The sequence below is a fragment of the Arthrobacter sp. MAHUQ-56 genome (genome assembly GCF_019710585.1).
Taxonomy (GTDB): Bacteria; Actinomycetota; Actinomycetes; order Actinomycetales; family Micrococcaceae; genus Arthrobacter.
Genome location: NZ_JAIFZQ010000016.1, coordinates 1 through 109,909, shown reverse-complemented (window position 1 = coordinate 109,909; position 109,909 = coordinate 1). Strand labels below are relative to the sequence as shown.

Here is a 109,909-nt window from a genome sequence, read left to right as displayed (position 1 = left end):
AGCCCTCGTAGTACGTCTTCCAGGCTTCTTCCATGGCCTCGGGGCTGCCGCCCATGTTCCGGCCGAAGATCTCGGTCTCCACCCGGCCGGGGCAGATTTCGGTGACGCGGATGCGCTTGCCCACGGTGTCGTTCCGGAGCTGCCGGGAGATCTGGTGCACGGCAGCCTTGGTGGCGTGGTAGACCGTGTGGCCGTAGAAGTTGTACAGGCCGGCGATGGAGCTGATGTTGACGATGTGGCCAAGGTCCCGCTCCACCATGCCCGGCAGCACCAGGCGGGTGAGCTGTAGCAGGCCGCGGAGGTTCACGTCCACCAGTTCGTCGATGTCCTGCTCGGAGGAGTCCAGGATGTTGCCCGGCCGGGAGACGCCGGCGCAGTTGACCAGGACGTCCACCCTGAGGTCACGCACGACGTCGGCCAGCGCGGCGGTGTCGGTCAGGTCCACCACATGCGGGACTGCTCCCGTGCGGTCCGCGAGTTCGGCGAGGCGGTCGGCGTTGCGGGCCACGGCATGGACGGTCAGGCCCCTTTTGCTGAGGCGTTCGGCGATGGCGGCGCCCATGCCGGTGGAGGCTCCGGTGACGAGGGCTGTGGTGTAGTCGGAAAAAGTCATGGGTATCTCCTGCGAGGCGCAGCGCGGCGCTGCACCGGTAGTTGAAGGTCTCGGGGAAAATCAGGCGTCGCGGAGCGGCTGGTGAGCCCGGTCCTTGACCGTGCTGACGGCGGCAAGGGTGCCCAGCGCGGTGATGACTGCATAGAAGGCGGGCATGTAGATGTTGCTGGTCTCCGCAATCAGCCAGGTCATCAGCAGCGGAGCCGTGCCGCCGAACAGTGCCGAGGAGATGTTGTAGCCCAGGCCGTAGGCCGAATAGCGGACGCGGGTGGGAAACAGCTCAACAATCAGGATGTGGATGACCGCGGTGTGGCCGGCGAAGACGACGGCCATGATGGATGCGCCGAGGATAGCCAGGCCCATGTTGCCGGTGGCGATGAGTGCGTAGGACGGGATGCCCAGGACGGCCATGGCGATGGCGGCGCCGGAAATGACCTTCTTGCGGCCCACACGGTCGGAAAGGGCGCCCATGAACGGGATGGCGATGCAGATGACCACCAGGCTGCAGGCGGTGACCAGCAGGGCCTCACCGATGGTGAAGTTGAGCTGCTTGCCCTTCAGGAAGGTGGGCATATAGGAGAACAGGACGTAGTAGCCGGAGCCGTTCATCAGCGGGATGAAGAGTGCCAGGAGCATGGCGTGGCGGTGCTCGGCCGAGGCGAACGCTTCCTTCAGCGGGTTCTTGGACAGCCCGCCTTCTTCCTTCAGCTTTTCAAAGTTGGGGGTGTCGCTGATGGCCTTGCGGATGTACCAGCCGATGATGCCCATGGGAATGGCGACCAGGAACGGAATGCGCCATGCGAACGCTCCGAAGCCGCCGCCTTCGATCGCTGCCTGGGTGAGCCACGGGGACATGGAGTAGGCAACCAGGGTGCCGGTGAGCAGTGCCGCGAAGGAGGCGATCTGGGCGTAGGAGGTGATGATGCCGCGCTTGCCTTCGGGTGCGTGTTCGGCGAGGAACGTCATGGCGCCGGCAGCTTCGCCGCCCACGGAGAAGCCCTGCAGCAGGCGGAGCAGCACCAGCAGGATGGGCGCCGCAATGCCGATCGCCGCATAAGGAGGCAGCAGGCCGATACCGGCCGTGGCCACACTGATCAGGAGGATGACAAAGACCAGCAGCTTTTGCCGCCCGATCCGGTCGCCCAGGTATCCGCAGACGACGGCGCCGAGGGGGCGCACGAAGAAGGAAACGGCATAGCCGGCGAAGACGAACAGCAGGGCGTTGTCCGGGTTCCCGGGGGCGAGGAAGACGAGGGCAAGCGTTCCGGCCATGAAGGCGAAGATGCCGTTGTCATAGAGTTCCACGAAGATGCCGACGCAGCCGGCCGTGACAACCTTGCGGGTCTGCTTGCTGCTGAGCCGCTCTTGGTGCGGCTGGGCCGCATGCGTAGAGGTGGACATGGCTTTCCTTACTTAAGGTGATGGTAACAATGCTTTGGGGGTCCAGCGAGGGTTTCTAGGTTCCGGCGGCCGGCAAGGGCTGGTGCCGGCCCGGCTGGTTCCCGATGCCCAGGAGTGAGAACACTGTGCCGACTTTGGAGCGCAGTGTTTCCAGTTCCCTTAGCGCCGCCCGGTGTTTCGCTGTTGCTTCGGTGACAGAGGTTCTGCGGAAGGTGATTTTGTGGCCCGGCCGGGCCTGGGCCAGCACGTCCAGGGAGCGGCTGGTGACCACTGCCAGGACGGGGTAGCCGGCGGTGACGCCGCGGCCACGGTGCAGCACCAGGAGCTCTTCCCGGGAGGGAACCTCCACGGCGCCTACCGGGACGCCCCGGGACAGCACCTCCGCAGTGGACTGGCGTTCCGGAAGTGCCCCGCCCAGCCGCAGCCCGATGTGGTTGCTCCGGCCACTGACCGTGTACTCGGTGTTGTAGAGCAGTTCGGCGGTGTCGCCGAATTCCTCCACATCGGGCCCATCCGTCACCTCCACCACTGCGGTGCTGTGGAATTCCGGCCGGGTGAGGCCCAGTCGGAAAAGCGGGAGGTCGAAGTACGGCTGGCGGATGGGCGGGACAGAGCGGGAGGTCTTCAGTTCGGTACCTTCGGCGAGCCGGAGTCCGAATCCGACGACGGTGTCCGGCGCGCAGCTGCCCAGGAGTACCGGGGCGTCGACTGAGCCGTGGACGGCGATATAGGCCCGGAGGCCGCCGTGCATGCGGCGCAGCGCTATGGTTTCACCCGCCTGCACGGATACCGGCTCCCACTGCTGGCACTCGCGCCCGCCCACGGTGAGGCGCAGCGGTGCGCCGGTGACGGCGATGAGGAGGTCCGTGGTGGCCCGCATGCGGAAGTCCAGTGCGGTGACTTCCAGCAGCGGGGCATCGTCACCATTGCCGGCCAGGATGTTGGCGGCGCGGGCTGAAAACTGGTCCAGGGCTCCGTTGACCGGCAGGCCGAACCGGGGTCCGCGAAAGCGCCCCAGGTCCGTGACCACGGAGTTGCCTGGCTGCTGGATCACCAGGCTCATCGAATTGCCTCCAGCTTGCGGCCTTCGTACTGTGCGAAGTCTTCGGGATGGATCTGGAGGAACCGCAGTGCGTCGCCGGGGACGTAGGGAACCAGCGGTTCGCTGCCGGCGTCGAGCACGGTCAGCGGGGTCTGGCCGATGACGCACCAGCCACCGGGTGCCATGGCCGGAGCAATGACTGCCTGCCGTCCGGCCACTGACACGGCACCGGCAGGCACCGACAGGCGGGGGTCCTTCAAGCGGGGCACCGGGAACGGGAAATCCGGGCCGTCCATCATGGGCGAGCCGGCCGGGGCGCCCAGGCAGCGAATGACGTAGGCCTTGGTGGTGTGAAGCTGGATGACTTCATCAACGGAGAGCTGCTGCTGTTCGGCAACGCGCTCCAGGTCCGGGCCGTACTCGCCGCCGTAAACCACGGGGACCAGGAATTCGCGGGGGGCCCGGGCGGGGACGCCTGCAAATTCGAGCTGGCGCAGGCCCAGGAGGACGAAAGCCCGCACCTGGCGCGCCGAGGTGACGGCGGGGTCGAACTCGACCAGCAGCGAATCGTAGGTGGGCACCGCCCCGTGGACGCCGTCGGCACCGGCATTGTCCAGCCATGCGGCGAGGGCGTGGACGGTGGCCCAGTTGGCCTCCCTGTCCGGGGAGGAAGCGACGACCCGCAGGGCTGCGTCGCCGGATTCGAACACCTCCACGGGAGGCTGCGCTGCGGTTGGATGGGCGGTCATGTCAGGCGGCTTTCGCTTTGGCGGCCAGGACCTGGCCGAGCGGGGCAATGGTGACGCCGGCGCGTTCCAGTTCCGCACGGACCCGGCGGGCCAGCTGGACGGCACCCGGGGTGTCACCGTGGAGCAGGATGGTGTCGGCAGCGATGGGAAGGTCTGTTCCGGCGACTGTTTCAATGACGCCTTCGCAGACCATACGGATGGTGCGTTCCACGATGACTGAGGGATCGTGGATGACGGCGCCCGGCTGGCTGCGCGGCACCAGGGTGCCGTCAGCCTGGTAGGCGCGGTCCGCGATCCCCACAATGCCGACGGGGAGGTGTCGGGCTGCGGCAGCGTCGGCGAGTTCGCCGTCCTGGGCCAGGACGATGAGGTCCGGATTGATGCGGGCGGCGGCGTCGGCCACGGCCCCGGCGTAGTCCGGCCGGGTGGCAACGAGATTGCCGAGGCGGCCGTGCGGTGCAAGGTGGACGACGCCGGCGCCGTGGTAGGCAGCGAAAGCGCTCAGGGCACCGAACTGGTAAAGGAGGTCGTGACGGACTTCGTCTGCGGTAAGGTCCATGGCCCGGCGGCCAAAGCCCCGCAGGTCCGGGAAGCTGGGGTGGGCCCCGATGCTGACGCCGCGGCGTACACATTCAGCAACGGTGGCGTTCATAATGTCCGGATCTCCGGCATGGAAGCCGCAGGCGATGTTGGCGCTGGACACCACTTCGAGCAGGGCCGCGTCGTCGCCCATCGAGTAGGCGCCGAAGCCTTCTCCGAGATCTGCCACGAGATCGACCATGGGTCCCATGTGAGCCCTCCTTGGGGGGTATTGGCACAGCGCTGGCAACAGGGCACAGTGGCTGCTGCCGGAAAGCGGAAGTGGGGGGACGGGCTTCCAGGGCCTGCGTCCCATGCCCGGATTTCCGGGCTTGTAGAAAAAGTCTGACACCGGGACTTTGATCACACAAAGACGTAATCGGTGTCACGGGATAGGTGCCGGTTATGACCCCTGCCTGTCCCGGACGCAGTCCTGCCCGGCCCGCTGTTGCGGGCCGGGCAGGACTGGTGCGTTGGGTTGTCTGTGGACGCAGCGTCAGCGGAGCGCTTTGCGCAGCCCCATGACGCGTTCCACCACCACCACCACGGCCAGCGAGATCAGGATAAGGATCACGGACAGGGCGGCCACCGCCGCATCCGCCGAGTTTTCCACGTAACGCAGCACCTGCACAGGCAGGGTCGGCAGGCCGGATTCGGCCACGAACAGCGAGATCACGGCTTCGTCGAAGGAGACGATGAAGGCAATGACTCCACCGGCGATCACGCCGGGTTGGATGATGGGCAGGGTCACACGCCGGAATACTGTCCACGACCCGGCGCCCAGGATCCGGGCGGCTGCTTCGCAGGACGTATCCGTGGTGGCCAGGCTCATCAGGGTGGTCCGGATGACGAACGGGATGGTGATGGCCACGTGTCCGATGACTATCCCGGCATAGGTGTTGGTCAGCTTCAATGGGCCGAAGAGCAGCACCATGCCCAAAGCCAGGACGATGCTGGGGATCAGCAGGGGCGACAGGAAGAACGACTGGACCGCGGCCTTGGCCTTGAACTCGAACCGGTCCAGAGCCAGGGCCGCAGGCACTCCGAGCGCCAGGACGATCAGCGTGACGATGACGGCAACGATCAGGCTGACCTTCATGCCCTCCATGAATGTGCCCTCCTGCGGCAGCATCCCATACCACTTCAGGGTGAACCCTTCCGGCGGGAAGGACAGGTACTGGTTGGCGGCGAACGACACCACGAACACAATCAGCAGCGGTGCCAGCAGGAACAGGTACAGCAGGAACACCAGGAGCCCGAATGCTGGTTTGGCGGGGTTGAAGCGCGGTTTGAATACCTTTGCCTCGCTCATGGTCACCCTCCGATCTTTCTGGTGAGGCGCTGGTAGACGGCGATGATCAGGCCGAAAAGCACCAGCAGGATGACGGACAGAGCGGCGGCGAAGGGCCAGTTGAGCAGGCCGGTGGTTTGATCGTAGATCTCCGTGGCCAGGACCTGCACGCTGCCGCCGCCCAGGAGGCGGGGCGTGATGAACGTGCTGATGGACAGGACGAAGACCAGCAGGAACGCGGTCAGCAGGCCCGGCAGGCAGAGCGGAAGCGTAACCCGGGTGAACACCTTGAATTTGCTGGCGCCCAGGGAACCGGCCGCTTCCTCCAGCTGGGGGCTGAGCCGGCCGAACCCGGAGATCATGGCCAGGATGGCGTAGGGCATGAAGATCTCCACCAGGCCTATGGTCACGCCAGCCATATTGTTGGTGAGCTTTAGCGGGGTATCGATCAGGCCCAGCCCGGTGAGCGAGGAGTTCACGAGCCCATTGGTTCCCAGGATCACCATCCAGCCGTAGGTACGGACCACTGCCGAGGTGAGCAGTGGCGCGATGGCAATGGCGATGAGGAGGCCCCGGTACTTGCTGGTGCTGCGGGCCAGAAACAAGGCCACCGGGTAGGACACGAGGACGCACAGGACACCAACGGTGACACCCATCTGGAACGTGTCCAGGGTGACCTTCCAGTAGTAGGGGTCCGTCAGCGGTTGGATGTACGTATCCAGGGTGAACGTCTCAACGATGACGCCGTCCGGGCTTCCCTGGTTGAAGGACATCCGGACCATGTAGGCCAGCGGGAAAACGAAACTGACCAGCAGGCCGAGCAGGCCCGGAAGCAGGAGCGCAAGGTAGGTGCGGCGGTTGCGCCGTTCGGTGGCTCTCTCGAGCTGCCCTTCGTTTTTGGCACGGGGCCTTTCAGGGGCGGCCGGAGCTTCAAGGAGGGTCATGCCGCAAGCCGTTCCGCGACGGCACCCGGAGCCGGAAGCAAATATGCGTCTTCCGGCGCCCATGACAGGTACGCGGCATCTCCGACCCGTGGCAGGTCTCCGCTGATGGTGGGCATTTGGGCCTGCAGCAGTTTTTCGCCCACCCGTACTGCAACGGCCAGCGCATCACCCGTGTAGCTGACGCGTTCAATGGTTCCTGCGAGCGGAGCCGGCCCCGGTCCGGGGGCGAGGGAGACGCCGAGACGGTGGGGGCGGATAACCAGTTCGTGGGTGGTACCGGCCAGCCCGGCCGAACCGACCGCACCGAACTGGCCAAGGCCCTCTACCTCCACGCGGTAATAGCTCTCACCGGCCAGGTTGGCCCGCCCGGTTTCGGCGCCGACACGTGCGTCCAGGAAATTGGCCTGGCCGATGAAATTGGCCACGAAGTGGGTACGGGGCCGTTCGTACACCTCCGTGGGCGAGCCGAACTGTTCGATCAGCCCGCCGTTCATCACTGCGATCCTGTCGGCCATGTCCAAGGCCTCATCCTGGTCGTGGGTAACGAAAAGAGTGGTGGCCCTGGTGCGCTGCTGGATGGACCGGATCTCGGTTCGCATGGTTTCGCGAAGCTTGGCATCAAGGTTGGACAACGGTTCGTCCAGCAAGAGCAGGGTGGGTTCCACCACCAGGGCGCGGGCCAGTGCAATGCGTTGCTGCTGGCCGCCGGAGAGTTCCTTGGTTTGCCGCTTGCCGAGGTGGCCCAACTGGACCATGTCCAGGGCTGCGGCGACACGCGCCTTTTGCTGGGCCTTGGGGACCTGGCGCATCTCCAGGCCGAAGGCAACGTTCTGCTCGACATTCATGTGCGGAAACAGCGCATAGGACTGGAAGACCATGCCCATGCCCCGTTTGTTGACGGGGGTGTGGGTGATTTCCTTGCCGTCCACCACGATGGAACCGGCTGTGGGGTCCATCAGGCCGGCCACCATACGGAGGGTGGTGGTCTTGCCACAGCCGGATGGGCCGAGGAGCGCCACCAGGTGCCCCTCCTCCACTTCCATGTTCAGGCGGTCGACGGCGGGTTCCAGACCTGCTGCGTATCGTTTGGTCAGATCTACGATCGACAGTTTTGATTCAGTCACGGGTTCAGTTCTCCTGAAGGGGGAAGGTGGGGAGGGGCGCCGGGGCGCTACTTGGTGATGATCTGGCGCTTCCAGGTGTCGGTCCACTTGTCGCGGGCCGAGGAGAGGAAATCAACGTCGAGGGGGACGATGTTCAGGGAACCGTCGGTGGGCACCACGCGTGCTTTGACATCGGCAGGCAGGTGCGCGTTCGTCACGGACGGGGCGTAAAAGAGAGCCTTGGCGAAAGCCGTCTGGGCTTCGGCGGACAGCGCGTAGTTGATGAAGGTCGTGGCCGCGGCTGAGTGCGGGGCGTCCTTGACCAGGTTCACGGTGTTGATCTGGTAGACCGTGCCTTCCTTGGGGAAGGTGACGCCCATTTTCTTGTTGCTTTGGTCGCTGTAGAACTGGCCCCGGGCGTTCTGGCCCAGTCCCAGCACCGTCTGTCCCGTTATGACGTTCTGGTACTCGTCCGGGTTGGGCGCGAAGGTCTGGACACTGGGGGCGAGCTCCTTAAGGCGGGCAACAGCGCCGTCAATGCCCTTCGTGTAATCCTCACCCTGCATCTTGGATGTGATCGCCGTCAGGGACAGGCCCAGGAGCGAGGGCGGGGCGTTGACATTGATTTTTCCTGCATACGCAGGGTCCCACAGGACGTTCCAGCTGTCCGGGGCCTTGGGGAAGGTGGCGGTGTCATAGACCAGGCCGACGGCATCGAGCATGGCCACGGGACCGTATCCGTCCTTGTCACGGAACTTTTCAGGCACGTTGGCGAGGTTCGGGATGGCGTCGGGTGTGACCTTTTCGAACAATCCCTGCTTGTTGCCAGTTGTGGAGACTGAGTTGTCCATGATGGCGACGTCCGTGGTCGGGCTGTTCTTCTGGCCCTGGAGGGCACTGAGCATTTCGGCGGATGAACGCTTGGAGGCGTAGTTGATCTTGATGTCCGGGTACTTGGCCTTGAAGGGTTCGATCACTGCCGCGTTGTACTGGTCCTGCCATACGCCGGAGTAGGCAATCAGGTTTACTTCCCCGGATGTGGCGCTGCCGGCCTTGGCCGCGTCGCTGCTTCCCCCGCAGCCGGACATTGCCAACATTGCTGCGGAAAGCGCGGCCACAGCCGCCATTTTCCTTTTGATGGTTGCTCGCATTTGCGTCTCTTTCCTAAGAAGAATCCGGGCGGTTGGCTGCGGATCCTGAATGTTCCGAAGCTACGGTGGGCGTATTTCGAAAATGTAAAAGAAGGCGTCTATTTCGATTAAATGCCTTTCCATGCAGAATGCGTTTGACGTCATCGTGAAATTGCATGTCTGTCTGGGGTTAGAATGTACTGCCAGTGAAATAGCGCTCTGGGTTCAACATAAGGTCGGAGATGTGCATCACGCAAAGACCTGTTGCGTATCCCTCCATAGCATCCGGTTATGACCCACACGGATTCAGGGCGCCGCAAAGAGAGAAGGCGGCATGGATACGCGGAAGCTTGCGTACTTTGTGCAGATCGTGGATTCAGGGAGCATCACCAAAGCCGCTTCGGCGCTGCATGTTGCCCAGCCAGCCCTGAGCCAGCAGGTTTCCGCCCTGGAATCGGAGCTGAAGCAGCGGCTGCTGATACGCAGCAAGCAGGGCGTGAAGCCAACTGCAGCGGGACACACCCTGTACAGGCATGCCCAGTCCATCCTTCGGCTGGTGGAGCAGGCCCGGTTGGACGTGGCAGCCTCCGGCGCAGCCCCGTCCGGCCGCGTATCGATCGCCATCGCCCCCTACAGCATGGCCTCCAGCCTGACCCCGCAGATCATCAGCGAAGTGGGCAGGCGCTACCCGGACATCGTCCTCCATGTGACTGAGATTTACGGGGGCGTTCTCAGCGAGGCCATCAAGAATGGGCGCCTCGACATGGCGCTTATCTACGAGCCAGGCCCTATCCGCGGGGTGCAGTTCACCACGCTGATCGTGGAGGACCTGTACCTGATCGTGAACTCCCGGCGTGAACTGCCGGTCGCTGCTGATGCGGAAACCATCACTCTGGAAGAAGTCGCCACCGTGGGCCTCTTCCTGCCGGAACAGATCCACACGCTGCGCCAGGTGGTGCAGGCCGGCATCGAAGGCAAGGGCATGAAGCTCAAGCTGGTGGGCGAGGTGGAATCCGTGCCATCCCTTACGCGGTTGCTGCGCACGGATCTCGGGGCCACCATCCTGCCCAAGTCGGCCGCGGATGCCCTCTTCCATGAAGAGGACTTCCGGGTCCTGCGAATCACCGACCCCGCGCTGCAGTGCAAGATCGCCCTCTGCACTCCTGACCACGAGCCGTTGTCCGAGGCGGGCTCCGCGGTCCTGCTGGTGCTGAAGGAAATGCTGCAGGAAATGCTGCGCAGCAAATATTCGCCGATTCGCGCCAATGCGCAGGATGCATCATAAGAAGGGCTTATCAGGGCACTCCTGTTTTGTCTTATTCAAGGAATTTTTGCGGCTCTAGGATAAAACCATAAAGGTCCGCTGCAACAGCGGTTACCTCGGCCTTAGATTCCTTGGAGCCCGCCATGAAAAAGATCACCGGACCGCAGTACCGGAAAGCATCAGAACGAAAAATCCAATTGAAGGCAAGCACCGGTTCGCATTGCCCCGCCAACGGTTTCTGGCGGCCGGAGGACGGACCCGCTAATGAGCCGGTGTTCGTATTCGAGGGAAGCATGATGCCCCCCGGCAAACGCGGTTCCACCATGTGGTACCTGGACGATTCACAAGCAGGTCCGCCGGCCTACCGCCTGCCTGGAATCAATTGACCCACAGCTCTACAAAGACAAGAGGCCAGGGGTAAGGCCCGGAGTTCCCGAAGGAACCCGGGCCTTGTGGTTTAAAGGCATCGATGCCGGACTACAGTACGGGCTCCAGTTCGGCGTCCTCCACCAGCAGGCCCTTGGCCTTGAGGACGTCCGTCAGCTTGCACAGCTCGATGGTGGTGCTGCCTTGTTTGTAGCGTCGGATGAGGTCGTCCTCTGCGTCGACGCGCGCCTGCGCCAGCTGGATGACTTCCTCGATTTCGTCCTTGCGGACCACCACCACGCCGTCGGCGTCGCCGAGCAGGACGTCCCCCGGGTAGACGATTTCGTCGCCGAACACTACGGGATGGTTGATGGGGCCGATGGTTTCCTTGACGGTTCCCTTGATGCAGACGCTGCCGGAGAAGACCGGCAGGCCAAGTTCGATGAGGTCCTTGGTGTCGCGCACGCCGGAGTCGGTGACCATTGCGGCCAGGCCCTTTGCTTTCATGGCGTTGCCCAGCACGTCGCCGAACGTTCCGGCTTCCTCGTATTCGCCGGCCGAGACCAGGACAACATCGCCCTTTTGCGCATAGTGGATGGCCACCTGGAGCATGAGGTTGTCCCTCGGGGCACACACCACCGTGACAGCCGGCCCGCAGAAGGTCATGCTGCGGTCGATGGGTTTGATCCTGGAGCTCAGGGCGCCCTTGCGGCCCTGCGCTTCGTGGACGGTGGCGGAGGAGAACCTGGAAAGGCGCTGGATGGCGTCCTCCGAAGGGCGGTCGAATTTCGTCTTGACGTGGATCATGCGATTACTCCTGGGAAACTGGTTGGGGTGTGTCAGGACAGTGCCTGGACGGCTTTTTCGATGGCGGCGATGGATTCCTCGATCACTGGCAGCGCGGTGGCGTAGGAGATCCGGAAGTAGGGGCCCAGGCCGTAGGCCGAGCCTTGGATGACGGCCACCGAGGCGGCATCCAGCAGGTAGAGCGTGAAGTCCTCGTCATTGGTGATCTGCCGGCCTTCGGGCGTCGTCTTTCCGATGACCCCGGCGCAGTTGACGTACGCGTAAAAGGCGCCCTCCGGCGTCGGGCATTGCAGGCCCTCGACGGCGTTGAGCCCGGCGACTGCCGCATCGCGCCGCTCCCGGTAGACCTCCACGCTTTCGCGGACAAATGCCTGGTTCCCGGTCAGCGCGGCGGCAGCGGCCGCCTGGCTGACGGACGACGGGCAGGACGACATCTGGGACTGCAGCTTGTTGATGGCCGCCACCAGCGGCGCCGGTCCGCCGGCGTACCCCAGCCGCCACCCTGTCATTGCGTAGGCTTTGGAGACGCCGTTGGTGACCAGCACCCGGTCCTTGAGCTCGGGCGCCACGGCCACGAGGCTGGTGATCGGCTCTTCGCCGAAGTGGATTTCGTCGTAGATCTCGTCCGTGAGCACGTAGACGGAGGGGTGGTCCTTAAGGACGGCGGCGAGGCCAGCCAGTTCCTCCCGGGAATAGACGGCTCCCGTGGGGTTGGAGGGCGTGTTGAGGATGAGCCACTTGGTGCGCTCCGTCAGGGCCTGAGCCAGGGCCGCGGGGGTGAGCTTGAACCCGATTTCTTCGCCGCAGGGGACAATCACGGGGGTGCCCTCGTTGGCCAGCACCATGTCCGGGTAGGAGACCCAGTACGGCGCCGGAATGACAACCTCGTCGCCCTGGTCGAGGGTGGCCATGAATGCCGTGAAGATGACCTGCTTTCCGCCGCCGCCGATGGTGATTTCGGCCGGGGTGTACTGCTGGCCCGTCCTGCGCTCCAGCGTCTGCAGGATGGCCTTCTGGAGTTTCGGCGTCCCGTTGACCGACGTGTACTTCGTTTCACCGCGGCCGATGGCCGCGATCGCCGCGTCCTTGATGTGCTGCGGGGTATCGAAATCCGGTTCGCCCACGGTCAGGTCCAGGATCCGGCGCCCCTCGGCCTTGAGTTCCCGCACACGGGCGGCCGCGGCAACACTGGGCGAGGATTTGATACGGGTTACACGTGATGCGGGCACGAATTCAGGCATGGTCTCTTCCAGGGTTCCGGGACGGATGAGTGTGGTTCATTCGAGCGTAAGGAAGGAACGACCGGCTTGGATAAGACCTAAAGTGCGTGGACGGATAAGCAGCCCTTATGACCCGGCAGCCAGAAGTTTTGCCTATCGCACCACGCGTTATTGGTATTGGCTCCCGTGCTTTGGCGCGGCGTAGCGTGCTGGTTGGACCCGTCGACCACGACGGGGTTGCGCGGCCAAGACAGGAGCAGAGGTGGCCCGGACACAGTCATACGAGCGGTCAATTTCCCCTTCGGCGGCTGTGGGGAGCCGTTACCGCTACCGGGGCGTCCCCGCACCGGACCCTGCAGTGGCCCGGGCGGAAGAGCTCCTGTCCCTCCTGGCGCAGCACAAACGCATGATTTCCCTGCGGTCAAGCCGGCTGCGTGCGCTTTCCCTGGAGCTCAATGAACGCGTTGCCCAGGCCTTTTGTGACGGGGTGAAGGTAGCCCCGCTTGCCAGGGCTGCCGGACTGCCTGCCGCAACGGTCCGTGTTATCGGGGCGCAGGACGAACTCTATCCTTCCGGGCAATCCCCCGAAGCCCATCTAAGGACCATCACCACGCTTGCAGCGGAGGTGGAATCCGTCGAGGCGGCGCGTACCGCCGTCGAACAAACCCGCGCCGGGGTGCTCGCCACGGCACGGAAGCTGCGCCTCCTGGACGACTACCAACTCGCCGCCGCCAGCGGACTGAAACATGAGGAGATACGCAAGGTGACCAGGGGCATCACCACGCCACAGGCATCCTGAAAAGCCCACGGTTGCGGTCCGGCAGGCTCTGGCCACATGCTCCGAACAGTGCTGGGATAGTCCCGGAGGATGGGATTACCTGGAGGCGGCGGGATGGCACGGCTGGACGGACGCATTGCATTGGTGACCGGCGCGACCGGAGGCATCGGGCAGGCAGTGGCCGCCGGCCTCGCCGGCGCAGGGGCCACCGTTGTCGTCGTGGGCCGGAGCGAGGCGCGTGCCCAGGCGGCGATGGCAGATATCCGGACACGCGTTCCAGGCGCGGACCTTGAGCCGCTCGCCTGTGACCTGTCCCTGCAGTCCTCTATCCGCGCCGCCGTGGACGGGTTCCGTTCCCGTCACGGCAGGCTGGACATACTGGTGAACGCCGCGGGCGTGTTCCGGAAGGAACGCCACGAAACCGCCGAAGGGCTGGAACTCACCTTCGCCACCAACGTGATGTCCTACTTCCTGGTTACCGGCCTCCTGCTGGAGGAGCTCAGGAAAAGTGCCACCGCTGCCCTGCCCTCACGGATCGTCAACATTGCGTCCAAGTATGGAAACGTCAGAATCCCCTTCGATGACCTGCAGACAGCCAAGGGAAAATACAGCTTCCTCCGTTCCACGCCGCCCACCATGCTGGGCCGGGTCCTGCTGACCCAGGAGTTTGCCGAACGGCTGCGCGGAACAGGCGTGGTGGTCAACGCCGTCCACCCGGGGCTGGTGAGGAACACGGGCCTGCTGCAGGACGTGGGCGGCCCGTTCCGGTGGATCACGAACACACTGGGAAAGACGGCGGAGCGGGCGGCAGACACACCGCTCTGGCTCGCCGTGGCACCTGAAACGGCAGCGGTCACCGGCAAGTTGTGGGCAGGCCGGAAGCAACTTCCTACCCCCGGCATGGGTTCAGACCCGGAGGCGCGGCGGCGGCTGTGGGAAGCCTGTGCACGCCTGGCAGGCACGGATTTCAGCTGATCCACGGACGCGAAGCTGGCAGGGAATTAGTTGGGGCCGCCCTGCGTTGTCGATCTGTTCAGGACCGGATTCCGAAGACGGCAGTCTAGAATCCAGTCCCGGATAACCAGAAAGAAAGTCGACAGGAGAACCACCACATGTCAGTTGACTACGACGCTCCGCGGGTGACTCCCGAGGAAGAGCCGAATGTCGCCCTGGAGGAGCTGAAGTCCGATAAGTCCGGCCGCCGGGAGGCCACCCCCGACGTGGACGAGACGGACCTCGCGGACAGCTTCGAGCTGCCCGGCGCCGACCTCTCCAACGAGGAGCTCCTCATCCAGGTGGTGCCGGTGCAGGCGGACGAATTCACGTGCATGTCCTGCTTCCTGGTCCACCACCGCAGCCAGCTTGCCCGGGAAAAAGACGGCAAGAAATACTGCAAGGAATGTGAGGGATAGCGGGGGAATGCCGCCTGCGGCACCTGGTTCACCGGACCACTGTTGCCCTGCGGCTGCCCCTCCACCGGGCTTGAACCTGGCGCGGCGTCAGGATCTACCGTGGTCGGTATGGAACAACATGGTGAAGCGTTATGGAGCATCGGGGAGCTGGCGGCGGCAACCGGTGTGACGGTCCGAGCGCTCCACTACTACGACAGCATCGGCCTGCTCCGGGCAACTGTCCGCACGGCTGCCGGCCACCGCCGCTACACCGAACAGGACCTGCGGCGGTTGTACTGCATCCGGACTCTGCGGAGCCTGGGGGTGCCGCTTGGCGACATCGCCACCGCGCTGGACGGTGCCGGTCCCGGTTCCCTGCAAAGGCTGCTGCTCCGGCAGCTGGCCGCGCTGGACGATCAGGCGCTGCAGCTGAAGCAGCTGCAGCGGACCATCCGGGAGCTGCTGGAACGCATCAGCAGCCACGGGCATGCCGAGCCCGCCTATTTCATGACCGTTCTGGAAAGGATGACGATGTTCGGGAACTACTTCACCGAGGACCAGCGCCGCGAACTCGACGAACGGCGGGCCGGGTTGGGGCAGGAGGCCATGGAGGAGTCACGGACCGAGTGGGCTGGCCTGGTCGAGGAGGGCCTGCGCCAGGTCGACGCCGGTGTCCCCGCCGGCAGCCCGGAGGCCACGGACCTGGTGCAGCGCTGGGATGAGCTGGGCTCCCGTTTCCACAGCAGCGAGGGCACCAAAGCCGCCGCCCGCACCATGTGGAACGAGAACAGCGCCGAACTGAGCAAGGCCCTGCCCTGGACCGCCCAGCAGATGCAGGCCCTGGTGGCGCACCTGCAGGCGGCCCGCCAACACAGCTGACGGGGAACCTGGCTGACCCGGAACGTGGCTGACAGGGAACTTAGCTGACCAGCACCTGGGTGGCGGATTCCTTCAGCTTGCCGTTGGCCCACTTCATCTGCCGGATCGTTTGCGGATGGCATTTCTCCGCCAAGCCCAGCAGGTCCTGGTCCTTCATCCCCTGGGCGGCCTGGGCCAGCAGCTCCCAGTCCGCGGATACGCCGCACGCCTGCAGGTAGACTTCCCGCAGGTCGCGCAGCAGCAGCATCCCCGTTTCCGGCCGCCGGCCCACCATCTCACTGCCCTTCTCCCGCAGGGTCTCCATCAGCCCCGCCTCGCTGCGCGGTTCCGGATCCAGGTTCTCGCCGTAGTTCCCGGCAAGCGCCGCGATGTCCCGGACGTGCTGCTGCGACCAGCGTGAAAGGTCCCGGGCCAGGTGGTAGATCTCGTGGTCCACCTTGTGGCGTTCCGAGATGACCAGCAGGTGGTGCGCCAGCTCGTTTTCGGAGCGGTGCAGTTCCTTCAATACGAGTCCGAATTTCATCGCGCTCCTCCTTCCGTGCCGCCGGCTTCGTCGGCCAAGGCGGATGTGATTCCCTTGGTCCTGGCCTCATCCGGGAAGCCGCCTGCGGGCGCCGACGCCGTGGTGGTGGGCGCTGGCGACGGCCCGTCGCCGGCGGAAATCCGGGTGATGCGGGCGGCTGCCGTCTTGAAGATGGGCTGCTTGGATGCGGCGTCCCAGTCGGTGATGGTCAGTTCGTTCGCGGCCCTTCCTGCCCCGTCGGGCTGGTGCCCGCCGTCGGTGTCCCAGTAGCCGTAGTGGAAGGGCAGGAACAGGACCCCGTTCCTGATCCCGCTGATCCGGACGCGCGCACGGACCGAACCACGCGGTGTCTCCACCTCCGCAAGGTCCCCCTCGGCAATCCCGTAGCTGCCGGCGTCGTCCGCTGACAACTCCACCCAGACGTCAGGCGCGGCCGCCTGCAGTTCCGGGGCCCTGCCCGTCTTGGTACGCGTGTGGAACTGGTAGAGCGTGCGCCCGGTAATGAGCTGGAGCGGGAAGTCCTGGCTCGGCAGCTCGTGCGGCGGCACGTATTCGGCGGCCTTGATGATGGCCTTGCCCTCCGGGTTGAGGGCCTTGTACTCGGACGGGTCCACGGGCGCGCCGGTGATCAGGTCGCGGCCGTAGGTCTCGCAGTACTCCGGGTGGGCCCAGAACTTTCCGTCAGCGTAGATCCGTTCGGTGCCCTCCGGGTTCTCCTCGTTGCACGGCCACTGGATGCCGGAGCCGCCGCGCAGCTTGCCGTAGGTGATGCCGGTGTAGTCGCAGGGACGCCCGCGGGAGCATTCCTTCCAGGCTTCGAAGGCGGACTCGGGGTCGTGCCACTTGATCAGCGGCTGACCGTCCTTGTCCTTCAGGCCCATGCGGTGCGCGTAGTCGATGAAGATGTCCAGGTCGGGCCGGGCCTCACCGGGCGGGTCCACGGCTTTTTCCGAAAGGTGGACCGTGCGGTCCACGTTGGTGAAGGTCCCCGTTTTTTCGCCCCAGGTGGCGGCAGGGAGCACGACGTCGGCCAGCTGGGCCGTCTCCGACAGGAAGATGTCCTGCACCACCAGGAACAGCCGCTCCTGCTTCAGGATGCTGCGGACCCGCGCCAGTTCGGGCAATGAGACGGCGGGGTTGGTGCCGCTGACCCACAGCATCCTGATGGAGCCGTCCTCCGCGTACCGCATCATCTGCATGACGTGCGTGGGCGGCGAGTAGTGCGGGATCGACATGGGGTCGATGTTCCACACCCGGGCGAGATCCTTGACGTGGGCGTCGTTGGACCAGTTCCGGAAGGCGGCCAAGTCCCCGTCAGCCCCGCACTCGCGCGTGTTTTCGGCAGTGGGCTGGCCGTTCATCTGCAGGATGCCGCAGCCCGGCTTGCCCAGCATGCCGCGGATGATGTTGATGTTGTTCACCTGCACCGCGGCGGCGGTGCCCTGGTTCGATTGGTAGAAGCCCTGCAGCACCGTGGACAGGAGCCGTTTGGCGTGGCCGATGATGCTGGCCGCTTCGGAGATTTGCTCCGCCGGGACGCCGCAAATTTCCGCAACCACGGCCGGAGGGTAGTTCTTGACCTCTTTTTCGAGCTCGGAGAACCCCACGGTGTGGGCCTGGATGTACTCCTGGTCCACCCAGCCGTTGGAGATGATCTCATGCAGGATGCCGTTCATCAGGGCCACGTTGGTGCCCGGGCGCGGTGCCAGGTGCACGGTGGCGGCCTTGGCCACGGGGGTCAGGCGCGGGTCCACGCAGATGATGCTGGGCGGGTTGGGCCCTGCCAGGCGGTCCAGCATCCGGGTCCACAGGACAGTCTGGGTTTCCGCCACGTTGTGCCCGTACAGGGCGATGACGTCGGCGTGGTCCACATCGGTGTAGGAGCCCGGCTGGCCGTCGCAGCCGAAAGATTCCTTCAGCGCCTCGGCTGCCGTTGCCGTGCACAGCCGCGTGTTTCCGTCCACGTGGTTGGTGCCGATGCCGCCGTGCGCTATGGTCCCCAGCGTGTAGTACTCCTCGGCGAACAGCTGGCCGGTGGTGTAGAAGCCGATGGCGCTGGGCCCTTGCTCCGCCAGCAACGCCTTCGAACGGTCCACCACGCGCTGCATGGCGGTGTCCCAGTCCGTCTCCACCAGCTTCCCGCCCTCGCGGATCAGCGGCTTGGTGAGCCGGTCCGGCGATGCGTTCGCCTGCCACCCGTACAGGTCCTTCGGTCCCAGGCGGCCGTGGTTCACCCTGTCCACCGCCCGTCCCCGGACGCCGACAATCCGGTTGTCCTTGACTGCTATGTCCATGGCGTCGCCGTTCGAGTGCAGCAGCGACGCCGTCTGCACCCAGGCGTCCACATCCTCCGGGGCCACCCCCTCGGCCAGGTGGGTGTCCACCCTGACCGGCCATTCATTCCCGGCGCCGTACGGCGTCCGCGTCCCCCATGGTTCAGCTATTCGGTCGATCTGAGCCATCTGTCCCTCTCCCGTCCGGAATTGGCCGGGGCAGTGCGGGCGGCGCTGCCCCTACCGGGTCCTTTACCCAGAACGGGGCATTGGAAACAAAGGGTTTATGGGGTCATTCGGCGGTGACGGTGCAGGTCAGGCGCGCTTGTCCGTAAGCGGCGTGTCCTGCAGGGGCGTGTCCTGCAGGGGGCGGCGGGCCAGCCAGGCAGCCACGATTGCCCCGGAGATGTTGTGCCATAGCGAGAACACGGCGGAGGGCAGTGCTGCGAGGGGGCTGAAGTGGGCGGTGGCCAGTGTGGCGGCCAGGCCGGAGTTCTGCATACCCACTTCGAAGGCCAGGGCGCGGCGGGCTTTGTCGTCCAGCCGGCCCAGTTTCCCGGCCAGGTAGCCCAGCCCGAGGCCGAAGCCGTTGTGCAGCACCACGGCGAGGAACACGATGGCACCGGCGGCGACGATCTTGCTGGCGCTGCCGGCAACCACGATGGCCACGATCAGGGAGATCACGACGGCGGACGCCCACGGCAGTGCCGGCAGCACCTTGGCGACAAGCTTCTTGAGGAAGAGCCGGGCCAGGAGGCCGGCGACCACCGGCAGCAGCACGGTTTTGACGATGTCCCCCACCATGCCGGCGGCATCGATCGAAAGGTAGGAGCCTGCCAGGAACAGGACGAGCAGCGGGGTGACGATGGGGGCGATCAGGGTGGAGACGGACGCTACCGCCACCGACAGGGCTACGTCGCCCTTGGCCAGGAACGCCATCACGTTCGAGGCGGTTCCGGAAGGCGCGCAGCCCACCAGGATGACCCCCACGGCCAGTTCGGGTTCCAGGTTCAGGGCGCCTGCGATCAGCCAGCCTGCGCCGGGCATGATGATGTAGTGCGCCACAATTCCCAGCGCCACGGCCCACGGGCGCTTGGCCACGGCGGCGAAGTCCGGCGGGGTCAGCGTCAGGCCCATGCAGAACATGATGATGCCGAGCAGGTAGGGCACGGCCGGCCCCAAAGGTTTGAAGGCGCCGGGAAGCAGGAAGCCAACGACTCCCGCGACCACCACCAGGATCGGGAACACCGTCACGGCGATGCGCGCGATCCTGCTTTCCGCTTCCAGCGCGGGGTTGGCGGGGGCCTTGTCGGGCGAATTCCGGGGTTTAGTTGCCTCAAGCATCTAACCATGCTGTCACCGGGTGGCAGGTCCCGCCAATTGATGACCGCGATCGGTAATGACGGCGAAAGCATACCGGCCGGCAAACTGCGCCTCCGCTTGGGAAAAGAACAGTGGACGACGGCGGGTTCTCCGCCGTCGTCCACCCCTTCCCCCGCTCCTAGGCAGCCCCGGTGGTCACCGCCGCCGCAAAGGAAGTAACGTCGACGGCAGCGCCGCTGTTATCGAAATCCAGGTGGCGCGCCTCCTTCCACCGGCAGGAGTCGCCCTGGGCCCCCGACCAGAACGTTTCCCAGTTGGCCAGCTTCCACTCATCGCGCGGGTACCCGCGCGCGATGAGGCGCCGACGCAGGGCCTCCCCTGCCAGCCGGACGTGGACCACGATGAGTTCGGCCTCGGGCCACTGGTGCTCGGCCCGGACCTTGGCTAGGTAGTCATCGTCGGGGAAGAACCGGCCGAAGGGAGCGTCCAGCACTACCGAGTTGCCCGCCCGCAAGTTGTCGCGCGTCAGGTCCAGGATGGACGCGTACTCCAGCGGCATGATGACGTTTTGGTAGAACTCATTGTTGTCCCGCTCGTTCGGGTCCGAACCGTTGAGTTTCAGAAGCAGTTCGGTGAAGCGGATGGTGGCGGTGTCTTTGTCGATGTGCGCCGCGCCGAACCGCTCCGCAAGGTGGCGGCTGACACTTGATTTTCCAGAGCCTGCCGGGCCGATCACAAAGAACACTTTGGGGATACTGGTCACTGCTTGTTCTTCCTCGAACTGTGGCTTGTGGGATGCCAGGAATGCGGGCGTTACGCCGCGACCGGCTTGCGGCGGTCCTTGACGAAGAAGCCGTATGACACGGCGCCCACAATCAGCAGCACACCGCCAATCAGGAACACCATGGTGTAGTTGCCGCCGGTGGCATCAAGGATAAGGCCGGTAACGATCGGCGCCACTGCAGCCCCCAGGAATCCGCCAAAGTTCTGGATGGCGCCAAGGGAGGCCACTTGGTTGGGTTCCGCAATATCCGACGCCAGGGTCCAGAGCACACCGATAGGTACTTGGGCCGCGAAGTAGCCCAGGGACAGCAGCACGATTGCCAGGGCAGTATTTTCCACGTAAGCCACCGGCAGCACGGCGGCGGCGGCGAGCAACGCACCGCCCACAATTGGGATCTTTCGGGCACGGACGACAGGGATGCCGCGGGCGATGGCCTTGCCTGAGAAGATACCGCCGGCCAGCACGCCGGCGATGCCGCAGAGGAACGGCAGTCCTGCCAGCCAACCGATTTGGCTAAGGCTGAATCCGCGTGCGGTCTGCAGGTAGCTGGGAAGCCAGGTGAGGTAGACCCAGACGGTGTAGAAGATGCCAAAAGCGCCAATGACCATGAACCATGTGTTCTTCTTGGTGAGAAGCTCGCCCCATCCGGCCTGCTTCTCCTTGGGCTGAAGCTGCGCTTCGAATTCCGCACCCTTGATGATGAACTGTTCCTTCAGCGTGGGGTCGCGGTAGACGCGGAGCCAGACCAGGGCAATGACGATGCCGAGCGCGCCGACGACCAGGAACATGCCGCGCCAGCTCATGGTCAGCATGAGGAAGGTCAGGAGCGGCGGCGCAATGGCATTGGCGATCTGTGAACCGGTGTTAACGATGGAGACGGGCAGCGCACGCTCGGTTTTGTTGAACCACTTGTCAGCCACCTTGAGCCCCGACGTGAAGAACGGCGACTCTGCGACGCCCAAGGCAACACGGGCGGCATAAAGGAACCCGAAGGAGTTGGCCAGGGAGGAAAGCATAGAGACGATAGACCACAGCCCTGCGGCCCAGGCGAACATCTTCTTAGGCCCAAACCGGTCCACCAGGTACCCGGCCGGAAGGTTGGCAATGGCATAAGGCCAGGAGAAGGCGGACAGCAGCAGCCCCATTTGGAGGGCGTTGAGCCCGAATTCCTTGGCAATCGTGGTGTTGGCGATGCTGAGGTTGTTCCGGTCCAGGTAGTTGACGATGCCGCCGATGACGAGCAGGGCGATGAGGTACCACCTGATCCGCACGTTGCGTCCGGGCTTTTCAGTGGACGCGTCAATTTCTGCTGAAGCTTGGCTCATGCAGCTCACTCCTTTGTGTTCTGTCGGCAACGACTGCCGGTACTGGGGGTGCCGGCCTTAGCGGCGGGCTTGTTCAATTGCTGCGAGGAAGGTGCGGGCAGCCTCCGCAACCTTGCCGTAGTCGCCGTCCTGCCGGGCTGCCTTGGTGACAAAGCTGCCGACACCAACGGCGGTGACTCCCGCGGCGAACCATTCGCCCACGTTGGCCGGACTCACGCCTCCGGAAGGCATGACGGGCGCCTGCGGCAGCGGCGCGAGGATTGTCTTTACGTAGGCAGGGCCGCCAAGCTCGGCGGGGAAGAGCTTGACGATGTCCGCGCCCGCTTCGAGGGTGTTAAGCACCTCCGTAGGCGTGAACGCGCCGCTCGCGCTGACCACCTGGTAGCGGTTGGCAGTGGCGATCATCCTCGGATTCAGCTGCGGACTGACCAGCAGCCGTGCTCCGGCCGAGATCGCCGCGTAGGCGGCTTCGGCGTCGAGCACCGTTCCCGCGCCGACCACGATGCCCTGGTCGACGTACTTGTCGGCCAGACGCTCAATGACGCCCAGGGCGCCCGGAACGGTCAGCGGGACTTCGACCGCACGGATACCGCCTGCGATGGCGGCCTCGGACACCCGGTAGGCCTCGTCGGCAGAGTCAAGCCGCGCGATGAGCAGGGCTCCAGTGCGGATGATCGTTTCCTGAGTTTCAAATTTATTTAACATCGTTTAAGAGATTAGACCAAAGATTCACAAAGCGGAACACCCTGTGAAAACTTGTTAAGCTGGAAGTACTTCATTTTCAAAGGAGAACCGCCTGTGAGCCCGACCGCCCGGCCCCTGATCCCCGAGCAGCGCCACCAGGAAATCCTGCGCCTGTTGCGCCGGGAGGGCGTCCTCAGTATCCGCAGCCTTACCGACTACATGAACGTCTCCCATATGACGGTCCGGCGGGACATCACGGCCTTGGAAGATCAGGGACAAGTGATATCAGTGCAAGGTGGCGTCCGGCTCGCGGACTGGACCAGCCAGGAGCCTCCGCGCGAGCGCGAGTTCCGCGCACAGCTTGAACTGCCGCGCAAGCAGGCCATTGCCGAGCTTGCTGCCGGGTCAGTGGAAGACGGCATGGTGATCTTCCTCGACGCAGGCACCACCTGCCAGTCGGTGGTGCCGTACCTCGCCGGGCGCCAGGGCCTTACCGTGGTGACCAATGATTTCTACGTGGTCACCAGCCTGTTCACGTACCCTCACATCGAGACCATCCATACCGGCGGGGCGGTGGATCCGTCCAGCGCCTCGAGCTGCGGAAAAATCGCCGCCGACGTGGTGCACTCCATCAACATCGACCTGTGCTTCCTCAGCACCGGCACGTGGAACATGGCCCGGGGCATCACCACGCCCGTCATGGACAAAGTAGAAGTGAAGCTGGCCGCCCTGGAGGCCTCGTCGTCGTGCTTCCTGCTGGCGGACAGCACCAAGTTCGGCACGGTATCGCGCTTCAATGTGGCACCCCTTGAAAGGCTGGACGGCGTAGTCACCGATGACCAACTGCCCCAGGAGATGCAGGAGAACATCCGCGATCTTGGAGTCACAGTGCAGGTGGCCGCCCTAGGACGGGCCGCTTGACAGGGCTCCATCGTCCTTAAAACACAACGCCCGCCCCGGGATACCGCGGCGGGCGTTGTGCAGCGCATGTCAGAGCTGTTTACGGAGCTCCATCTTCCGGATTTTCCCGCTGGCCGTGCGCGGCATGTCATCCACCACCACCAGAGACTTGGGGATCTTGTAGCGGGCAAGCCGGCCGTCCAGGAAACTTTGCAGCTGCTCCCCGGTCAGTGATGCGCCGTCGCGCAGCGTGACCACCGCCCGCGGTACCTCGCCCCATTTGTCGTCGCTGACGCCGATGACCGCTACGCTGCTGACGGCGCTGTGTTCGGCGATGACGGCCTCCACCTCCGCAGGGTAGATGTTCTCGCCGCCGGAGATGATCATGTCCTTGAGCCGGTCCGAGACGAACAGGAAGCCCTCCTCATCGCGGTAGCCCATGTCGCCGGAGCGGAACCAGGAGCCGTCGGAGTAGCTGGCGCCGGTGGCCTCCGGGCGGTTCCAGTATTCCTTGATCACGTTGGGGCCGGAGACCTGGATCTCCCCGACCTCGCCCGGCGCGGCAACCCCGCCCATCGGATCGGCGATCCGGACGTCCGTGAAGAAGTGCGGCAGGCCCGCCGATCCGGCTTTCTCCCGGGAACGGTCCACGGGAAGCATGGTGGCCCCCGGCGCCGTCTCGGTCATGCCGTAGCAGCTGGTGAACCCAATGCCGCGGTCCTCGTACGCGTCCAGGACAGGGCGGGGAATGGCGGAGCCGCCGCACGTGAGCTTGTCCAGGGAGCTGAGGTCCGCCGTGGCCCATCCTGGATCCTCGCACAGCAGCTGGAACGTTGTGGGCACGCCGTTGAGGGTGGTGACCTTGTGCTCCTGGATCAGTTCCAGCACCCTTGCGGTGTGGAACTTGGCCTCCAGCACCACGGTGGCACCCTTGAGCAGCATCGGCAGCAGCCCCATGTCCAGCGATGCCACGTGGAACAGCGGCGAGATCATGAGCGCCACGTCGCTGCGGTTGATGTCCATGTCCACGATGGTGTTGATGCAGTTCCACGTGATGTTCCCGTGTGTCAGCAGCGCACCCTTGGGCTTGCCGGTGGTCCCCGAGGTGTAGAGGATCATCGCACCGTCATCGAGCTCCACCGGGACGTCGAGGGAGTCCGGCGCTGCAGCCTGCAACGCCTCCTCATAGTCGTCGACAACTACGGGGTGCCCGACGGCGGCCGGTGGCGTGGCAGCGGAAGGTTCCGTTCCGCCGTCGGCCGCTATGACAAGGCGGTGGGTCACCCCAGTGGCTTCCACGGCGGCGGAAGCGGGCGCTTCCAGGGCACCGGCATTGACCAGCAGCAGGGCCCCGGAGTCCTGCAGCTGGAACTGCAGCTCGGGTGGCGCGAGCCGGGTGTTGAGCGGCACGAAGATGGCGCCCAGGAGCCCGCGGGCGAAGAACGTCTCCACGAAGGACGGGTGGTTCTCCCCCAGGTACGCCACCCGGTCATTCTTGGCCACTCCCCTGTCCCGGAGTGCGTTGGCCAGGCGGTCGGTACGTTCCGCGAGCTCCTCGTAGCTCAGGGTTCTTGCTCCGGACAGAAGTGCAGCCTGGGCACCCGATTTCCGGCGGCGGCGCTGCAGCCAGGAGCCAACTCCGTTGTTGTCCATGGTTCTCCTAACGGACCGTGGTGAGGTCGTTGTTCTTAGATTCCCGCGTCAGGGCGATGAAGACAATCGAGACGAGTGCCATGACCGACAGGAACACCACCACGGGGAGGATGTCCTGCCCGGAGTCCTTGTAGAGCCCGGCCACGATGCCCGGGGTGAAGCCTGCGCCGATGAGCGTGGCCAGCTGGTAGCCCACCGCGGCACCGGTGTAGCGGGAGGTGGTGCCGAACTGTTCGGAGACGAACGCCGCCAGCGGACCGTACAGGGACGAGTGCAGGATGAGTGCCACGGTGAAGGCCACGAAAACCAGGGCCACGTTGCCGGAGCCGAGCATGCCGAACATGGGGAACAGGTAGGCGATGAACAGGGCCAGTCCGGCGATCATCACGGGGCGGCGGCCGAGGCGGTCGGACAGGCGGCCACCCAGCAGGACGAAGATGATGGAGATGGCCGAGGCTCCCGCGAAGGCATACAGCACGCCCTGCTGCGGTGCGCCCTTGGACACAGCGTAGGTCACCGAGAAGGTGGGCAGCACCACCTGGAGGCCGAATCCGGCGGCACCGGCGAACATGATCATGATCAGGGCCTTGGGCCGACGCAGCACGTCCAGCAGCGGGATCTTGCGCTTGGCACCCTGGGCCTCTTCCTTCGCCACGGCTTCGGCGAAGATGGGGCTTTCGGAGACCCGCAGGCGGACGAACATGCCCACGATAAGGAGCACGAAAGACAGCAGGAACGGCACGCGCCAGCCCCAGGCCAGGAAGGCGTCCTGCGGCAGGGCCGAGAAGATGCCCATCACCACGGTGCCCAGCACTGCGCCGGTGGGTGCCCCGGCGTTGACGAAGGAGGCCGCGAAGCCGCGCCGCTTGGGGTCGGAGTGCTCCAGCGCCATGAGCGCGGCGCCTCCCCATTCACCGCCGACGGCGATCCCCTGGCAGACCCGCAGCAGCACCAGGATGACGGCGCCCCACGGCCCGATCACGCCGGCGCCGGGGATCAGGCCGATGAGCGTTGAGGCGATGCCCATCATGGCCATGGAGATGATCAGCATCCCCTTGCGGCCCACCTTGTCCCCGAAGTGGCCGAAGATGACGCCGCCCAGCGGCCTGGCCACGTAGCCGGCGGCGAAGGTGGCGTAGGCGGCGACGACGCCCACCCATTCGTCCGTTCCGGCGAAGAAGACCTTCGGGAAGGCGACTGCCGCCGCCGTGGCGTACAGCAGGAAGTCATAGAACTCGATGGTGCTGCCCAGATAGCTGGACAGGATGACCGTGCGCGCTTCCTTGCGCTTTGCGGCCGTGCCCGCTGAGGCGAGCGTGGTGTGTCCGGACATGGCTGTTCCTAGGGACGGAGGGAATGGGATGGAGGAATGGGGTTTTTGGGGTTGCCTGTAGAAGCCGTCTGCGTGAAACGGCCTGCTTGAAGGGTTTGGTTGTTTAAGGGGCAGGCCTACTTGTAGAAGCGGGCCAGGAATTCGGCCACGACGGCCGGGCGTTCCTGGCCTTCGATTTCGATCGTGGCGTTGACCTTGATCTGGGCGCCGCCCTTGACCTCGGTGACGTCGGCGATGGTGGCCTGCATGCGCACCTTGGAACCCACCGTCACTGGGGAGGTGAAGCGGACCTTGTCCAGGCCGTAGTTGACCTTGGTGGTGACGCCCTCGACGTCGAACAGCTCGCCCCAGAACGGGATGATCAGGGAGAGGGTAAGGAAGCCGTGGGCGATGGGGGCACCGAAAGGGCCGTCCTTGGCGCGTTCGGGATCGGTGTGGATCCACTGGTGGTCGTCCGTGGCGTCGGCAAAGAGATTGATCTGTTCCTGGGTGATCTGGCGGTAGTCGGTGGTGCCGAGATCCTTCCCGGACAGGGTGAGCAGGGTGTCGAAATCGACGACGAGATTGGGCATCGTTGCCTCCTGGTTGCAGTTGGTTTGGGTAATGGGGTTGTGGCTTAGCGGGTAAAGGCGCTTTCGCCGGTGAGGGCCCGGCCGATGATGAGGGCGTTGATGTCGTGCGTGCCCTCGTAGGAGTAGACGGCTTCGGCGTCGGCATGGAAGCGGGCTACGTCGGCGGCGAGGGTAATGCCGTTGCCGCCCACCACTTCGCGGGCCAGGGCCACGGTGTCGCGCATGAAGAGGGAGGTCTGCATCTTGGCCAGGGCTGAGTCCTGGTCCCGGTAGATGCCCTTGGCCTGCTGATCGGTGAGGCGGACCACCAGGGACAGGCTGGCGGTGACGTTCCCCAGCATGCGGGCCAGTTTTTCCTGGACCAGCTGGAAGGAACCGAGGGTACGTCCGAACTGCCGGCGCTCGTTGACGTAGGCGAGCGCCGCTTCGAACGCGCCAGCCGCGATACCGGTGGCGATCCAGGCCACGTCCGAGCGCATGGCCCGAAGCATCGCGGCAACATCCTTGAAGGAGTTCACGTTCTGCAGTCGCATGGCCTCAGGGACGCGGACGCCCGCCAGGGTGATGTGGGCGTTCTGCATCATCCGCAGCGAGGTCTTCCCTTGGATCTTCTCCAGGGTCACGCCCTCCGCGGTCCGGTCCACCAGGAAGGCCTTGACCTGTCCGTCAGCGGTGTCCCGGGCGAACACTGCCAGCACGTCCGCAGTGGCGGCGCCGCCGATCCAGCGCTTGGCACCGTCCAGGATCCAGCTTCCGTCGGCGTCACGCCTGGCGGTGGTGGCCAAGCCGCCGGCAATGTCCGAGCCATGCTCCGGCTCCGTCAGCGAGAACACGCCTTTGAGGGAGAAGTCGATGACCTTGGGCATCCACTCGGCCTGTTGTTGCGGGGAGGCTCCCACCCGGATGGCGGTGCGGAACAGGCCGGCCTGGGCGGTGTACCAGGTGGCCAGTGACGCATCCGTGCGGGCCAGTTCGAAGATCCGGAAGCCGTGGTAGATCCCGCGGGCCGGGGCGTCCTCAGTTAGTCCGGCAGGTTCCATCAGGTCCAGGTCGACCAGCGGCCTGGCCAGCTGCTCCGGGAATTCGCCCCGCTCCCAGTACTCGGCCAGCAGCGGCCTGGCCTGGGTGTCGAGGAAGTTCCGCAGCCGGGCCAGGACCTGGCGCTCGCCGTCGGTGAGCAGGGACTCTGCGTCGTACCAGTCCGGCGTGCCGTAAAGCCTGGAACCCAAGGCGCGTTCCGCCGTCGTCGTCATCCCCATCTCAGGCCCCCAGCCCCAGCAGCCGCACGGCGTTGTCCTTGAGGATCTTGGGCCGGACCTCGTCCTTCAGCGGCAGGTCCGCGAAAGCTCCGAGCCATTTCTGCGGCGTGATCAGCGGGAAGTCGGTGCCAAACAGCACCTTGTCCTGCAGGTAGGAGTTGGCCCCCTTCACCAGGGATTCCGGGAAGTACTTGGGTGACCAGCCGGAGAGGTCGATGAAGACGTTGGCCTTGTGGGTGGCAATGGAGTTCGCCTCGTCCTGCCACGGCACCGAGGGGTGGGCCATGATGATCTGCAGGCCCGGGAAGTCCGCGGCCACGGCGTCCAGCAGCAGCGGGTTGGAGTAGGCGAGCTTGATGCCATACCCGCCGGGAAGGCCCGCGCCCATGCCGTTCTGGCCGGTGTGGAAGATGGCGGGCAGGCCCAGTTCCTGGAGCGTCTCCCACAACGGGTAGAAGCGTTCGTTGGACGGGTCGAAGCCCTGCAGGGAGGGGTGGAACTTGAAGCCGCGGGCACCGAGCTCGGTGGCCTGGTGCTTGGCGCCGGCAATGGCGTCCTCGCCGGTTCGCGGGTCGACGCTGCCGAACGGGATCAGCACGTCATTGTTCCGGGCAGCCCCGGCAATGAGCTCCGGGATGCTGTTGGGCTCGTGCCTGAGCTGGGTGCGGGCGTCCACGGTGAAGACGACGGCGGCCATGTTCAGTTCGCGGTAGATGTCCGCGATCCGGTCCAGGGAGGGGGTGCGGTCCTCGGCCTTGAAGTACTTGGCCGAGGCCTCGGTCAACTCCTCCGGCAGGGAACCGTGCCCGCAGCTGTCCACTTCGAGGTGGACGTGCATGTCGACGGCGTCGAGCTTGGCCGGGTCGATGGCCAGTTCGTAACGGTCGGCCATGGTCAGCGCGCCTCGGCGGGCTCGGGCTGGAGGTCTGCGGGCAGGGGCAGGAATTCCTCCCCGTAGCTTTGCAGCGTGTCCGCGGTGAAGAGCCGGCCGGCGTTGTCCAACAGCGCCTCGTAGCTCCAGCCGCCCTCGCGGTATTCGGTGGCGGTGGCCTCCGGGTGGGTCCAGACCTGCAGGCGGTCACCGCCGGCACCGATGGCCTGGCCGGTGATGTTGGCTGCCTCGTCAGAGGCGAGGAAGGCAACCAGCCCCGCGACGTCGTCGGCTGTTCCAAAGCCGAGGTCGTGCCGGAAGAAGGACGGCATGGCCTCGCCGCGCTCCTCTGCTTCCACTGCCTTCTGGAAGTACGGCACGGTCTTGGTCATCGCGGTTGCCGCGACGGGGATGACGCTGTTGACCGTCACGCCGGCCTTCTTCATTTCCAGCGCCCAGGTGCGGACCATGCCCACGATGCCGGCCTTGGCGGCGGCATAGTTGGTCTGCCCGAAGTTGCCGCGCTGCCCCGTGGGGGAACCGATGGTGATGATCCGGCCCTGGATGTTGTTTTCCTTGAAGTAGGCGAAGGCCTCGCGGACGCAGGTGAAGGTGCCCTTCAGGTGGACGTTGATCACCAGGTCGAAGTCCTCGTCCGTCATCTTCAGCAGGGACTTGTCGCGGAGGATGCCGGCATTGGTGACCAGGATGTCCAGCCGGCCGAACGTGTCCACGGCCCCTGCCACCAAGGCCTTGGCTGCGTCAGTGGTGCCTACCGGAACCACGACGGCGGTGGCCCGGCCGCCGTCCGCCTCGATCTGGGCGACGGCCTGCGCAGCGGTCTCCGCATTTACGTCGTTGATGACGACGGCGGCGCCCTGGCGTGCGAGTTCCCTCGCGTAGGCGAGGCCCAGGCCCTGCCCGCTTCCGGTGACGATAGCAACCTTGCCGTTCAAGCTCATAGCCTGCTCCTTCGCATGCGCCGGCCGAAGCCGTTGGGATGGTTTCACTTGGGTGTGAGATCCTTGTTGAAATCAATGAAATTACGGATCATTGAAAAAGTCAACGATTGTTTTTTACCAGTACCGGAGTTGTGATGGCCACCTTGGGCACAGACGTTCAGACCCCGCGCCTTGCGGCAGCCAGGATCGGCAACGATGTGGGCCTGCTGCTGGCCAAGCTGCACGCCGCGGGCTCGCTGCTGAACAACAAGGCCCTTGCCGACTTCGGCCTGCGGGAGCGTTCCTTCTCCGTCTTGACGCTGGCATGCAGCGGGCTGGAGCCGACGCAGCGGGAGCTGGCGGATTTCCTCAGCCTGGACCCCAGCCAGGTGGTCACGCTGGTGGATGACCTGGAGCGCCGCGGCCTCGTGGAGCGGGCGCAGGGAAAGCAGGACCGGCGGGCCAAGATCATCGTCTCCACCGCCGAGGGGCGGAAGATGCACACCAAGGCCCGCGCCGCGCTGGACGCAGCGGAGCTGGACCAGCTAACCGCATTGTCCGGGGAGGAGTCGCAGGAATTAAAGCGGCTGCTCCGCAAGGCACTGTGGGGCGCGGCGGAGTAAGCCCCAGCCGCTGTGGTCTGATCATTGGGGACAGGGCCGGCTGCCGCCGGGCCCGACGAGGAAAGGTCCAGGGACGCGCATGAAGGACACTGCCATCGGCATCGGGCCCCAAGGCAACGACCGGCTGAACCCGAAGCCCGTCGCGGAGCCGGCGCGAGGCCGGCGGCGCGGGCTGCTCCTGGGGACGCTCGCCACTGCCGGGATAGCCATCGCTGCCCTCGCCTGGGCCAAGTGGTACCCCTATGCCCTCAAAATCCCGGCCGTGGCCGACAGCCACTCATTGGGAAGCTCTGTCCTGTCCGGCAAGGCGGGTGCGCCGCCCTCCCCGTCGTGGAATGCGGCCGTTGAATACGCACTCGCCTACGCCGCGTCAATTTGGCAGGCACTTGTGGCGGGCCTGCTCGTTGCCGCGGCGGTAGAGGCATTTCTTCCCGCCCGCCGGCTGCTCGCACTGTTCCAGGCGAGGCGTGGCTTGTTGGCGGGCACGGCCTGTGGCGGGCTCCTGTCAATGGCGTCGATGATGTGCACATGCTGCGCGGCCCCTGTTGCCCTGAACGTCCGCCGCAGAGGGGTTCCGGTCAGCTCCGCGCTCGCGTACTGGCTCGGCAACCCGGGACTCAATCCGGCAGCACTGGCCTTCATGGCCTTCGTGCTCCCCTGGCAGTTCGTCGCCGTCCGCGTCGGCACCGGCGTGATCCTTGTCTTCGGCGTCACGCTGCTCGTGAGCCGCCTGGCGAAAGGATCCAGCGTCGCCGATCCGCAGGACGATCCCGTCGAAACCGGGACTGCGGCCGGTGCCGTGCGCAGGTTCGCCAAGGCCCTCATGCGGTTGGCAACGCGCCTCCTGCCGGAGTACGCCGTCGTGGTGATGCTCCTTGGCGGCTTCCGTGGCTGGCTGTTCCCCGGGGCCGGCGCGCTCGCGTCGTGGGGCGTGCCCGCAGCCGTCCTGCTGGCCGTCGCCGGAACCCTGTTCGTGATCCCGACTGCCGCAGAGATCCCCATCATCGGCGCCCTGATGGCCGCCGGGGTTGGAATGGGCCCTTTGGGAGCCCTGGTGCTGACCCTGCCGGCCCTAAGCCTGCCCTCTATGCTGATGGTCCGTGGGGCCTTCCCCGGGCGGGTGATCGTAGCCACGGGGTTCGCCGTCATGGGCATGGGCCTGGTGGGCGCGCTCGCCATGACGGCACTGACCTGACGGGTCAGCGCTGGGTGCTGCCCGGGGCCTGGTCGAGCAGCGCAAGTTCGTCGGGGCGGGGCAAGCCTTCCCAGTCGCCGCGCGTACTGACGGCGAACGCGCCGGCGAGGACGCCCAGCTTCAGGCGGCCTGCCACATCCTCGCCGTCGAGCAGGGCGGAGAGGTAGCCGGCGGTGAACGCGTCGCCTGCTCCGATGGTGTCCACGCACGTTACGGCAATGGCCGGCGCTTCAAGACAGCCGTCCGCCGTATAGACTGCCGCGCCCGCAGCGCCGCGTTTCACCACCACTTCACGGACTCCGGCGTCCAGCAGCATCGCGGCGGCGCAGGCCTCACCGGCAGGCTGCCCTGCCGCCACGTTCCCATCCCGGGGCGGGGCAACCAGGTCGAGTTCGTCGTCGGACGCAATGACGATGGTGGCATGGCGCGCCAATGGGGCGAGGACGGCCCGCGCCTGGTCGCGGGACCATAGCTTGCTGCGGTAGTTCACGTCGAGGGAGACCACCGTTCCGCCAGCGGAAGCACGTTCGGCGGCGTATTCCACCGCGTCCCGCGCCTCGGGGCTGAGGGCGGGGGTGATGCCGGTCAGGTGCAGGATCCGGGCGCCGCCATCGAGGGCTGCAGCCACCTGGTCCCGCGAGACGGTGGCACCGGCCGAGCCGGCCCGGTAATAAAAGGCCCTGCTGAGGTCGGCGGTGCGCTGTTCCAGGAACATCACGCCCGTGCTCCGCTCCGGATGCACAGTGTGGTGCAGCCGGACGCCCTCGCCGCGCAACTGCTTCACGATGAACTCGCCGTGCGGATCCGCGCCGATGGACCCGACCCAGGCTGACGAATGGCCAAGGCGCACAACGCCGATGGCCACATTCGATTCAGCCCCGGCCACCTGCATATTCAGGGTTCCGCCGTTTGCCAGCGGGCCAGCGGAGCGGAGCGAGACCATCGACTCACCGACGGTCAGCAGGTCCACCTGGTGCGGGGCCCCATTGCGACCGGCCGCGCCCCCAGCGGTCATGCCTGGTTACCGGTCCGTGCTGCAAATTCGGCGGCGAGGCCGAGGAAGCGCCGCGCACGGTCCCGCATGTCCGCGAGGTCGCCGCCGGAGGCCGCATTGCCGAACAGTGGACCGCCGAGTCCAACGGCAATGGCGCCGGCTTCCCAGTAGCCGGTGGCTTCGTCGAGCCCCACGCCGCCCACGGCGATGAACGGGATGTCCGGGAACGGGTCCCGGACAGCCTTCAAATAGCGGGGCCCGCCGATGGACGCGGGGAAAAGCTTGATGGCGGTGGCGCCGCGTTCCATCGCCTCGTAAGCCTCGCTGGGAGTGAGCGCACCGGCCAGGACCGGGATCCCGCCACTGGCCGCCTCGCTGATCGAGGGGGCCAGGGAGGGGGTGACGATGAACTGGCCGCCAGCGGCGGTGACGTGTTCGACGTCGGCCTGGCTGAGGACGGTGCCCGCCCCCACAAGGCAGCCGTCGGGGGCAGCCGCGCGGACCTCGCGGATCGCCTCCAGCGCGTTGGGCGTGGTGAGCGCGATCTCCACGTACTGGAAACCTTCCTCCATCGCTGCCAGCGCCGCCTTGGCGGCAGCATCGCCGTCGTTCCCGCGGACGATACCGACAAGCCGCGCGTGCCGGATGCCGGCCAGCAGGCCGGCGGAGGTAACAGCTGATTCCTGGGATGTCATGGGGTTCACCATTCTGCGAAGGATCCGTCGGGGTGGCGCCACACGGGCCCGCGCCAGGCGTGGCCGCGTTTGTCCGCTGCCCGGACCACGGCCTCGTCGATTTCGATGCCCAGCCCGGGGCCCGTGAGCCGTTCGATGTGTCCGTCCACGAACTTGAACGGCGCCTTGTCCACCACGTAGTCGAGGACTTCGGCGCCCTGGTTGTAGTGGATGCCGATGCTTTGTTCCTGGATGAGGAAGTTGGGCGTGGCGAACCCGACCTGGAGGCAGGCGGCCAGCGCCAATGGCCCCAGGGGACAGTGCGGCGCCAGCTGGACGTCGTAGACCTCGGCCAGCGCGGCGATCTTGCGGACCTCGGTGATGCCGCCGGCGTGGGAGAGGTCCGGCTGCGCCACTGCTATGCCGGCCTGCAGCGCCGGCAGGAACTCCTGCCGGTTGTAGAGCCGTTCCCCGGTGGACACGGGCGTGGTGGTGGAGGACGTGAATTCCCGCAGCAGGTGCGTGTTTTCCGGAACCACCGGTTCTTCGAGGAAGAAGGGCCGGAACGGTTCCAGCAGGGGTGCCACCCGCCTGGCGCTGGCCAGGCTGAAGCGGCCGTGGAAGTCGACGGCGACGTCCCGGTGGTCGCCCAGGACCTGGCGCGCCGCGGCAACACGGCGGATGACGCCGTCGATCTCCGCCACCGACGCCACGGCGCTCATCCGGCCGCTGGCGTTCATTTTGACGGCGGTGAGCCCCACCTCAAGTTGCGCGCTGATCTGGTCTGCCACCTCATTGGGCTCGTCTCCGCCCACCCAGCCGTACATGCGGATCCGGTCGCGGACGTGGCCGCCCAGGAGCTGGTGCACCGGGGTGTCGAAGTGCTTGCCCGCGATGTCCCACAGGGCCTGGTCGAGGCCGGAGACGGCACTGGCCAGGATGGGTCCGCCCCGGTAGAAGGAGCCCTTGGTCATGACCTGCCAGTGGTCTTCGATCCGGAGGGGGTCCTTGCCGATGAGCAGTTCCGAGAGTTGTCCGACGGCGGCGCGCACCGTCTCGCTGCGGCCTTCGCAAGTGGCCTCGCCCCATCCGACGATTCCGCTTTCGGTCTCGACCCGGACGAAGAGCCAGCGGGGCGGGACAAGGAATGTTTCGATCCGGCTGATGACTGTCACGCGGCGGTCCTAACCCTTGGTGGCGCCGGCGGTCAGGCCGGAAACGATGTACTTCTGCGTGAAGAGCGCGATGATCATGATGGGGATGGTGACCACCGTTGCCGCCGCCATCAGGCCGCCCCAGTCAATGCTGGCGTAGGACACGAAGTCGAAGATGGCCACCGGCAGGGTCTTGGTTTTGGCTCCGGACAGCACCAGCGCGAACATGAAGTTGTTCCACGAGAAAATGAAGGACAGGATGCCGGCGGTCGCGATGCCGGACACGGCCAGCGGCAGCGTTATCAGCCGGAAGGCACCGATCGGCGTGAGCCCGTCCACCTCTGCCGATTCTTCAAGTTCCAGCGGCAGTGAGTCGAAGTAGCTCATCATGATGTACACGATCAGCGGGAGGGCGACGAACATGTGGCTGAGGATCAGCACCTCGAACTTGCCCACCATCCGCAGGTTGGAGAAGACGTAGTACCAGGGCACCAGGAGCGAAACTCCGGGGATGACGCGCGCCATCAGCACCACCAGCGCGGAGCGGTGCATGGTGAAGCGGCTCATGGCATACGCGGCTGGCACCCCGAGGATGATCGACAGGACCGTGGAGACGAACGCCACCCAGAAGCTGTTGAAGATGAAGACGAAGTAGTTGTTGCGCTGCAGCACGTTGGCGTAGTTCTCGAAGGTGGGCGGGAACAGGAAGGCTTTGGCGGTGTCGTAAATGTCCACGTTGGTCTTCAGCGAGGCCAGGAGCATCCAAAACAGCGGTGCCAGCAGGAACAGCACCACAACGATGAGGGCAACCACCCGGAACACCTTGTACGCCCGGGAGGCCAGCGGCTTCCGCCGCCGTGCGGGACGGTTGCCGGCTGCAGTGGAAGGGGTGTTTTCATTCAGCACGGTCATTTGCTTGCCGCTTTCTTGCGCATGGTGAGCAGCCACATGGAGCCGATGATGATCATGAAGAAGAGGATCAGCACCGCGGAGGAGAGCCCGTACTGGTTGTAGTCGAAGCTCAGCCCGTACGCATAGACGTTCAGCGTCTCCACCTCGTGGAAGGAACCGCCGCCCTTGCCCTTTGTGGCGTACAGGATGTCGAAGGTTTTCAACGCGTCGATGCCCCGGAGCAGGATGGCGACGATCACGGTGGGCATCATGAGGGGCAGGGTGATGTAGAAGAACCGCTGGAAGGCGTTGGCACCGTCCACACGGGCCGCTTCGTCCGGTTCGTCGGACAGTGAGGTCAGGCCGGCGAGCAGGATCAGGACCACCATGGGGGTCCACTGCCATACGTCCATGAAGATGGTGGTGCCCAGGGCGGTGTCCTGGCCGGACAGCCACGGCTGGGGCGGGATGCCCACCATGCCCAGGAGCTGGTTGACGAAGCCGATGTTGGGATCGAAGATCAACCGCCACATCATGCCGACTGCAACGGGGGTGGCTACCAGGGGCAGCAGGATGGCCACGCGGACCCACTTTTCGCCGCGGAAGGGGCGCCAGAGCAGCAGGGCGATGCCCATGCCGAGCACCACCTCGAACGCCAGGGCCAGGCCGGTGAAGGAGAGGGTGCGGCCCACGGCGGGCCAGAACCGGTCCGTGTCAGTCAGCACGGTCAGGTAGTTCTGCAGGCCGATGAACTCGGTGGCGGCCCTGACGGAGCCCTGGGAGTCGGTGAGGCTCAGGTACAGGGTCCAGGCCAGCGGGAAGACGATCAGGACGCCGACGAAGATCATGGCCGGTGCCGCAAAAAGCCACTTCCGGTGCCGGTTGGCCCAGGCGGAGAAGTTTCCTCCTGCGCCGGCGGGGCCGCGGGCGCTGCGGGGCTGCGCGCTGCGGGGAGGGTTCAGTACAGACATGGTTCACCTAAGGAGTTTGGGGGGTGAAGCGGGGCCGCGCCGGGACGGTTTTTGGGCCGTCCCGGCGGGCTGGTGTGGCACTTTCGGCGCCTGCGTCCTACTTCTTTTCGCTGTCCAGGAACGTCTGGAAGGCGGTCTGCGCGTCGTTGGCCGCGGCGGCCGGGTCCGCGCCGGTGATGGTGGCGACGATCGGGGCGCCCACGATCTCGCGGGCCTTGCCTACCGTGACAACCTCGGGGCGGTCATGGCCCACGCCGTTCTTGGCGCTCGCGGCGATCGCGTCGGCCAGGTCCTTCGGGTAGGTGGAGGTTCCCTCCGGGTTCGACCAGACTGACGCCCGCGGCCCGGGAACGCCGGCCTTCTGGGCTGCCAGGGTGCGTTCCTTGCTGGTTGCCCACTGGATGAACTTCCAGGCGTTGTCCTGGTTGCTGGAGTTCTGGTTCACGCCCAGCGCCCAGGACGGGATGTTGTACGGCTTCGAACCGGCGGGCCCGGCAGGAAGCGCCGCGAACCCGACCTTGTCGGAAACCTTGGACTTGGCGGGGTCGGTGGCGTTCTTGTAGAGCGAATCGGCCTCGGTGTAGAAGGCGGCGCCGCCCTGGGTGAAGATGGCCATTGCCTCCGGCCAGCTCATGTCCGTGCTGACGTTGGCCGGGCCGTAGTTGCGGATCAGGCCGCCGTAGTAGGCGTAGGCCTTCTTGGCAGCGTCGGAGTTGACCGCGGCCTTGCCGCTGGAGTCAACGAAGTCCCCGCCAAAGCTGTACAGGAAGCTGGAGAACTGGGTGACCGCCGCGGACTTGCCGGTGCGGGCCACGAAGCCCGCGGTGTCCGGGTTGGATGCCTTGATGGCCTTGGCCGCCGACTCAAGTTCTTCCATGGTCTTGGGAACCTGGAGCCCTGCTGCCTGAAGCAGGTCCTTGCGGTAGTACAGGACTTCGCGCTCGGTGATGATCGGGACGCCAACCACCTTGCTGTCAACGGTGGTGGCCTTGACCGGCCCTTCCTGGTAGTCCTTCCAGTCCCACCCCGAGTCGGAAGAGACGTTCTTGGTCAGGTCCGCCAGGTAGCCATTCTTGGCGAACGCCTTGCCCTCCTGGAGCGGGCGGTACATCATCACGTCGATCTCGTCGCTGCCGGCGTTGAGCTTGACGTTGTACTGGTCCGAGAGCTGGTCTTCGCCCAGCTGGGTCAGTTCGACCTTCAGGCCGCTCGATTTTTCGAATTCCGGAATGGCAGCCTTGATGCCTTCCGTCCAGACGTGGTTGGCAAGGGTGACGCGGACGGTGCCGGATTCCTTGGCCTGGTCGCTGCCACCTCCGCCGCCGCTGCAGGCGGTCAGCCCCAACGACATCGCCGCGGCAACTGCCGCGTACTTCACAATTGAACGCCGCTTCATTACGACTCCCTTGCATTAGGGCCCGCAGATCCGCGGACCGGCCGCAAACGCCTCTTTACGTCTGCTCTGTTAGGCGAGCATAAACAAATAAGGCAGACATATACAAGAGCCGGGCCTGAACCCATATGCTTTATCCATGACGATCCCAAAGGCGGCGTTCTCTCCCGACCTGCATTCATCGCTGGTCGAAAACCTGGGACTCGCCATTGCCGAGGGAACGCTGGCGCCGAATTCGATCCTGCGGCTGGACGAGCTGGAGGCCCAGCACAAAGTGTCCCGCTCCGTGATCCGGGAGGCCACCCGCGTCCTGGCATCCATGGGCATGCTGGAGTCCCGCCGCCGGCTTGGAACAGTCGTTCAACCGGAGGCCAGCTGGAACCTCTACGACCCGCAGGTGATCCGCTGGCGGCTGGCGTCGGCCAAGCGGCTGGACCAGTTGCGTGCCTTGAACGAACTGCGCGGTGCCATCGAGCCGCAGGCTGCCCGCCTCGCGGCCGAACGCGCCACCCTGGACGAGGCCAGCAACCTTGTCTCCATGGCCGCGCGGCTGTGGGCAGCAGGGCAGCGGGGGGACCAGCCTGAATTCCTCCGCCTGGATATCGAGTTCCATGCCGCGGTCCTCAACGCCTCCGGCAACCTGATGTTCTCCCAGTTGCACAACCTCGTGGCCGAGGTGCTGGCCGGGCGGACCCAGCACGGACTGATGCCGCACCTGCCCGACCACGAGGCACTGCAGCTGCACGTGGACGTAGCAAGCGCCATCCAGCGCGGTGATGCCGGGGCAGCCCACGCCGCAATGAGCAGGATCGTGGAGCAGTCCACCGAGGAAATGGGCGACATCTGGTCCAGCAACCACCCCGCCGGCGGTGACAGCCCCGAAGACGGCGGCCCAGCAGTGGCCGCAGCGCCCTGAGGAATCTGAGCTTTCTCCCGCCTCCGGGTGTACCTTGTGGACACAGATCTTTTCGTGGATGCCAGCCCCTTGTCGTGCGGGCCCACGCCGGGAGGTTCACATGCGCAAGGTTGCAAAGTGCCTGCTTATTCTGCTGTTCTTTGTCTTTGCCCTTGCGGGCGCGCAACCCGCTGCGGCGGCCAGCTACCCCAAAAGCATGGCGGCGCTCGGTGACTCGATTTCCCGGGCCGCAGACGCCTGTTGCTGGTACGGCGACCATCCCGCCCAGTCCTGGTCTACCGGAGCCGGCGCCTACGACGGAATCCAGAGCCACTACGAACAGCTGCTCTCCCTGAAGCCGGCCATCAAGGGAAACAACTTCAATGACGCAAAGAGCGGCGCCAAAGCCGGGGACCTGCCCAGCCAGGTGGAAACAGCTGCGTCGCAGGGAGCCGAATATGTCAGCATCCTGGTCGGCGCCAACGATGTCTGCACGTCCTCGGCGTCGACGATGACACCGGTGGCAGACTTCACGGCCTACATTGACCAGTCGCTGGCGAGGCTGCACCAGATGAGTCCGCGGCCGCGCGTGTTCGTGAGCAGCATCCCGGACATTTACCAGCTGTGGAACGTGCTGCACACCAACTCCGTGGCGCAGTGGGTATGGTCGAGCGCAAACATTTGCCAGTCCATGCTGTCCGCTTCCATTACCGAGGAACAGCGGCAGTTGGTGGTGCAGCGGGAAGAAGCCTTCAATGTGGCGCTTGAGGAAACTTGCGCCAAGTACGCGCAGATCTGCCGCTGGGACAAGCGCGCCGTCTACGACTATTCCTTCTCCGCCAGCGATGTCAGCCTCCTGGATTACTTCCACCCCAGCTTGAAGGGCCAGGCCACCCTGGCCGGCATCACGTGGCGCGCCTCCTATTGGGGCTCGTAAGAAGGCGTTCCCTAGCGGTGTGGTCCAGGGGGTATCCCCCTGCAAATACCTACTCCCTGCGCGGTGGAAATGGGGTAGGCGCCACCCTTACGGCGGCTTCGCGGCGGGCGTACTCTGGCGCCTGCAAGCGCAAAATGGGCGCTGTTGCAGCGCACTCACGGCTCGCTGGGCAGCTGATTTCCACCGCCGGACCGGGGCGGTCCTGTAATTATGCCTTTAGCAGGAGACATCATGTTCGATCTCAGTCTGGCGCTCTTTGCTGCCGCCTTGACCACGTTTCTGCCGGCGGGGACACCCGTGGAACCAACAGCCGGGGGCCCCGACTCCCTCACCACCTACGTCGATTGTCCGCTCGAACGCATCGGCGCCCAGCTTGTCCGCTGTGACAACCTCACGGGTGCCGGTGCGGCTGCGCCATATTGGATTCCCGAGCAGAAGTAGGGCGGGGGCCGGTCGCAGTCAGTACTCGCCTTTGATCACAAAGTAGGAGCCCCGGATGGTGCCCGCGAGCTTGGACTTTTGGCGGGCGAATTTGAAACTGCCGGCCAGTTCCTCCGGGATGTCCATGCCGTCGGAAAGCTTGAACCCGACCGCCCGTTTGCCGCCGTCGTCCAGGCCGTACATGACGTTGACCGACAGGCCGGACTCGTAAAACACGTATGCCATCCGCAGTCCGTCCACCTCAAAGGAGGACACCTCAAGGGGCCTGGAGGAGATGACAATGTTGCGCTCTGCGGAAAGGATGTGGCTGATGTAGTCGAGCGTCGCCGGATCGTCCTGCGCCGGCGTGACAGTGAAATCGTGGTCGTACTTGTTTTTGTAGTAACGGGCCTCGTTGGCCCGCAGCCCGGCCAGCGCGCCCGCAACCGGTGAGGATTCCAAACCAGCGGTGGACACGTTCTTGAAATCCACGGTGTACGGCATAAGTCCTCCTGGGATGGTCTTGGGCACACATCCTTGCAGATTCGCGGCGGGAAGCGCACCCGGAAAAGGGCACGGTCAGCCGATTACCTTCAAGAACCAAGGAGACGGAATGGCAAATTTCATCGCGTACCTGGATACCTCCGAGGTCCGTCCGGGCAAACTGGCGGAACTCAAGGAAGCCATGGCAGGGCTGGAGGAGTTTGTCGAACAGAACGAGCCACAGATCCTGTCGTACTGCGTCTATTTCTCAGAGGATGGATCCACCATGAAGGTCCTGCACCTTCACACCGACCTTGCCTCGTTGGAGCTGCACCTGAAGGTGGCGGGGGCTAAGTTCCCTCCGGTTGCCCCGCTGATCACCATGAAGGCCATCGAAGTATTCGGGCGGCCTACCGAAGACCTCCTGGCCCAGCTCCGGGCGAAGGCCCAGCTCCTCGGGACCGGGCCGGTCATCGTCCACGAGGTTCACGCTGGCTTCGCCCGCTTCCTCGCGGCCTGAACGGCCACGAGTCCTGGGCGGACTTGAGGTTGCCCGACGTCCGGGTTGACGGACGCCGTCCCGGGCGGCCGTGATCGCCACCGCCCCACATGCTGATCGGCAGATGCTACGCCTACGCGCTGGCCTACGCGCTGGCCTAATCGGCGCGGGGTTCGCGGAACACCAGCACGGGGCAGTGCGCCAGGTGGATTGTCTGGTGGGACACCGAGCCAAGCAGCATCCCGGTAAATCCGCCGTGGCCGCGCGATCCCACGGCTACCAGGTCAGCGTCCTTGGAGGCGTCCACCAGCGCGGCGGCCGGATTGCCCTCCACCACCCGGCCGGTCACGTTCCCGCCCTGGTCCTTCACGCGGGCAAGCTCCGTTTCGAGGATGGCCTGGGCGTCCTTCTCGAAGATCTCGTAGTCCCAGGCTGTGCCAAGGGCGTCGCTGATATAGGGGAAGCTCCATGCCGTCAGCGCCAGGACCTCGCCGCCGCGCAGCCTGGACTCCGCGATGGCCCAGTCCATTGCCGCGCGGGACTGGTCCGAACCGTCCACCCCCACCACTATCCTGAAGCGCCCGCTACCAGCCATGATTCTCCTCTTCCCGCTCCCTGGATACCGGCAACTTGGGTCCGGGCAACTTGGGTCCGGATAACGTGGGTCCGGGCACGTTGGGTCCAGGCAAAGTCAGGCCTTGCCCGCCGCACTACCCTGCGCCGGCACCGCTACGGTGGAGTGTTCTGCCTTGGCGGCCTGGTGCGGGTTTCCGGCCTCCCGCGCGCAGTGCAGGCAGCAGTAGATGCCGGCTTCGCTGTCAATCGGATGTCCCAGGATCCGGCAACCGCAGTGCTCGCAGGCCGGCGCCATCATGTGGATGGCACATTCGAAACTGTCGAACGTGCCGGTCTGGCTGCCCATGGTGACGGTGAACATCCGCCCCTCGCTGCTGCCGCAGACATCGCATGCGCCCATGCTCATTTCCTCCTGATTCCTGTTGCTCCAGACACTCAGGTTGGCCCCTTCCCTTGGTTCCTGCTAGGGGCAAAGGTCCTCAGGCGTTACCGGCCCGGGGTACCGGAGGCAGGCCCGATAAAAATCTTCGACCGGCACCCATCCCCCGTGTCTCCTGCTCCGAATCCGCCGTAAGGAATCTGGACCCAACGCAGGAGGGGACAATGGACGAGGCAGACCAGCAGGCCCTGACGGGTGCTGTCATCAAGGAACACCACCTGGACCTGGGCCAGCTGTGGCTGGAGTTCGTCTCGCTGGGCGGCGACGCTTCCGAGCGCGTTATCAGGGACTACTGCGCGGGTGAAACCAGACTCCCGCCCAGGGAGCGTGATGCCCTCGCACAGGCCGTCAATGAATACTGCGCCACGGAAGGCCTGCCGCTTCGTGTGCCGTTCAGCGACTCAGTGCTGTCCCGGCTGCACCCCGAAGGGCCGGACTCCTACTCGTCGAAATAGGTGGAAACGCCTTCTGCCCCGGCCACGGAGGACACCACCGCGGCGGCAACATCTCGGAGTTTCATGTTCCTTGCGTTGGATGCCTTGCGAAGCAGCGTGAAGGCATCGGATTGACTGCACCGGTTCTGCGCCATGATGGCCCCCGTAGCCAGGTCGATCACGGTGCGTGTCTGCATGGCCGCGGTGAGGCCGTCCCTGGTCTCCTCCAGTTTCACCATGCGCAAAGCGAGCGTCAGCCCCTTGGCTGCCTGCAGGACGAATGCCTCGGCCTGGGCCACCACTTCGGCGTTGTATGCCTGGGCCTGCCCGCTGTAGAGGCTCAACACCCCGTCCGCGCCCTCAAGATCCACGGGAATACTGAGGACGGACATGCAGCCCAGTCCCACAACGGCGTGCGCGTATTCGGCCCACCGCCGGTCCTGCCGGGCGTCCCCTATCAGCACGGTGCCGCCGGTCCGCATCGCGGTGGTTCCCGGGCCGTCCCCGTACTTACGCTCCAGTTGGCTGAGCGCGCGGGCGCAGGGAGTGCTGGCGGCCGTTGTTGCCGGGTGTTTGGGCCGGAGCACGGTCATTGCGCACAGCAGTTGCCGGTCCTCGCTGCCCAGCCTGGCTGCCGCGTAGGGAGCCAATTCCTGAAGGCACGCCTCCACTGCGGGATTTTTTAGGAAAGAATCCTGCAGGCGCCGGGCAACATCGGCAAAGAGATCGTCATGCGGGGCTTCGGCGTTGAGCAAGGGTCTCCCTCCGGCGGGTTTGTGACAGGCCACAGCATCATGGCCGCCCACTGCCGAACGGTGATGCCAGCCTACCCGCGTTGAAGCCGCAACCTGACACCATGACGGTCCCCTTCACGCTCCTCGTTCGGCCCCGCGGCAGCCCAAAACCCCGGGTCCCCGGCACCCCCGGGCACAAGTCACGCGGGTGGAGGGAGGACGGCGGCGGGCTCGCCGTTGCGGCGGGCGCCCTGATGGTGTCCACCAGCTACCGCCGGGGCGCTTTGGGGTTCCGGCACCTGGCGGGGCCCGGCACCCGCCGGGAATGCCGGCGTCGGAAAGCCTCTTCGCCCGCGCCACCATCCAAAGCGGGACCGCCGAACGGCGCCGCTGGCCGGAGGACTCGGCGCGCAGCACTGGATCGTATGCCCAACCCACCCGGGCTGCGGGACGACCCGCGGCGGGAGACCTGCGGGTTCTTCGCCGCCGTCAGCCGGCTGCCAACGCGTTAAGGGTGTTGCGGATCCCCTTCAGGGCGGGGTCCCGCAGCGACATGAACGCAGGCTTCAGGAGGGGCTGGATGATCCTGGCGGGGCCTTTGATGCTGAACTCGGCCGTGTACTTCACCACCGAGCCGGTCCCGTTCGGGCTGACATCCACGGAGTCGAAGGCGGTCACACTCTTGTTCTCGCCCCGCAGTTTGAGGTGGTTTTCGGTCAGTTCAATGACCTCGTATTCCAGGGATTGCCGCTTTCCCCGGAACTCTGACTCCGCGTGGTACCGGTGGCCCACCGCCACCGGCCCCGGCGTGAGCTTGTCCATCACCGGAGTGTTGGGATCCCACTTGCTCGTGTTCTCGAACTGGCTCAGGAAGGCAAAGGCCTTCTCGGCGGACAGGTTGGTTTCCACACTTCCGGTGACTGTGATCATCACCCCAGTGTAGGAACGGGGCCGGCGGAAGCCCAGCCCCGGGCACCGGCCCGCACGGGGCCCATTGCCGGGGGCCGGGCCGCGTCCGGCGCCGTCTACCGGTCTGCGCCCACAGAGAGATGGTGCGGCTGGCCGTCCACGATCGTAGCGAGCACGCGCGCCGACGCCAGGTCATCCGGCGCCGCCGACAACGGGTCAACGTCGAAGATGGTGAAGTCCGCGCGTTTGCCGACGGTTACCGATCCCGAGACCGCCCACTCCCCCGCAGCCTTTGCGGCGTGCGAGGTGTACCCCTCCAGCGCCTGCAGCGCGGTAAGGGCCTGCCGCGGCACAATGGGCTGCTCGTCCGGGTGGCCCGACCTTCGCCGTAACTGGGCGTCGGCGAGGATCGGGAGGGGCTCAAACGGGGCCACGGGCCAGTCCGAGCCGAGCGCCAGCGTGGCGCCAGCGGATCGGAGGTCGGCGCACCGCCAGCCCCGGTCCGCCCGTTCCTTCCCCAGCCGTGTTGACCAGTTGTCGGTCTGGTCCGCCCTGGAGTAGTGGGTGCAGTGGCTGGGCTGCATGCTGGCAATCAGGCCCGAGCGGGCGAACCTGTTGATGAGTTGGTCCGGGACCGTTTCGATGTGCTCGATGCGGTGTGGTGCCGGCGGCACGTCCACGGGAAGAGCCTCGAAGGCCCCCAGCACGGCCGCCACCCCCGCGTCCCCGATGGCGTGCGTCGCGGTGGGGATACCGCGGCCGGCAAAGAACCGGATGGCCCGGGCGTACTCCTCCGGACGTGGCCAAAATGGCGTGGTGGACTGCCCGTGGCTGTCCGGTTCGAAGAGCCAGGCGGTGCCGTTGTCCACTGTGCCGTCCACGAACAGCTTGATTCCGGCGATTTCCCACCGCTGGCCCCGCATGGTTCCCACCTGCCCTGCAAGCAGCTCCCAGCTGGCCTCGTCGCTGCCCGGCATGCACCAGGGCGAGATGCGCACGCGCAGCGGCAGGCCCTCCCCGGCATTATCGTTTTCGAGGGATGCCAGGAGGTCAAGGGTCCCCTCTCCGCAGTCCATGACATGGATACCGGTCAGTCCTGCCCGGGAGAACCCGGTCAGGACCTCACCCAGCCGCAGCTTCCGGTCCTCGAAACTCTCGGCGGGCATGTGCGCCAGGACCAGGTCGAGTGCGGCGGCCTCGAGCAGGAGCCCGGTGGGCCTGCCGTTGCCGTCGCAGACCACTTCCGCGGCCTGGTCGAAGGCGTGCGGACCGCTGATTCCGGCGATGTCCAGCGCCCTGCTGCTGGCCAGTGCCGAATGCGCGTCGAACAGCCGGATCAGGGCAGGCCTGCCGGCGACGACGTCGTCAATCAGCTCGCGGTGGGGCGGTACCGAGCCGAAGGCGTTGGGGTCCAGGCCCCACGCGCGGACCCAGTCCCCTGCGGGAGTTGCGTCCGCTTCTGCCCGCAGCAGCGCCCGGATGGCTGCGAGGTCGGTAATGCCGGAGAGGTTGCAGCCCCTGGTCATGTCGAGGCCCATGACAGGGTGGACATGGCAGTCCACCAGCCCCGGGGTCAGCACGGCGTCCCCGAATTCGAGGACTTCCTCCGCCCGCCCCCAGGATGCCGCCTCCTTCCGGGTTCCAATGGCGTGGATGCGGCCGTTCCGAACAGCAACGGCTTCCGGTGCCGGATGGCTGCCGGACCCTGCATCCATGGTGTGCACCGTGCCGGCAAGGATGATCAGGTCAGGATTCATGTGTTTCAAAGCTTCCAATTCGGTCGAAAGTGTCGGGGCGGCGGCGCCGCACCCAGAGGGCGGCCAGCAGGCCGCCGGCGAACACCACCGGCGTGACAAGGATCAGGATGGTGTTGGTCAGGGTGTCGGCGGCAGTGAGGAGCTCGATGTTGAGCGCGATGAGGAGGACGACGCCGAAGAGCAGGATGGCCGAGGCAAGGCTGAGCGGGGCCATCAGTTTGTTGGCGGCAGCTTGGGGGTTCCGGCGCAGGTAGAGGAACGCGGCCACGGAAACCAGGCCCTGGAGGCCCACGATGCCGAAGATGCCCGGCGTGTTCACCCAGATCAGGAGCTGCTGGTACGGGTCGGCGTTGAGTATGGCGCAGATAGCGATCACGGCGGCTGCCAGCAGGGTCTGCAGCTGCCCGGCGCGGTGCGGAGACCGGAACCGGTGGTGGGTGCGGCCGAGGAAGGCCGGCAGGACCCCGTCCTTCGCGAGCATGTAGACGTAGCGGTTGATGGCGTTGTGGAAGGCCAGCTGTGACGCGTAAACGCTGGTGACGATCAGCACATACATGGCGGTCTCGGCCCAGGGGCCCACATAGTGGCCGATCGTTTGGAAGAACATGCCACCGGACAGTTCGCCGGCGGCTTCCACCACTTGGTCGTCACCAAAGGCCTGGATGACCGCCCAGACAATGAATGCATAGAAGACGGACATGAAGCCCACTGCGATGTACATGGCCCGCGGGACGGACTTGTCGGGGTTGCGGGCTTCGGAGCGGTAGAGCACGGTGGACTCGAAGCCCATGAAGGCGGCGAAGCAGATGCCGAGGATCGCCAGGACGCCTGGCGCTAACGCCTGTTCCGGGCTGAAGGATCCCAGGCTGATGCCGTGCGCTCCTCCGCTGCCGAGGATGCCCACTCCCATGACGCCGAGGATGCCCGTCTCCGCAACAAGGAGGACGCCGAGTACCTTGGCCCCGACGTCGATCCCCCGGTACCCGAGGAACCAGACAGCTGCGACGGCGGTGAGCGCTATGGCCGGCCACGGCACCTCAAGCCCAAAAAGGACCTGCAGCATGTCGTGCGTCTGTACGGCGAACAGCCCGTAGACGCCGATCTGCAGGCAGTTGTAGGAGACGATCGCGAGGATGGCGGACGCCAGTCCCGCCGTCTTGCCCAGGGAGATCGAGATGTAGGTGTAGAAGCCGCCGGACGCTTTGACGTGGCGGGTCATTGCCATGAAGCCGATGGCGAAGAGGGTCAGGACTATGCCTGCCAGGAGGTAACCGGCCGGGGCGCCGATGCCCGCGACTCCGATTGCCACGGGGGCTACTCCCGCCATCACTGTCAGGGGTGCGGCTGCGGAGATTACCAGGAAGGCGATCCCTCCGGTTCCCAGCGCGTTGCGTTTGAGTGCACCGTCAGCGAACGGCGTCTTTTGCTTGATTTTGGTCTCGGACAAAGCTCGGTCCTTTCTTGGAAGCCCATACTAAACGAAAGGCTTTCGTTTAGTATGGAACCAAGTGGCCCAGAGCACAATAGTCTTTTGGCTGCAGGGATTTTGTGACGTGCGGCTAGGCTGGAGCCGATGTCAGAGAGCTGCAGTCAGGAGAACCGATGGGCCGCCCGCCCCTCCCGTTGATTTCCGTGGAGGCCCTCACGACGGCCGCCCTGGAGCTGGTTGATGAGAGCGGGGATTTCAGTTTTCCCAAGCTCGCCAAAAAAATAGGTGTCAGCCAGTCCTCGATCTACAACCACGTCACGGGGCGGGACGAGATCCTGGAACTGCTGAGGCACCGGATTATCACCGAGGAGCCCTATCCCCCTGTGGACCACCAGGACTGGGAAGCGGCCCTGCGGGTCCTTATCCGGGCCTACCGGGATGCCTTTGCCCGCCACCCGCGGCTGGCACCCCTGATGGTGCTGCAGTCCATCACGGACCCCGACGTCATGGGACTCTACGAAGACCTCGCCCTGGCCCTGGAAGCGGCAGGATTCCGGGGCCGGGACGTGGTGTCCGCCATTTCGACGATCGACAGCTTCGCCTTGGGCGCAGCACTGGATCTCGCCGCCCCGGAAGTTGTGTGGGATCCGCCGGCAGAGGGCTATCCCACGCTCAAACGCGCCGTCAGCAATGCAGGGCCTTCGGAGGAACGGGGCAGCCACGCCTTTGACTTCGGGCTGGACGTGATCATCGGCGGCCTGCGCGCGAAGCTGGACGGCTGAATACCGCGCGGCGTCGCGGCCGGTCCTGCTAGCAGCCCTCGAAGTCGGTGAGGACCTTGACCTTGCCCGCGGACGCCGACGACGGGTCAAACGTGTAGCCGATCCATTCCTTCGCCAGCCGCCGGGCGAGCTCGATGCCCACCACGCGCTGGCCCATGGTGAGCACCTGGCAGTCGTTGGACAGGATGGAGCGTTCCACCGAGAAGGAGTCGTGCGCAGCCGTGGCGCGGATGCCTTCCACCTTGTTCGCGGCGATGGCCACCCCGATTCCGGTGCCGCAGAAGAGGATGGCGCGGTCCGCGGCCCCGTCCCGGATCATTTCGCCGGCCGTGATGCCCACGTAGGGGTAGGGCTTGGTGAAGTCGTCCGGGGCGTCGCTCCGGTTGACCCCGATGTCGATGACCTCGCTGATGCGGGGGTCGTTGCGCAGGTCGGCAAGGACCTTGTCTTTGTAGTCGACGCCGGCCTCGTCCGCGCCGACAATGAGCCGCAGTCCCGTGGTTTGTCCTTCCGTCGTCATGACTTAGCTCCTGTCTGGGCAACGGTTGTCCTTGCGGTGAAGTGCGCGCCCATCACGGCGAACACCATCGCCAGGGAGGTGGCTCCGGGGTCCGGGGTGCCCAGGCTCTTCTCTGCCAGGGGGCGGGCCCTGCCCTTCAACGGCAACAGATCCGCGGTGGCTTCCGCTGCTGCGGCGGATTCCCGCGCGGCCGTTTCCCACGCCCGGATTGGCGAAACCCCGTTGGCCACTTCGCGGCTGAAGGCACTGGCGAAGGGCAGCAGGGCGTCCACCATCGTCTTGTCACCAATCTCTGCTTTGCCCAGCTGGACGATTCGGTCCGCGAAAGCAGTCACGGCCGCCGCGAGGACCGCCCCTTCCGGTGCAGTGGTGTTGCCTACGGTTTCGCCGAAGGCCCGCAGCCCCGCTCCCCAGAGGACGCCGGAGGTGCCGCCGGCCTTGTCGGCCCAGGCGTCCCCCGCTGCAGCCAGGACGTCACCTGCCCCTGCACCGTCACCGAGTGCCGCGGCTGCCGCGGCAGTCGCCGCGTCCACCCCGCGGACCATGCCGCGGCCATGGTCGCCGTCGCCGGCGATGGCGTCCATGCGGCCCAGCCGCTCTTCGGCCTCGTGCAGCGAAGCCTGGGCTGCCTGGATCGCGGCGACACAGGCGGCGGCGTATCCGCGGGAGGCGTCCGTGGCGACGAATGCTGCAACGGCGGCTCCGCCGTCGGACGCTTCCTCACCGGACAGTGCCCCTGCGTCCCGGGCCGCATTGCCGCGGCGGTAGGCGGGAGTCTCAGCGGGAGCGGTCCACAGGGGCTCAAGCTCCTCGTCCAGCCAGGTGACGGTCAGCGAGACGCCGGCCATGTCCAGGCTGGTGACCAATTCGCCCACTTCGGGCATGACCAGGGTGTAGCCGGCGGCGCGCAGCAACGGCGCCACCGTGCCCCAGAGAACGAAGAGCTCCTCGTGCTTGGTGGAGCCGAGTCCGTTGAGGAGCACGGCGATCCGCTTGCCGGCGTTGACCGGCGTTTCGGAGAGCACCCGGGACACCAGTTCCTGGCCCAGCTCCTCAGCGGAGGGCAGGTCCGTGTCGTGCAGTCCCGGCTCGCCGTGGATGCCAAGCCCCAGGCCCATCTGGCCTTTCGGAAGCGTGAACAGCGGGGCTTCGGCGCCGGGGAAGGTGCAGCCCGCGAACGCACTGCCGATGGTGCGGGTCAGGTCATTGGCCTTGCGTCCCAGGCGGACCACCTCGGCAAGGCCAGCACCGTTCTCGGCGGCCGCTCCCATCACCTTGAACACGGTGAAATCGCCGGCGATGCCGCGGCGCTTGGCGGATTCCGACGGCGGGGCGCTGGCGATGTCGTCTGTCACCAGCACGTTCTCCACGGCGATGCCCTCGGCGGCCAGGCGCTCGCTGGCCATGCCGAAGTTCATCACATCGCCGGCGTAGTTGCCATAGGTGAAGACCACGCCCGCGCCGGAGTCGGCGGCCTTGGCCACCGCATAGGCCTGCTGCGCCGACGGCGAGGTGAAGATGTTGCCCACCACCGCACCGTCGGCGAAGCCCGTGCCGATCAGTCCGGCGAACGCCGGGTAGTGGCCGGAGCCGCCGCCGGCGAGGACGGCAACCTTGGGCTGCGCAGGGCGGTACCGGCGGACGGCGCCGCCGGGGACCTGGCGGACCAGGTCCGAGTGGACGTCGCAGAAGCCTGCCAGGGCCTCCTCGGCGAACTCTGAGGGGTCGTTGAAGATTTTGGTCATGGTGGTTCTCCGGCGTCCGTGTTGTCAGTAACCTGCTGTCGCGGGGCTGTTAGTGCATGTGGCTTCCGCCGTTGATGTCCACGGTGGTGCCGGTGAGGTAGGCGGAATCCTCGGAGGACAGGAAGGTGATCACGGAGGCGACTTCCTCGGTGGTGGCGTTGCGGCCCAGCGGGATGCCGGCGTTGATGGCGGCTTCCTGTTCCTCGGTGCTGCCCACGCGGATGTTGGTGTCCACGGCGCCCGGGGTGATGGCGTTGACGGTGACCCCGGTGGTGCCGAGTTCCCGGGCCAGGGCCTTGGTGAAGCCGAGGATGGCAGCCTTGGCTGCGGAGTAGGGAACCTTGCCGAAGACGCCGCCGCCGCGCTGCGCGGACACCGAGGACATGTTGATGATCCGGCCCCAGCCGTTCCCGATCATGTCCGGCAGGAATGCCTTGGTGACCAAATAGGTGCCGGTGGCGTTGACGTCCATGACCTTGTGCCACAGCTCAAGGGTGGTCTCCAGGAACGGGACCGGGGAGGTGATGCCTGCGATGTTGGCCAGGGCGCCGACGGGCGGGAGGTTGCCGGCGGCGACCTCGGCGGCCACGGCTGCCTGGGCGGCGATGACCGAAGCTTCGCTGGCGACGTCGATCTCGTGGCCGAAGGCGGGAACGTTGAATTCGTTGCCGATTTCAGCCGCAACCTTCGCGGACTTCTCGCCGTCGAGGTCCAGGACGACGATGCCCCAGCCTTCGCGGGCGTAGCGGCGGGCGGTGGTGATGCCGATGCCCCGTTCGGAGGTTGCTCCGGTGAGGACGGCGGTGCGCTGGATGGTGGTCATGGTGGTACTCCTTGGTTTGTGTCAGTTCAGATGAGGTCGGTGATGAAGCTGGCTGCCTTGGCGGCGGCCGCTGGACGTTCGTCGTTGGTGACGTCCCGGGTTTCCAGTTCGAGCGAAAAGTGGCCGGTATAGCCGTCGGCGGCGAGCCGCTTCAGGCCGTCGGCGAAGTCGGCATTGCCATTGCCGATGCTGAGGTTGATGTTGCCCGGCACGGCGTCGCGCAGGTGGACATGGCTGATGCGGCCGGCGTGCCGGTCAAGGTAGGACTGGATGTCCTCGCCGGCGGCCACGATGTGGCTGAAGTCCATGACGATTCCGACGCCGGAGCCTGCCAGCCGGTCAGCGAGCTTTGCCGCACGGTCCAGGTTCCAGCAGAAGCGCAGGAAGTGCAGGGATTCGGTCCAGAGTTCGACGCCGAACTCCGCCGCCCGCCGTCCGGCGCCGATCAGCTGGGCGGCGATGAGGTCCAGGTCCTCGTCTTCGCTGCGCACGGGTTCGTGGTTAAGGGCTCCGCAGGGCAGGACGAGAGCCTTGGCGCCGATGTTCGAGGTAAGGGTGAGCAGTGCGTCCAGGTGGCGCCGGCGCGCGGCCTGAGCATCGGCGTCCAGTACTGCATTCAGGTCCCCGATGTCTCCGTTGACGGAGCGCACCCGGAGGCCCGACGCGTTAACCTCGGCCGAAACGGCTTCAACGGCCGCAGCATCGAGGTCATAGGGAACGTGGTTGCAGACCCCGGGCAGGGCGCCCAGGTCGATCTCTTCGAACCCCAGCTCCTTCATGGTGCGGAGGGCCTCGCCCAGTTCCTGGTGCCGGAAGCTGATGGAGGAACACCCGAGTCGGGAGTGGAACATCGTTGATCCTTTGGTTCGTGCCAAGCAGTAGTGATGGCGACCACAGTACTTGCGTTAACTGTCAACAGTCAACTCTAGAAGTCGACTGTTGACAGTGGAAATGATCTCGGTCACACTGGGACGTATCATTTTGTTAACAGTCGACAGCGGACTTCCAAAGCCGCTTTTCGAAAGGGAACCTCCATGAGCAAAGATGCTCTGACCATGCGCGGCCCCGTCCACGGCACCAAGGACGCCCGGCGAGTTGCCATCGGATCCGGCGTGGGGGCCGTGATTGAGACGTATGACTTCATCGGCTTCGGCACCGCTGCCGCACTGTATTTCGGAACTGCCTTCTTCCCCGGGAGCGATCCGGTCACCGGCACGCTCGCCTCCTTTGCAACCCTGGGCGTTGGCTTCGCAGCGCGCCCCCTCGGCGGCATCATTGGCGGACACCTGGGCGACAAAGTGGGCCGCAAGCCCGTCCTGGTCGCATCCCTGATCCTGATGGGCCTGGCAACCTTCGCGATCGGCCTGCTGCCCACCTACGCCGCTGTCGGCCTGCTGGCACCGGCGCTGCTGGTCTTCGTCCGCATCGTCCAAGGCTTGGCATTCGGCGCTGAATGGGGCGGTGCCATCCTGATGAGCTACGAGCACGCTCCGTGGAAGGCCAAGGGCAAGTACACCGGCATCGTCCAGGCTGGCTTCCCGGTGGGCCTGCTGCTGGCCAACCTGACCTTCCTGTTCAGCGTGAACCTGGGCGGTGAGCTCGCATGGCGGATCCCGTTCCTGGCCAGCATCCTGCTGGTGGCGGTCGGCCTGATCATCCGCTCCAAGGTCCCCGAGTCCCCTGTCTTCGATGAGGTCAAGGACAGCGGCGCCATCGTCAAGGCACCCATCGTGGAGGTCATCAAGACCGACTGGCGCAACATCATCAAGGGCATCGGCCTCCGCATTGCAGAGACCGCCGGCTACGCCGTGTCCATCACCTACATGATTTCCTACATCAACAGCCAGCACCTGGCGGACAAGAGCCAGACGCTGATTGCCCTCTGCATTGCCTCGGCCATCGGCATCTTCGCCACCCAGGCGTGGGCCGCCCTGACCGACCGCATCGGCCGCCGTCCCCTGTACGTCTGGTCCACTGCCTTCGCCGCATTGTTCGCCATCCCCATGTTCCTGCTGGTCAACACCGGCTTGTTCATCGCCATCATCCTCACGATCGTCATCTCCTACGCCGTGTGCCAGAACTCGCTGGCCGGCGCCCAGGGTGCCTGGTTCCCGGAGCTTTTCCAGGCCAAGACCCGTGCGTCCGGCGCCAGCCTGGCCTACCAGATCTCGGCCATGGTGTCCGGCTTTACCCCCTTCATCACCACCCTGCTGTTTGTCAGCTTCGGCTGGATGGGCCCCGCGCTGCTCTTCGGCACTTACGCCCTGATCGGCCTCTGGGCCGCCGTCGCTACCCGGGAAACCTGGGGCAAGCGGGAGCGCGAGCTGGCCGAGGAAGCCACCAAAAGCACCCCCAACACCGTCAACGCCTGAATGACAGCCACGCACGAAACGACCACGGAGCCAGTAATGCCTACAGAAACCGTCCAGGACACCGCACTGCGGACCGCAGTGACCCCGGAACGGCTAGAGAAGATCAACGCCGCCGCGTACCGGATCAGGCACCACGCCCTGAATATGGGCGAGGTGCAGGGCCAGGGGTATGTTGGCCAGGCCCTGGGTGCTGCCGACATGCTCGCCACGGTATACGGGGACCAGCTCCGCTTCCGCGCCGGGGACCCGCACTGGGAAGCCCGCGACCGGTTCCTGCTCTCCACCGGGCACTACGCGATTGGCCACTACGCCGCACTGGCCGAGGCCGGCATCGTCCCGGCGGAGGAGCTGGAAACCTACGGCTCGGACGATTCCCGCCTGCCGATGTCCGGCATGTCCACTTACACCCCGGGCATGGAGATCTCCGGCGGTTCCCTGGGCCACGGCCTGACCATCGCCGTCGGCATGGCCCTGGGCCTGCGCTACCAGGGCTCGGACGCCCGGGTGTTCAACTTCCTCTCCGACGGGGAACTGGACGAGGGGTCCACCTGGGAGGCCGCGATGGGCGCGCACCACCACCAGCTGGGCAACCTCACCGCCATGGTGGACATCAACGCCCTGCAGGCGGACGGCAAGACGGACACGGTGCTGCGCACCGAGCCGGTGACGGAGAAGTGGGAATCGTTCGGCTGGTACACCCAGCGGGTGGACGGGAACGACGTCGGCGCGCTGCTGGCAGCGTTCGACAATGCAGCTGCCCAGTCGGCCTCCGTCGGACGTCCCTCCGTCATCCTGTGCGACACCAAGGTGGGCCGCGGCGTCCCGCTGCTGGAAGATCGCGAAAAGGCGCACTTCATGCGCATCGAAGAAAACGAATGGCAGATCTGCCGCGAGCAGCTCACCGCCGGTTATGAAGGAAAGGCTTCAGCATGAGCACCACCACCGAGGCACCCGATACGGCGGCAGCCGCTGCAACACCGGCCAAGCCGAAGCTGAAGACTTCGGCGATGATCGCCTCCTTCGCCGACCCGGGCCAGAAGACCTCCAACGCGCCATTCGGGCACGCGCTGGTCAAGGCCGCGCAGGAGAACGACAGGATCGTGGGCCTGACCGCGGACCTGGGCAAATACACGGACATGCATATCTTCGCCAAGGCCTTCCCGGAGCGGTTCTTCCAGATGGGCATGGCCGAGCAGCTGCTCTTCGGCGCAGCCGCCGGACTCGCCGAGTCCGGCCTGGTGCCGTTCGCGTCCACCTACTCCGTGTTCGCTGCCCGCCGCGCCTACGACTTCCTCTGCCTGGACGCGGCCGAGCCGAACCTGAACGTCAACATCGTGGGCGGCCTGCCCGGCTTGACCACCGGGTACGGCCCCAGCCACCAGGCCACCGAGGACATGGCGATCTTCCGCGGCATGCCCAACCTGACCATCGTTGACCCCTGCGATTCGGTGGACATCGAGCAGGCCGTCCCGCAGCTGGCGGCCTCCGAAGGCCCCACCTACCTGCGGCTGCTGCGCGGCAACGTTCCCACCGTCCTGGACGAGTACGACTACACGTTCGAACTCGGCAAGGCCAAGGTCCTGCGCGGCGGCAACGACGTCGTGTTCATCTCCTCCGGCCTGATGACCATGCGTGCCCTGCAGGCAGCCAAGGCACTCGAGGCGCACAACGTGGACGTCGCCGTCGTGCACACCCCCACGATCAAGCCTTTCGACGCCGAAACCGTCCTCAAGGAGGTCAATACCGACCGCCTCGCCGTTACCCTGGAAAACCACTCCGTGGTGGGCGGCCTGTTCGAGACCGTTGCGTCCGCCGTCGTCACCGCCGGCGTGGGCAGGCGCGTGGTGCCCGTGGCACTGCCGGACCAGTTCCTGGACGCCGGCGCCCTGCCCACACTGCACGACCGCTACGGCCTGGCCGTGGACCGCATCGTGGCCAAGGTCCTCGCCGAGCTCGGCTGACAGCAGTCAGCAAGATGCAGAAAGCACGGCACCGCTCCCGCCCGGTGCCGTGCTTTCTGCCGTATTATCGAAACCATTACCGACTGTAAACAGTCGACTTATGACATTGAGGACAAGCCATGGCCGGATTGACCGCCCCGCTGCTGGGACTGGAAAAGAAAAGCCTGCGCGAGCAGGCACTCTCGGCGTTGCGGACCGCCATCACCAGCGGCGAGCTGGAACCCGGCCGGCACCTGGTGGAAACCGAACTGTCCGAGATGCTGCAGATCAGCCGGGGCACCCTTCGCGAAGCCCTGCGCCAGCTTGAGCAGGAGGGGCTGCTGTCCGCCGGGCCCCGCGGCCGCCTCTCGGTCCGGCACTTGGACGGGAAGGAGATCCGGGACATCTACGCTGTCCGCGCCGCTTTGGAATCCCTGGCCGCGCGAACGCTGTGCGAACTGCCGGACCGGCAGCACGTGACCAAATCCCTGCACAAGGCCATCGACGCCATGGAGGACGCCACCACCGGGACGCTGGAGGAACGGATCGAGTCCGACCTCGAATTCCACCGGACCCTCTGCCGGCTCACTGGCAACGAAACGCTGCTGCATTCCTGGGAATCGCTGGAGGGATCCATACGGATGTCCATCATGTTCGCGGGACTGGAGAAGGGGGTCAGCAACATGAGCGTCGACCGGCATAAAGACATCATGGCCGCCATCGATACTGGTGATGCCGCCCTGGCCCGCCAGACCATCCTGGAACACATGGACACCGCCGCGGCCAACCTGGTGGCATAACTCCACAGGAGCCGCCGGGAATCCCTTAGCGCTGTGGACCGTTAACCTACTGCGCGGTAAATAGCCGCAGCGTTAACGAGGGATGGTATGACCGCAAAGTTTGTCTCAGTTGAGGACGACGCCGGAAAGGTCACCCGCTACAGCCGCCACGACAACGGCGGCGGGCTGATCGCTCCGGGTGCCATCGTGGCTGACAGCGCCCGGATCGGCCCCATGACCTACGTGGAACACGGCGCGCAGGTGGGTCCCGGGTGCCGGATCGGACACGGCAGCTGGATAGACCGGGACGCCAGGATCGGCAACCGGACAGTCATTGGCGACGGTGTGCGCATCGGGCGCGGCACCGTCATTGGCAACCGCGTCCACATCGGCAGCCACACGAGGATCGGCTCGGGCGTGCTGATTGAGCACGGCGCCCACCTGGACGCCGACAGCACCGTGCCCGACGGCACCGAAGTGCTTGCCGGTGCCCGCACCGCCACGTCGTCGGCGCCGCACCGGGCGCACCGGAAGGCCAGGGGCGGCCTGGCCGCTTAGCCGCTCCTCGTGCCTGCAGGAACTCCGCAGGTCAGCCCACAGTGCTTCCGCGCACTACCAGTTCAGGCGGGTAGATCAGTGGATCCATCCCCTGCCCCGGATCCTCGATGGCGCGCAGGAGGAGTTGGCCCGCGGCCTCCGCCATGTCAGCCACTGGATGGGTGACTGTGGTGAGTCCAATGCCGCCGGGCGCCAGGATCGCGTGATTATCGAAGCCGACGACTGCCACGTCGTCCGGGACGCGCCGGCCCGCACCGCGGACAGCGTCGACCACGCCCAGCGCCATGAGGTCCGATGCGGCGAAAACGCCGTCCAGCTCCGGTGCCTGGGCGAACAGGTTCCGTGCGGCGTCAGCGCCTCCCGGCGTCGTAAAGTCCCCGTGGACCACGGGTCCGGGCTGGAGGCCGGCTTCCCTGAGCCCCTGCAGCCATCCTTCCAAGCGGTCGACGGCGGCTGTCATATCGCCCGGGCCGGCAACGGTTCCCAGCTTGGTACGTCCCAGTCGGGCCAGGTGCTGCGCCGCCAACCGGCCACCCTCAAAGTTGTCGAGGTCAACAAAGGGAATTCCTGATCCTGTATCCCACGGCCTGCCGATAAAAACTGTAGGCAGTCCGGTGTCACCCAGGCTTTCCACCCAGGCGTCGGCCCGGTGGTGGGACACGACGATGGCGCCGTCCACATGGCCGCCACGCAGGTACCGGATGGTCCGCGCGGAGTCATCCCCCGTCCGCGACATCAGCAACACCAGCTGCATGTCGGTTTCACGGAGTGCTTCATTCACGCCCGTGATCACCGCCGCGAAGTAGGGATCCATCATCACCCTGGCGTCCGGCTCCGGGATGACCAGTGCCACCGACGCCGTCCGCCGGGTGACGAGGCTGCGTGCCGCCCGGTTGGGCGTGTACCCCAGCGCCACGATCGCCGCATCGACGGCGGCCTGTGCTTCCGGGCTGACCTTCAGTCCGCCATTGATGGCCCTGGACGCCGTGGAACGGGACACCCCGGCCGCGGTGGCAAGGTCCTCGAGCGTGGGACTGGACCGCCCCGCCTTGGCGAGGGCGGGGCGGCGCGTCTTCTCGTTCATTACACAGACAATACGACACCTTGCACCGAAGGCGTTGGGAGCCGGCGGTCAGCAGGCACTGCGTTCGAGCCAGCCACTTCCGCATACCACCGCGCGCTTGCTTTTGGAATCCGGTCCTGCGTGGCATAGTCCACCCGGACCAGCCCGAAACGCTGATGGTAGCCAAAGGACCACTCGTAGTTGTCCAGAAGCGACCACGCCAGGTAGCCGCGGACATCCACTCCGTCGGCCACTGCACCATGCACCGCCTGGAGGTGGGAGGCGAAGAACGCCAAGCGGTCCTGGTCATCCACAAAACCCGTTTCATCGGGGACGTCGTCATAAGCCGCCCCGTTTTCGGTGACATACAGGGGGATGCCCGCCGGGCCCGTGTACTCTGCCTGCAATCGGTTGAGCAGGCGCCGCAGCCCCTCCGGCTGGACCTCCCAGCCCATTCCCGTCACAGGCAGGCCGCGGGGCACCGAACGCGCGCCGTCTGCTGCCACGAACGGTGAGGAAACCGGGCGGGCCACCTGCTCCGGAGCGGCCGCGGTCGCCACCGCCCCGCCGGACGGGACTTCCGGGTCCTTCGTCACGCACTCCCCGTGGTAGTAGTTGACGCCCAGCAGGTCCAGGGGCGTGGCAATGGTCTCCAGGTCCCCGTCCTGCACCAGCCCGGCCAGGCCCAGGTGCGCCACATCCGCCAGCAGGTCAGCCGGGTATTCCCCTCTGAACAGCGGGTCCAGGAAGATCCTGTTGAACTGGCCGTCGATGCGCCTGGCCGCATCCCTGTCGCCCCCGCTGCCGGGATCCCGGGGATCCGCGACAGTCAGGTTCAAAGTGATGCCCAGGGAGGCGTCCGCATCGCGCCGGCGGAGCTCACGGGCTGCCAGCCCGTGGCCAAGCAGGAGGTGGTGGGCCGCAGCCAGTGCGGCCCGGGGTTCCTGCCGGCCGGGCGCGTGGATGCCCGCCGCATAGCCAAGGAACGCCGAGCACCACGGTTCGTTGAGGGTTGTCCAGATCCGTACCCGGTCGCCCAGGACGCCGTGCATCAGGGCCGCGTACTCAGCGAAACGGTAGGCCGTGTCCCTGTTGGCCCAGCCGCCCTTGTCCTCGAGTGCCTGGGGCAGGTCCCAGTGGTACAGGGTCAGCCAGGGCGTAATGCCTGCCGCCAGCAGCTCGTCCACCAGGCGGGAGTAAAAGGCGAGGCCTTCAGGGTTGGGGGTCACGCCATCAGGCATGCAGCGGGCCCACGACGTTGAGAACCTGTAGGCCTCCATGTTCAGCTGTTTCATGAGTGCGACGTCCTGCCGGTAGCGCCGGTAGTGGTCGCATGCCACGTCGCCGTTGTGACCGTCAGCCACCGCGCCGGGCACCCGGGCGAAGGTGTCCCAGATCGAATCCTGCCTGCCGCCGGCATGTGCTGAACCTTCAATTTGGTAGGCAGCTGTTGCCGCGCCCCAGAGGAAGCCCTCCGGAAACGGAAGTTGGGTGGAACTCATCCTTTGACTGCTCCTTGCATAATTCCAGATACGAGTTGCCGGCCTGCCGCAATAAAGAGGAGCAGGAGCGGGATGGTGGCCAGGACAGCGCCGGCCAGGACCACGGAGTAGTCCACGAAATGGGCAGCCTGCAGCAGCTGCAGCGCCACCGGGAGGGTGGGGTTTGACGGGTCCAGGACAATGAACGGCCAAAAGAAGTTCGTCCAGGTGGCCACGAAGGTGAACAGGGCCAGCATGGCCGCCGCCGGCCGGGCAGCGGGGAAGCCGATGTACCAGAAGGCCTGGATCATCGAGGCCCCGTCCATTCTTACCGCCTCGATGAGTTCATCAGGGAGGGCGTCGCGCAGGTACTGGGTCATCCAGAACACGCCGAAGGCCGTGACGAGGCCGGGGATGATGACAGCCCAGAGCGACCCGGTCCATCCCAGCTTGGACATCACGATAAACAGCGGGACCACGCCGAGCTGGGTGGGCACCGCCATGGTCGCGATGACAAACACCAGCAGCGCCTTGCTGCCGCGGAAGCGGAGCTTGGCAAAGGCGAATCCGGCCAGGGTGGAGAACACGACGACGGATGCTGCGGTAACGCACGAGACGATAAGGCTGTTGCCCATCGCCTTCCAGAACGGGATGCTGTCAAAGACTTTGGCAGCGTTTGCCAGGAAGTTCCCTCCGGGCAGCAGCGGGATGCCGCGGCTCAGGACGGTGTTGTCATGGCTGCCTACCAGGAAGGACCAGTACAGCGGAAAGATCGAGGCGAGAAGCACGGCACCCAGGAAACCGTAGGTGGGGAAGCCGGGCCTGCGGGCACTTCCCTGGCTGGACCTGCCGCCCCTTGTACCCCCGGCACCACGTCCGCGACGGGCTGCTGCCCGGGCGGCCCCCTTACCCGCGGTCTGCTCGATCATGGGAATGGAGCTCACTTGCGGCCTCCCTGGCTTGCGATGCGCTTGGTAATGAGGAAATTGAGCAGGGCGATCAGGACGATGATCAGGAAGAGCAGCCAGGCCACGGCAGACGCCCTGCCGAAGTTGCGCTGGCCCCAGCCAAGTTCCCAGATATACATGGTCAGCGTCTGCCACTGCCGGTCCGCTCCGCCCAGTCCGGACTGGTCGAAGACCCGGGGCTCATCGAAAATCTGGAGCCCGCCGATGGTTGAGGTGATCACCACGAAGATCACCGTTGGCCGCAGCATGGGGACGGTCACGGAGAGGAACTGCCGCAGGCGGCCCGCGCCGTCGATGGTTGCCGCTTCGAACACGTCCCTCGGAATGGCCTGCATGGCTGCGAGGAAGATCAGTGCGTTGTAGCCGGTCCAGCGGAAGTTCACCATGGTGGCGATCGCCAGGTGGCTCGAAAGGGAATCGGAATGCCACCGGACCGGGCCCAGCCCTGCCGCCTTCAACATCTCATTGATCAGGCCAAACTGGTCCGCGAAGAGGTTGTTGAAGATCAGGCCCACTGCCACGGGTGCAACAACAAAAGGCACCAGCACCCCCATCCGCCAGAACGTCCTGGCCCTCAGGTTCGCGTCCAGTACAGCCGCTATCACCAGGGCGATCACAACCTGGGGAAGGGAGGACAGGACGAAGATGCTGAAGGTGTTGCCCACCGCGTTCCAGAAGTAGGGCTGGGCCACAACGAAGGCGTAGTTTTCCAGGCCCGTGAACTTGCCCTGTCCGCCAATGAGGTTCCAGTTGTGCAGGGAAACCCATGCCGTGTACACCAGCGGGAAGAGCCCTGTGACAGCGAACAGAATGAAGAAAGGCGAGATGTAGAGGTAGGGGGAGAGCTTTACGTCCCACTTGGAGACCTGCTGCGAGAAAGCCAGGCGCCGGACACGCTTCGTGTCCGCCGGACGCAGGGGCGGATGCCCGGCGCTCCGGGGCTTGACCCGGTCGGTGACTGCCATGCTTAGAGGGACTTCACGGCGGCGACGAACTTCTCCCAGGAGGAGGCGGCGTCGTCCGACTTGTCAACGTCCACCCGGGTGAGCGCCTGCTGCATGGCGTCGTTGATGGCGAAGAACTTGGCGCCCTTGAAGGGGGTCACCTCAACCGCCTTGGCACGCTCGGCAAAGATCTCGCCGGTGGGTGCACCGTTGAAGAAGGCGTTGGTCTGTCCCAGCAGCTCGGGGCTTTCCAGCGCCTCCTTCTGGCTGGGGAAGGTCCCCTTGGCGGTGAATGCCTTGATCTGCTGCTCAGGGGCCGTCAGCCAGCCTGCCAGCTTCTTGGCCTCGGCCTGGTGCCCGCCCTGGGTGGGGACGGTCAGGTAGGACCCGCCCCAGTTTCCGCCGCCGCCGGGAAAGACGTTGGCAACGTCCCAGCCGGTGACCCCGGCTGCGTTGCCCTCGATGACTCCGAGCATCCAGCCCGGGCAGAGGGTTGTGGCGAAGGCGCCGGTCTGGAATCCGGAGGCCCAGTCGTCGCTCCACTGGCTGAGGTGGGCGGACAGCCCGTCCTCGGTGGAGGCTTTCAGGACCCGGTTGTAGGTGTCCTTGACCTTCTGGTTCTCTGTGGCGATGACGGTGCCGTCCTCCTCCTCGTAGACCTTTTCCAGCTGGTTGCTCATGCCTTGGTAGATTGCCCCTGCGGAGTCGAACCATGCAGCCTTGGGGCTTGCAGCCTTGAATGCCTTACCGGCTTCGAAGTAGCTGTCCCAGGTGGTGCCCAGCATCCTGGCAACCTCCCCGCGCTCAGTGGGCATGCCGGCCTTCTTGAGCAGTTCGGCGTTGTAGCAGACCGCTTCAGGGCCGGAGTCGGTCCCATAGGCAAGGAGCTTGCCATCCGCGGTTGTGGCGGCCTCGGTCTTCCAGTCCAGCCAGCGTCCTTCAACAGCGGGATCGCCCAAATCTGCAAAGCGGTCCGGGTACTCCAGGAGTTCCGGGAGCCAGTCCACCTCCACAGCCTCGATATCGGAGAGGCCGGAGCCGGCGGCCAGGCGGGTGGTGAGGTTGTCGCGGGCTTCGTTGGTGGTTGCTGCCTTCTTATGCTCGATGGTCACGTTCGGGTTCAGCTTTTCGTATTCCTCGAAAAGCTTCTCGTAGCCGAACTCATTGAACGTCCCCACGGTAAGCGTGACGGGATCGGACCCGGTGGCGTCGTTGACTCCGGCCTTGTCGGGTGATGGGGAACCGCAGGCGGAGAGCGACAGGGCAAGGCAGGCGGCGGCTGCCGAAAGCAGGGAGAACTTGCTGGGGTTTTTCACAGGGGGAAGACTCCTTCGTCAGAGGTGCCCTATCGATCCGCGTGGACGGCCGGGCGGTAGGTAGTGGAGCGGCTTGGCCGGCTCTTGGAGGGTCGGTGGGAGCGCTCTCACGTCATGGTGTCGCACCCCGCACCCTCCTGTCAAGGATTTTTAGGAGCGCTCCCACCACCCTTGCCGGTGCTTGGACGCGGTGTTACGCTTCCCGACGGGAGCGCTCCCACGGCCGCGTCTTTTCGCCGCCTTTCTCCTTCCGGCTCGATGAATCCCACCGACGAACAGGACGAGCAATGCCGCTAGCCCACCCTCCCCATCTTCCGCGCGCCGCCAGCACACCCTCCCCGCTCCCCCATACGAAGGCCAGGCGCCGGCTCATAGCCAGCACGGTGGTGCTCCTGTCCGGCCTGGTCGGCAGCGGAACAGGCGTGGCCGTCGCAGCCCCCACCAACCCGCCGGCACTGGCCGCCACCCGCGCACCGGCGCTCCAAACCACCGCAACCCCGGCTCTTCCACAGGCTGCACCTCATCCATTTGGACCCAACGTCTACGTTTTCGATCCCGGCATGCCGGTGGCCCAAATCCAGGCCACGGTGGACTCCATCGCCGCCCAGCAGGTGGACGACGAAATGGGGGCCAAGCGCTACTCCCTGTTGTTCAAACCCGGCACCTATGGCACCCCCGAAGAACCGCTGATCGTCCAGGTGGGCTACTCCACCGAAGTGGCCGGACTGGGCGCTGCACCCACCGATGTCACCATCAACGGGCACGTGGACGTCTACAACCGCTGCCTGGCCGCCGACAACTGCATCGCCCTGAACAACTTCTGGCGGTCCCTTTCCAACCTCACGATCAATGTCACCGGACTCGAAGGCTGCCGCAGTTCGGCGAACTTCTGGGCGGCTTCGCAGGCATCACCCATGCGGCGGGTCAACATCACCGGCGGCAACCTGTCCCTGATGGACTACTGCACGGCCGGCCCTCAGTATGCCAGCGGCGGATTCATCGCGGACTCGAAGACGGGTACCGTCATCAACGGCTCACAGCAGCAGTACCTGGTCCGCGACAGCAGCATTGGAAGCTGGTCCAACGGGGTCTGGAACCAAGTGTTCTCGGGCGTGGACGGGGCTCCTGCGGACTCCTTCCCGAACCCGCCATACACGACCTTGAGCAACACCCCCATCAGCCGGGAGAAGCCCTACCTGACGATGGATTCCGCCGGCCAGTACAGCGTCTTCGTGCCCGCCGTCCGCGAAAACTCGTCGGGCACAACGTGGGAAGACGGCCCTACCAAGGGGCGCAGCATCCCCATGGCCGACTTCTATGTGGCGACGCCCAACGATTCAGTACAGACCATCAACTCCCAGCTTGCCAGGGGCAAGAACCTCCTGCTCACGCCAGGGGTCTACGGTGTCGATGACAGCATCGAGGTCAAGCGGGCCAACACCGTGGTGCTTGGGCTGGGCATGGCGACACTTACCGCCGTCGACGGAGCAGTTCCCCTGACGGTGGCGGACGTCCCGGGCGTTGACATCGCCGCGGTCACCGTGGATGCCGGCGAGGTGGCTTCACCCGTCCTGATGCGGATCGGCAAGGCCAGCGACGGTGCAGGGGATGGACCGGCCAACTCGCCCGTGCACAATGATCCCGCAAACCCCACCACTCTCCATGACGTGTTCTTCCGCATCGGCGGCCCGCACGTCGGCAAAGCGTCGGTCAGCCTGGAAGTCAACAGCGACAACGTCCTCCTTGACCACATCTGGGCCTGGCGCGCCGACCACGGCAACGGCGTGGGCTGGACAACCAACACCGGCCGGAACGGCGTGATCGTCAACGGCAACAACGTCACCGCCACAGGCCTGTTCGTGGAGCATTACCAGGAGTACAACGTCATCTGGAACGGTGAAAACGGCAAAACCGTTTTCTTCCAGAACGAATTGCCCTACGACGCACCCAACCAGGCCGCCTGGCAGCACGACGGAGTCCTGGGCTGGGCCGGTTACAAGGTGTCCGATTCCGTGAAGACCCATGAGCTCTGGGGCGGCGGCAGCTACGTCTACAACAATGTGAACCCCTCCATCCATGCCACCAGGGGTTTTGAGGTGCCGGTAGCTCCCGGGGTGAGGCTGCACAGCCTGCTGACTGTGAACCTCGGAGCGGGAACCCTGGACCACGTGGTCAACGACACGGGAGCACCCGTATCGACTGACGCCGTCGGCGTGCCCAGCTACGTTGCCGATTTCGGCTAGCTGAGTCAGGCCTGGGTCAGCGGGCGCGGTGCCGGTCAACAGGCCGGCACCGCGCCGCGCTTACTCGGCAACCTCAGCCGCCGGCCTTCCGGATGCGCGCCTTCCGCGCAGCGCAGCCCCGCCCCAGGCGGCCAGCAGGAGCGCCACCAGCAGGAGGCCGGCGTCGCCCAGGTCGACGGAATCCAGCCACTTTGTCACCGGATCATCCAAGGTAAAAGCCGCGTGCAGGAATCCGCCCAGTGTGATGACGGCAATGAACAGGGCTGACACCGCGGAGATGCCCGTGACCAGCGCGTTGAAGCCGAGCCTTCGCCGCGGATCACCGAGCGCCGAACGGTACATCCGCATCATCGCAAGCCCATTGAGGGAATCGCACAGCGTCATCGCCGCAGCGAACGCCAGCGGCAGTGCCAGCAGTGCGAACGGGGGCACTCCAGCCAGCGAGGCCGCCGTCGTCATCATCAGCAGCCCGATGGTGGTGGCCGTATCGAAGCCAAGGCCGAACAGGAAGCCGATCACATAGATGTTCCGCGGCCGGTGCACCCTGGACAGCGCCTTGGCGAGGAGCCGCGCCACAATGCCCTGCGGCTCGAGTTCGCGGGGGTCTACGTCGGCTCCGTTCCGGGCGCGGCGGTAGGCACCGGCTGAGCGGGCGAAGGCGGAGCCGTTGAAGAGACCCATGGCCAGCAGGAACAGGCCCGACACACCGCTGCCCACCAGGCCGAGCACAAGGTTGCCGGCCGAGCCCTCCTGCATCAAGCCGCCGACGATGGAAGCACCGGCAATCACCAACACCCCGGCCAGCGCCACCACCGAGCTGTGGCCCAGGCTGAAGGCGAAGCCCACGCTGACCGGGTCCTGGCGCTGCGCGACGAATTTTCGGGTGGCGTTATCGATCGCGGCGAGGTGGTCCCAGTCGTAGCTGTGCTTCACGCCGGCCAGGTAGGCGGTGAGCACCAGCCCCCACGTGAGCGCCTGCGGTCCCGTGGCCCAGGCATTTCCGGCGAGCAGGAGTACGACGGCGGCAGCGTGCAGGGCAGCCACGGCACCGAAAGTGCAGAGCACCCGGGTCCGAAGTGGCAGGGTTTCACGGTCCCGGTAGAGGGCCGCGATATTCGCCAGCGCCGTCATCAGTGCTTCCTCAGGTCCAGCGGCCCCTGCCCGTGCCAGCGCTGCCGGAGGAGGTTGGCGCAAGAGCCGAGCAGGCGGTTCAGTTCTCCGGTGCTGTTGGACAGCGAGCGCAGCACCAGGCCGGTGGTTCCTTCGACTGTGCGGGTCAGGGTGAGCCCGGTCAAGGCGTCATAGCCTGCCGTCACGTGATGCAGTTCATCGGCGAGCGCCTGGTCCGCCCTTGGGTCCACCACCACGAGCGAGCCCAGATGGCTGTACCCCTCCATGAACCCGAGACCGGCGACGTCTCCAAGCGGCGGACGGATCAGCAGGTTGTCCAATGCCAGCAGCTGCGTGGCATGGCCGGTTTCGACATGGATCTCGTTCCGTAGCCGCACCTCCTCGTACCGGAAGGCGGCGCCGTCCGGCGACCAACCAGGGGTCACCACCTCGGCCATGACGAGTGACGACGAAGGCCGCAGCGTCACGGAGGTCCGTTGCCGGTAGCTTGCTTCCCGGTAGGCGATCAGCTGGTCCGGCATCAGCTCCAGCCGCGCCCCCTCCCCCAAACGCACAGCCATCCGCTGCTCGGCGAAGGACCCGGGAGTCCGATAGACCTTGGTTGCGGACTGCGTGGTCAGCAGCAAAGAAGCCGAGTCACCGACCTCGACATCAAGGACAAAGAGATCAGCCCCAAGATAAGCCCCGCCAGGATTCACGACGACATAGCAAACCTGCCCGGAGTCATCGAGGTAGTGCGGACGCAGCACCCGAAGGGCACCTCGATGGTACTGATGCGACGCAACTGACTGGTGACCACGCACGGCGATCCCAAGCTCAAGCTCCCCCATCGGTGACCTGTCAGCGCAAGCGGAGCCGGGGATAGGGGGCCGCGGCGTGGCGGGCACCGCGGAGCGGGCACGGCCCCCTATCCCCGGTGAAGCGCCGGAAGCCGCACCGTTCCCTGGCTGGCGCGCCTCGACCGCCGTCGTACTCATGCCAGGTCGAACATCAGGACGTCGTGCCGGATCCAGTCAATTACTTTTTCCAGGCCCTCGTCGGTTTTGAGGTTGGTGAAGCAGAAGGGTTTGTTGCCGCGGAACTCCTTGGAATCCCGCTCCATGACGGCAAGGTCAGCCCCCACGTGGGGTGCGAGGTCGGTTTTGTTGATGATGAAGAGGTCGGACTTGATCATGCCCTGGCCGGCCTTCCGGGGGATCTTCTCACCCTGGGCCACGTCAATGATGTAGATGGAGAAGTCGACGAGTTCGGGGCTGAAGGTGGCGGAGAGGTTGTCGCCGCCGGACTCGACGAAGATGACCTGCAGGTCCGGGTGCCGAACCTTGAGTTCCTCGATGGCGGCGGTGTTCATGGAGGTGTCTTCGCGGATGGCGGTGTGCGGGCAGCCGCCGGTTTCGACGCCGATGATCCGGTCCTCGGGGAGGATGCCGTTGGCGGCGAGGATTTTGGCGTCTTCGATGGTGTAGATGTCGTTGGTGATGGCGGCCATGGAGATGTCGCCGCTCATGTGCCGGGTGAGCCGCTCCACGAGCTGCGTCTTGCCGGCGCCGACGGGCCCGCCGATGCCGATTTTGATGGGTTCAGTCATGGTGTTCCTCCTGGGTCGAGAGCACTGTCAGCTCATGAACATCCGGGCACGCTGGCGTTCGTGCCGCATTTGCGAGATTTCCAGTCCGGGGCTGACGGCGCCCAGGTCGTCCGGCGTGAGGTGCGCAATCGCCTCGATGGCGGCAGCAACGTCGTCGTGCGCTTTCCGCAGCACCCGCTGCCCGGCGTTCTGGCCGAGCGGGATGGCGCGGACGGCGTTCTGGGTGAGCGACGTGACGGTGGCGAAGAGGTAGGCGGCGAGTGCCTCCTGCAGCGGCACGCCAAGGGAGCGGGCGACGACGGCGAACGCCAGCGGCTGGTGCCCGGCGGCCCGGCCGCTGGCCACCAGGTCCCGGTACAGGTCGAGCGCAGGTGAGGGAAACACCTCAGCCCCGATCTCCAACAAACGGGAACCCATCTTGAGGCTGGCCTCCCGAACCTGCCGGGGCAAAAGAGAGGCAGAAAGCAGCGAATCCAGCTCCCCCAGATCAACCCCGTCGTAGAGGAGACGAACAGCAAGCCCGTCAGAGTAGGCAAGCGACTGCGAGACAAAAGCCGAGAGCCAGATTCCGAAGGACCCCTCATCAAAAACGAGCCCACGGTCGAGGTACGTCTCAAACCCAAAAGAGTGCGCAAAGGCCCCAGTAGGAAGCGCAGAGTCAGTAAGTTGCTGAAGAGCAAGTTGGTAACTGCTCACCGCACTGCCGCCCAACGGGACGGAGCATCGCGACGGCCCGGATTGGGGGCCGCGGCGTGGCGGGCACCGCGAAGCGGGCACGGCCCCCAATCCGGGCCGGCGCACCCAAGCGACACCTCCCGGGGAGCGCGCAGCGCTGCGACAGGGTTATTAGTGCGAGTGTTCAGCATGGCGGAAAGGTACAGGGAGGACGCGTTCCTGGCGGGAGTAGGGCACACCGGCATGGGTGAGGTAATCCTCGACGGTGTGGTCGTAGGCGCACACCATGACGTCGGCCCCATATTCGCTCTCCGCGTCGAAGAACTGTGCCTGGAGGTGCCGGTTGCCGAGGGAGTGTGCGGTGACGCCCATTTCGGTGATGGTGCGGGGCGCGATGACCAGGACGTCGGTGGGCAGCACGGACACGACGATCATGTTGGCCTCTTCGACGTGGAGGATGTCGCCGTCACGCAGGTCGCCGGAGCCGGAGGGTAGGCGGATGCCGATTTCCTTGCCGTGGTCGGTGGTGGCGCGCTGGATGCGTTTGACCAGTTGGGCGCTGGGGAGGACGACTTTCTCCTGGTGCAGTCCGGCGTAGGCGGCGAGGTGGGTCTCAGGAAGGTCGTGCAGGTTTCCGAGGACGCGTTCGATGATCACTGGGGCTCCTAGAAGAGGACGTAGCGCTGCGCCATGGGCAGCACGTCGGACGGCTCGCAGGTGACGTCCTCGCCGTCGACCGTCACTTGGTAGGTTTCCGGGTCAACCTGGATGTCGGGCGTGGCGTCGTTGTATCGCAGGTCGGCCTTGGTGAGGTTCCGGATGCCGGAGACCGGCCGGATGACCTTCTCCAGCCCCAGTTCTCCGGGCACGCCGGCGTCGATGGCGGCCTTGGACAGGAAGGTGATGGAGCACTGCTGGACGGCCTTGCCGAACGCACCGAACATGGGGCGCATGGTGCGCGGCTGCGGCGTGGGGATGGAGGCGTTGGCGTCGCCCATCAGGGCGTAGGCGATTTGGCCGCCTTTGAGGACGAGCTCAGGTTTGACGCCGAAGAACGCGGGGTCCCAGAGGACCAGGTCGGCGAACTTGCCCACCTCGATGGAGCCCACGGAGTCGGCGATGCCCTGGGCGATGGCCGGGTTGATGGTGTACTTGGCCACGTAGCGCTTGAGGCGGAAGTTATCGCTGCCCGCACTGCCGTGGGCGCCGCCGTCGTCATCTACCAGCTCCCCGCGCTGCTTCTTCATCTTGTCCGCCACCTGCCAGGTGCGGGTGATGACCTCGCCCACCCGACCCATGGCCTGGGAATCGGAAGAGGTGATGGAGAAGATGCCGAGGTCCTGCAGGACGTCCTCGGCAGCGATGGTTTCGGCGCGGATGCGGGAATCGGCGAAGGCCACGTCCTCGGGGATGTCCGGGTTGAGGTGGTGGCAGACCATCAGCATGTCCAGGTGCTCTTCGATGGTATTGCGCGTGTACGGCAGCGTGGGGTTCGTGGAGGCGGGCAGGACGTTGGGCATGCCCGCGATCTTGATGATGTCCGGGGCGTGTCCGCCGCCCGCGCCCTCCGTGTGGAAGGTGTGGATGACGCGGCCGTTGATGGCCCGGATGGTGTCCTCCACGAACCCGCACTCGTTGAGGGTGTCGGTGTGGATGGCCACCTGGACGTCGTACTCGTCGGCCACCTTCAAGGAGGTGTCGATGGAGGAGGTGGTGGATCCCCAGTCCTCGTGGACCTTCAGGCCGATGGCACCGGCGCGGATCTGCTCGGCGAGGGGTTCGACGGCGGACGCGTGGCCCTTGCCGAACAGGCCGATGTTCATGGGGAACGCCTCGGCCGCCTGCAGCATCCGCTGGATGTGCCACTTCCCGGGGGTCACCGTTGTGGCCTTGGTGCCTTCAGCCGGGCCGGTGCCGCCGCCGATCATGGTGGTCACGCCGCTGGCAAGCGCCGTAGGAATCTGGTCCGGGGAGATGAAGTGGATGTGGGTGTCCACCCCGCCGGCGGTGAGGATCTTCCGTTCCCCGGCGATGATCTCGGTGCTGGCGCCGATGACGATGTCCACGCCGTCGGTGATCTGCGGGTTGCCGGCTTTGCCGATTTTGAAGATGTGCCCGTCTTTCAGGGCCACGTCTGCCTTGTAGATGCCGGTGTAGTCCAGGATGACGGCATTGGTGATGACGGTGTCCGGGATGTCCCCATCACGGGTGGCCTGGCCGTTCTGGCCCATGCCGTCGCGGATCACCTTGCCGCCGCCGAACACCACTTCCTCGCCGTAGACGGTGAGGTCCTGCTCGATCTCGAGGAACAGTTCGGTGTCGGCCAACCGGATTTTGTCCCCGCTGGTTGGCCCGTACAGGTCGGCGTATTGCCGGCGGGGAATCTCGAAGCTCACTTGTTCTCCCCTTCGGTCGCGGACCCGCCCGGGCGGGTGCCGCCGTCGAGCCTTCCGTTGACAGCGTTGCTGAGGCCATACACCTCGCGGCGGCCGGCCAACTCAATCAACCGCACGCTGCGCGCATCCCCCGGCTCAAACCGGGCAGCCGTTCCTGCCGGGATGTCCAGGCGGCGCCCGTAGGCGGCGGTGCGGTCAAAGGCCAGGGCGGCGTTGGCCTCGGCGAAATGGAAGTGCGAACCCACCTGGACCGGACGGTCGCCGGTGTTGGTCACGGCAACCTCGATCGCCTCCCTGCCCGCGTTCGCGGTCACGGGTTCCGGCCGAAGTACATACTCACCTGGAATCATTGCGCGCTCCCTAGCGGATGGGGCTGTGGACGGTGACGAGCTTGGTGCCGTCGGGGAAGGTTGCTTCGATCTGGACGTCGTGGATCATCTCCGGCACGCCTTCCATCACGTCCCCACGAGTGAGCAGGGTGGTGCCGTAGCTCATCAGGTCGGCCACGCTCCGGCCATCCCGGGCTCCCTCGATCAGTTCGTAGCTAATGATGGCCACGGCCTCGGGGTAGTTCAGCTTCAGGCCGCGGGCCTGCCTCCGGCGGGCAAGGTCGGCGGCCACTACGATCAGGAGCTTTTCCTGCTCACGCGGCATCAGGTGCATGGGGTTCCCTTCGACGGCGGGGCGTGCGACCAGCGTAGGCCGGGAAGGTTTCCACCACGTTTCCGGAGTATCAGGAAGGGCCGGGCTCAGCCTGTTTCGCTGAGGCGGGCGAGGATCTCATCGCTGGACTGGACGGGCTGGCGGTAGGTGGTGGAGAGGATGCGGAGCATGTCGGCGGCGTCCTGGTCGGCTTCGGAGGCCATGGCATCCTTCGCGTAGGTCACCCGGATGTTGTGCGCGAATGCGTCGGCGGCCGTCTGGGCGATGCAGTTGTGGGTCGAGACGCCGGCGAGCACCACCTCGTCCGCACCCCAGTTCCGCAGGCGGGCCAGCAGGTTGGTCCCCACGAAGGCGCTGTCCCTGGTCTTGTTCAGCTGGGGCAGTCCATCAGTGATGAGGCCGGGCACGGACTGGGCCTGCCCGCTGCCGCGGAAGATGAATCCCTGGTCGTCATCGAGCATGCTGAGGGTCCAGGTGGACTTGTCCCGCTCGTGTTCGGTGCCCACCAGGAGGACTTTGTGTCCGGCTGCCTCGAACCCTTCCAGCAGCCGGTTGCACTCGCTGACCACCCGCTCCTGCTGGGCCGCCAGTTCGGGGGCTTCGAAGAATGCGTTCTGCATGTCGATGACCAGGAGGGCAATCACGTGGGCACCTTTCGTCGTTGATCCGGTGCGGAAAAGGTACCCGTTCGGGCGCGGACAAAACCGGGGTTTGGAACGAACCGGGTTTGCGGACGTGTCAGGGCGCGGACTCCCTGATCTTCAGCTCGAATTCTGCCTTCACGTGCACGCCCGTCGCGGCGGTTTCACGCCCGGCGACCCTGTCCAGCAGCAGCCCTATGGAGCGCTCCGCAATTTCGTCCATGCCCGGGGAGACCGTAGTCAGGGACGGTGAGGCAAACCGGGCCTCGTCGATGTCGTCGAAACCGGCAACCGCCACGTCCGAGGGCACCTTGAGGCCCCGGATCAGCAGCTCATGCATGGCGCCGAGGGCCAGCACGTCGTTCAGGCCAAACACGGCATCGAACTCCACCCCGGCGTCAAGGAGTCCGGCAACTGCAGCAGCCCCGGCGTCCCGGCGCCATTCAGCGGGGGTGACCAGCCCAGCGTCGAACGCTATGCCCGCGTCTTCCAGCGCCTTCCGGTACCCGTTCAGGCGCAGCCCGGCGCTTCCGGCGGACTCATCCGGGTGCGCACCAATCACGGCGATCCGACGGCGTCCGGCTGCCAGCAGGTGCGCGGTGAGGGCGGCTGCGGCTTCCTCGTTCTTCATGGTGACCAGGTCGAAGCGGGGATCCATGATGTGCTCGCCCAGCATGACGACGGGCTTGCTGCCGGACCGGGCAGCGATCTGGTCGGCGTCGATGGCCAGCGGCGTGAACAGCAGTCCGTCCGTGAGCTGCCGGAAGGTCCCCTGCAGGGCGCCTAGCTCCGCGGAGGCTTCGGCGTCTGACTGCTCCACCAGCACACGGTAGCCGTGGCGGGAGGCGGCCTTCATCAGCTTGGACGCCAGTTCCGCGTAGTACGGCGCTGAGAGGTCGGACAGGACCAGGCCCAACATTGACGTTTTGCCGGAACGAAGGCTGCGCGCGGTGAGGTTGGCTTCGTAGCCCAGTTCCGCAATGGCATCCTGCACCCGCTGCTTGGTGGCGGGGCGGATGAACTCGTAGTCGTTCAGGACGTTGGAGACTGTCTTGAGCGAAACGCCCGCTGCCCTCGCGACGTCGTTCATGGTGACTGCCATTTAGCGTTCTTTTCCTGCTTTCGCGGCAGCCTTGGCCGCCTGCTTGCTGGCACGGACCTTGGCGAGGGACTCCGGATCCACGATGTCCGCCACGGACAAGTAGGACCCTTCCTCCCCGTAGTGTCCTGCGGCTTCCCGCCATCCCGGGGCTGCGAGGCCACGCTGCTTGCCCAGCAGCGCCAGGAAGATTTTGGCCTTCTGGTCACCGAAACCGGGCAGGGCCTTGAGCCGGCGCAGCACCTCGGCACCATCGGGCGAACCCTTGGTCCAGATTGCGGCGGTGTCGCCGTCCCACTCGTTCTGGACCGCTTCGGCGAGCGCCTGGACCCTCGCAGCCATGGATCCGGGGAAACGGTGGACGGCGGGGCGTTCCTTGAACATCTCCACGAAGGCCGCGGGGTCATGGGCGGCAATCGCCTCGGGCTTCAGCGACCCGATCCGCGTCCGGATCTTCTCGGGTCCGGCGAACGCCGATTCCATGGTCACCTGCTGGTCCAGCAGCATGCCGGTCAGCAGGGCGAAGGCGTCCTCACTCAACAACTTGTCCGCAGCGGGGTCCCCCGTGATGTGCAGTTCCATGCCGTCCATCCTCCCATCTACGGGCCGCCGTCGTCATAAGGACGCCCCCGCCCTTCCAGCCAGCCCGGTCAGGAAGTGACGGCCAGCCGGATCATGGACCAGGACACGGCCGGAAGCTCCGCGGTGAGGCGTCCACCCTCGACCTTGACCGTGCCGTTCTCTGAAGGCAGGACGGACGTGGAATCGTCGGCGCTGGCCTGCCAGTACGGGTCCTTGTTGGCGTAGGTCAGGGCCTCCGCCACACGGACATTGCCCAGGCCGGCCACGGCGGCGTCCAGCGTGAGCGCCTGGTCAGCCGAGCGGTTCACCGCGAACACCACGGCCTCACCCTTGTCTGCGTCATAGGTTGCGACGGCGGACAGGGCGGGGAAGTCCGCCGTCTTGCCGCCGCTGACCAGCGGGGACTCGACGGCGAGCTGGAGGACGGTGCCGGAGGCGTGCCGGGAGGTCAGGGCGAACGGGTGGAACGTGGTCTGCTTCCAGGCGCGGCCGCCGGGCTCGGTCATGATCGGGGCGATCACGTTCACCAGCTGGGCGAGGCTGGCGGAGTGGACCCTGTCCGTGTTGCGCAGCAGCGTGACCAGGAGGTCACCCACGACAACGGCATCGGCCACCGTGTAGGTGTCCTCCAGCAGGACCGGGGCCACCGGCCAGTCCTTGCCCGTGGGCACCTTGGATTCGTCCCGGCTCATGTGCCAGACGTTCCACTCGTCGAAGGAGATGTTCACCTGTTTGGTGGACTTCTTCACGGACTTCACATGGTCGATGTGGCTCACGATGTCCCGGATGAAGGCTTCCATTTTGTGTCCGGCAGCCAGGTGCTCCTGCAGGTCACCGAAGTCCTCGAAGTACTGGTGGGCCGAGATCAGGTCCACCAGCTCATAGGTTTCGGACAGGACCACGCGTTCCCACTCGCCGAAGGTGGGCATGGTGGGTCCGGAACTGCCGCAGGCAACCAGCTCCAGGTCCGGCTCGATCATGCGCATCCCGCGGGCGGTGTCGGCGGCGAGCCTGCCGTACTCCAGGGCGTTCTTGTGGCCGATCTGCCAGGGGCCGTCCATTTCGTTGCCCAGGCACCACATCCTGATGCCGTAGCCGTTGGCCGCTCCATTGGCGCGCCGCTGCTCCGAAAGGGCAGTGCCGCCGTCGATGTTGCAGTACTCCAGGAGGTCCAGCGCCTCCTGGATCCCGCGGGTCCCCAGGTTCACGGCCATCATGGGCTCCACGCCCGCTTTGGCGGACCACTTGGCGAACTCGTCAACGCCCACCTTGTTGGGGTCGGTGGAGTGCCAGGCCAGGTCCAGGCGGACAGGACGCTGGTCCGCGGGGCCAACGCCGTCCTCCCAGCGGTAGCCGGACACGAAGTTGCCGCCCGGGTACCGCACGGTGGAGACGCCCAGTTCACGGGTCAGCTCCAGCACGTCCGTGCGGAAGCCGTCCTCGTCTGCTTTGGGATGCTCCGGTTCGAAGATGCCGGTGTAGACGCAGCGGCCAAGGTGTTCGACGAAGGCGCCGAACGTGCGCCGCCTGACGGGGCCCACCGTGAAGGCGGGATCGATGGTGAGGGAGGCGCTGGCAGGCGCTGCGGGTTCTGTCGGGGTCACGAATACATCCTTGCTTCGGCTTTTACAACGTTATAGAAACAGTCTTGGCGATGCTGCGGCAGGAGTCAAGGGTCTGGACGCGGCTCCAGCCCAGGGCCGGGGCCAAGTACTACCTAATCCGAAAAACAGGTACCGCCTACGCATACACCCGGACGGTCACGGCAAATAGGTTTCTTAGCAGAGGCAAGACTGTTTCGGCCCGCGGTACTTGGCTCACTAGGGGGTGTGAGACTGGCAATGCACGCATCGCACGCAAATTCAGGCTTCCCGGTCCACCGGACCCGGGTAGTAAGCGGGGCCGGCGACGAGGAGTCCTTTGAGACCAAGGACTCTCCCCCAGCCGTCGCCGGCCCTCTCCCGTCTTCGAACGTGCGCGGAAACCAGCCACTCCTCCCCGCTACGCCGCCCATCCTGATTGACCTGGTGACCGGCGCCGACACCCTGGACGAATCCCTGGACCTGCTTTCCGCCGCAGCCATGGACCATGTGGTCCGGACCGCCGGATCCGATGTGGGATGCGGCGTGGTGCTGCGCCAGCACAAGCGAAGCCCCGCCGTCACGGGCACCAGCGAACAGGTGGTGACCCTGCTGGACTGGGAACAGGAAGCGGCGGAGGGGCCCGTCATCGACGTGCTGTCCGGCGGGCATCCCGTGGCAGTCCTCCAGCGGAACGGAGATTTCCGCTGGCAGCAGTACTCCGGCCAGCTGCAGGTCGCCGGCTTTGGGAGCGCCCTGGCCGTCAGGCTCCGACTCGATGCCGGCGGCAGGGGCGCTGGCGGGACCGGAACAGTCAGTGATCCCGGCCAGGCAACCGCTGCCCTGGCGTTCTTCGCCCAGGATGAAAAAGCATTCCCGCTGCAGGTGATCGCCGAGGCACGCTCCTTCGCCGTCCTGGCGGCCAGGAGCCTGCAGATGGCCATTGACATGCATGCCGCGCGTTCCCTTGCCACCGACCTCCGGTCCGCCCTGGACAGCCGCACCTCCATCAACGTTGCCTGCGGCGTGATCATGGCCCAGAACAGGTGCTCCTACCAGGACGCCTTCGCCATCCTGGCCAAGGCCTCAAGCCACCGCAACATCAAGGTGCGGCGGGTCGCCGAGGACATACTGCAGGGACTGCCCGAAGGCGCACCCAACCCGCACTTCAGCCGCTAGCTGCTGCTCCCACACAGGTTGTGAACGCGGCCGGATGGGCCTGCGCCGGCCCATCCGGTGGCCAGGTTTCGGTTCCAGGTCAGGAAGACAGCGTGCCGCGGGCGATGCTGTCGCTGGAGTGGGCTGGATTGCCGTCCATGGGCTCGTCCGAAACGTCCACGATGGGATACTCCGCGAGGTCCAGCCCAGCGGGCACGTCGAATGTCCCGGTTTCGGCGTTCATCACACCCACGCTGACCAGCCGGGAAAGATCGGGCGCGATGAGCCACACCTCCTGGTACCCCCGGGCCTCGTCCTTGTCCAGCCTGACCTCCAGCCGGCGGGAGCCGTCGGGCTGTTGCACCACCTTGGCCGAGCCAGTCGCAGAATGCTGTGCCACCGGGGCAAGTTCGGCACCAGCCAGTTCCCGGGGCTCGCGGTTGGCCACCCACAGAGCGCCGAAAATCACCAGGACGGCGGCTGCCGCGGCGGTCATCCACGTGCCAGGGCGCTGCCACCAGGCGGCACGCCGCCCTGCCCGGCCGCGTCCTTTGACAGACCGCGCTTCCGCACCTTGAGCGCCGTTTGGTCCGCCCAGAGGTAGCCGGCGGACAGCGGCAGGTCCCTTCACGGGCTGGGCCTGTCCGGCCTCCGGCGCGGCAGCCGCGAGCGGATCCTGCTCAAGGGAGGCGGAAAGTCCCAGCTCGCGGTGGATGCCTGCCCACACCTGGGGACCTGGAATCGAAAGGCCGCTGGGATCGGGGCTGGATTTCACGGCACTCACGGTGCGCCGCAACGCCGCGTAGTCCGCCGCGCAGGCAGGACAGACGCGCAGGTGCTCCCGACCGTCGTCGTCCACCCAGTCGTCGTAGAGCGCAAGGAGGCTTAACTCGTCCGGATCAAGATGCGGCATGGTCTACCTCCAATCTGCTTCTCAGGTGCGACAGGCTGCGTCGGATGTGGCTCTTGACCGTACCAAGCGGGAGGTCCAGCCGGCGCGATATCTGCTCGTGCGTCAGGTCCTCGTAGAAGGCCAGCCTCATGATGGACCCCTGGGGCTCTCCCAGCCTCTCCAGTTCCCCGTCCAGCAGCAGCCTGTCCGCCAGGACTTCCACCGCTTCAACCCCGGATTCCCCGTCCCGGGCCATCCCGGCTCCGGCCGCTGCCTGGGCCTTGCGCGCCTCGCGGGACGCCGCTGACTGCGCATCCAGGATGACATTGCGGGCAATACCCACGATCCACGCCGGGAGCCTTGCCATCGCCGGATTGAACGCGGCCCTGGAGCGCCACACCCGGATGAAGACCTCCTGGGTGACGTCGTCCGCCGCCGTCGGATCGGCCAGGAACCGCAGGGCCAGCGTGTGCACCAGAGGGGCAAATTCGCGGTAGGCCGCTGCCAGCGCATTCTCATCACCGGCAAGGAAGGACGCGGTCTGCCCGTCATCCCAGCCGCGGAAGGCGGGCCCGGAGGATGTCACGGGCGGCTCCTTCCCGGCATCGGCGACGAGAAACATGTCTGGCCGCTGCTTACTCAAGGACCGCGGTGACAATCACATTGTCGCTGTAGTCCAGGCGCTCGTCCAGCCACCGGCCGCCGCAGGTGACCACCTTGAGCTCATGCGCCCCGGAGCGGCGGAACAGCGATGCGCCGTCGAATCTATCCTTGGCCATCAGGTCCACCTTCACTACCCGGTAGGTGAGCGCCGGAGCACCGTCCCGCCCCACCCGGATCACGGCGCCCGCCCTAAGCGACTTCAGCGCCGAGAACGGCGCCCGGTTGGAGGTGGTGTCGATATGGCCGGCGATGACGGCGGACCCCTGCGCCGCACCAGGGGCCGGGCCGTACCGGTACCACGCGGCCCGGTCGAAGGCGTCAGGGATTTCCATCGCTCCCCCGGCTGACACTCCGCCGGGAACCACGGCCATGTCGATCGACGTGCCCGGCACGGTAAGCCAGGTGGGCGGCGGCACTGCTGCAGCCGGCTTGGCCGTTGCGGGATGGACGGGGACGCCGGCAGGGGAAGGAGCCGCCGCAGCAGGCGGTACGGCGGAAGCGGCGGCTGCCGGTGCGGCCTGCGGGGGCAGGAGGGGGTCCGGGGAGGTGGCACTGCCGGGCGGGACGGCAGTCGCCGGGGGCGCTGCTTCCCCCGGACCGGTGGAAGAGCAGCCGGCAAGAACCAGCGTGGCCACCACCGCTGCCGCCGCGCCCCAGCGGTGGGCAGGGTGCAAGGAATCACGACGGCGGGGCTGCCCTGCCGTCGTCGGGCTTAGCTCCATGGTTACTGCCTTCCTTCCTGCACTTTGTGCGCTGCGGGCTACTCGTTCCGGCCCGGGAGATGCCCGAAGCGGGCCGGCACGGAACCGGACTTCTGCACGCGGCAGGCGCAGGGGCCAGCGCAGGGGCCGGCCGAGGTTGACCGGCCCCTGCGCCTCGGGATCATCCCCGGCACTGCCGCCCGCTACGCCTCCGCGCGCCGTGCTGCCACTGCCCGCGCCACGCCCCACACGCCCGCCAGGAGCGCCAAGGCTGCGATGCCGGCGGCAGCAGCAGATCCTGCTCCTCCTGCATCCGCCGAGCCGTCACGTGCGCCCGGCACGGACGCAGGCGACGAGTGGAGGCCTTCGATGGTCTGTACCGCGAGCTTCAGGTTTTGGTCAGCCAGGCTGCCCCACGCGTAGACGATCGTGTGCGTGCCTTCGGCGACGGTCACATCCGCCGGGCCGAGCACGGGGGTGGTTGTTCCGGCGGCGGCGACCGCGGCCGGGACAGTCCCGGGATCGAGGGTCAGGGTTTGTTCGTTCGGGTTGGCCAGGTTGGTGACGACGGCGGTACCTCCTGCCAGGACATCGACCGCGGGTGCCGCGGCGGCGTGGCGGACAGTCAGTTTGCCCTTGCCGGCGGGGATTTGGGCTGCGTCGTTAGTAAAGAGGTTGGCCGCCGGCTTGCCTGCGGCGTCCAGGTGGGCTGCGGCGGTGTAGTTCCCGTTGGCCGCAAGGTTCACGGTGACGGGGCCGATAACGGGCGAGGAGGCGTCCGCGGCATCCGAGGCCGTGATGGCCAGTTCGTAGGCACCTGCCGGAAGCGCCAGCGGCCCGGCCAGGGTTCCCGGCGCGAAGTCATCCAGTGTGCGGTCACCATTGACCCACACGTCCACGGTCAGCCCGGGGACCCCGTGCAGCACGGAAAGCTGGGCGTCTCCGTCTGCTGCCTGGGCGGGACCGGCGAGGGCGATTGCGGCGGCAATGGCTGCCGCCCCGGCGCCTGCGGTGAAGATCTTATTACGCATGTCCATCTCCTTGGGTGGCCCGCCGTGCGGGCGTCTTTGCTTACACCCCTACTACCGGCAGGGGCGCGGATTTGGATGCAGATACATGGAAAATTCTTTAACTTGCCGCAGCGCTTTTCTGCCTTGCGCGGCAGTGGCCTGTTCGCAAGGATGAAGGCGGCCCATCAGGGAAGGAGTGCCGGAATGACCGCGTACCGCGCCCCGGCCGGCGGGACAGTTAACCTGGAGTACCCGTTCACGGGAACGTGGCTGGTGCAGAATTCACCCGCGGACCGGGTGCCCAGCCATGGAACCCGGCTTCTTGCCACCAGCTATGCCATCGACTTCACCCCCGTGGACAGGAACGGACGCTCCGCCGCATTCACGCCGGCCTCATTCCTGCGGTCCGAGCAACCGGAGAACTTCGTGGGGTTTGGGCGGCCGGTCACGGCGCCGGCAGCCGGGACCATCCGCGCCTGCCATGACGCGGAGCCGGACCACGGCAGCTTCAGGGGTTGCCGTCGATCGGCTACGCAGCCACGCAGGCCAGCCGCCTCCGGCGGGGCTGGGCCGGCCTCGCGGGCAATTACGTGGTGCTGGAAAGCGGCGGCGTGTTCATCGCCCTGTGCCACTTGAAGCGCGGAAGTGTATGCGTCCGGCCGGGCCAGCACGTTGGACCCGGGGACATGGTGGGCGCCTGCGGAAATTCCGGCAACAGCACGGAGCCGCACCTCCACGTGCAGGCCATGGATTCCGTGGACCCGGCACGGGCCGCAGCCGTTCCCCTGGCCTTCCCGGACGGGCTGCCGCGCAACGGGACGATCGTCTCGGTGTAGGCACCCAACGCCCCGGGGCAGGAATACCAGCCGTGGACGAGAGTGCCGGGGCGGCGACGCTGCGCCGCCGGTTCATGATGGGTGGGCCCTGTGGGGCTCGAACCCACGACCCACGGATTAAAAGTCCGATGCTCTACCAACTGAGCTAAAGGCCCCTGCCGGTGGTCAAACACACTGTGTCCGCCCGTCCCGGCCCAATCCATTTCTGGACGTTAATACTCTAACCCATCGTTCCGCCGTCTTTGCACAAGGCCGGGACCCCGCCGTCGTGGTTTCCCCAAGGCCCAAAGACCCTTCCCGCGCTTGGATTGCAGGCTGTACGGATGCTCGATAACGCCACGGCACAGGAGTAGCGTGGGGGCATGAGCGAGCAAGCAGGAACCAGCCATTACGGCGGCAGCAACCGGCACCACAAGCCCAAGCCCTTCGCGCCGATGGACTTCGAACCGTTTGCCGGCGGCGCAGATCCCGCCCGCATCTCGGAGGCTGCCCACCTTGCCGCCCAGGCGCTTGTGCGCCACGGCCGCGACAGCGACGACCCCCTTGTCACCGAGCGGCTGGTAAAGCTCGCCGACGAGCAGGGGCTGGACGCCATTGCCGAGATGTGGGCCGAGAGCCCCGCGCGCTCCCTCCCCGGCGCGCTCTGGCGGCTTTACGCGCTGCGGGCCGCAACCGTCCAGGACCCGGAACGCATCTCCGTCTACTTCCGCGCGGGCAGGGACACGGCGCAGGTGTCCAACGTGGTGGCCGGCGCGGCGGAACCACCGGGCGCTGACGAGATGCGCAGCATGGCGGACGCCATCCTGTCCGGCGCGTTCGACGGCGAGTTCGACGTCGCGCTGGAACGCTCTGCCGCGTTTTGCCGCGTCGTGGCGCTCGGCCAGGCAACCCTCGCCGACGGCGCCGAGCATGCCAACGAGGCGCATGCCAGCAAGCTGACCCGCAATTCCCACCAGCTGGTGAAGACCGCCGAGGACCTCGAACACGCGGCAAACGCGTGGCGCCTCGGCGAACTGGACTGACCGCAGGCCAGGACAAAAGCCGCCTGTTCACTTACCGTTCACGCGCCCGCTGTCAAGATTGACTTGCGCGAATCGAAGTAGAAGACTGAAACCGGTGCCGAGCCGCGAAACCCCCGGGCTTCAACAATTAGCCGCCTAGAGCGGCCTACCGCCGAGAGGCGTATCCGGTTCGGCACCATTTTTGTGCCCGCTTCCGGCCGGGTGGTTTCAACGGCGCATCGGCGGGCCGGTAGAGTAAGCGACAGTTGCACGGCCGGGTCAAGTCACACGGCGGCAATCCCCGCCCTGTTATGTCCCCGGAGACCGGTAAACACGTGAAGCTGCGCCTTTTTCCCCAGGAGCCCGCAGGGCTGAACCTCCTCTCACAGATGGCACAACAGATCGTGCTGGCCAGCGCCACCCTGGCAGAGATCCTCGGCGTCCCCGCGGACGAGCACAACACGCTCGTCGAGGACATGCACAACCATGAGGCCAAGTCCGCCGAACTGCATTTTGCGCTCCTGACCCACATGCGCACCAGCTTCGTCAACCCGCTGCCCCGCGAGGACATGTACGCCCTGTCCCGGTACCTGAACGAAGCCATGGAGAAGATGGACGCCGCCGCCGAACTGGTGGCCCTGTACCGGCTTGACCGCCTGCCACGGCGCGCAGCGGACCAACTGGAGATCATCAGCCGGCAGGCCGAACTGACAGTTGATGCGATGCGCCGGCTGAACGACCTGGACGACCTTGAGGACTACTGGATCGAGATCCTGCGCCTGGCCAAGCGGGCCGAACGGACGCACCGGGTGTGGGTGGCCGACATGATCGCCGACATGAAGTGGCCGCAGTATTCCCGGAACCGGGATATCGCCAACCAACTAGTAGAGGTCACCAAGGACATGCGCCGGGTGGCAACCCAAGTGGGCAGCATCATCGTCAAGGAATCCTGAAATGGCGGCAGTCATTTTCGGCGCGGTGGTCCTGCTGGCTGCGGCGTTTGCCTTCCTGAACGGCTTCCGCGATGCCTCCAACTCGGTGGCCTTGGCCGTCCGCAACAGGGCCCTCACCCCCAGCGTGGGCGTGCTGCTGGCCGCATTCTTTAACTTCGTGGGTGCCCTGCTCAGCGCGCTGCTCGCCGTCGCCGTCAGCCAGACCTGGATCCATCTTCCCGCCGGGGCAGGCGGCCTCACCATCCTCGTTGCAGGGCTGGCCAGCGCCTGCGGCTGGGGACTCCTGATGTGGTGGCGCGGCATCCCGGCGTCCTCCACCCATGCGCTGGTGGGCGGGCTCGCGGGAGCAGGGCTGGCCAGCCTGGCCGTGGGCGGTCCCGGCGTGGCGGGCGTGGACCAGTCGCTGCTGTTCCAGGTGGTGTTGCCGCTGGTGCTGTCTCCGCTGGTGGCCTACAGCGGCTCCTTCCTCCTGGTCTTTCCCGCCACCTGGGGGGCGCGCTACACCCAAGCCAATGTGGTGAACCAGCGCTTCCGGAGGGCGCAGGCTATCGCCGCCGCCGCGGTGGCCTTCGGCCACGGCCTGCAGGACGGGCAGCGGGTCAGCGCAGTGCTCCTGCTGGCACTTCTGGCGGCGGGCTATGACGACGGCGGGATCCCCGTCTGGGTTGCTTTGCTCTCGGCAGTGATGATGACGGCCGGGACGCTGTTCGGCGGCTGGCGGATCTCGCACACCATCGGCTACAGGATCACCCGGATCGATCCGCTGCGCGGTTCCGTGGCGCAGACCTTCAGCGCCCTGATGCTCTTCGTCGGCGCCATTGCACTGCACTGGCCGATCTCCACCACGCACACCGTCACGGCCGGAGCCCTGGGAGCCGGTGAAAACCAGCATTTCTCCGTGACCAACCGGCTGCTGGTGATACGGATCCTCTGGCTGTGGGCCCTGACGCCGGTGGCCACATGCGCCCTGGCCTTCGTGCTGGCACTGGCCCTCTCCCCCGCCGCCGGATAGGACCCCTGCTCCGGGCCCCGGCTCCCGGCTCCCGGCTCCCGGCGGGACCATCTTCCCTATACACCCGGACACCGGTGACGTAGATTCGAAAGTACATCCCTTGGGCGCCGTTGCCCGGGGACGTGCGTCCGCCGCCGGGTGCAGGGCCGCGGACAGCGCCGCTGCAGACTCACGGCGGCCCCGCTGCACAACGCGGAAAAGAGCAGGCGGTATGTCTCCCTCGAATTCCCGGCGTCCACTCCCGCAGCCGCGGCAGCTGCAGTGCGAGACCTGCGGAACCGAGCACCAGTTGACCATCCACGCCGTCACGGCCATCGGAACGGCGGGCGGCGACCTGGTGACGGTGTCCTATACCTGCAATGACTGCAACCTGTTCCAGGAACACCTGGCCTATGCATCAGACGTGGCCGCAGCGCTCCACCAGGTCCGCTGGATGGCCAAGGTCATCCTCTTCGGCGACGATTACGTCCACTGCGGCTTCCCCATGGAAGAAGCCGGCTTCGAAGTCGAACGGCTTTGCTACCGCATCGCCAACGCCGGAGGCGGGTTCAACGCCGTATGCCTGCCCACCCGGGTACTGCGCTGCCAATGCGGGTTCCAGCTCGAAGTTCCTGACTAGCGGCAGGTCTGCGACGCCTGCGTACCGCCCCGCGCCGCGAGGCTGCACTTCGGTGCGCGGGAACAGTCCCCGCGCCGCCTTGTGCCGCCTAGATTGCGATGGCGGCAGGACCTGCCTGCGCTTCAAGCGCGTCCGACAGTTCCTCGGGCGTGAGGTTGGCTGCGGCGCACAGTTCATCATGGGCCACGCCGCTCATGGCCGCCCTGCGGACCGCCTGCAGCAGGGACTCCTGGGCGGAGTCCAACTCCCACTGGACTGTTTCCACGTAGGAGCTGGTCCGCCACACAGCGGACAGGACGTCGCCGGGAGCCACCGGGTCCTGCTCAATCACGGGCGCGGCCATGATGTCCTGGAGCGCAGATGCGGGACCGGTGGCGCAGAATTCCTGCACCGGAAGGTCGGGGTGCGGAAACCTGATGGCGGGCGCCTGCCCGTGAACCGTAAGCTGGCGGCTTCTGGGGCTGCTGGCTGTCTGCGTCATTGGAAGCTCCTAAGCTGGCTTACTACTAGTTACCAAAGTATCTAGTTCAGCGTACTAAATACGATTGATTAAGACCAGCAGGAATTTCGTCCTACCCGAAACGTCCCGATACGTAGTCCTCGGTGGCCTTCTGGACCGGGTTGCTGAAGATGGTGTGGGTGTCCCCGTACTCGATGAGCTTGCCGGGCTTGCCTGTTCCGGCGATGTTGAAGAACGCCGTCCTGTCCGAAACCCGGGCGGCCTGCTGCATGTTGTGCGTCACGATCACCACGGTGTACTGGTCCTTGAGCTCGTTGATGAGGTCCTCAATGGCCAGCGTGGAAATGGGGTCCAGGGCGGAGCAGGGCTCGTCCATCAGGATGACCTGCGGTTCCACGGCAATGGCACGGGCGATGCAGAGCCGCTGCTGCTGCCCACCGGAGAGGCCCGAACCGGGCTTTTCCAGCCGGTCCTTGACCTCATTCCAGAGGTTGGCGCCCTTCAGCGAGCGTTCCACGAGTACGTCGGCCTCGCCTTTGGAGATCTTCTTGTTGTTCAGCTTGACCCCTGCCAGCACGTTGTCACGGATGGACATGGTGGGGAACGGGTTGGGGCGCTGGAAGACCATGCCGATCTGCGAGCGGACGGCAACGGGGTCCACGCCCGGGCCGTAGAGGTTGTCGCCGTCGAGCAGGACCTCACCCTCCACGCGGGCACCGGGGATGACCTCGTGCATCCGGTTCAGGGTGCGCAGGAAGGTGGACTTACCGCAGCCGGAAGGGCCAATGAACGCGGTAACGGACTTGGCTTCGATGTTGATGCTGACGTCCTCGACGGCGAGGAAATCGCCGTAGTACACGTTCAGGTCCTTGACGTCGATGCGCTTAGACATGGTGTTCCTTCACTTACTGGGTAGAAATTGAGTTTAGGGCCGGAGCGGGAAGCTGTCAGCGGCCGGTTTTGGGGGCGAAGATCCTGGCGATCAGGCGTGCCACCAGGTTCAGGAGCATGACCAGGATGATCAGCACCAGCGCCGCTCCCCAGGCCCGCTGCGAGGACGGGTCCGGGTTGGAGGGCGAGGTGGGGTTGAGGATCTGGGTGTAAATGAACGTAGGCAGCGATGCCATCCACCCCCCGAACACGTTGGAGTTGATGCTGGTGGCAAAGCCGGCGGTGACCAGAATGGGCGCCGTTTCGCCGATGACCCGGGCGATTGCCAGGGTGACGCCGGACGCGATGCCGGAGATCGCCGTCGGAATGACCACCTTGAGGATGGTGCGCCACTTGCGCACGCCCAGTGCGTAGGCGGCCTCGCGCAGTTCATTCGGGACGATCCTGAGCATTTCCTCGCTGGAGCGCACCACCACGGGGATCATCAGCACCGAAAGGGCGACGGCGGCAACGGCACCGGTCTTGGTGCCCGGCCCCATCACCACGAAGAAGAAGGCGGCGGCGAAGAGGCCGGCAACGATGGAGGGGATGCCGGTCATGACGTCCACGAAAAACGTGATGGCCTTGGCCAGCCGGCCGCCCTGGCCGTATTCCACCAGGTAGATGGCGGTGAGCAGCCCCACGGGGACGGAGATGACGGTGGCCAGCAGGGTGATCTCCACGGTGCCCAGGAGGGCGTGGTAGATACCGCCCAGGACCGGCGTGCCGTTCTCCACGGCCTTGTTGTCGTAGGCGCCGGTAACGCCGTTCATCGAGTTGGTGAGGAATCCGGGGTTGATGAGACCCGGCACGCCGTTGACCAGCACCGTCCAGATCACCGAGACCAGGGGCAGCAGTGCCACCAGGAACGAGCCCACCACCAGGCAGGTGGCCAGCTTGTCCTTGGCTTTGCGGGAGCCCTCAACGGCCGCGCTCCAGGAGACCAGGCCGATGGCGAACAGGATCGCGGAAACCAGGCCCCAGCCGAAGGCGTTGAAGCCGATCAGGGCGAGGATGGCCGCGCCGACGATCAGGGCTGCACCGAGCACGGCATAGGGTGCGTACTTGGGCAGCTGGCCCTTGGTCAGCGCCGACCGCTTGCTGCGGACCGGGGTGAGCGTGGAGGTCATTTAGTTGGCTCCCGAGAATTCTTTGTGCCGGGTGATGACCCAGCGGGCGATCATGTTCACTGCCAGGGTGATGATGAACAGGACCAGGCCGGCGGCGATCAGCGTGCTGACCTTGATCCCACTGGCTTCGGGGAAGTTCAGGGCAATCTCGGCAGCGATGGTCTGGTTTCCTGACTGGATCAGGCTGGCGGTCAGGGCGCCGGAGGACAGCACCAGGGCAACGGCCATGGTCTCGCCCAGCGCGCGGCCCAGGCCCAGCATGACGGCGCTGATGATGCCCGGGCGGGCGAAGGGCAGCACGGCCATCTTGATCATTTCCCAGCGGGTGGCACCCAGTGCCAGCGCGGCCTCTTCATGCAGCTTGGGGGTCTGAAGGAAGATTTCGCGGGACAGCGAGGTGATGATGGGCAGGACCATGACCGCCAGGACGATGCCCGCAGTCAGGATGGTCTTGCCGGTGGTGGACGCGGGGCCCTCGAAGATCGGCAGCCCGCCCATGTTGTCCGCAAGCCAGCCGTACGCCGGCGCAATTTCCTTGGCCAGGAAGGCCGCACCCCAGGCGCCATAGACCACGGAGGGGATGGCGGCGAGCAGGTCGACGACATAGCCGAGTCCGGAGGCGAGGCTGCGGGGGGCGAAGTGCGAGATGAAGAGGGCCACCCCGATGGCGATGGGCGTGGCGATCACCAGCGCAATGACGGCGGCGATGAGCGTGCCGATCACGATGGGCCAGATGTAGGCGAAGAAGCCCTGCCCGCCCTGGATCTTGTCCGCGGGAGCGGTCAGCGCGGGAATGGCCTGGACCACCAGGAAGAGTGCGACGCCGAAAAGAACGGCGAGGATCAGGCAGCCTGCGGCCAGCGCGGCGCCGGAAAAGACTTTGTCCCCGGCGCGCCCGGCGCCCTGGGTGCTGGTCAGGGGGGTGGCGGTCATTCGACGGCCCTTCGGTCGATTACTGGTGTGACGGATGCGGGATGCAAAGCCAAGATCCCCGCACTGCCTTCCGGCAGGCGGGGAACCTGGTTTCGCGGTGCGGCTAGGACTTGACCTTGATCGAGTCGATGGCCTTGGCAGCCTTGGCCGCGAGGTCGGAAGACAGCGGCGCCGACTTGGCGGAGTCGGCAGCAGCCTTCTGGCCCTCCTCGGAAACTACGTAGTGCTCGAAGGCCTTGACCAGGTCAACGGTCTCCTGCTTGTCGTAGGTGCTGCACAGAACGTGGAAGGAGACCAGGACGATCGGGTAGGCACCCTCGATGGTGGTCTTGCGGTCCAGCTTGATGGACAGGTCGTTGGCGGAGCGGCCTTCCACCGGCTTGCCCGCGTCCACTGCCTTGGCAGCGGCCTCGGCGGAGATCTTGGTGAAGGACTGGCCCACCTTGATCTGGGCAACGCCGAGCTTGCCGCTGACGGCGGAGTCATCGGCGTACGTCACGGCGCCCGGAGTGTCGGTGACGGTCTTGACCACGCCGGAGGTGCCCTTGGCGTTTTCGCCCTGGAGGCTGGCGGGCCACACACCGGCAGCCTTGTCGGTCCAGACTTCAGGAGCGGCAGCGGCCAGGTAGTCCGTGAAGTTCTGCGTGGTGCCCGAGTCGTCGGAGCGGTTCACCGGGGTGACCTTCAGGTCAGGCAGCGTGACACCCTCGTTGAGGGCAGCGATTGCGGGGTCGTTCCACTTGGCGATCTGGCCACGGAAGATCTTGGCCACGGTGGTGGCATCCAGCTTCAGGTCGGTGACGCCGGGGACGTTGAAAGCCACTGCGATCGGGGAGATGTAGACCGGGACGTTGATGGCACCTTCGGGGCCGCAGACGGTCTTGGAGGAGGCGAGTTCCTCGTCCTTCAGGTAGGCGTCCGAGCCTGCGAACTGGGCCGAGCCGTCGAGGATCGCCTTGCGGCCGGCGCCGGAGCCATCCGGCGAGTACTGCACGGAGGCGCCGGAGTTGGCGGAAGCGAAGTTGGTCTTCCAGGCGTCCATTGCCGCGCCCTGCGCGGAGGAGCCGATGCCGGTGAGCGTGCCGGTGACCTTGGTGCCGGCCGAGGCTGAGTCGCCGGCAGGCTTGGTGCCCGTGGCGTTGTCTGAACCGCAGGCGCTGAGCGCGAGTGCGCCGGCTGCGATAACAGCGATAGCCGCGTGGCGGCCGATGCGGAGTGCCTTCACTAGATGTACCCCTTCCAGGGTTATTCAGGTGCGGGACAGGGACGGAGAACCCTGCAGCGCGATGCGTACGTTGTGTACCTTCAAGCAAGTTATGGGCCGCAGGTAACAGGATGGTCTGTCCAAAGTGAACGGAGGATTAACGACGGCGGGATATTCGTTGACAAATGCCGGGTTCCCATTGCGCGGATCACATCTGCCGCCGTAGTGGAGGCGCCGGGCCGCGGGCCACCACTGAATAGACTTGGACCCATGGCCATCGAAGCAGGATTCTCAGCAACCAGGCGATTCCTGCGCAGCCGCGTACGCACCGGACTGATCCGCAGCCGCAACTCCTTCATCCCGGCCATCCAGATGACGGTCTGCGCGGTGGGGGCCTACGCCTTCGCCGATAAGGTCCTGGGACACTCCGGTCCCTTGTTCGCCGCCACGTCGTCGCTGATCTCCCTCGGTTTCTCGCGTGAACCCCGGCTGCGGCGGGTCATGGAAGTGGGGCTGGGCTGCACCCTCGGCATCGCCGTGGGTGACCTGCTCCTGCACTGGCTGGGCGGCGACATCTGGGTGGCCGCCGTCGTACTTCTCACCTCCATCCTGCTGGCCCGGTTCCTGGACAGCGGAAACATCTTCACTACCCAGCTGGCCCTTCAATCACTGCTGGTGGTGCTGCTGCCGGCGCCGTCCGGCGGACCTTTCACCCGCAGCATCGACGCCGTGGTAGGCGGGCTGTTCGCGCTGCTGGTGACGATCCTCATGCCGAAGGACCCGCGGCGGGAACCGCGGCGGGACGTCCAGAAACTGCTGCATGAACTGGCCGAGGTGCTGCGCGAATGTGCGGGCGCGCTGGTTAACAGCGATTCCACCCAGGCCTGGCACGCGCTGATCCGCGGCAGGAACTGCCAGCCCCTGGTCGATGCCATGCGGCAGTCCCTCCGTGCGTCCGGGGAGGTGGCCACGCTGGCCCCTGCCTACCGCCGGCACCGTGATGAACTGGACCGGCTGAAGCAGTCCCTGGACTTCATCGACCTCGCGTTGCGCAACAGCCGCGTCTTCGCCCGGCGGCTTACCAGCGCGATCAACCACGCCGCCCTCTCGGACGAGGCGACGGACAGCATCGCGGAGGTGCTGCAGGAGACCGCTGCCGCGATCGATGAGCTGTCGCTGGGCCTTGCGGAATCGCACGACGGCGTCCGGCGCGCCCACCTGCGCACCGCCCGCCGGGACCTGAGCGAGATCGCCCTGCGCCTGCATCCCAAGCTGCTGGAGGTGCAGCGGCTGGAGGGCGAAACAGTGGTCATGCTGTTCCGGCCGCTGATGGTGGACCTGCTGGAAGCCACGGGCATGGACGCGGACGAAGCCAGGGACGTGCTGCCCGCGCTCTAATGTCAGTGGCCGCCACTAGGGTTGAACGCATGGCAACAAAGACTTCCCGGGCGTCCAAGGCGCCAGCGTACAAATGCGCCGAATGCGGCTGGACCACCGTCAAGTGGGTGGGCCGCTGCGGCGAGTGCCAGGCCTGGGGCACCGTTGAGGAAACCGGCACCGCGGTGGCGCGCACCACGGCGGCCACCACGGTCGTGGAGCCGGCCCGGAAGATCGCCGACGTGGACGCCACCACCGCCGCATTCCTCCCTACCGGGGTGGACGAACTGGACCGGGTACTGGGCGGCGGCCTGGTTCCGGGCGCCGTCATCCTGCTGGCCGGAGAGCCAGGCGTGGGCAAGTCCACGCTGCTGCTGGACGTCGCCGCCAAATTCGCCCGGACAGCCCAGGACGTCCTCTACGTGACGGGTGAGGAGTCGGCCGCCCAGGTGAAGCTGCGCGCCGAACGGATCGACGCCGTCGCCGAATCCCTCTACTTGTCGGCCGAGACGGATCTTGGCCAGGCGCTGGGACAGGTGGAAAAAATTGAACCCCGGCTGCTGATCGTGGACTCCGTCCAGACCCTCAGCAGCGCCGATGTGGACGGCAGCGCCGGCGGCGTCTCGCAGGTCCGCGAAGTGGCGGCCTCCATCATCGCCGCCGCCAAGCGGCGCAACATGACCACCCTGCTGGTGGGCCACGTGACCAAGGACGGGTCCATCGCGGGTCCGCGGCTGCTGGAGCACCTGGTGGATGTGGTGTGCCAGTTCGAGGGCGAGCGGCACTCGCGGTTGCGGCTGCTCCGCGCGGTGAAGAACCGGTACGGGCCCACGGACGACGTCGGCTGCTTCGACCTGAATGAGAACGGCATCGAGGGCCTCACCGATCCCAGCGGACTGTTCGTCAGCCGCACCAAGGACCCGGTCTCGGGAACCTGCATCACCGTGACCATGGAAGGGCGCCGCCCCCTGCTGGCTGAGGTGCAGTCGCTGCTCGCCGAAAGCCCCAACTCGCAGCCGCGCCGCGCCACCAGCGGCCTGGACAGCTCACGGGTGTCCATGCTGCTGGCTGTCCTGCAGCAGCGGGCCGGAACACTGCTCCACAAGGACGATTCCTACGTGGCCACGGTGGGCGGGGTGAAACTCAGCGAACCGGCCACCGACCTCGCTGTAGCACTTGCAGTAGCGTCGGCCAAGGCCCGCAAGCCCCTGCCCGTCCGGTTGATCGCCTTCGGCGAGGTAGGCCTCGCCGGTGAAGTCCGGCCCGTGCCCGGCATCAACCAGCGCATCCAGGAGGCCCACCGGCTTGGGTTCACGCACGCCGTGGTGCCGGCGAGCCACAACGGCCCCGGACCGGTGCCTGCCGGATTCTCAGTCCGGGAGGTGGAACACCTGACGGAGGCGCTCAGCCTCCTGATCGGATAGGACCGTGCTGATCGGATCGGACCGTGGCTTCGGCTGGCGAGGCTTGGGCCGGCGTCAGGAAGCGTCGCCGCCCATCAGCCAGCCGGCGACGTCGCTGCGCAGCACCAGCAGCGGTCCCCCGGTGGCGTTGACGTTGCCATTTGGCACGTAGTAGCCGCGGCCCGAACCCGAACCGCCTGCGGCCCGGTCGAGGGCGTCAACCAGGTGGCGCGGCAGGTGGCCCTGGGGGCCAAGACCGCGCAGCTCATCACGTTCCTCCGGCGTAAGCCGTGCCAAAACATCAGCAATATTGGCCATGACGGGTCCCATTCCCTTCGAGCAGAGTGCCGGGCAGGATGCCAGGCAGAGTGCCTGAAGGAATAACCTAAAGCAGTCCCGTGAACTCCACGTAAACGGCAGACGGCGATTGCAGTTCAACAGTGACCGTAAGGAGGACCGATGCCCGTTCGAAGCGCAGGGGTGCTGCTGTACCGGCGGGTCCCTGCCGGCCCGGCAGGGGCAGAGGACGGCCTGCAGGTCTGGATCGCGCACATGGGCGGACCGTTCTGGGCGCGCAAGGACGCGCACGCGTGGTCCCTTCCCAAGGGTGAGTATGCCGACGGCGAGGACCCATTGGCCGCGGCGCTGCGTGAATTTGCCGAGGAGATGGGCACTGCGGCCCCCGACGTCGAATACCGGCAGCTTGGCGGCTTCCGGCAACCATCAGGAAAACACATCACCGTCTTTGCCGCGGAGGCTGATTTCCAGCCGGCCAGCATCAACAGCAACACGTTTCCCCTCGAGTGGCCCAGGGGGTCCGGCCGGATCCAGGACTTCCCCGAGATCGATGATGCCCGCTGGTTCCCGCTGCTGGAAGCCCGGCTCAAACTGGTCAAGGGCCAGCTTCCCATCCTCGATGCACTGGCGGACCACTTGCGGGCCGAGTGAGCAAAGAGCCGGTGACCCCCACGGGATCACCGGCCCTCGCAACGGCAGAGCCAGGCTCAGGATTTGTTGCCGTTGGCTTTGACAGCGAGCACCGGCCGGTCCGCCTGCATCAGGATCTGCTGGGCGTGGCTGCCAAGGATGAACTTGCCCACCTGAGTGCGGTGCCGGAGGCCGATAACGATCAGGGAAGCGTCCACCTCCCGGGCCACGTCCAGGAACTCGTCAGCAAGGTCGTGCTCGTAGGGCGGCTGGATCACGGTGGCGTTGACGCCGGCGTCAGTGGCCTTTTTCGCGGCCCGCGCAAGGACCTCCTCCGGGGCCACGGACTTGTCCACGAGCGCACCCTGCCGGGCCGAGTTCACGATATAGAGGTCCTTCTGCCGGAGCTGCGCCTCGGCGATGCCGGCGGCAAGGGCTGCCTCACCGGCCGGAGTGGGAACGAACCCGACAATGATGCTCATACCTTCTCCTTGATGTTCTGGTTGGTGCCGTTCCCGGCGGACTCGGCTGCCGCCGTCGTGCCTTTACGCTTGGTGATCATGCTGCGAACGCCCGGCAGCACGGCCACCAGGAGGAAGACCAGCAGCAGGGTTGCCGAGATGGGCCGGGTAAAGAAACCGGTGGGGTCGCCGCCGAAGACCAGCAGCGAGCGCCGCAGCGAGCTTTCCAGCAGCTCGCCCAGGACGAAGGCCAGGACCAGGGGGCCCGGCTCGAAGCCGAACTTCTTCATCAGGTAGCCCAGCACGCCGAAGAACACCACGAGGGTCACGTCGAACATGCTGTTGTTGATGGTGTAGGCACCCAGCAGCGTGATCAGGGCTGTGATAGGGGCCAGGATGGCCGCGCGGACACGAAGGATCCGTACGAAGATCCCCACCAGGGGCAGGCTCATGATCAGCAACAGGATGTTGCCTATGTACATGGAGTTCACCACGCCCCAGAAAAGGTCCGGGTTCTGCTCCACCAGCTGCGGGCCGGGCGTGACGCCCTGGATCAGCAGCGCGCCGAACATCAGCGCCATGGTGGCGTTGGCAGGGATGCCGAGGGTCAGCAGCGGGATGAACGAGGACGTCGCTGCCGCATTATTCGCTGTTTCCGGGCCAGCGACGCCTTCGGGCGCGCCCTTGCCGAAGCGTTCAGGCTGTTTGGCCCGCTTCTTTTCCATAGCGTAGGAGGCCATGGAGGCGATGGTGGCACCGCCGCCGGGCAGGATGCCGAGGAAGAAGCCCAGGACCGAGCCGCGGCTGATGGCACCGGAGGCGTACTTCAGGTCCGACTTTGAGGGCCAGACGTTGGAGACCTTCGATGGCGCCTTGGCGGCCCGGTGCCGCTCCTCAAGGTTGTAGAGGATCTCCCCCAGGCCAAAGAGGCCCATGGCAATCGGCACGAAGTCGATGCCGTCGGCCAGCTGGAGGCTGCCGAAGGTGAAGCGGCTTTCGCCGGTGAAGACGTCCCGGCCCACGGTGGCGAGCAGGAGTCCGACGGCGGCCGCGATCAGGGCCTTGGCCTTGGAACCGCCGCTGATGGTGGCCACCAGCAGGATGCCCAGCAAGGCCAGCGCGGAGTACTCCGCGGGCCCGAAGTCGAGGGCGAACCCGGCCACGACCGGAGCCAGGAAGGTCAGGCCGATGATGGCGGCGGTCCCGCCGATGAAGGAGCCGATGGCGGCCAGGCCGAGCGCGGTGCCGGCCTTGCCCTGCCTGGCCATCTGGTAACCGTCGAACACCGTAACCACCGATGACGCCTCACCGGGAAGCCGCAGCAGGACGGAGGTGATGGTGCCGCCGTACTGGGCACCGTAGAAGATGCCGGCCAGCATGATGATGGCCGTGACAGGTTCCACGCTGTAGGTCAGCGGGAGCAGGATGGCGATAGTGGCTGCCGGCCCCAGTCCGGGCAGCACGCCGATCAGCATGCCGATCACCACACCGATGAGGCAGTAAAGCAGGTTCATCGGTTCCAGGACGACCGAGAAACCGTTGAGGACGGGATTGAGGAAATCCACGGTGGTCTCCTAGAAAAGGTGGGGAATGGAGGTGCCGAGCGCCAGGACGAAGATCCCGTAGAACGCCGCGACCACGATGGCACTGACCAGGAGGGTGGAGCGCCAGGTTTCGCTGCCCAGGAACTTCATCCAGATGATGCACAGGATGAGGGAAGGGATCTCGAAGCCGATGAGGGGCATCAGGGCTACCATCGCGGCCAGCGTGACCAGGCCGGTCAGCGGGGCGAAGGACATCCGGGTGAATTTCTCCGCGTCCCGGTTGTGCCTTCCCCACACCAGCTGGAAGAGCGCCAGCGCCACCATCACGCAGCTGGTCAGGAAGGGCCACAACCCGGGTTGCGGCTTCTCCGGGGTGCCAAGGCCCATGGCAAAGGACAGCACCAGGGCTCCGATTCCGACGGCGAGCACCACCAAGGAGGACGCCGCGTTGGCGAGCGGCCCCGCGGCAGGAGGCTTTTCCTCCTCCCACTGTGCGGCGAGTTCTTCCGGCGTCAGCGCTTCGGGCAGGTCTTCCTTATAGCCGGATGGTGCGTCCCCGCCGGCAGGAAGGGCGGAGCTGCCGCCCTTCCCGCCGGCCACTGCTGGAGTCGTCTCCACGGATTACTTGTTCCCGCCGAGGCTGATGCCGTACTTCTCCACCAGGGACTTGTACTTCGCGGCGTAGTCCTTCCACTGCGTGGCCACTTCCTCGCCGGAGATCTCCTTGGGAGTCAGGAGGTTCTTCTTGTTGAACTCCTGGTAGGCATCGGTCTTGAAGGTGTCCTTGAAGGCGGCTGCCAGCTTGTCCTTGACGTCCTGGGGGGTTCCCTTGGGGGCGGCTACGGCACGGTACTGGGCGACGGGAACGTCATAGCCTGCCTCCTTGGCGGAGGGAACATCCGGCAGGAAGCTGTTGCGTTCCTCGGAGAAGACCAGCAGCGGCGTCACTTTTCCGGCCTGGATCTGGGCCATGGCCTCGCCCAGCTGGATGGTGGCCAGTTCCACCTGGTTGCCCAGGACGGCGGTCAGTGCGGGCTTGCCGCTGTCGAACGGGACGTCGGTGCCCTGCACGTTGGCCTGCTTGAACAGGACCGTCTGGGCCAGCTGGCTGCCCGTGCCCACGCCGGTAGTGCCGAAAGTGACATTGCGTCCGGCTCCGGTGACGTCCTTGAAGCTCTTAAAGCCGGAAGCCTGGCTGGCCACCAGCACGTAGTCGTCCTGGGACAGGCCGGTGATGATGTCAAGGTCGTCAAGGTTGACGGCTTCATCCTTGCTGACGGCCAGGGGCGTGATGGTCACCAGTGAGGCGGTGAGCAGGACCAGCTCCTGGCCGTCGGCCGGCTTGCCGGCGACTTCCTTCGTGGCCAGGGCGCCGTTTGCTCCCGGCTTGTTGACCACGGGCATGGGCGAGCCGAGGGTCTTCGCCGCTCCGTCTGCCAGTGCCCGTGCAATCAGGTCCGTGCTGCCGCCGGCCGCCTGGCCCACCGTGAGGGTCACTGGCCCCGAGGGATACTTCGACGAGTTGCCAGCTGCCGCTCCGCCGGCAACGTTGCCGCCGCAGGCCGTCAGCGCCAGCAGGGTGAAGGCCGATGCCGTTCCAAGGACGGCTCGGCGGGACGGGAAGTGCATCATTGGAACTCCTAGGGCAGTGGGGCCGGTTGGGCCCGAAGCTTTCTGCGAAGGGGTCACCCCGCTTCGCTTTGTCGAGTGTAGGGAGCCGCTATGATGCCTGTCTAAGCCCTTATCTGCATCATTTGATACCCGGAAGGCATCATGTTTACTTTTGACCAATTGGCCGGGTTCATCGCCGTCGCCGAGGAGCTGCACTTCGGCAGGGCCGCCGAGCGGCTGAATATGACCCAGCCCCCGCTGAGCCGGCAGATCCAGAAGCTGGAGAAGATCGTCGGCGCCGAACTGCTGGAGCGGGACAACCGCAAAGTGGAACTGACCTCGGCCGGGCACGCATTCCTTGACGAGGCGCGCCGGCTCATGGCCTTGGCCGAACGCGCGCCGGTTGCAGCCAGGCGCATCGCGTCCGGGAGGTCCGGCATGCTGCGCATCGGCTTTACTGCGGCAAGCGGCTTCAGCATCCTGGGCCCGCTGCTGGAGGAACTTTCCAGCATCATCCCGGAGGTCGACATCGAGCTGGAGGAACTCGTGACCGGAGACCAGTTGGCCGGGCTGCTGACGGGGGAACTGGACCTCGGACTGGCGCGGCCCCCGTTCGACCGGGAGACGTTCGATTCCCATCTCCTTTACCGGGAGTCGATGGTCCTGGCCGTTCCGGACGGCCACCCCCTGTCAGCGCTGGGCCGGGACATCATGCCGGAGGACTTCCGGGATGAGCCCCTCATCATGCACTCCCCCACGCAGGCCCGCTATTTCTACGACCTGGTGGTTCGGATGTTTCCCATCCGGCATGCCAACGTGGTGCATACCGTCAGCCAGATCCTCACCATGGTCTCGCTCGTTGCCGCCAAGCGCGGACTGGCGTTCGTGCCCCACTCGGCCACCCTCCTGGGCATCCGCGGGGTGGAGTTCCTTCCGCTCGAGGGCGGCGACCTCGAGCAGGTAGAACTCCACGCCCTCTGGAACCGGCGAATCACCAACCCCGCCCTGACCCGCCTCCTGCGGGACCTGGAGTTCGCCATGGAGTAGCCAGGAGGTGACTATGCCCTGAAGGTATCAATACATATAAAAATGCACTTAGACAGGCATCAGAAGCGCTCCTACTCTGGGAAGGAATCATCAGCCCCTGCCGCCCGCGGCGCACACATCGAAGGACCACACCGTGGCTAAGTACAGACCCCAGGAACTCGCGGACACGCTCAAGGAAGGCTTGCTGTCCTTCCCCGTGACCTCTTTCGCCGCCGATCTGCAGTTCGACGAGGAGAACTACCGCAAGCACCTGGCGTGGCAGGCGAGCTTCCCGGTTGCCGGCCTCTTCGCAGCCGGCGGCACGGGCGAAGGCTTCTCCCTGACGCCTGCGGAGTCCGAGCGCGTGGTGCGCACCGCCGTTGACGAAGTGGGAAGCCGGGTTCCCGTCCTCGCCTCCGCCGGCGGCTCCACCGCCCAGGCCATTGAGAACGCGCAGGCAGCAGAAGCCGCGGGCGCCGAAGGCATCCTGCTGCTGCCGCCCTACCTGACCGAAGCCGACCAGGACGGACTGGTGGAGCACGTCAGTGCCGTCTGCCGCGCCACCAAGCTGGGCGTCATCATCTACAACCGTGCCAACGCCATCTACAAAGACACCACGGTGGCCACCTTGGCAGACCGGCATGAAAACCTGATCGGCTTCAAGGACGGTGTGGGCGACCTCGAACACGATGCCCGCGTCTACGCCAAGCTCGGCGACCGGCTGTTCTACCTGGGCGGCCTGCCCACCGCCGAGACCTTCGCCCTGCCACTGCTGCAGCTGGGCATGAGCACCTACTCCAGCGCCATGTACAACTTTGTCCCGCAGTTCGCGCTGGACTTCTACCAGGACGTCCGCAACAACGACCGCGCAGCCGTGAACAAGAAGCTCAATGACTTCGTCATCCCATACCTTGACATCCGCGACCGCGTGAAGGGCTACGCTGTGTCCATCGTTAAGGGCGGCCTCGACGCGATCGGCCGTTCCGCAGGGCCCGTACGCACCCCGCTGCAGAACATGGCCCCGCAGGATCTGGCGGACCTCAAAGCCCTGATCGCCACGGTTTCCTAGCCGTCACCGCAGACCGCTCCACTCCAAGCACAGGAGGAACCAATGAACCTCACCGGACATTCACTCATCGCCGGCCGGACCGTCGACGGCGAAGGCAAGACCACCTTCGGCCTGAACCCGGCTACGAACAGGCCCCTGGAACCGGCCTACACGCTGCTCACCGAGGAACAGCTCACAACGGCGACCCGCGCCGCCGCGGAAGCATTCGCTTCGTTCAGCACCCTTGACCCGGAAACCCACGCAGCTTTCCTGGAAGCGGTCGCTGACAACATCGAGGCCATCGGCGACGAACTGATCACCCGCGCCGGGCAGGAAACCGGCCTCCCCGCAGGCCGGCTGACCGGTGAGCGTGCCCGCACCACCGGCCAGCTGCGCCTCTTCGCGGCAGTGGTCCGGCAGGGCGACTTCCGCGGAGTCCGGATCGACCCCGCCCTCCCGGACCGCGCCCCGCTGCCCCGTGCAGACATCCGCCAGCGCCAGATCCCGCTGGGCCCCGTAGCCGTGTTTGGCGCCAGCAACTTCCCCCTGGCTTTCTCGACTGCGGGCGGCGACACCGCCTCTGCCCTCGCCGCGGGGTGCCCCGTAGTATTCAAGGCACACAACGCCCACCCCGGCACCAGCGAACTCGTCGGCCAGGCGATCACCAAAGCCGTCAGGGATCACGGCCTGCACCCCGGGGTGTTCTCCCTGATTTATGGCCCCGGCTCCAGCATAGGCCAGGCCCTCGTCGCCGACCCCGCGATCAAGGCCGTCGGGTTCACCGGGTCCCAGTCCGCCGGCATCGCCCTGATGCGCACAGCCGCCGCACGTCCCGAGCCCATCCCGGTCTACGCCGAAATGTCCTCCCTCAACCCAGTCTTCGTCTTCGAAGGCGCCCTCAAAGGCGATATTGACGCGCTGGCCCAGCAGTACGTCACAGCCGTCACCGGCAGCTCCGGCCAGCTCTGCACCTCCCCCGGCCTGCTCTTCGCCCCCACCGGCGAGGCAGGCGACAAACTTGCCGCCGCCGTCGGACGCGCCATCGCAGCCTGCCCCGGACAAACCATGCTCACCGAGGGCATCGTCAACTCCTGGAAGGCCGGAACCAAGGCGCTCAGCACCGCAGCCGGCGTCGAACTGATCGGCCAGGGCACGCCCGGCCCCACGGAAAACGCCCCCGCACCTGCCATCTTCGGCACCGAGGTGGAACAATTCACCGCCAACCACGTCCTGCACGAGGAAATCTTCGGCGCAGCATCCCTGGTGATCCGCTACACCAGCACCGGCGACCTGCTCCAGGCTGCCGCCGGGATCGAAGGCCAGCTCACCGCGTCCCTCCACCTCGCGGAGGAGGACTACCCGACGGCGGCGCCCCTGATCCCCGTGCTGGAACAGAAGGTGGGCCGCATTATCGTCAACGGCTGGCCCACCGGCGTCGAAGTCGGCCACGCCATGGTCCACGGCGGGCCCTTCCCCGCAACCTCCGACTCCCGCACCACCTCGGTCGGAACCCTCGCCATCAACCGGTTCCTGAGGCCTGTCGCGTACCAGAACCTCCCCCAGGAGCTCCTCCCCGCACCCCTGCAGGATGACAACCCCTGGCACCTCAACCGGCATATCAACGGCGACGTGGTCCCCGCAGCAGAGAAAGCAGAAGTCAGCGCATGAGCACCCGCCCCACCATTGCCGGCATCGAGGTGGTGCCCGTCGCCGGGTACGACAGCATGCTGATGAACCTCAGCGGCGCACACGGCCCGTTCTTCACGCGCAACATCGTGATCCTCACCGACTCTGATGGCCGGACCGGCCTCGGTGAAGTTCCCGGCGGCGAGAAGATCCGCACCACCATCGAAGAGGCCGGCGCACTGCTCAAGGGCAAGCCGGTGGCCCGCTACCGTTCGCTGCTGCGGGAGATCGCCGCCGAGTTCGCCGACCGTGACGCCGGCGGCCGCGGACTGCAGACCTTCGACCTGCGCACCACGGTCCACGCGGTCACCGCCGTCGAGTCCGCCCTGCTGGACCTGCACGGGCAGTTCCTCGGCGTTCCCGTGGCGGAATTGCTGGGCGACGGCCAGCAGCGCACCTCGGTGCCCATGCTCGGCTACTTGTTCTTCGTCGGCGACCACGGACGAACGGACCTGCCGTACCTCGTGGAGGACAACCCGGCTGACCGCTGGGAGCAGCTACGCCGGCATGAGGCAATGACTCCGGAAGCCGTCGTCGCCCTCGCCGAAGCCGCCCAAGAACGCTACGGGTTCAGCGACTTCAAGCTCAAGGGCGGTGTGCTGTCCGGTGATGCCGAAGTGGACGTGGTCACGGCCCTGGCCAAGCGTTTCCCGGACGCCCGCATCACCCTTGATCCCAACGGCGGCTGGCTCCTCGAGGAAGCCATCCGCCTGGGCAAGCGGATGCAGGGCGTGGTGGCCTACGCCGAGGACCCCTGTGGCGCCGAAGGGCGGTTCTCCGGCCGCGAGGTCATGGCGGAGTTCCGCCGCGCCACCGGACTGAAGACCGCCACCAATATGATCGCCACCGACTGGCGGGAAATGTCGCACGCCGTCCGGAGCAACGCCGTCGACATTCCGCTGGCCGACCCGCACTTCTGGACCATGCACGGCTCGGTCCGGGTGGCGCAGCTGTGCAATGAATTCGGCCTGACCTGGGGATCGCACTCGAACAACCACTTCGATATCTCGCTGGCCATGTTCACCCATACCGGCGCCGCGGCCCCGGGCGAAATCACCGCGCTGGACACGCACTGGATCTGGCAGGACGGCCAAGGCCTGACGAAGAGCCCGCTGCAGATCAAGGGCGGCGCGATCGAGGTCCCGGCCGCACCCGGGCTGGGCATCGAACTGGACCCTGAAGCGCTGGACAGGGCGCACCAGCTGTACCTCGAACACGGCCTGGATGCGCGGGACGACAGCATCGGGATGCAGTACTACATCGACGGCTGGTCGTTCGACCCCAAGCGGCCCTGCCTGGTCCGCTAGGACAGCCTCCCAGGACAGTTGCCGGGACCCTCCCTGGCAACTGTCCTGTAAATTCTTCCAAGGCCCCGCCTTGCCCTATCCCCTTCCAAGGAAACAACCAATGAAGTCAGTGGACAACGCCGTCCTGGACCTGGCATCCGCCAGCAGGAAATTCTTCAAGCGCGTCCTTCCCGTCATGCTGGTCATGCTGGTCTGCAACCAGCTCAACCGGTCAAACATCGGCTATGCCCAGGACCACCTCCAGGCTGACGTCGGCATCGGTGCCGCCGCCTACGGCTTCGGCGCCGGCCTGTTCTTCATCGCCTACGCGATTTTCGAACTGCCCAGCAACGTGATGATGGAAAAGTACGGCGCCAAAGTCTGGCTGACGCGGATCATGGTCAGCTGGGGCGCCGTCTCCTTCCTCATGGCGTTCGTGCAGAACGAAACCATGTTCTACATCCTGCGCTTCCTGCTGGGCGCCGCCGAGGCAGGATTCTTCCCCGCCGTCATTTTCTACTTCGCCCGCTGGGTACCGGCAGGCCAGCGCGGCAAGGCCACGGCGGTCTTTATCGCCGGCTCCTCGGTGGCCGCCGCTATCTCCGGACCCATCGCCGGCATGCTGCTGAACCTGAACGGCGCCCTGGGGATGCGTGGCTGGCAGTGGCTCTTCGGCTTTGAAGGCATCGTCTCCATGCTGGTGGGCATCGTGGTGTTCTTCCTGCTCGATGCGAAGATCCAGGACGCAAAGTGGCTGTCCGCCGCCGAAAAGGAGGCCCTGTCCCAGGCGATCAGCGCCGAGGACGCAGGGCACACCAGAGCGGACACCGGGAAGGTCAACCGCTGGAAGATGCTCCTGAACCCGCAGATCCTGCTCCTGTGCGGCATCTACTTCGCCATCCAGCTGTCCATCTACGCCAACACCTTCTGGCTGCCGAGCATTGTCAAGCGGATCCCGGGCACCACCGACCTCTCGGCCGGCTTTCTGTCCTCCATCCCGTGGGTCTGCGCCGTCTTCGCCATGTACTTCGCGGCGAAGTGGCAGGACAAAGCCAAGTCCAAGAAGCCCCTCCTGGTGGCCGCCCTGCTGGTCGCCGCCGCCGGAACCTATGCGGCTGCCGTGGCCTCGCCGGTGCTGGCGCTGGTCTTCCTGGCCATCGCCGCCATGGGGTTCAAGAGCGCTTCCCCGCTGTTCTGGACCATCCCGCAATCCGGTCTGCATCCGATGGTCCTCGCCCCGGCCATTGCCATCATCAACTCGCTGGGCAACCTGGGCGGATTCGTCGCACCGTTTGGGTTCGGCATCATCAAGGAGCAGACCGGCAGCGTGGTCCCCGGGCTCTTCGCCCTGGCCGCGGCCTCCGCCGTCGCCGCGGGACTGGTTTATTTCCTCAAGGAGCACCGCACCAGCAGCACAGCGGACGCCCTTTCCCAGGAGCCGGACGTCGAGGCCGCAGTCGCCACCCGCGCCTGATACCGCGCCTCATCCAACCCGCTGCCCTGCGGATCGCTTCATCCAGATCGCCGGCGGTTTAGGCGCCTGTGATCACCAGGGCCACACTGTGGCCGCCAAAGCCGAAGGCGTTCACCAGTCCGGCCGGGGAGTAACCCGGCGGCAGCCGGTGGGCACCTTCGGTGATGACGTTGAGGTCCACTTCCGGGTCCAGCGCCTCCACGTTCAGCGTCGCGGGCAGCTGGCCTGTGCGCAGGGTTCCGAGGACCACGACGGCGGCCAGCGCACCTGCGCCGCCCAGCAGGTGTCCGGTGTGGCCCTTCGTGGACGTCACCGGCACGGAAGGGCCGAAGACGGCGCTGATGGCCTGGCCTTCGAGCCGGTCGCCCACGGGGGTGGAGGTGGCGTGGGCGTGGACAAAGCCGATGTCCACCGGTTGCATGCCTGCGGATTCCAGTGCCTTCTGCATGACGCGCCGCTGCATTGCAGGGTCGGCAGCCACGATGTCGTTCGCGTCGGAGGTTACCGCTCCCCCGGCCACGGCCCCCAGCACTGCGGCGCCGCGGGCAAGGGCGTGCTCCTCGCTCTCCAGCACCACCACGCCGGCGCCCTCGGCCAGCACAAAGCCGTCACGGCCACCGTCGAACGGGCGCGAGGCCCGCTGCGGATCGCCGGCATGCGTGGACAGGGCGCGGATCTGGGAGAAGCCGCTGATCACCAGGTCGTTCACGGAGGCGTCCACGCCGCCGGCAATTACGACGTCGGCAGCGCCCGAGCGGATCATTTCGGCTGCCTGGACAATCGCCTCAGCCCCGGAGGCGCAGGCGCTGACCGGCGTCCGGGCGCCGCCACGGGCACCGAGGTCGATGGACACCCAGGCAGCGGGGCCGTTGACCATCAGGCGGGTGAGGGTGTGCGGGGAAACCTTGCGCGGACCGGATGCGGCGAGGGTGCGGTCCTGCTCGATGGTGGAACCGAGACCGCCATAGGCGGAGCCGATGACCACGGCAAAGCGTTCGGGGTCGACCTCCGGGCTTCCTGCCTGCGTCCACGCCTCCCGTGCGGCAATCAGCGCGAGCTGGCCGCAGCGGTCCATCCGCTTCATCTCGCGGGTGGACAGGTGCTGCGACAGGTCCGCCCTGACCTGCCCCGCGATCTTCACAGGCAACTGGGCAGCCCATTCCTCGGCCAGCTCCGCGATGCCTGACTCCCCTGCGAGCAGGGCTTCCCAGGTCTCCTTGACGGTGGAGCCGAGCGGGTTGATGGTGCCGGCGCCGGTAACGAGAACGCGGGGCTGGGATGCAGTCATGGTGCCTTACTTCGCAGGGTTGTGCGTGCCGATGGGCACCAGGGTGAGGTCCGGGTGGTTCTTCTCGATCCGCCGCAGGGCCCACACGTCGTTGAACAGTGCAAGGTATTCGCCGTCGGACCGCAGAAGCACCTCAGCGCCGGGGACGTTGGCCAGCGCCGGCATGGCATCCGCCGTCGAAATCCGCGCGAGCGAATACGGCAGGCGCTCCAGCCGCATGGGGGCGCTGAAGTCGTGCGCCATGCGGTCCTCCACCACCTCGAACTGCATGGGGCCGACGGCGGCAAGCACCGGCGCCTGGTCGCCGCGGAGGTCGGAGCGGAGCAGCTGGATGACGCCCTCGTGTTCGAGCTGCTCGATGCCGCGGCGGAACTGCTTGAACTTGCTGGGGTCCTTGGAGCGGGCCACCTGGAAGTGCTCGGGGGCGAACAGCGGGATGGCCGGGTACTCCACGGACTCCTCCAGGAACAGGCTGTCCCCCACCCGCAGCGAGGAGGCATTGACCAGTCCGACGACGTCGCCCGGGTACGCCTCGTCGATGACTTCCCGTTCGCGGCCAAACACCTGCTGGGCGTACTTGGTGGCGAAGGACCTGCCGGTGCGGGTCTGGGTGACCACCATGCCGCGTTCGAAGACGCCGGAACACACGCGGATGAACGCCACATGGTCGCGGTGCGCCTTGTTCATGCCGGCCTGGACCTTGAAGACGAAGCCGGAGAACGGGGCCTCGACGGGGCGGGGGTTGCCGTCGATGTCCGGCCGGGGTGCCGCCGGCGGCGCGAAGTCCACCAGCGCGTCCAGCAGTTCCTTCACGCCGAAGTTCAGGGCAGCGGAACTGAACAGGATGGGGGTGGCCTTGCCGGCGTGGAAGGCGTCGACGTCGAACTCGAGGTTGGATTCGATGACCAGCCCGGCCTCGTCCACGGCGTCGGACCAGTTGCTGCCTTGGTCCTGCGCGGCTTCCTCGGGGGTGAAGTATTCGGTGATGGCAATCTGCGCGCCGGCGTTGTTGCGCTGGAACCGGGCGAAGCGGTCGTTGCGCAGGTCCCAGACGCCGCGGAAGTCGCCCGAGATCCCCACGGCCCAGGTCAGCGGCATGGGCTGCAGGCCGGTGCGTTCGGTGATTTCATCCATCAGCGCCAAGGCGTCCAGCCCGGGGCGGTCCCACTTGTTGATGACCGTGATGATCGGCAGGTTCCGCTGCTTGCAGACCTCGAAGAGCTTCATGGTCTGGGTTTCCAGGCCCTTGGCGGCGTCCACGAGCATCACGGCGCAGTCGACGGCGGCAAGCACCCGGTAGGTGTCCTCGGAGAAGTCGGCGTGGCCGGGGGTGTCCAGGAGGTTGATGACGGTGTCGCGGTAGGAGAACTGGAGGGCGGCCGAGCTGATGGAGATGCCGCGGTCCTTTTCCATCTGCATCCAGTCCGAGACCGTTTCCTTGCGGTTGGCCTTGCCGCTGGACGCGCCGGCGGTGCCGATCACTTTCGCGTGCAGGGCGAGCGCTTCGGTGAGCGTGGACTTGCCGGCGTCGGGGTGCGAGATGACGGCAAAGGTCCTGCGGCGGCCCGCTTCTTTGTGAATCGAATTGATCCGGGCGGGGGTCAGGACATCTTGGGACACGGTGCTACTTTCGCTGCGGTTGTGGCTGCCGGGGCGCTGCGGCTCGAGGGCCGGGACTATGGCAATCAGCCAAAGTACAAGTTTATCGCAGGGCAGCAAACCGGCCGGGGGTGCGCTTAACGCCCGCGAAACCGGACGTTCAAGGCCGCGAAATGCCGGGCAGCTAGCTTGGGCGCATGATGCAAGGTCTCACCTTCTCCGGCAATCTCTTCTTTGACCCGCTGGCCACCAACCTGGCCTCCCCCACGCGGCCGGAGGAGCCCGGTTCCGGCCTTCCACCGGCACCGGCCAGGAAGCGCGGCGTCCAGACTGCCGCAGAGCACAAGGCCCTGCGGGCCGCGTCCCTGTCGAAGGTCAGCAAGGACCTGGAGCGGATGCTGCGGGAGCGCAGGCGCTGAGGTTCCGCTGCCGGCTCCGCGGTAACGGCATGATGGTTCCATGCGCAGCATCGAGCTGGTCTTTGACGAGTCCACCGATTCCATCATCAGGGCCGACTGGTCCAGGCTCGCGGACGCCGGGCTGCCCAGCCTGGCCGGTCATTCCTCGCCAAGCAACAGCCCGCACATCACTCTGGCGGCCGGCCCCGGACTCCAGTTCAGCTCCTTCGACGATCCCTGGCAGGCATTGCCCATAGACATCGAGTTCTCCGGGGCGGTCCTCTTTCGGGCAGGTACGGGCAAGTACGTCCTGGCCCGGTCGGTGGTCCTGGCCACTTCCCTGCTCGAGCTGCACCGCCGCCTCCATCAGGAGGTCTCCGGCGCGCTGCCGCTCACGCTCCCCGGCGCATGGACGCCGCACGTCACCCTCGCGCGCCGCATCCCCGCGGAGCAGCTGGGCGCGGCCATGGACCTGCTGGACCTGCGCTTTGAAGGACGATGCACCGGTGCGCGGCTGTGGGACAGCGGCACTAAGACCGTCACGCCGCTCGGCGGAAAAGATTTGGCCGGGGCGCCGGAGGCCAGGCATTGAAAAGATGAGGCGGGGTGTGCGGAGGCGGTTTGTGGTGGAAATGCTGCACTGATCCTTGCCAAGTCCTTCGCTTTTCCTGCCCCATTTCCGCGTGGCCCATGGCCCGGGTTCTCATACGCTGGTTGGACGCAGACAAACACGACGCTCCGCAGCAATTGCGGTTCTACCCTCTCCCTGAAGGTCTCAACCATGTCCTCCACTGCCAGCATGGCAGCCGCTGCCATGCCCTACGGGCCGCGGCCCGCCGGCAACCGCCAAAACGAAACCAAGGGACGCCGGCTCCATTCCTTGACGGGCCTGAGGTTCTTCGCCGCGGCTGCCGTGGCACTGATGCACGGTCTTGCCAGCTACAAACTACCCGTGTTTGACCTCGGTTTTGTCGGCGTAAGCTTCTTCTTTGTCCTCTCCGGCTTCGTCCTCACCTGGGCCAGCGGGGCGGCAGACGGTGCTGGTGCGTTCCTGCGGAACCGTTTCGCCAAACTGTTTCCACTCAGCGCGGCCACCCTGGCCATTGCAACGCTGGTACCCGTGGCGCAGAATTCCAATGCCATTTCCTTCCTGCAAAGCCTGACCCTGACCCAAGCGTGGTGGCCTTGGTCTGCTTCTTCCTTCAATCCCGTGGCTTGGTCGCTGTCGGCGGAAGGTTTCTTCTACCTCCTGCTGCCCCCCGCTTGTAGCGGTGATGGGCCGGTTCAGCACGAAGGAACTCGTTGGGACGGTGGTATTCCTCGCCATCACGCAACTTGTACTGGGCGTCGCCTGCCAGCTAACTCTGGCAGCACGGGTGAGCCATTTCATCACCTACAACCTTCCGCTCTACCGGCTGCCCGAGTTCGTCATCGGCGTCGCATTGGCGCTTCTGCTGAAGGCCGGCTACGTGCCATCACGCAGGACCCAGTTGTCGGCAGCCGCTTTCGCCACCGCGGGGGTCATGCTTACCCTCCTGGCGGACTTCCTCCATGCCGCGCCCTGGTGGGTTAGCCAGTCGCTCATGCTGCCGGTAATTATCGTCCTCATCTGGACGGCTGCCCGCCGCGAGCTTGCGGGTCGAAGCGGCTTGCTCACCAGCCCCGTCCTCGTAAGGCTGGGAGAACTGTCATTCGCTTTCTACATGGTCCACTACCTCGTACTGGGTGCCTTCGGCATTCTGGTTGGCCGGTGGGCCCAAGGCCTTCCCTGGTGGCTCGTGCCACCTGCGCTGCTCTGCGCCGCAGCCGTAGCTTGGGTCGCCAACCGATTTATCGAGAAACCCTGCGAACGGGCCCTGCGGGACCTACTCCGGTCCCGGTCGGGACGGCAACCCGAGGCTGGACAAAATGCCCTGCTGACATCCGCCGTCGAACGCATTCCGAAGGGCGTTACGGGCACCCCCTAATGGGGCACTTTGGGGCTTGCCCGTGCGGAAGTTGGGATTCTTGCCCCTATCATTGAGCTTGCGGGAATCAGAGCACTTTTTGATCCTGCCGGCCACCTGTGCGGGCCGGCATTTTCTGCGGGCGGCGGTCCGCACCTTTGAAGGGATACACCTATGGCGCGGAGCCCCGAAGAATCGCTGAGGGCCACTCTGGGCCGGGTGGCACCCGGAACACCCCTTCGCGACGGGCTGGAGCGGATCCTCCGCGGCCGCACCGGCGCCCTGATCGTCCTGGGCTCAGACCGCACCATCGATTCGATCTGCTCGGGCGGCTTCGACATCGGCATCGAGTTCTCGCCCACGCGCCTGCGCGAGCTGGCCAAGATGGACGGCGCCATCATCTGCGACAAGGACGCCGGGAACATCCTCCGCGCCGCCGTGCAGCTGGTTCCCGATTCGAGCATTGAAACCCAGGAGTCCGGAACCCGCCACCGCACCGCCGAGCGCGTGGCCAAGCAGACCGGCGTGCCGGTGATCTCGGTGAGCCAGTCGATGCAGATCATCGCCCTCTACGTGAACGGGCTGCGGCACGTGCTGGAGGGTTCGGAAAACGTCCTGGCCCGCGCCAACCAGGCCCTGGCCACCCTTGAACGCTACCGGGCACGCCTGGACCAGGTCACCAGTTCCCTCTCCGCCCTGGAAATCGAAGCCATGGTGACAGTCAGGGACGTGGCCGTCACGCTGCAGCGCCAGGAAATGGTCCGCCGTATTTCCGAAGAGATTTCCCAGTACGTGCTCGAACTTGGCGAGGACGGCCGGCTCCTCTCGCTCCAGCTCGATGAACTCACCGTAGGCAGGGGGCCCGGCAGCGACGTCATTATCCGCGACTATGCCAGCCCCAACACCTCGGCGGAGGACATCGACAAAGCGGTCAGCGAACTGGTGAACCTGGGGCCCACCGAGCTGATCGACCTGGGCAAGATCTCCGGGATCGTGGGCTTCGCCGGCGGTGAAGCGAACCTGGACGCCGTGGTCCAGCCCCGCGGCTACCGGCTGCTGTCCGGCCTGAAGGCGGTTCCGAAGGCGGTGGCGGACCGCCTGGTGGACCACTTCGGCGGCCTGCAGTTCCTCATGGCGGCCACCATCGACGACCTCATGACCGTTGACGGCATCGGCGACCAGCGCGCCCGCACCGTCCGCGAGGGCCTGAGCCGGATGGCCGAGGCCAGCCTCCTGGACCGGTTCCTCTAAACGCCTCTAAACGCCTCGGTCAACCCCTCATCGGTTGCTCCATAACTGCCGTTTTGAACCGGCGGATTCATATGGTCGTTGCAACGAAACCGTTGAAGGGGTGTTGCGATGCCGGCGGGGTACGTTTTTGGGGATGCGGTCAGGGACGGGTTCTTTGCGCTTTTGCGGCAAGGGGCCTCGATCAGTGAGGCGTGCCGCGTGTCGGGCCTGTGGTCCTCTACGGTGCGACATTGGGTCCGGAGGATGGGCCCTGTGGAGATGTCGAGAGGCAAACGTGGAGGACCGGTAGGGGCGCCGTTTCCGGACGGCGCCCCTGGCTCGGGCAGGTTGAGCCTGTCGGAACGGGCGGTGATCATGGTCCGCCTGCGCGATGGCTGGTCCTACGCGGCGATCGGCAGGGAACTGGGCCGGGACCGATCGGTGATCTGGCGCGAGGCCAGGCGGAACTGCTGCGAGGACGGCACATACCAGTCCGACGTCGCGCAGTTGAAGGCCGGGCAGAATGCCCGCCGGCCCAAGGAGCATAAACTCGTCCATAAGCCGCTGGCCCGGTTCGTGGAGTCCGCCATGGACGAGGGCTGGTCCCGCAGCTGTGCTCGCTGGTTCTGGCCCGTGCTTTCCCGGACGATGAGAGGATGCAGATCAGCCACGAGACGATCTATCAGGCCACTTACGTCCAGGGCCGTGGACATGTCCGCCAGGACCTGTACCGGCAGTTGAGCACCGGCCGGGCCAAACGGGTCAGCGACGGACGCGGCCGGGGCCGGAACAACAGCCCGTTCAAGGAC

112 protein-coding genes, 1 tRNA gene and 2 pseudogenes (1 of these 115 cut by a window edge) are annotated in these 109,909 nt (G+C 66.0%); 41 read left to right on the top strand and 74 right to left on the bottom strand.

The window, feature by feature from the left end; translation table 11 throughout:
- The 9 genes from K4G53_RS08440 to K4G53_RS08400 all read right to left on the bottom strand — a co-directional run.
- Positions 1–613, bottom strand: partial view of an SDR family oxidoreductase gene (locus K4G53_RS08440; RefSeq protein ID WP_221385263.1) — the 5' portion only. Its footprint begins 146 nt before the window's first position; 613 of the gene's 759 nt are visible here — the first part of the coding sequence; it begins with the start codon at positions 611–613; its stop codon lies beyond the left edge, outside the window.
- A 60-nt stretch (positions 614–673) separates the two neighbouring features.
- On the bottom strand, positions 674–2,014 hold the full coding sequence (locus K4G53_RS08435; RefSeq protein ID WP_221385262.1) for an MFS transporter: 1,341 nt from the start codon (positions 2,012–2,014) through the stop codon (positions 674–676).
- Between the two features lie 55 nt (positions 2,015–2,069).
- Positions 2,070–3,077, bottom strand: coding sequence for a biotin-dependent carboxyltransferase family protein (locus tag K4G53_RS08430; RefSeq protein WP_221385261.1), 1,008 nt, complete (start codon positions 3,075–3,077; stop codon positions 2,070–2,072).
- Entirely contained in the window at positions 3,074–3,805 is a 732-nt protein-coding gene (locus tag K4G53_RS08425) for an allophanate hydrolase subunit 1 (RefSeq protein ID WP_221385260.1), read from the bottom strand. Before K4G53_RS08425 ends, K4G53_RS08430 begins: the two co-directional genes overlap by 4 nt.
- Position 3,806: 1 nt before the next feature.
- The gene (locus K4G53_RS08420) at positions 3,807–4,595 is read right to left on the bottom strand and encodes a LamB/YcsF family protein (RefSeq protein WP_221385259.1); all 789 of its coding nucleotides are present in this window, start codon (positions 4,593–4,595) and stop codon (positions 3,807–3,809) included.
- 285 nt (positions 4,596–4,880) lie between these two features.
- Positions 4,881–5,696 (bottom strand): ABC transporter permease, encoded by an 816-nt coding sequence (locus K4G53_RS08415; protein WP_221385258.1) that lies wholly within the window; start codon positions 5,694–5,696, stop codon positions 4,881–4,883.
- A 2-nt stretch (positions 5,697–5,698) separates the two neighbouring features.
- Positions 5,699–6,619, bottom strand: a complete 921-nt coding sequence (locus K4G53_RS08410) for an ABC transporter permease (protein ID WP_221385257.1) — start codon at positions 6,617–6,619, stop codon at positions 5,699–5,701.
- On the bottom strand, positions 6,616–7,743 hold the full coding sequence (locus K4G53_RS08405) for an ABC transporter ATP-binding protein (protein WP_221385256.1): 1,128 nt from the start codon (positions 7,741–7,743) through the stop codon (positions 6,616–6,618). Before K4G53_RS08405 ends, K4G53_RS08410 begins: the two co-directional genes overlap by 4 nt.
- A 47-nt stretch (positions 7,744–7,790) precedes the next feature.
- Positions 7,791–8,873, bottom strand: a complete 1,083-nt coding sequence (locus K4G53_RS08400) for an ABC transporter substrate-binding protein (RefSeq protein ID WP_221385255.1) — start codon at positions 8,871–8,873, stop codon at positions 7,791–7,793.
- Between the two features lie 313 nt (positions 8,874–9,186).
- Here K4G53_RS08400 and nac point away from each other — a divergent pair, with 313 nt between their 5' ends.
- Together nac and K4G53_RS08390 are read left to right on the top strand one after the other, a co-directional pair.
- The gene (gene nac, locus K4G53_RS08395; RefSeq protein WP_221385254.1) at positions 9,187–10,137 is read left to right on the top strand and encodes a nitrogen assimilation transcriptional regulator NAC; all 951 of its coding nucleotides are present in this window, start codon (positions 9,187–9,189) and stop codon (positions 10,135–10,137) included.
- A 122-nt stretch (positions 10,138–10,259) separates the two neighbouring features.
- A complete protein-coding gene (locus tag K4G53_RS08390; protein ID WP_221385253.1) occupies positions 10,260–10,502 on the top strand; it encodes a hypothetical protein in 243 nt (80 codons plus the stop codon).
- Between the two features lie 91 nt (positions 10,503–10,593).
- Here K4G53_RS08390 and K4G53_RS08385 read toward each other — a convergent pair whose 3' ends face one another.
- Both K4G53_RS08385 and K4G53_RS08380 read right to left on the bottom strand, forming a co-directional pair.
- On the bottom strand, positions 10,594–11,289 hold the full coding sequence (locus K4G53_RS08385; protein ID WP_221385252.1) for a 4-carboxy-4-hydroxy-2-oxoadipate aldolase/oxaloacetate decarboxylase: 696 nt from the start codon (positions 11,287–11,289) through the stop codon (positions 10,594–10,596).
- A 32-nt stretch (positions 11,290–11,321) separates the two neighbouring features.
- Positions 11,322–12,530, bottom strand: coding sequence for an aspartate transaminase (locus K4G53_RS08380; RefSeq protein WP_221385251.1), 1,209 nt, complete (start codon positions 12,528–12,530; stop codon positions 11,322–11,324).
- A 241-nt stretch (positions 12,531–12,771) separates the two neighbouring features.
- Between K4G53_RS08380 and K4G53_RS08375 the strand changes: the two genes are divergently transcribed.
- From K4G53_RS08375 to K4G53_RS08360, 4 genes are all read left to right on the top strand, one after another.
- Positions 12,772–13,308, top strand: a complete 537-nt coding sequence (locus tag K4G53_RS08375) for a hypothetical protein (RefSeq protein WP_260323441.1) — start codon at positions 12,772–12,774, stop codon at positions 13,306–13,308.
- A gap of 93 nt (positions 13,309–13,401) precedes the next feature.
- Positions 13,402–14,262 (top strand): SDR family NAD(P)-dependent oxidoreductase, encoded by an 861-nt coding sequence (locus K4G53_RS08370; protein WP_221385250.1) that lies wholly within the window; start codon positions 13,402–13,404, stop codon positions 14,260–14,262.
- Positions 14,263–14,399: 137 nt separating this feature from the next.
- Positions 14,400–14,699, top strand: a complete 300-nt coding sequence (locus K4G53_RS08365) for a DUF4193 domain-containing protein (protein WP_221385249.1) — start codon at positions 14,400–14,402, stop codon at positions 14,697–14,699.
- Between the two features lie 108 nt (positions 14,700–14,807).
- Positions 14,808–15,557: a MerR family transcriptional regulator gene (locus K4G53_RS08360; protein WP_221385248.1), complete on the top strand. Its 750-nt coding sequence runs from the start codon at positions 14,808–14,810 to the stop codon at positions 15,555–15,557.
- 40 nt (positions 15,558–15,597) lie between these two features.
- On the opposite strand, the gene K4G53_RS08355 is transcribed toward K4G53_RS08360, so the two are convergent.
- The 6 genes from K4G53_RS08355 to K4G53_RS08330 form a co-directional block, all read right to left on the bottom strand.
- The gene (locus K4G53_RS08355; protein ID WP_221385247.1) at positions 15,598–16,080 is read right to left on the bottom strand and encodes a hypothetical protein; all 483 of its coding nucleotides are present in this window, start codon (positions 16,078–16,080) and stop codon (positions 15,598–15,600) included.
- Positions 16,077–18,542, bottom strand: coding sequence for a molybdopterin oxidoreductase family protein (locus K4G53_RS08350; RefSeq protein WP_221385246.1), 2,466 nt, complete (start codon positions 18,540–18,542; stop codon positions 16,077–16,079). Before K4G53_RS08350 ends, K4G53_RS08355 begins: the two co-directional genes overlap by 4 nt.
- A 126-nt stretch (positions 18,543–18,668) precedes the next feature.
- Complete coding sequence (locus K4G53_RS08345; RefSeq protein WP_221385245.1) at positions 18,669–19,697, bottom strand: bile acid:sodium symporter family protein; 1,029 nt, start codon at positions 19,695–19,697, stop codon at positions 18,669–18,671.
- 157 nt (positions 19,698–19,854) lie between these two features.
- The gene (locus K4G53_RS08340) at positions 19,855–20,439 is read right to left on the bottom strand and encodes an AAA family ATPase (RefSeq protein ID WP_308287851.1); all 585 of its coding nucleotides are present in this window, start codon (positions 20,437–20,439) and stop codon (positions 19,855–19,857) included.
- Between the two features lie 50 nt (positions 20,440–20,489).
- The gene (locus tag K4G53_RS08335) at positions 20,490–21,785 is read right to left on the bottom strand and encodes an MFS transporter (protein ID WP_221385244.1); all 1,296 of its coding nucleotides are present in this window, start codon (positions 21,783–21,785) and stop codon (positions 20,490–20,492) included.
- A 57-nt stretch (positions 21,786–21,842) separates the two neighbouring features.
- Complete coding sequence (locus K4G53_RS08330) at positions 21,843–22,490, bottom strand: bifunctional 4-hydroxy-2-oxoglutarate aldolase/2-dehydro-3-deoxy-phosphogluconate aldolase (RefSeq protein ID WP_221385243.1); 648 nt, start codon at positions 22,488–22,490, stop codon at positions 21,843–21,845.
- Between the two features lie 93 nt (positions 22,491–22,583).
- On the opposite strand from K4G53_RS08330, the gene K4G53_RS08325 reads away from it, so the two are divergent.
- Positions 22,584–23,390 (top strand): DeoR/GlpR family DNA-binding transcription regulator, encoded by an 807-nt coding sequence (locus K4G53_RS08325; protein WP_308287850.1) that lies wholly within the window; start codon positions 22,584–22,586, stop codon positions 23,388–23,390.
- Positions 23,391–23,459: 69 nt separating this feature from the next.
- Here K4G53_RS08325 and menE read toward each other — a convergent pair whose 3' ends face one another.
- The 6 genes from menE to K4G53_RS08295 all read right to left on the bottom strand — a co-directional run bounded on the left by menE (position 23,460) and on the right by K4G53_RS08295 (position 30,019).
- Entirely contained in the window at positions 23,460–25,022 is a 1,563-nt protein-coding gene (gene menE / locus K4G53_RS08320) for an o-succinylbenzoate--CoA ligase (protein WP_221385242.1), read from the bottom strand.
- Positions 25,023–25,029: 7 nt separating this feature from the next.
- Positions 25,030–26,355 carry an MFS transporter gene (locus tag K4G53_RS08315; RefSeq protein ID WP_221385241.1) on the bottom strand — a complete coding sequence of 442 codons (1,326 nt, stop codon included), beginning with the start codon at positions 26,353–26,355 and terminating at the stop codon, positions 25,030–25,032.
- A 116-nt stretch (positions 26,356–26,471) separates the two neighbouring features.
- A complete protein-coding gene (locus tag K4G53_RS08310; protein WP_221385240.1) occupies positions 26,472–26,927 on the bottom strand; it encodes a MaoC family dehydratase in 456 nt (151 codons plus the stop codon).
- Positions 26,928–26,971: 44 nt separating this feature from the next.
- Complete coding sequence (locus K4G53_RS08305) at positions 26,972–28,180, bottom strand: acyl-CoA dehydrogenase family protein (RefSeq protein ID WP_374226157.1); 1,209 nt, start codon at positions 28,178–28,180, stop codon at positions 26,972–26,974.
- Positions 28,181–28,187: 7 nt separating this feature from the next.
- The gene (locus K4G53_RS08300; protein ID WP_221385238.1) at positions 28,188–29,078 is read right to left on the bottom strand and encodes an amidohydrolase family protein; all 891 of its coding nucleotides are present in this window, start codon (positions 29,076–29,078) and stop codon (positions 28,188–28,190) included.
- A gap of 2 nt (positions 29,079–29,080) precedes the next feature.
- Positions 29,081–30,019 carry an SDR family NAD(P)-dependent oxidoreductase gene (locus tag K4G53_RS08295; protein WP_221385237.1) on the bottom strand — a complete coding sequence of 313 codons (939 nt, stop codon included), beginning with the start codon at positions 30,017–30,019 and terminating at the stop codon, positions 29,081–29,083.
- A 134-nt stretch (positions 30,020–30,153) separates the two neighbouring features.
- Here K4G53_RS08295 and K4G53_RS08290 point away from each other — a divergent pair, with 134 nt between their 5' ends.
- Both K4G53_RS08290 and K4G53_RS08285 read left to right on the top strand, forming a co-directional pair.
- The gene (locus tag K4G53_RS08290) at positions 30,154–30,621 is read left to right on the top strand and encodes a MarR family winged helix-turn-helix transcriptional regulator (protein ID WP_221385236.1); all 468 of its coding nucleotides are present in this window, start codon (positions 30,154–30,156) and stop codon (positions 30,619–30,621) included.
- A 79-nt stretch (positions 30,622–30,700) separates the two neighbouring features.
- The gene (locus K4G53_RS08285) at positions 30,701–31,816 is read left to right on the top strand and encodes a permease (RefSeq protein ID WP_221385235.1); all 1,116 of its coding nucleotides are present in this window, start codon (positions 30,701–30,703) and stop codon (positions 31,814–31,816) included.
- Positions 31,817–31,820: 4 nt separating this feature from the next.
- Here the strand turns inward: K4G53_RS08285 and K4G53_RS08280 are convergent, their stop codons facing one another.
- The 6 genes from K4G53_RS08280 to K4G53_RS08255 form a co-directional block, all read right to left on the bottom strand.
- A complete protein-coding gene (locus K4G53_RS08280; RefSeq protein ID WP_260323440.1) occupies positions 31,821–32,831 on the bottom strand; it encodes a sugar kinase in 1,011 nt (336 codons plus the stop codon).
- Entirely contained in the window at positions 32,828–33,505 is a 678-nt protein-coding gene (locus K4G53_RS08275; RefSeq protein WP_260323439.1) for a bifunctional 4-hydroxy-2-oxoglutarate aldolase/2-dehydro-3-deoxy-phosphogluconate aldolase, read from the bottom strand. Before K4G53_RS08275 ends, K4G53_RS08280 begins: the two co-directional genes overlap by 4 nt.
- A 5-nt stretch (positions 33,506–33,510) precedes the next feature.
- Positions 33,511–34,659 (bottom strand): galactonate dehydratase, encoded by a 1,149-nt coding sequence (gene dgoD / locus K4G53_RS08270; protein ID WP_221385233.1) that lies wholly within the window; start codon positions 34,657–34,659, stop codon positions 33,511–33,513.
- Positions 34,660–34,668: 9 nt separating this feature from the next.
- Positions 34,669–35,550, bottom strand: a complete 882-nt coding sequence (locus K4G53_RS08265) for a carbohydrate ABC transporter permease (RefSeq protein ID WP_221385232.1) — start codon at positions 35,548–35,550, stop codon at positions 34,669–34,671.
- The gene (locus K4G53_RS08260; protein WP_260323438.1) at positions 35,547–36,500 is read right to left on the bottom strand and encodes a carbohydrate ABC transporter permease; all 954 of its coding nucleotides are present in this window, start codon (positions 36,498–36,500) and stop codon (positions 35,547–35,549) included. Before K4G53_RS08260 ends, K4G53_RS08265 begins: the two co-directional genes overlap by 4 nt.
- Before the next feature lie 97 nt (positions 36,501–36,597).
- A complete protein-coding gene (locus tag K4G53_RS08255; RefSeq protein WP_221385231.1) occupies positions 36,598–37,896 on the bottom strand; it encodes an ABC transporter substrate-binding protein in 1,299 nt (432 codons plus the stop codon).
- A gap of 136 nt (positions 37,897–38,032) precedes the next feature.
- On the opposite strand from K4G53_RS08255, the gene K4G53_RS08250 reads away from it, so the two are divergent.
- From K4G53_RS08250 to K4G53_RS08240, 3 genes are all read left to right on the top strand, one after another.
- On the top strand, positions 38,033–38,809 hold the full coding sequence (locus K4G53_RS08250) for a FadR/GntR family transcriptional regulator (RefSeq protein WP_221385230.1): 777 nt from the start codon (positions 38,033–38,035) through the stop codon (positions 38,807–38,809).
- 100 nt (positions 38,810–38,909) lie between these two features.
- A complete protein-coding gene (locus tag K4G53_RS08245) occupies positions 38,910–39,725 on the top strand; it encodes a GDSL-type esterase/lipase family protein (RefSeq protein WP_221385229.1) in 816 nt (271 codons plus the stop codon).
- A gap of 231 nt (positions 39,726–39,956) precedes the next feature.
- Positions 39,957–40,166 carry a hypothetical protein gene (locus K4G53_RS08240; RefSeq protein WP_221385228.1) on the top strand — a complete coding sequence of 70 codons (210 nt, stop codon included), beginning with the start codon at positions 39,957–39,959 and terminating at the stop codon, positions 40,164–40,166.
- Between the two features lie 18 nt (positions 40,167–40,184).
- On the opposite strand, the gene K4G53_RS08235 is transcribed toward K4G53_RS08240, so the two are convergent.
- Positions 40,185–40,649, bottom strand: a complete 465-nt coding sequence (locus K4G53_RS08235; RefSeq protein WP_221385227.1) for a phage tail protein — start codon at positions 40,647–40,649, stop codon at positions 40,185–40,187.
- A 109-nt stretch (positions 40,650–40,758) separates the two neighbouring features.
- On the opposite strand from K4G53_RS08235, the gene K4G53_RS08230 reads away from it, so the two are divergent.
- A complete protein-coding gene (locus K4G53_RS08230; RefSeq protein ID WP_221385226.1) occupies positions 40,759–41,148 on the top strand; it encodes a hypothetical protein in 390 nt (129 codons plus the stop codon).
- A 136-nt stretch (positions 41,149–41,284) separates the two neighbouring features.
- Here the strand turns inward: K4G53_RS08230 and K4G53_RS08225 are convergent, their stop codons facing one another.
- Together K4G53_RS08225 and K4G53_RS08220 are read right to left on the bottom strand one after the other, a co-directional pair.
- Positions 41,285–41,722, bottom strand: coding sequence for a universal stress protein (locus tag K4G53_RS08225; protein ID WP_221385225.1), 438 nt, complete (start codon positions 41,720–41,722; stop codon positions 41,285–41,287).
- A gap of 96 nt (positions 41,723–41,818) precedes the next feature.
- A complete protein-coding gene (locus K4G53_RS08220; RefSeq protein ID WP_221385224.1) occupies positions 41,819–42,103 on the bottom strand; it encodes a hypothetical protein in 285 nt (94 codons plus the stop codon).
- Between the two features lie 203 nt (positions 42,104–42,306).
- Between K4G53_RS08220 and K4G53_RS08215 the strand changes: the two genes are divergently transcribed.
- The gene (locus K4G53_RS08215) at positions 42,307–42,597 is read left to right on the top strand and encodes a hypothetical protein (RefSeq protein ID WP_221385223.1); all 291 of its coding nucleotides are present in this window, start codon (positions 42,307–42,309) and stop codon (positions 42,595–42,597) included.
- On the opposite strand, the gene K4G53_RS08210 is transcribed toward K4G53_RS08215, so the two are convergent.
- The 4 genes from K4G53_RS08210 to K4G53_RS08195 all read right to left on the bottom strand — a co-directional run bounded on the left by K4G53_RS08210 (position 42,582) and on the right by K4G53_RS08195 (position 47,423).
- Positions 42,582–43,331, bottom strand: a complete 750-nt coding sequence (locus tag K4G53_RS08210) for a GAF and ANTAR domain-containing protein (protein ID WP_221385222.1) — start codon at positions 43,329–43,331, stop codon at positions 42,582–42,584. The two genes, K4G53_RS08215 and K4G53_RS08210, sit on opposite strands and share 16 nt — an antisense overlap.
- Positions 43,332–43,799: 468 nt before the next feature.
- Complete coding sequence (locus K4G53_RS08205; protein ID WP_221385221.1) at positions 43,800–44,240, bottom strand: SRPBCC family protein; 441 nt, start codon at positions 44,238–44,240, stop codon at positions 43,800–43,802.
- A 95-nt stretch (positions 44,241–44,335) separates the two neighbouring features.
- Positions 44,336–45,976, bottom strand: coding sequence for an amidohydrolase (locus tag K4G53_RS08200; RefSeq protein ID WP_221385220.1), 1,641 nt, complete (start codon positions 45,974–45,976; stop codon positions 44,336–44,338).
- The gene (locus K4G53_RS08195; protein ID WP_221385219.1) at positions 45,966–47,423 is read right to left on the bottom strand and encodes an APC family permease; all 1,458 of its coding nucleotides are present in this window, start codon (positions 47,421–47,423) and stop codon (positions 45,966–45,968) included. The genes K4G53_RS08200 and K4G53_RS08195 overlap by 11 nt, the downstream gene beginning before the upstream one ends.
- 155 nt (positions 47,424–47,578) lie before the next feature.
- Between K4G53_RS08195 and K4G53_RS08190 the strand changes: the two genes are divergently transcribed.
- Positions 47,579–48,187, top strand: a complete 609-nt coding sequence (locus tag K4G53_RS08190) for a TetR/AcrR family transcriptional regulator (protein ID WP_221385218.1) — start codon at positions 47,579–47,581, stop codon at positions 48,185–48,187.
- A gap of 28 nt (positions 48,188–48,215) precedes the next feature.
- Here the strand turns inward: K4G53_RS08190 and K4G53_RS08185 are convergent, their stop codons facing one another.
- From K4G53_RS08185 to K4G53_RS08170, 4 genes are read right to left on the bottom strand one after another with little or no spacing between them, the layout of a single operon-like run.
- The gene (locus tag K4G53_RS08185) at positions 48,216–48,707 is read right to left on the bottom strand and encodes an RpiB/LacA/LacB family sugar-phosphate isomerase (protein WP_221385217.1); all 492 of its coding nucleotides are present in this window, start codon (positions 48,705–48,707) and stop codon (positions 48,216–48,218) included.
- Complete coding sequence (locus tag K4G53_RS08180; RefSeq protein ID WP_221385216.1) at positions 48,704–50,452, bottom strand: dihydroxyacetone kinase family protein; 1,749 nt, start codon at positions 50,450–50,452, stop codon at positions 48,704–48,706. Before K4G53_RS08180 ends, K4G53_RS08185 begins: the two co-directional genes overlap by 4 nt.
- Before the next feature lie 49 nt (positions 50,453–50,501).
- Positions 50,502–51,275, bottom strand: a complete 774-nt coding sequence (locus K4G53_RS08175) for an SDR family NAD(P)-dependent oxidoreductase (protein ID WP_221385215.1) — start codon at positions 51,273–51,275, stop codon at positions 50,502–50,504.
- Between the two features lie 26 nt (positions 51,276–51,301).
- Positions 51,302–52,126 carry a sugar phosphate isomerase/epimerase gene (locus K4G53_RS08170; protein WP_221385214.1) on the bottom strand — a complete coding sequence of 275 codons (825 nt, stop codon included), beginning with the start codon at positions 52,124–52,126 and terminating at the stop codon, positions 51,302–51,304.
- A gap of 183 nt (positions 52,127–52,309) precedes the next feature.
- On the opposite strand from K4G53_RS08170, the gene K4G53_RS08165 reads away from it, so the two are divergent.
- The 5 genes from K4G53_RS08165 to K4G53_RS08145 all read left to right on the top strand — a co-directional run bounded on the left by K4G53_RS08165 (position 52,310) and on the right by K4G53_RS08145 (position 56,924).
- Positions 52,310–53,647: an MFS transporter gene (locus K4G53_RS08165; protein ID WP_221385213.1), complete on the top strand. Its 1,338-nt coding sequence runs from the start codon at positions 52,310–52,312 to the stop codon at positions 53,645–53,647.
- Between the two features lie 36 nt (positions 53,648–53,683).
- Positions 53,684–54,580 carry a transketolase gene (locus tag K4G53_RS08160; protein ID WP_221385212.1) on the top strand — a complete coding sequence of 299 codons (897 nt, stop codon included), beginning with the start codon at positions 53,684–53,686 and terminating at the stop codon, positions 54,578–54,580.
- Positions 54,577–55,608, top strand: a complete 1,032-nt coding sequence (locus K4G53_RS08155) for a transketolase family protein (protein WP_221385211.1) — start codon at positions 54,577–54,579, stop codon at positions 55,606–55,608. The genes K4G53_RS08160 and K4G53_RS08155 overlap by 4 nt, the downstream gene beginning before the upstream one ends.
- A 119-nt stretch (positions 55,609–55,727) precedes the next feature.
- Positions 55,728–56,387, top strand: a complete 660-nt coding sequence (locus K4G53_RS08150; protein ID WP_221385210.1) for a GntR family transcriptional regulator — start codon at positions 55,728–55,730, stop codon at positions 56,385–56,387.
- Between the two features lie 87 nt (positions 56,388–56,474).
- Positions 56,475–56,924 carry a transferase gene (locus K4G53_RS08145; protein WP_221385209.1) on the top strand — a complete coding sequence of 150 codons (450 nt, stop codon included), beginning with the start codon at positions 56,475–56,477 and terminating at the stop codon, positions 56,922–56,924.
- Between the two features lie 31 nt (positions 56,925–56,955).
- Here the strand turns inward: K4G53_RS08145 and K4G53_RS08140 are convergent, their stop codons facing one another.
- From K4G53_RS08140 to K4G53_RS08120, 5 genes are read right to left on the bottom strand one after another with little or no spacing between them, the layout of a single operon-like run.
- Positions 56,956–58,008, bottom strand: coding sequence for a LacI family DNA-binding transcriptional regulator (locus tag K4G53_RS08140; RefSeq protein WP_221385208.1), 1,053 nt, complete (start codon positions 58,006–58,008; stop codon positions 56,956–56,958).
- Positions 58,008–59,489, bottom strand: a complete 1,482-nt coding sequence (locus K4G53_RS08135; RefSeq protein ID WP_221385207.1) for a glycoside hydrolase family 1 protein — start codon at positions 59,487–59,489, stop codon at positions 58,008–58,010. The genes K4G53_RS08140 and K4G53_RS08135 overlap by 1 nt, the downstream gene beginning before the upstream one ends.
- Positions 59,486–60,412, bottom strand: a complete 927-nt coding sequence (locus K4G53_RS08130; RefSeq protein ID WP_221385206.1) for a carbohydrate ABC transporter permease — start codon at positions 60,410–60,412, stop codon at positions 59,486–59,488. The genes K4G53_RS08135 and K4G53_RS08130 overlap by 4 nt, the downstream gene beginning before the upstream one ends.
- Entirely contained in the window at positions 60,409–61,401 is a 993-nt protein-coding gene (locus K4G53_RS08125; RefSeq protein WP_221385205.1) for a carbohydrate ABC transporter permease, read from the bottom strand. Before K4G53_RS08125 ends, K4G53_RS08130 begins: the two co-directional genes overlap by 4 nt.
- Before the next feature lie 2 nt (positions 61,402–61,403).
- On the bottom strand, positions 61,404–62,696 hold the full coding sequence (locus K4G53_RS08120; protein WP_221385204.1) for an extracellular solute-binding protein: 1,293 nt from the start codon (positions 62,694–62,696) through the stop codon (positions 61,404–61,406).
- A 287-nt stretch (positions 62,697–62,983) separates the two neighbouring features.
- Here K4G53_RS08120 and K4G53_RS08115 point away from each other — a divergent pair, with 287 nt between their 5' ends.
- A complete protein-coding gene (locus K4G53_RS08115; protein ID WP_260323437.1) occupies positions 62,984–64,939 on the top strand; it encodes an adenylyl cyclase in 1,956 nt (651 codons plus the stop codon).
- 60 nt (positions 64,940–64,999) lie between these two features.
- Here K4G53_RS08115 and K4G53_RS08110 read toward each other — a convergent pair whose 3' ends face one another.
- The 12 genes from K4G53_RS08110 to K4G53_RS08055 all read right to left on the bottom strand — a co-directional run bounded on the left by K4G53_RS08110 (position 65,000) and on the right by K4G53_RS08055 (position 75,318).
- Positions 65,000–66,070: a HoxN/HupN/NixA family nickel/cobalt transporter gene (locus K4G53_RS08110; RefSeq protein WP_221385203.1), complete on the bottom strand. Its 1,071-nt coding sequence runs from the start codon at positions 66,068–66,070 to the stop codon at positions 65,000–65,002.
- The gene (locus K4G53_RS08105; protein ID WP_221385202.1) at positions 66,070–66,900 is read right to left on the bottom strand and encodes an urease accessory protein UreD; all 831 of its coding nucleotides are present in this window, start codon (positions 66,898–66,900) and stop codon (positions 66,070–66,072) included. The genes K4G53_RS08110 and K4G53_RS08105 overlap by 1 nt, the downstream gene beginning before the upstream one ends.
- Positions 66,901–67,043: 143 nt before the next feature.
- A complete protein-coding gene (ureG, locus tag K4G53_RS08100) occupies positions 67,044–67,658 on the bottom strand; it encodes an urease accessory protein UreG (RefSeq protein ID WP_221385201.1) in 615 nt (204 codons plus the stop codon).
- Positions 67,659–67,685: 27 nt separating this feature from the next.
- Positions 67,686–68,354 (bottom strand): urease accessory protein UreF, encoded by a 669-nt coding sequence (locus K4G53_RS08095; RefSeq protein WP_221385200.1) that lies wholly within the window; start codon positions 68,352–68,354, stop codon positions 67,686–67,688.
- A 150-nt stretch (positions 68,355–68,504) separates the two neighbouring features.
- The gene (gene ureE / locus K4G53_RS08090; protein WP_221385199.1) at positions 68,505–68,990 is read right to left on the bottom strand and encodes an urease accessory protein UreE; all 486 of its coding nucleotides are present in this window, start codon (positions 68,988–68,990) and stop codon (positions 68,505–68,507) included.
- Positions 68,991–68,998: 8 nt separating this feature from the next.
- Positions 68,999–70,729 (bottom strand): urease subunit alpha, encoded by a 1,731-nt coding sequence (gene ureC / locus K4G53_RS08085; protein ID WP_221385198.1) that lies wholly within the window; start codon positions 70,727–70,729, stop codon positions 68,999–69,001.
- Positions 70,726–71,079: an urease subunit beta gene (locus K4G53_RS08080; RefSeq protein ID WP_221385197.1), complete on the bottom strand. Its 354-nt coding sequence runs from the start codon at positions 71,077–71,079 to the stop codon at positions 70,726–70,728. The genes ureC and K4G53_RS08080 overlap by 4 nt, the downstream gene beginning before the upstream one ends.
- A gap of 10 nt (positions 71,080–71,089) precedes the next feature.
- Positions 71,090–71,392, bottom strand: a complete 303-nt coding sequence (locus K4G53_RS08075) for an urease subunit gamma (RefSeq protein ID WP_221385196.1) — start codon at positions 71,390–71,392, stop codon at positions 71,090–71,092.
- Positions 71,393–71,478: 86 nt separating this feature from the next.
- Entirely contained in the window at positions 71,479–72,036 is a 558-nt protein-coding gene (locus K4G53_RS08070) for a cysteine hydrolase family protein (RefSeq protein ID WP_221385195.1), read from the bottom strand.
- A 94-nt stretch (positions 72,037–72,130) separates the two neighbouring features.
- The gene (locus K4G53_RS08065) at positions 72,131–73,135 is read right to left on the bottom strand and encodes a LacI family DNA-binding transcriptional regulator (RefSeq protein ID WP_221385194.1); all 1,005 of its coding nucleotides are present in this window, start codon (positions 73,133–73,135) and stop codon (positions 72,131–72,133) included.
- The gene (locus tag K4G53_RS08060; RefSeq protein WP_221385193.1) at positions 73,136–73,723 is read right to left on the bottom strand and encodes an HhH-GPD-type base excision DNA repair protein; all 588 of its coding nucleotides are present in this window, start codon (positions 73,721–73,723) and stop codon (positions 73,136–73,138) included.
- Between the two features lie 59 nt (positions 73,724–73,782).
- On the bottom strand, positions 73,783–75,318 hold the full coding sequence (locus K4G53_RS08055; protein WP_221385192.1) for an alpha-N-arabinofuranosidase: 1,536 nt from the start codon (positions 75,316–75,318) through the stop codon (positions 73,783–73,785).
- Between the two features lie 237 nt (positions 75,319–75,555).
- Here K4G53_RS08055 and K4G53_RS08050 point away from each other — a divergent pair, with 237 nt between their 5' ends.
- A complete protein-coding gene (locus K4G53_RS08050) occupies positions 75,556–76,473 on the top strand; it encodes an ANTAR domain-containing protein (protein WP_221385191.1) in 918 nt (305 codons plus the stop codon).
- A gap of 79 nt (positions 76,474–76,552) precedes the next feature.
- Here K4G53_RS08050 and K4G53_RS08045 read toward each other — a convergent pair whose 3' ends face one another.
- The 4 genes from K4G53_RS08045 to K4G53_RS08030 all read right to left on the bottom strand — a co-directional run bounded on the left by K4G53_RS08045 (position 76,553) and on the right by K4G53_RS08030 (position 79,739).
- Positions 76,553–77,365: an anti-sigma factor gene (locus K4G53_RS08045; protein ID WP_221385190.1), complete on the bottom strand. Its 813-nt coding sequence runs from the start codon at positions 77,363–77,365 to the stop codon at positions 76,553–76,555.
- Positions 77,352–77,966 carry a sigma-70 family RNA polymerase sigma factor gene (locus K4G53_RS08040; protein WP_221385189.1) on the bottom strand — a complete coding sequence of 205 codons (615 nt, stop codon included), beginning with the start codon at positions 77,964–77,966 and terminating at the stop codon, positions 77,352–77,354. Before K4G53_RS08040 ends, K4G53_RS08045 begins: the two co-directional genes overlap by 14 nt.
- Positions 77,967–77,979: 13 nt before the next feature.
- Positions 77,980–78,729 carry a class F sortase gene (locus K4G53_RS21280; RefSeq protein ID WP_260323435.1) on the bottom strand — a complete coding sequence of 250 codons (750 nt, stop codon included), beginning with the start codon at positions 78,727–78,729 and terminating at the stop codon, positions 77,980–77,982.
- Between the two features lie 182 nt (positions 78,730–78,911).
- A complete protein-coding gene (locus K4G53_RS08030; RefSeq protein ID WP_221385188.1) occupies positions 78,912–79,739 on the bottom strand; it encodes a DUF4397 domain-containing protein in 828 nt (275 codons plus the stop codon).
- Between the two features lie 494 nt (positions 79,740–80,233).
- Here K4G53_RS08030 and K4G53_RS21445 point away from each other — a divergent pair, with 494 nt between their 5' ends.
- Positions 80,234–80,554 carry a M23 family metallopeptidase gene (locus K4G53_RS21445; RefSeq protein ID WP_308287848.1) on the top strand — a complete coding sequence of 107 codons (321 nt, stop codon included), beginning with the start codon at positions 80,234–80,236 and terminating at the stop codon, positions 80,552–80,554.
- Positions 80,555–80,636: 82 nt separating this feature from the next.
- On the opposite strand, the gene K4G53_RS08020 is transcribed toward K4G53_RS21445, so the two are convergent.
- A tRNA-Lys gene (locus tag K4G53_RS08020) sits at positions 80,637–80,709 on the bottom strand.
- Positions 80,710–80,916: 207 nt separating this feature from the next.
- On the opposite strand from K4G53_RS08020, the gene K4G53_RS08015 reads away from it, so the two are divergent.
- The 4 genes from K4G53_RS08015 (at position 80,917) to K4G53_RS08000 (ending at position 84,139) form a co-directional block, all read left to right on the top strand.
- Positions 80,917–81,576 (top strand): hypothetical protein, encoded by a 660-nt coding sequence (locus K4G53_RS08015; RefSeq protein ID WP_221385187.1) that lies wholly within the window; start codon positions 80,917–80,919, stop codon positions 81,574–81,576.
- Positions 81,577–81,890: 314 nt separating this feature from the next.
- Positions 81,891–82,508 (top strand): DUF47 domain-containing protein, encoded by a 618-nt coding sequence (locus K4G53_RS08010; RefSeq protein ID WP_221385186.1) that lies wholly within the window; start codon positions 81,891–81,893, stop codon positions 82,506–82,508.
- Position 82,509: 1 nt separating this feature from the next.
- Positions 82,510–83,520 (top strand): inorganic phosphate transporter, encoded by a 1,011-nt coding sequence (locus K4G53_RS08005; RefSeq protein WP_221385185.1) that lies wholly within the window; start codon positions 82,510–82,512, stop codon positions 83,518–83,520.
- Between the two features lie 211 nt (positions 83,521–83,731).
- Positions 83,732–84,139 (top strand): hypothetical protein, encoded by a 408-nt coding sequence (locus tag K4G53_RS08000; protein ID WP_221385184.1) that lies wholly within the window; start codon positions 83,732–83,734, stop codon positions 84,137–84,139.
- Positions 84,140–84,227: 88 nt separating this feature from the next.
- On the opposite strand, the gene K4G53_RS07995 is transcribed toward K4G53_RS08000, so the two are convergent.
- From K4G53_RS07995 to pstS, 5 genes are all read right to left on the bottom strand, one after another.
- On the bottom strand, positions 84,228–84,620 hold the full coding sequence (locus K4G53_RS07995) for a hypothetical protein (RefSeq protein WP_221385183.1): 393 nt from the start codon (positions 84,618–84,620) through the stop codon (positions 84,228–84,230).
- Positions 84,621–84,711: 91 nt separating this feature from the next.
- On the bottom strand, positions 84,712–85,491 hold the full coding sequence (gene pstB, locus K4G53_RS07990) for a phosphate ABC transporter ATP-binding protein PstB (protein WP_221385182.1): 780 nt from the start codon (positions 85,489–85,491) through the stop codon (positions 84,712–84,714).
- A gap of 55 nt (positions 85,492–85,546) precedes the next feature.
- A complete protein-coding gene (gene pstA, locus K4G53_RS07985) occupies positions 85,547–86,659 on the bottom strand; it encodes a phosphate ABC transporter permease PstA (protein WP_221385181.1) in 1,113 nt (370 codons plus the stop codon).
- Positions 86,660–87,592: a phosphate ABC transporter permease subunit PstC gene (gene pstC, locus K4G53_RS07980; protein WP_221385180.1), complete on the bottom strand. Its 933-nt coding sequence runs from the start codon at positions 87,590–87,592 to the stop codon at positions 86,660–86,662.
- 103 nt (positions 87,593–87,695) lie between these two features.
- Complete coding sequence (gene pstS, locus K4G53_RS07975; protein WP_221385179.1) at positions 87,696–88,817, bottom strand: phosphate ABC transporter substrate-binding protein PstS; 1,122 nt, start codon at positions 88,815–88,817, stop codon at positions 87,696–87,698.
- 249 nt (positions 88,818–89,066) lie between these two features.
- Between pstS and K4G53_RS07970 the strand changes: the two genes are divergently transcribed.
- Positions 89,067–90,194 (top strand): aromatic acid exporter family protein, encoded by a 1,128-nt coding sequence (locus tag K4G53_RS07970; protein WP_221385178.1) that lies wholly within the window; start codon positions 89,067–89,069, stop codon positions 90,192–90,194.
- Between the two features lie 29 nt (positions 90,195–90,223).
- Positions 90,224–91,597: a DNA repair protein RadA gene (gene radA, locus K4G53_RS07965; protein ID WP_221385177.1), complete on the top strand. Its 1,374-nt coding sequence runs from the start codon at positions 90,224–90,226 to the stop codon at positions 91,595–91,597.
- 54 nt (positions 91,598–91,651) lie between these two features.
- On the opposite strand, the gene K4G53_RS07960 is transcribed toward radA, so the two are convergent.
- A complete protein-coding gene (locus tag K4G53_RS07960) occupies positions 91,652–91,894 on the bottom strand; it encodes a hypothetical protein (RefSeq protein ID WP_221385176.1) in 243 nt (80 codons plus the stop codon).
- Positions 91,895–92,035: 141 nt separating this feature from the next.
- On the opposite strand from K4G53_RS07960, the gene K4G53_RS07955 reads away from it, so the two are divergent.
- On the top strand, positions 92,036–92,524 hold the full coding sequence (locus K4G53_RS07955) for an NUDIX domain-containing protein (protein WP_221385175.1): 489 nt from the start codon (positions 92,036–92,038) through the stop codon (positions 92,522–92,524).
- 56 nt (positions 92,525–92,580) lie between these two features.
- Here K4G53_RS07955 and K4G53_RS07950 read toward each other — a convergent pair whose 3' ends face one another.
- From K4G53_RS07950 to K4G53_RS07935, 4 genes are read right to left on the bottom strand one after another with little or no spacing between them, the layout of a single operon-like run.
- Entirely contained in the window at positions 92,581–92,985 is a 405-nt protein-coding gene (locus K4G53_RS07950) for a universal stress protein (RefSeq protein WP_221385174.1), read from the bottom strand.
- Entirely contained in the window at positions 92,982–94,529 is a 1,548-nt protein-coding gene (locus K4G53_RS07945) for a tripartite tricarboxylate transporter permease (protein WP_221385173.1), read from the bottom strand. Before K4G53_RS07945 ends, K4G53_RS07950 begins: the two co-directional genes overlap by 4 nt.
- Positions 94,530–94,538: 9 nt before the next feature.
- Positions 94,539–95,126 (bottom strand): tripartite tricarboxylate transporter TctB family protein, encoded by a 588-nt coding sequence (locus K4G53_RS07940; RefSeq protein ID WP_221385172.1) that lies wholly within the window; start codon positions 95,124–95,126, stop codon positions 94,539–94,541.
- Between the two features lie 3 nt (positions 95,127–95,129).
- Complete coding sequence (locus K4G53_RS07935) at positions 95,130–96,140, bottom strand: tripartite tricarboxylate transporter substrate binding protein (RefSeq protein WP_221385171.1); 1,011 nt, start codon at positions 96,138–96,140, stop codon at positions 95,130–95,132.
- Between the two features lie 141 nt (positions 96,141–96,281).
- Here K4G53_RS07935 and K4G53_RS07930 point away from each other — a divergent pair, with 141 nt between their 5' ends.
- The 5 genes from K4G53_RS07930 to K4G53_RS07910 all read left to right on the top strand — a co-directional run bounded on the left by K4G53_RS07930 (position 96,282) and on the right by K4G53_RS07910 (position 102,639).
- Complete coding sequence (locus K4G53_RS07930; protein WP_221385170.1) at positions 96,282–97,166, top strand: LysR family transcriptional regulator; 885 nt, start codon at positions 96,282–96,284, stop codon at positions 97,164–97,166.
- Positions 97,167–97,299: 133 nt separating this feature from the next.
- Positions 97,300–98,214, top strand: coding sequence for a 5-dehydro-4-deoxyglucarate dehydratase (gene kdgD / locus K4G53_RS07925; protein WP_221385169.1), 915 nt, complete (start codon positions 97,300–97,302; stop codon positions 98,212–98,214).
- A gap of 42 nt (positions 98,215–98,256) precedes the next feature.
- The gene (locus tag K4G53_RS07920; RefSeq protein ID WP_221385168.1) at positions 98,257–99,861 is read left to right on the top strand and encodes an aldehyde dehydrogenase (NADP(+)); all 1,605 of its coding nucleotides are present in this window, start codon (positions 98,257–98,259) and stop codon (positions 99,859–99,861) included.
- Positions 99,858–101,186 (top strand): enolase C-terminal domain-like protein, encoded by a 1,329-nt coding sequence (locus K4G53_RS07915; RefSeq protein ID WP_221385167.1) that lies wholly within the window; start codon positions 99,858–99,860, stop codon positions 101,184–101,186. The genes K4G53_RS07920 and K4G53_RS07915 overlap by 4 nt, the downstream gene beginning before the upstream one ends.
- A gap of 100 nt (positions 101,187–101,286) precedes the next feature.
- The gene (locus tag K4G53_RS07910) at positions 101,287–102,639 is read left to right on the top strand and encodes an MFS transporter (protein ID WP_221385166.1); all 1,353 of its coding nucleotides are present in this window, start codon (positions 101,287–101,289) and stop codon (positions 102,637–102,639) included.
- A gap of 58 nt (positions 102,640–102,697) precedes the next feature.
- Here K4G53_RS07910 and K4G53_RS07905 read toward each other — a convergent pair whose 3' ends face one another.
- Entirely contained in the window at positions 102,698–103,927 is a 1,230-nt protein-coding gene (locus K4G53_RS07905; protein ID WP_221385165.1) for a beta-ketoacyl synthase, read from the bottom strand.
- A gap of 6 nt (positions 103,928–103,933) precedes the next feature.
- Positions 103,934–105,547, bottom strand: a complete 1,614-nt coding sequence (locus K4G53_RS07900) for a peptide chain release factor 3 (RefSeq protein WP_221385164.1) — start codon at positions 105,545–105,547, stop codon at positions 103,934–103,936.
- Positions 105,548–105,723: 176 nt separating this feature from the next.
- Here K4G53_RS07900 and K4G53_RS07895 point away from each other — a divergent pair, with 176 nt between their 5' ends.
- From K4G53_RS07895 to K4G53_RS07875, 6 genes and pseudogenes are all read left to right on the top strand, one after another.
- Positions 105,724–105,945, top strand: a complete 222-nt coding sequence (locus tag K4G53_RS07895; protein WP_221385163.1) for a hypothetical protein — start codon at positions 105,724–105,726, stop codon at positions 105,943–105,945.
- A 40-nt stretch (positions 105,946–105,985) separates the two neighbouring features.
- Complete coding sequence (locus tag K4G53_RS07890) at positions 105,986–106,516, top strand: 2'-5' RNA ligase family protein (protein WP_221385162.1); 531 nt, start codon at positions 105,986–105,988, stop codon at positions 106,514–106,516.
- A 189-nt stretch (positions 106,517–106,705) separates the two neighbouring features.
- Positions 106,706–107,173: pseudogene (locus K4G53_RS21525) on the top strand (acyltransferase family protein); the annotation flags it as partial.
- Between the two features lie 25 nt (positions 107,174–107,198).
- Complete coding sequence (locus K4G53_RS07885; protein ID WP_221385161.1) at positions 107,199–107,891, top strand: acyltransferase; 693 nt, start codon at positions 107,199–107,201, stop codon at positions 107,889–107,891.
- Positions 107,892–108,044: 153 nt separating this feature from the next.
- Positions 108,045–109,121 carry a DNA integrity scanning diadenylate cyclase DisA gene (gene disA, locus K4G53_RS07880; RefSeq protein WP_221385160.1) on the top strand — a complete coding sequence of 359 codons (1,077 nt, stop codon included), beginning with the start codon at positions 108,045–108,047 and terminating at the stop codon, positions 109,119–109,121.
- A gap of 108 nt (positions 109,122–109,229) precedes the next feature.
- Positions 109,230–109,909 (top strand): annotated as a pseudogene (locus tag K4G53_RS07875) (transposase); the annotation flags it as partial.

What these genes read in the sequence shown, in the direction of transcription:
- K4G53_RS08315 (WP_221385241.1), bottom strand. Translation starts at nt 26,355, where the DNA reads ATGTCCGGACACACCACGCTCGCCTCAGCGGGCACGGCCGCAAAGCGC.
- K4G53_RS07910 (WP_221385166.1), top strand. Translation starts at nt 101,287, where the DNA reads ATGAAGTCAGTGGACAACGCCGTCCTGGACCTGGCATCCGCCAGCAGG.
- K4G53_RS08170 (WP_221385214.1), bottom strand. Translation starts at nt 52,126, where the DNA reads ATGTTCCACTCCCGACTCGGGTGTTCCTCCATCAGCTTCCGGCACCAG.
- K4G53_RS07885 (WP_221385161.1), top strand. Translation starts at nt 107,199, where the DNA reads ATGGGCCGGTTCAGCACGAAGGAACTCGTTGGGACGGTGGTATTCCTC.
- K4G53_RS07955 (WP_221385175.1), top strand. Translation starts at nt 92,036, where the DNA reads ATGCCCGTTCGAAGCGCAGGGGTGCTGCTGTACCGGCGGGTCCCTGCC.
- K4G53_RS08150 (WP_221385210.1), top strand. Translation starts at nt 55,728, where the DNA reads ATGGCCGGATTGACCGCCCCGCTGCTGGGACTGGAAAAGAAAAGCCTG.
- K4G53_RS08265 (WP_221385232.1), bottom strand. Translation starts at nt 35,550, where the DNA reads ATGACCGTGCTGAATGAAAACACCCCTTCCACTGCAGCCGGCAACCGT.
- K4G53_RS08295 (WP_221385237.1), bottom strand. Translation starts at nt 30,019, where the DNA reads ATGAGCTTGAACGGCAAGGTTGCTATCGTCACCGGAAGCGGGCAGGGC.
- pstB (WP_221385182.1), bottom strand. Translation starts at nt 85,491, where the DNA reads ATGTCTAAGCGCATCGACGTCAAGGACCTGAACGTGTACTACGGCGAT.
- K4G53_RS08115 (WP_260323437.1), top strand. Translation starts at nt 62,984, where the DNA reads ATGCCGCTAGCCCACCCTCCCCATCTTCCGCGCGCCGCCAGCACACCC.
- K4G53_RS08285 (WP_221385235.1), top strand. Translation starts at nt 30,701, where the DNA reads ATGAAGGACACTGCCATCGGCATCGGGCCCCAAGGCAACGACCGGCTG.
- K4G53_RS08080 (WP_221385197.1), bottom strand. Translation starts at nt 71,079, where the DNA reads ATGATTCCAGGTGAGTATGTACTTCGGCCGGAACCCGTGACCGCGAAC.
- K4G53_RS07970 (WP_221385178.1), top strand. Translation starts at nt 89,067, where the DNA reads ATGGCCATCGAAGCAGGATTCTCAGCAACCAGGCGATTCCTGCGCAGC.
- K4G53_RS08260 (WP_260323438.1), bottom strand. Translation starts at nt 36,500, where the DNA reads ATGTCTGTACTGAACCCTCCCCGCAGCGCGCAGCCCCGCAGCGCCCGC.
- K4G53_RS07930 (WP_221385170.1), top strand. Translation starts at nt 96,282, where the DNA reads ATGTTTACTTTTGACCAATTGGCCGGGTTCATCGCCGTCGCCGAGGAG.
- K4G53_RS08410 (WP_221385257.1), bottom strand. Translation starts at nt 6,619, where the DNA reads ATGACCCTCCTTGAAGCTCCGGCCGCCCCTGAAAGGCCCCGTGCCAAA.
- K4G53_RS08205 (WP_221385221.1), bottom strand. Translation starts at nt 44,240, where the DNA reads ATGATCACAGTCACCGGAAGTGTGGAAACCAACCTGTCCGCCGAGAAG.
- K4G53_RS08350 (WP_221385246.1), bottom strand. Translation starts at nt 18,542, where the DNA reads ATGGCTCAGATCGACCGAATAGCTGAACCATGGGGGACGCGGACGCCG.
- pstA (WP_221385181.1), bottom strand. Translation starts at nt 86,659, where the DNA reads ATGACCTCCACGCTCACCCCGGTCCGCAGCAAGCGGTCGGCGCTGACC.
- K4G53_RS08385 (WP_221385252.1), bottom strand. Translation starts at nt 11,289, where the DNA reads ATGATCCACGTCAAGACGAAATTCGACCGCCCTTCGGAGGACGCCATC.
- K4G53_RS07920 (WP_221385168.1), top strand. Translation starts at nt 98,257, where the DNA reads ATGAACCTCACCGGACATTCACTCATCGCCGGCCGGACCGTCGACGGC.
- menE (WP_221385242.1), bottom strand. Translation starts at nt 25,022, where the DNA reads ATGGACAACAACGGAGTTGGCTCCTGGCTGCAGCGCCGCCGCCGGAAA.
- K4G53_RS08045 (WP_221385190.1), bottom strand. Translation starts at nt 77,365, where the DNA reads ATGCCGCATCTTGATCCGGACGAGTTAAGCCTCCTTGCGCTCTACGAC.
- K4G53_RS08370 (WP_221385250.1), top strand. Translation starts at nt 13,402, where the DNA reads ATGGCACGGCTGGACGGACGCATTGCATTGGTGACCGGCGCGACCGGA.
- K4G53_RS08335 (WP_221385244.1), bottom strand. Translation starts at nt 21,785, where the DNA reads ATGAGCCAAGCTTCAGCAGAAATTGACGCGTCCACTGAAAAGCCCGGA.
- K4G53_RS08060 (WP_221385193.1), bottom strand. Translation starts at nt 73,723, where the DNA reads ATGGACGGCATGGAACTGCACATCACGGGGGACCCCGCTGCGGACAAG.
- K4G53_RS08310 (WP_221385240.1), bottom strand. Translation starts at nt 26,927, where the DNA reads ATGCCCAATCTCGTCGTCGATTTCGACACCCTGCTCACCCTGTCCGGG.
- K4G53_RS08075 (WP_221385196.1), bottom strand. Translation starts at nt 71,392, where the DNA reads ATGCACCTGATGCCGCGTGAGCAGGAAAAGCTCCTGATCGTAGTGGCC.
- K4G53_RS07915 (WP_221385167.1), top strand. Translation starts at nt 99,858, where the DNA reads ATGAGCACCCGCCCCACCATTGCCGGCATCGAGGTGGTGCCCGTCGCC.
- nac (WP_221385254.1), top strand. Translation starts at nt 9,187, where the DNA reads ATGGATACGCGGAAGCTTGCGTACTTTGTGCAGATCGTGGATTCAGGG.
- K4G53_RS07935 (WP_221385171.1), bottom strand. Translation starts at nt 96,140, where the DNA reads ATGATGCACTTCCCGTCCCGCCGAGCCGTCCTTGGAACGGCATCGGCC.
- K4G53_RS08050 (WP_221385191.1), top strand. Translation starts at nt 75,556, where the DNA reads ATGCACGCATCGCACGCAAATTCAGGCTTCCCGGTCCACCGGACCCGG.
- K4G53_RS08185 (WP_221385217.1), bottom strand. Translation starts at nt 48,707, where the DNA reads ATGACGACGGAAGGACAAACCACGGGACTGCGGCTCATTGTCGGCGCG.
- K4G53_RS08175 (WP_221385215.1), bottom strand. Translation starts at nt 51,275, where the DNA reads ATGACCACCATCCAGCGCACCGCCGTCCTCACCGGAGCAACCTCCGAA.
- K4G53_RS08240 (WP_221385228.1), top strand. Translation starts at nt 39,957, where the DNA reads ATGTTCGATCTCAGTCTGGCGCTCTTTGCTGCCGCCTTGACCACGTTT.
- K4G53_RS08420 (WP_221385259.1), bottom strand. Translation starts at nt 4,595, where the DNA reads ATGGGACCCATGGTCGATCTCGTGGCAGATCTCGGAGAAGGCTTCGGC.
- ureG (WP_221385201.1), bottom strand. Translation starts at nt 67,658, where the DNA reads ATGACTGAACCCATCAAAATCGGCATCGGCGGGCCCGTCGGCGCCGGC.
- radA (WP_221385177.1), top strand. Translation starts at nt 90,224, where the DNA reads ATGGCAACAAAGACTTCCCGGGCGTCCAAGGCGCCAGCGTACAAATGC.
- K4G53_RS08330 (WP_221385243.1), bottom strand. Translation starts at nt 22,490, where the DNA reads ATGTTAAATAAATTTGAAACTCAGGAAACGATCATCCGCACTGGAGCC.
- K4G53_RS07895 (WP_221385163.1), top strand. Translation starts at nt 105,724, where the DNA reads ATGATGCAAGGTCTCACCTTCTCCGGCAATCTCTTCTTTGACCCGCTG.
- K4G53_RS08225 (WP_221385225.1), bottom strand. Translation starts at nt 41,722, where the DNA reads ATGGCTGGTAGCGGGCGCTTCAGGATAGTGGTGGGGGTGGACGGTTCG.
- K4G53_RS08245 (WP_221385229.1), top strand. Translation starts at nt 38,910, where the DNA reads ATGCGCAAGGTTGCAAAGTGCCTGCTTATTCTGCTGTTCTTTGTCTTT.
- K4G53_RS08390 (WP_221385253.1), top strand. Translation starts at nt 10,260, where the DNA reads ATGAAAAAGATCACCGGACCGCAGTACCGGAAAGCATCAGAACGAAAA.
- K4G53_RS07890 (WP_221385162.1), top strand. Translation starts at nt 105,986, where the DNA reads ATGCGCAGCATCGAGCTGGTCTTTGACGAGTCCACCGATTCCATCATC.
- K4G53_RS08065 (WP_221385194.1), bottom strand. Translation starts at nt 73,135, where the DNA reads ATGGCAGTCACCATGAACGACGTCGCGAGGGCAGCGGGCGTTTCGCTC.
- K4G53_RS08030 (WP_221385188.1), bottom strand. Translation starts at nt 79,739, where the DNA reads ATGCGTAATAAGATCTTCACCGCAGGCGCCGGGGCGGCAGCCATTGCC.
- K4G53_RS08305 (WP_374226157.1), bottom strand. Translation starts at nt 28,180, where the DNA reads ATGACGACGACGGCGGAACGCGCCTTGGGTTCCAGGCTTTACGGCACG.
- K4G53_RS08360 (WP_221385248.1), top strand. Translation starts at nt 14,808, where the DNA reads ATGGAACAACATGGTGAAGCGTTATGGAGCATCGGGGAGCTGGCGGCG.
- K4G53_RS08110 (WP_221385203.1), bottom strand. Translation starts at nt 66,070, where the DNA reads ATGACGGCGCTGGCGAATATCGCGGCCCTCTACCGGGACCGTGAAACC.
- K4G53_RS07960 (WP_221385176.1), bottom strand. Translation starts at nt 91,894, where the DNA reads ATGGCCAATATTGCTGATGTTTTGGCACGGCTTACGCCGGAGGAACGT.
- K4G53_RS08230 (WP_221385226.1), top strand. Translation starts at nt 40,759, where the DNA reads ATGGCAAATTTCATCGCGTACCTGGATACCTCCGAGGTCCGTCCGGGC.
- K4G53_RS08380 (WP_221385251.1), bottom strand. Translation starts at nt 12,530, where the DNA reads ATGCCTGAATTCGTGCCCGCATCACGTGTAACCCGTATCAAATCCTCG.
- K4G53_RS08105 (WP_221385202.1), bottom strand. Translation starts at nt 66,900, where the DNA reads ATGGGGGAGCTTGAGCTTGGGATCGCCGTGCGTGGTCACCAGTCAGTT.
- K4G53_RS08015 (WP_221385187.1), top strand. Translation starts at nt 80,917, where the DNA reads ATGAGCGAGCAAGCAGGAACCAGCCATTACGGCGGCAGCAACCGGCAC.
- K4G53_RS08250 (WP_221385230.1), top strand. Translation starts at nt 38,033, where the DNA reads ATGACGATCCCAAAGGCGGCGTTCTCTCCCGACCTGCATTCATCGCTG.
- K4G53_RS08165 (WP_221385213.1), top strand. Translation starts at nt 52,310, where the DNA reads ATGAGCAAAGATGCTCTGACCATGCGCGGCCCCGTCCACGGCACCAAG.
- K4G53_RS08275 (WP_260323439.1), bottom strand. Translation starts at nt 33,505, where the DNA reads ATGACATCCCAGGAATCAGCTGTTACCTCCGCCGGCCTGCTGGCCGGC.
- K4G53_RS08290 (WP_221385236.1), top strand. Translation starts at nt 30,154, where the DNA reads ATGGCCACCTTGGGCACAGACGTTCAGACCCCGCGCCTTGCGGCAGCC.
- K4G53_RS21280 (WP_260323435.1), bottom strand. Translation starts at nt 78,729, where the DNA reads ATGGAGCTAAGCCCGACGACGGCAGGGCAGCCCCGCCGTCGTGATTCC.
- K4G53_RS08160 (WP_221385212.1), top strand. Translation starts at nt 53,684, where the DNA reads ATGCCTACAGAAACCGTCCAGGACACCGCACTGCGGACCGCAGTGACC.
- K4G53_RS08135 (WP_221385207.1), bottom strand. Translation starts at nt 59,489, where the DNA reads ATGAGTTCCACCCAACTTCCGTTTCCGGAGGGCTTCCTCTGGGGCGCG.
- K4G53_RS08040 (WP_221385189.1), bottom strand. Translation starts at nt 77,966, where the DNA reads ATGTTTCTCGTCGCCGATGCCGGGAAGGAGCCGCCCGTGACATCCTCC.
- K4G53_RS08280 (WP_260323440.1), bottom strand. Translation starts at nt 32,831, where the DNA reads ATGACCGCTGGGGGCGCGGCCGGTCGCAATGGGGCCCCGCACCAGGTG.
- K4G53_RS08345 (WP_221385245.1), bottom strand. Translation starts at nt 19,697, where the DNA reads ATGCTTGAGGCAACTAAACCCCGGAATTCGCCCGACAAGGCCCCCGCC.
- K4G53_RS08190 (WP_221385218.1), top strand. Translation starts at nt 47,579, where the DNA reads ATGGGCCGCCCGCCCCTCCCGTTGATTTCCGTGGAGGCCCTCACGACG.
- K4G53_RS08435 (WP_221385262.1), bottom strand. Translation starts at nt 2,014, where the DNA reads ATGTCCACCTCTACGCATGCGGCCCAGCCGCACCAAGAGCGGCTCAGC.
- K4G53_RS08125 (WP_221385205.1), bottom strand. Translation starts at nt 61,401, where the DNA reads ATGGCAGTCACCGACCGGGTCAAGCCCCGGAGCGCCGGGCATCCGCCC.
- K4G53_RS08180 (WP_221385216.1), bottom strand. Translation starts at nt 50,452, where the DNA reads ATGACCAAAATCTTCAACGACCCCTCAGAGTTCGCCGAGGAGGCCCTG.
- K4G53_RS08220 (WP_221385224.1), bottom strand. Translation starts at nt 42,103, where the DNA reads ATGGGCGCATGCGATGTCTGCGGCAGCAGCGAGGGGCGGATGTTCACC.
- K4G53_RS08300 (WP_221385238.1), bottom strand. Translation starts at nt 29,078, where the DNA reads ATGGCCGACCGTTACGAACTGGCCATCGACCCGGCCAAGCTCGACGCC.
- K4G53_RS07905 (WP_221385165.1), bottom strand. Translation starts at nt 103,927, where the DNA reads ATGACTGCATCCCAGCCCCGCGTTCTCGTTACCGGCGCCGGCACCATC.
- K4G53_RS08215 (WP_221385223.1), top strand. Translation starts at nt 42,307, where the DNA reads ATGGACGAGGCAGACCAGCAGGCCCTGACGGGTGCTGTCATCAAGGAA.
- K4G53_RS08425 (WP_221385260.1), bottom strand. Translation starts at nt 3,805, where the DNA reads ATGACCGCCCATCCAACCGCAGCGCAGCCTCCCGTGGAGGTGTTCGAA.
- K4G53_RS08005 (WP_221385185.1), top strand. Translation starts at nt 82,510, where the DNA reads ATGGCGGCAGTCATTTTCGGCGCGGTGGTCCTGCTGGCTGCGGCGTTT.
- K4G53_RS08155 (WP_221385211.1), top strand. Translation starts at nt 54,577, where the DNA reads ATGAGCACCACCACCGAGGCACCCGATACGGCGGCAGCCGCTGCAACA.
- K4G53_RS08140 (WP_221385208.1), bottom strand. Translation starts at nt 58,008, where the DNA reads ATGAACGAGAAGACGCGCCGCCCCGCCCTCGCCAAGGCGGGGCGGTCC.
- K4G53_RS08200 (WP_221385220.1), bottom strand. Translation starts at nt 45,976, where the DNA reads ATGAATCCTGACCTGATCATCCTTGCCGGCACGGTGCACACCATGGAT.
- K4G53_RS07950 (WP_221385174.1), bottom strand. Translation starts at nt 92,985, where the DNA reads ATGAGCATCATTGTCGGGTTCGTTCCCACTCCGGCCGGTGAGGCAGCC.
- K4G53_RS08355 (WP_221385247.1), bottom strand. Translation starts at nt 16,080, where the DNA reads ATGAAATTCGGACTCGTATTGAAGGAACTGCACCGCTCCGAAAACGAG.
- K4G53_RS08430 (WP_221385261.1), bottom strand. Translation starts at nt 3,077, where the DNA reads ATGAGCCTGGTGATCCAGCAGCCAGGCAACTCCGTGGTCACGGACCTG.
- pstC (WP_221385180.1), bottom strand. Translation starts at nt 87,592, where the DNA reads ATGACCGCCACCCCCCTGACCAGCACCCAGGGCGCCGGGCGCGCCGGG.
- K4G53_RS08145 (WP_221385209.1), top strand. Translation starts at nt 56,475, where the DNA reads ATGACCGCAAAGTTTGTCTCAGTTGAGGACGACGCCGGAAAGGTCACC.
- K4G53_RS07995 (WP_221385183.1), bottom strand. Translation starts at nt 84,620, where the DNA reads ATGACGCAGACAGCCAGCAGCCCCAGAAGCCGCCAGCTTACGGTTCAC.
- K4G53_RS08415 (WP_221385258.1), bottom strand. Translation starts at nt 5,696, where the DNA reads ATGAGCGAGGCAAAGGTATTCAAACCGCGCTTCAACCCCGCCAAACCA.
- K4G53_RS08255 (WP_221385231.1), bottom strand. Translation starts at nt 37,896, where the DNA reads ATGAAGCGGCGTTCAATTGTGAAGTACGCGGCAGTTGCCGCGGCGATG.
- K4G53_RS08365 (WP_221385249.1), top strand. Translation starts at nt 14,400, where the DNA reads ATGTCAGTTGACTACGACGCTCCGCGGGTGACTCCCGAGGAAGAGCCG.
- disA (WP_221385160.1), top strand. Translation starts at nt 108,045, where the DNA reads ATGGCGCGGAGCCCCGAAGAATCGCTGAGGGCCACTCTGGGCCGGGTG.
- K4G53_RS08400 (WP_221385255.1), bottom strand. Translation starts at nt 8,873, where the DNA reads ATGCGAGCAACCATCAAAAGGAAAATGGCGGCTGTGGCCGCGCTTTCC.
- K4G53_RS08235 (WP_221385227.1), bottom strand. Translation starts at nt 40,649, where the DNA reads ATGCCGTACACCGTGGATTTCAAGAACGTGTCCACCGCTGGTTTGGAA.
- K4G53_RS08000 (WP_221385184.1), top strand. Translation starts at nt 83,732, where the DNA reads ATGTCTCCCTCGAATTCCCGGCGTCCACTCCCGCAGCCGCGGCAGCTG.